Origin of the sequence: Nocardioides sp. cx-173 (assembly GCF_021117365.1) — a bacterium.
Classification (GTDB): domain Bacteria; phylum Actinomycetota; class Actinomycetes; order Propionibacteriales; family Nocardioidaceae; genus Nocardioides.
The window spans coordinates 57,672-171,338 of the sequence record NZ_CP088262.1; the positions used below are offsets into that span (position 1 = coordinate 57,672).

The 113,667-nt window shown below is 72.3% G+C and carries 104 protein-coding genes and 4 tRNA genes (2 of these 108 running past the window's edge); 63 read left to right on the forward strand and 45 right to left on the reverse strand.

The genetic code is table 11. From position 1 onward, the window contains the following. The 7 genes from pknB to LQ940_RS00275 form a co-directional block, all read right to left on the reverse strand. A protein-coding gene (gene pknB / locus LQ940_RS00245) for a Stk1 family PASTA domain-containing Ser/Thr kinase (protein WP_231241207.1) crosses the window boundary here: on the reverse strand, positions 1-1,066 show its 5' portion. 728 nt of this gene lie to the left of the window's left edge; 1,066 of the gene's 1,794 nt are visible here — the first part of the coding sequence; the start codon lies at positions 1,064-1,066; its stop codon lies off the left edge, out of view. After that, complete coding sequence (locus LQ940_RS00250; protein ID WP_231241206.1) at positions 1,063-2,484, reverse strand: serine/threonine-protein kinase; 1,422 nt, start codon at positions 2,482-2,484, stop codon at positions 1,063-1,065. The genes pknB and LQ940_RS00250 overlap by 4 nt, the downstream gene beginning before the upstream one ends. Next, entirely contained in the window at positions 2,477-3,946 is a 1,470-nt protein-coding gene (locus tag LQ940_RS00255; protein WP_231241205.1) for a peptidoglycan D,D-transpeptidase FtsI family protein, read from the reverse strand. Before LQ940_RS00255 ends, LQ940_RS00250 begins: the two co-directional genes overlap by 8 nt. 157 nt (positions 3,947-4,103) lie before the next feature. Next, positions 4,104-5,501 (reverse strand): FtsW/RodA/SpoVE family cell cycle protein, encoded by a 1,398-nt coding sequence (locus LQ940_RS00260; protein ID WP_231241204.1) that lies wholly within the window; start codon positions 5,499-5,501, stop codon positions 4,104-4,106. A 4-nt stretch (positions 5,502-5,505) separates the two neighbouring features. Further along, on the reverse strand, positions 5,506-6,813 hold the full coding sequence (locus LQ940_RS00265) for a PP2C family protein-serine/threonine phosphatase (RefSeq protein ID WP_231241203.1): 1,308 nt from the start codon (positions 6,811-6,813) through the stop codon (positions 5,506-5,508). Continuing rightward, complete coding sequence (locus tag LQ940_RS00270; RefSeq protein WP_231241202.1) at positions 6,810-7,283, reverse strand: FHA domain-containing protein FhaB/FipA; 474 nt, start codon at positions 7,281-7,283, stop codon at positions 6,810-6,812. The genes LQ940_RS00265 and LQ940_RS00270 overlap by 4 nt, the downstream gene beginning before the upstream one ends. Then, on the reverse strand, positions 7,276-7,989 hold the full coding sequence (locus LQ940_RS00275; RefSeq protein ID WP_231241201.1) for an FhaA domain-containing protein: 714 nt from the start codon (positions 7,987-7,989) through the stop codon (positions 7,276-7,278). Before LQ940_RS00275 ends, LQ940_RS00270 begins: the two co-directional genes overlap by 8 nt. 156 nt (positions 7,990-8,145) lie before the next feature. Here LQ940_RS00275 and LQ940_RS00280 point away from each other — a divergent pair. Continuing rightward, positions 8,146-8,228: transfer RNA gene (locus LQ940_RS00280), tRNA-Leu, on the forward strand. Between the two features lie 100 nt (positions 8,229-8,328). Here the strand turns inward: LQ940_RS00280 and LQ940_RS00285 are convergent. The 4 genes from LQ940_RS00285 to LQ940_RS00300 all read right to left on the reverse strand — a co-directional run bounded on the left by LQ940_RS00285 (position 8,329) and on the right by LQ940_RS00300 (position 12,584). Next, positions 8,329-9,522 (reverse strand): MFS transporter, encoded by a 1,194-nt coding sequence (locus tag LQ940_RS00285; RefSeq protein WP_231241200.1) that lies wholly within the window; start codon positions 9,520-9,522, stop codon positions 8,329-8,331. A 67-nt stretch (positions 9,523-9,589) separates the two neighbouring features. Next, positions 9,590-10,738, reverse strand: a complete 1,149-nt coding sequence (locus LQ940_RS00290; RefSeq protein ID WP_231241199.1) for a Gfo/Idh/MocA family protein — start codon at positions 10,736-10,738, stop codon at positions 9,590-9,592. A 128-nt stretch (positions 10,739-10,866) separates the two neighbouring features. Then, entirely contained in the window at positions 10,867-11,475 is a 609-nt protein-coding gene (locus LQ940_RS00295) for a TetR/AcrR family transcriptional regulator (RefSeq protein ID WP_231241198.1), read from the reverse strand. A 62-nt stretch (positions 11,476-11,537) separates the two neighbouring features. Next, positions 11,538-12,584: a PP2C family protein-serine/threonine phosphatase gene (locus LQ940_RS00300; protein ID WP_231241197.1), complete on the reverse strand. Its 1,047-nt coding sequence runs from the start codon at positions 12,582-12,584 to the stop codon at positions 11,538-11,540. A 140-nt stretch (positions 12,585-12,724) separates the two neighbouring features. On the opposite strand from LQ940_RS00300, the gene LQ940_RS00305 reads away from it, so the two are divergent. The 4 genes from LQ940_RS00305 to LQ940_RS00320 are packed head-to-tail and all read left to right on the forward strand — an operon-like array spanning position 12,725 to position 14,964. Beyond that, complete coding sequence (locus LQ940_RS00305) at positions 12,725-13,342, forward strand: nitroreductase family protein (RefSeq protein WP_231241196.1); 618 nt, start codon at positions 12,725-12,727, stop codon at positions 13,340-13,342. Next, a complete protein-coding gene (locus LQ940_RS00310) occupies positions 13,339-13,986 on the forward strand; it encodes a hypothetical protein (RefSeq protein ID WP_231241195.1) in 648 nt (215 codons plus the stop codon). Before LQ940_RS00305 ends, LQ940_RS00310 begins: the two co-directional genes overlap by 4 nt. A 28-nt stretch (positions 13,987-14,014) precedes the next feature. Then, positions 14,015-14,497: a glutathione peroxidase gene (locus tag LQ940_RS00315; protein WP_231241194.1), complete on the forward strand. Its 483-nt coding sequence runs from the start codon at positions 14,015-14,017 to the stop codon at positions 14,495-14,497. Then, on the forward strand, positions 14,497-14,964 hold the full coding sequence (locus tag LQ940_RS00320; RefSeq protein WP_231241193.1) for an SRPBCC family protein: 468 nt from the start codon (positions 14,497-14,499) through the stop codon (positions 14,962-14,964). The genes LQ940_RS00315 and LQ940_RS00320 overlap by 1 nt, the downstream gene beginning before the upstream one ends. Before the next feature lie 300 nt (positions 14,965-15,264). On the opposite strand, the gene LQ940_RS00325 is transcribed toward LQ940_RS00320, so the two are convergent. Continuing rightward, positions 15,265-17,625 carry an MMPL family transporter gene (locus LQ940_RS00325; protein WP_231241192.1) on the reverse strand — a complete coding sequence of 787 codons (2,361 nt, stop codon included), beginning with the start codon at positions 17,623-17,625 and terminating at the stop codon, positions 15,265-15,267. Between the two features lie 60 nt (positions 17,626-17,685). After that, positions 17,686-18,273, reverse strand: a complete 588-nt coding sequence (locus tag LQ940_RS00330; protein WP_231241191.1) for a TetR/AcrR family transcriptional regulator — start codon at positions 18,271-18,273, stop codon at positions 17,686-17,688. A 159-nt stretch (positions 18,274-18,432) separates the two neighbouring features. On the opposite strand from LQ940_RS00330, the gene LQ940_RS00335 reads away from it, so the two are divergent. Beyond that, positions 18,433-19,779, forward strand: coding sequence for an NAD-dependent malic enzyme (locus LQ940_RS00335; protein WP_231241462.1), 1,347 nt, complete (start codon positions 18,433-18,435; stop codon positions 19,777-19,779). A 3-nt stretch (positions 19,780-19,782) separates the two neighbouring features. Here the strand turns inward: LQ940_RS00335 and LQ940_RS00340 are convergent, their stop codons facing one another. Then, the gene (locus LQ940_RS00340) at positions 19,783-20,415 is read right to left on the reverse strand and encodes a hypothetical protein (protein WP_231241190.1); all 633 of its coding nucleotides are present in this window, start codon (positions 20,413-20,415) and stop codon (positions 19,783-19,785) included. 172 nt (positions 20,416-20,587) lie between these two features. Between LQ940_RS00340 and LQ940_RS00345 the strand changes: the two genes are divergently transcribed. From LQ940_RS00345 to LQ940_RS00415, 14 genes are all read left to right on the forward strand, one after another. Further along, complete coding sequence (locus tag LQ940_RS00345) at positions 20,588-21,895, forward strand: hypothetical protein (protein ID WP_231241189.1); 1,308 nt, start codon at positions 20,588-20,590, stop codon at positions 21,893-21,895. Between the two features lie 112 nt (positions 21,896-22,007). Further along, the gene (locus LQ940_RS00350; RefSeq protein ID WP_231241188.1) at positions 22,008-23,015 is read left to right on the forward strand and encodes an ATP-binding cassette domain-containing protein; all 1,008 of its coding nucleotides are present in this window, start codon (positions 22,008-22,010) and stop codon (positions 23,013-23,015) included. Further along, positions 23,012-23,785: an ABC transporter permease gene (locus LQ940_RS00355; RefSeq protein WP_231241187.1), complete on the forward strand. Its 774-nt coding sequence runs from the start codon at positions 23,012-23,014 to the stop codon at positions 23,783-23,785. Before LQ940_RS00350 ends, LQ940_RS00355 begins: the two co-directional genes overlap by 4 nt. Before the next feature lie 110 nt (positions 23,786-23,895). Then, entirely contained in the window at positions 23,896-25,548 is a 1,653-nt protein-coding gene (locus tag LQ940_RS00360) for a vWA domain-containing protein (protein ID WP_231241186.1), read from the forward strand. A gap of 76 nt (positions 25,549-25,624) precedes the next feature. Continuing rightward, entirely contained in the window at positions 25,625-27,079 is a 1,455-nt protein-coding gene (locus tag LQ940_RS21685) for a fatty acid desaturase (protein WP_269214276.1), read from the forward strand. A gap of 18 nt (positions 27,080-27,097) precedes the next feature. Further along, the gene (locus LQ940_RS00375; protein ID WP_231241185.1) at positions 27,098-27,667 is read left to right on the forward strand and encodes a TetR/AcrR family transcriptional regulator; all 570 of its coding nucleotides are present in this window, start codon (positions 27,098-27,100) and stop codon (positions 27,665-27,667) included. Positions 27,668-27,773: 106 nt separating this feature from the next. Further along, complete coding sequence (locus LQ940_RS00380) at positions 27,774-29,174, forward strand: MFS transporter (RefSeq protein WP_231241184.1); 1,401 nt, start codon at positions 27,774-27,776, stop codon at positions 29,172-29,174. Positions 29,175-29,229: 55 nt separating this feature from the next. Next, entirely contained in the window at positions 29,230-30,447 is a 1,218-nt protein-coding gene (locus tag LQ940_RS00385) for a M15 family metallopeptidase (protein WP_231241183.1), read from the forward strand. Positions 30,448-30,571: 124 nt separating this feature from the next. Beyond that, entirely contained in the window at positions 30,572-31,186 is a 615-nt protein-coding gene (locus LQ940_RS00390) for a DedA family protein (RefSeq protein WP_231241182.1), read from the forward strand. Between the two features lie 9 nt (positions 31,187-31,195). Continuing rightward, positions 31,196-32,161, forward strand: a complete 966-nt coding sequence (locus tag LQ940_RS00395) for an NADPH:quinone oxidoreductase family protein (protein WP_231241181.1) — start codon at positions 31,196-31,198, stop codon at positions 32,159-32,161. Continuing rightward, a complete protein-coding gene (locus tag LQ940_RS00400; protein ID WP_231241180.1) occupies positions 32,154-32,921 on the forward strand; it encodes a 2-phosphosulfolactate phosphatase in 768 nt (255 codons plus the stop codon). The genes LQ940_RS00395 and LQ940_RS00400 overlap by 8 nt, the downstream gene beginning before the upstream one ends. A gap of 144 nt (positions 32,922-33,065) precedes the next feature. Further along, positions 33,066-35,003 (forward strand): M13 family metallopeptidase, encoded by a 1,938-nt coding sequence (locus LQ940_RS00405; RefSeq protein ID WP_269217222.1) that lies wholly within the window; start codon positions 33,066-33,068, stop codon positions 35,001-35,003. A 67-nt stretch (positions 35,004-35,070) separates the two neighbouring features. After that, entirely contained in the window at positions 35,071-35,472 is a 402-nt protein-coding gene (locus LQ940_RS00410; protein WP_231241179.1) for a hypothetical protein, read from the forward strand. Between the two features lie 86 nt (positions 35,473-35,558). Further along, positions 35,559-36,410 (forward strand): methylenetetrahydrofolate reductase, encoded by an 852-nt coding sequence (locus LQ940_RS00415; protein ID WP_231241178.1) that lies wholly within the window; start codon positions 35,559-35,561, stop codon positions 36,408-36,410. Between the two features lie 64 nt (positions 36,411-36,474). Here the strand turns inward: LQ940_RS00415 and LQ940_RS00420 are convergent, their stop codons facing one another. Genes LQ940_RS00420 through LQ940_RS00440 form a run of 5 tightly spaced genes read right to left on the reverse strand, consistent with a single transcriptional unit; the run spans position 36,475 to position 41,368 of the window. Beyond that, positions 36,475-37,083, reverse strand: coding sequence for a DUF1638 domain-containing protein (locus LQ940_RS00420; protein WP_231241176.1), 609 nt, complete (start codon positions 37,081-37,083; stop codon positions 36,475-36,477). Between the two features lie 16 nt (positions 37,084-37,099). After that, positions 37,100-39,055, reverse strand: coding sequence for an ASKHA domain-containing protein (locus LQ940_RS00425; RefSeq protein ID WP_231241175.1), 1,956 nt, complete (start codon positions 39,053-39,055; stop codon positions 37,100-37,102). Beyond that, the gene (locus LQ940_RS00430) at positions 39,052-39,936 is read right to left on the reverse strand and encodes a dihydropteroate synthase (protein ID WP_231241173.1); all 885 of its coding nucleotides are present in this window, start codon (positions 39,934-39,936) and stop codon (positions 39,052-39,054) included. Before LQ940_RS00430 ends, LQ940_RS00425 begins: the two co-directional genes overlap by 4 nt. Next, a complete protein-coding gene (locus LQ940_RS00435) occupies positions 39,933-40,604 on the reverse strand; it encodes a corrinoid protein (protein ID WP_231241171.1) in 672 nt (223 codons plus the stop codon). The genes LQ940_RS00430 and LQ940_RS00435 overlap by 4 nt, the downstream gene beginning before the upstream one ends. Then, positions 40,601-41,368, reverse strand: coding sequence for an IclR family transcriptional regulator (locus LQ940_RS00440; protein ID WP_231241169.1), 768 nt, complete (start codon positions 41,366-41,368; stop codon positions 40,601-40,603). Before LQ940_RS00440 ends, LQ940_RS00435 begins: the two co-directional genes overlap by 4 nt. Positions 41,369-41,414: 46 nt before the next feature. Here LQ940_RS00440 and LQ940_RS00445 point away from each other — a divergent pair, with 46 nt between their 5' ends. Continuing rightward, a complete protein-coding gene (locus tag LQ940_RS00445; RefSeq protein WP_269214296.1) occupies positions 41,415-42,926 on the forward strand; it encodes a trimethylamine methyltransferase family protein in 1,512 nt (503 codons plus the stop codon). A gap of 206 nt (positions 42,927-43,132) precedes the next feature. Here the strand turns inward: LQ940_RS00445 and purU are convergent, their stop codons facing one another. Then, positions 43,133-44,038, reverse strand: coding sequence for a formyltetrahydrofolate deformylase (purU, locus tag LQ940_RS00450; RefSeq protein WP_231241166.1), 906 nt, complete (start codon positions 44,036-44,038; stop codon positions 43,133-43,135). A 108-nt stretch (positions 44,039-44,146) separates the two neighbouring features. Here purU and LQ940_RS00455 point away from each other — a divergent pair, with 108 nt between their 5' ends. From LQ940_RS00455 to LQ940_RS00500, 10 genes are all read left to right on the forward strand, one after another. Beyond that, positions 44,147-44,956, forward strand: coding sequence for an IclR family transcriptional regulator (locus LQ940_RS00455; protein WP_231241164.1), 810 nt, complete (start codon positions 44,147-44,149; stop codon positions 44,954-44,956). Positions 44,957-45,065: 109 nt separating this feature from the next. After that, positions 45,066-46,535, forward strand: coding sequence for an aldehyde dehydrogenase family protein (locus tag LQ940_RS00460; RefSeq protein WP_231241163.1), 1,470 nt, complete (start codon positions 45,066-45,068; stop codon positions 46,533-46,535). 10 nt (positions 46,536-46,545) lie between these two features. After that, the gene (gene betA / locus LQ940_RS00465; RefSeq protein WP_231241162.1) at positions 46,546-48,243 is read left to right on the forward strand and encodes a choline dehydrogenase; all 1,698 of its coding nucleotides are present in this window, start codon (positions 46,546-46,548) and stop codon (positions 48,241-48,243) included. Continuing rightward, positions 48,240-49,316: a quaternary amine ABC transporter ATP-binding protein gene (locus tag LQ940_RS00470; RefSeq protein ID WP_231241161.1), complete on the forward strand. Its 1,077-nt coding sequence runs from the start codon at positions 48,240-48,242 to the stop codon at positions 49,314-49,316. Before betA ends, LQ940_RS00470 begins: the two co-directional genes overlap by 4 nt. Further along, positions 49,313-51,376, forward strand: a complete 2,064-nt coding sequence (locus tag LQ940_RS00475; protein ID WP_231241159.1) for an ABC transporter permease — start codon at positions 49,313-49,315, stop codon at positions 51,374-51,376. The genes LQ940_RS00470 and LQ940_RS00475 overlap by 4 nt, the downstream gene beginning before the upstream one ends. Before the next feature lie 94 nt (positions 51,377-51,470). Continuing rightward, a complete protein-coding gene (locus LQ940_RS00480) occupies positions 51,471-52,409 on the forward strand; it encodes an ABC transporter substrate-binding protein (RefSeq protein WP_231241157.1) in 939 nt (312 codons plus the stop codon). Between the two features lie 122 nt (positions 52,410-52,531). Next, entirely contained in the window at positions 52,532-55,042 is a 2,511-nt protein-coding gene (locus LQ940_RS00485; protein WP_231241155.1) for a GcvT family protein, read from the forward strand. After that, entirely contained in the window at positions 55,039-55,788 is a 750-nt protein-coding gene (locus LQ940_RS00490) for an electron transfer flavoprotein subunit beta/FixA family protein (RefSeq protein ID WP_231241154.1), read from the forward strand. The genes LQ940_RS00485 and LQ940_RS00490 overlap by 4 nt, the downstream gene beginning before the upstream one ends. An 11-nt stretch (positions 55,789-55,799) precedes the next feature. Further along, complete coding sequence (locus LQ940_RS00495) at positions 55,800-56,759, forward strand: electron transfer flavoprotein subunit alpha/FixB family protein (RefSeq protein WP_231241153.1); 960 nt, start codon at positions 55,800-55,802, stop codon at positions 56,757-56,759. A gap of 87 nt (positions 56,760-56,846) precedes the next feature. Continuing rightward, on the forward strand, positions 56,847-57,359 hold the full coding sequence (locus tag LQ940_RS00500; protein ID WP_269214272.1) for a hypothetical protein: 513 nt from the start codon (positions 56,847-56,849) through the stop codon (positions 57,357-57,359). Between the two features lie 117 nt (positions 57,360-57,476). Here the strand turns inward: LQ940_RS00500 and LQ940_RS00505 are convergent, their stop codons facing one another. Then, complete coding sequence (locus LQ940_RS00505) at positions 57,477-58,811, reverse strand: MFS transporter (RefSeq protein ID WP_231241151.1); 1,335 nt, start codon at positions 58,809-58,811, stop codon at positions 57,477-57,479. A gap of 98 nt (positions 58,812-58,909) precedes the next feature. Here LQ940_RS00505 and LQ940_RS00510 point away from each other — a divergent pair, with 98 nt between their 5' ends. Together LQ940_RS00510 and LQ940_RS00515 are read left to right on the forward strand one after the other, a co-directional pair. After that, the gene (locus LQ940_RS00510) at positions 58,910-61,006 is read left to right on the forward strand and encodes a RecQ family ATP-dependent DNA helicase (protein ID WP_231241150.1); all 2,097 of its coding nucleotides are present in this window, start codon (positions 58,910-58,912) and stop codon (positions 61,004-61,006) included. A 48-nt stretch (positions 61,007-61,054) separates the two neighbouring features. Then, on the forward strand, positions 61,055-62,035 hold the full coding sequence (locus LQ940_RS00515; RefSeq protein ID WP_231241149.1) for a hypothetical protein: 981 nt from the start codon (positions 61,055-61,057) through the stop codon (positions 62,033-62,035). Positions 62,036-62,069: 34 nt separating this feature from the next. Here LQ940_RS00515 and LQ940_RS00520 read toward each other — a convergent pair whose 3' ends face one another. After that, entirely contained in the window at positions 62,070-63,584 is a 1,515-nt protein-coding gene (locus LQ940_RS00520; protein ID WP_308217414.1) for a DHA2 family efflux MFS transporter permease subunit, read from the reverse strand. Positions 63,585-63,707: 123 nt separating this feature from the next. Beyond that, the gene (locus LQ940_RS00525; protein WP_231241148.1) at positions 63,708-64,196 is read right to left on the reverse strand and encodes a glutathione peroxidase; all 489 of its coding nucleotides are present in this window, start codon (positions 64,194-64,196) and stop codon (positions 63,708-63,710) included. 119 nt (positions 64,197-64,315) lie between these two features. Here LQ940_RS00525 and LQ940_RS00530 point away from each other — a divergent pair, with 119 nt between their 5' ends. Genes LQ940_RS00530 through LQ940_RS00540 form a run of 3 tightly spaced genes read left to right on the forward strand, consistent with a single transcriptional unit; the run spans position 64,316 to position 69,178 of the window. Then, positions 64,316-67,060: a DEAD/DEAH box helicase gene (locus LQ940_RS00530; RefSeq protein ID WP_231241147.1), complete on the forward strand. Its 2,745-nt coding sequence runs from the start codon at positions 64,316-64,318 to the stop codon at positions 67,058-67,060. A 16-nt stretch (positions 67,061-67,076) separates the two neighbouring features. Further along, complete coding sequence (locus tag LQ940_RS00535) at positions 67,077-67,778, forward strand: SWIM zinc finger family protein (RefSeq protein WP_231241145.1); 702 nt, start codon at positions 67,077-67,079, stop codon at positions 67,776-67,778. Positions 67,779-67,828: 50 nt separating this feature from the next. After that, complete coding sequence (locus LQ940_RS00540; protein WP_231241144.1) at positions 67,829-69,178, forward strand: MFS transporter; 1,350 nt, start codon at positions 67,829-67,831, stop codon at positions 69,176-69,178. Between the two features lie 37 nt (positions 69,179-69,215). On the opposite strand, the gene LQ940_RS00545 is transcribed toward LQ940_RS00540, so the two are convergent. After that, positions 69,216-69,785: an SACE_7040 family transcriptional regulator gene (locus LQ940_RS00545; protein ID WP_231241142.1), complete on the reverse strand. Its 570-nt coding sequence runs from the start codon at positions 69,783-69,785 to the stop codon at positions 69,216-69,218. A gap of 169 nt (positions 69,786-69,954) precedes the next feature. Here LQ940_RS00545 and LQ940_RS00550 point away from each other — a divergent pair, with 169 nt between their 5' ends. From LQ940_RS00550 to LQ940_RS00575, 6 genes are all read left to right on the forward strand, one after another. Then, positions 69,955-71,478 (forward strand): carboxyl transferase domain-containing protein, encoded by a 1,524-nt coding sequence (locus LQ940_RS00550; protein ID WP_269217223.1) that lies wholly within the window; start codon positions 69,955-69,957, stop codon positions 71,476-71,478. 101 nt (positions 71,479-71,579) lie between these two features. Then, positions 71,580-73,451, forward strand: a complete 1,872-nt coding sequence (locus LQ940_RS00555) for an acetyl/propionyl/methylcrotonyl-CoA carboxylase subunit alpha (RefSeq protein WP_231241141.1) — start codon at positions 71,580-71,582, stop codon at positions 73,449-73,451. Further along, positions 73,448-74,365 (forward strand): hydroxymethylglutaryl-CoA lyase, encoded by a 918-nt coding sequence (locus tag LQ940_RS00560; protein WP_231241139.1) that lies wholly within the window; start codon positions 73,448-73,450, stop codon positions 74,363-74,365. Before LQ940_RS00555 ends, LQ940_RS00560 begins: the two co-directional genes overlap by 4 nt. Next, positions 74,362-75,453 carry a hypothetical protein gene (locus LQ940_RS00565; RefSeq protein WP_231241137.1) on the forward strand — a complete coding sequence of 364 codons (1,092 nt, stop codon included), beginning with the start codon at positions 74,362-74,364 and terminating at the stop codon, positions 75,451-75,453. Before LQ940_RS00560 ends, LQ940_RS00565 begins: the two co-directional genes overlap by 4 nt. Next, on the forward strand, positions 75,453-76,574 hold the full coding sequence (locus LQ940_RS00570) for a hypothetical protein (protein WP_231241135.1): 1,122 nt from the start codon (positions 75,453-75,455) through the stop codon (positions 76,572-76,574). Before LQ940_RS00565 ends, LQ940_RS00570 begins: the two co-directional genes overlap by 1 nt. Then, positions 76,571-77,785, forward strand: a complete 1,215-nt coding sequence (locus LQ940_RS00575) for a hypothetical protein (protein ID WP_231241134.1) — start codon at positions 76,571-76,573, stop codon at positions 77,783-77,785. Before LQ940_RS00570 ends, LQ940_RS00575 begins: the two co-directional genes overlap by 4 nt. On the opposite strand, the gene LQ940_RS00580 is transcribed toward LQ940_RS00575, so the two are convergent. Next, entirely contained in the window at positions 77,746-78,426 is a 681-nt protein-coding gene (locus LQ940_RS00580; protein ID WP_231241133.1) for an EcsC family protein, read from the reverse strand. The two genes, LQ940_RS00575 and LQ940_RS00580, sit on opposite strands and share 40 nt — an antisense overlap. 44 nt (positions 78,427-78,470) lie before the next feature. Between LQ940_RS00580 and aat the strand changes: the two genes are divergently transcribed. Next, the gene (gene aat, locus LQ940_RS00585; protein ID WP_308217413.1) at positions 78,471-79,157 is read left to right on the forward strand and encodes a leucyl/phenylalanyl-tRNA--protein transferase; all 687 of its coding nucleotides are present in this window, start codon (positions 78,471-78,473) and stop codon (positions 79,155-79,157) included. 75 nt (positions 79,158-79,232) lie between these two features. Continuing rightward, on the forward strand, positions 79,233-79,622 hold the full coding sequence (locus tag LQ940_RS00590; protein WP_231241132.1) for a hypothetical protein: 390 nt from the start codon (positions 79,233-79,235) through the stop codon (positions 79,620-79,622). A gap of 72 nt (positions 79,623-79,694) precedes the next feature. On the opposite strand, the gene LQ940_RS00595 is transcribed toward LQ940_RS00590, so the two are convergent. Together LQ940_RS00595 and LQ940_RS00600 are read right to left on the reverse strand one after the other, a co-directional pair. Beyond that, the gene (locus tag LQ940_RS00595) at positions 79,695-80,030 is read right to left on the reverse strand and encodes a rhodanese-like domain-containing protein (RefSeq protein WP_231241124.1); all 336 of its coding nucleotides are present in this window, start codon (positions 80,028-80,030) and stop codon (positions 79,695-79,697) included. A gap of 9 nt (positions 80,031-80,039) precedes the next feature. Then, a complete protein-coding gene (locus LQ940_RS00600) occupies positions 80,040-80,906 on the reverse strand; it encodes an Fpg/Nei family DNA glycosylase (RefSeq protein ID WP_231241123.1) in 867 nt (288 codons plus the stop codon). 267 nt (positions 80,907-81,173) lie between these two features. On the opposite strand from LQ940_RS00600, the gene LQ940_RS00605 reads away from it, so the two are divergent. From LQ940_RS00605 to LQ940_RS00615, 3 genes are all read left to right on the forward strand, one after another. Then, positions 81,174-82,364 carry an ATP-binding protein gene (locus LQ940_RS00605; RefSeq protein WP_231241121.1) on the forward strand — a complete coding sequence of 397 codons (1,191 nt, stop codon included), beginning with the start codon at positions 81,174-81,176 and terminating at the stop codon, positions 82,362-82,364. Between the two features lie 64 nt (positions 82,365-82,428). Then, positions 82,429-83,208 carry a glycerophosphodiester phosphodiesterase gene (locus tag LQ940_RS00610; protein ID WP_231241120.1) on the forward strand — a complete coding sequence of 260 codons (780 nt, stop codon included), beginning with the start codon at positions 82,429-82,431 and terminating at the stop codon, positions 83,206-83,208. Between the two features lie 10 nt (positions 83,209-83,218). After that, positions 83,219-84,148 (forward strand): DUF5926 family protein, encoded by a 930-nt coding sequence (locus LQ940_RS00615; protein WP_231241118.1) that lies wholly within the window; start codon positions 83,219-83,221, stop codon positions 84,146-84,148. Between the two features lie 18 nt (positions 84,149-84,166). Here LQ940_RS00615 and LQ940_RS00620 read toward each other — a convergent pair whose 3' ends face one another. From LQ940_RS00620 to LQ940_RS00640, 5 genes are all read right to left on the reverse strand, one after another. Next, positions 84,167-84,532, reverse strand: coding sequence for a Crp/Fnr family transcriptional regulator (locus tag LQ940_RS00620; protein ID WP_231241116.1), 366 nt, complete (start codon positions 84,530-84,532; stop codon positions 84,167-84,169). Positions 84,533-84,649: 117 nt separating this feature from the next. Continuing rightward, positions 84,650-85,864, reverse strand: coding sequence for an arginine deiminase (locus LQ940_RS00625; protein WP_231241115.1), 1,215 nt, complete (start codon positions 85,862-85,864; stop codon positions 84,650-84,652). Positions 85,865-85,891: 27 nt separating this feature from the next. Further along, on the reverse strand, positions 85,892-86,482 hold the full coding sequence (locus tag LQ940_RS00630) for a TMEM165/GDT1 family protein (RefSeq protein WP_231241113.1): 591 nt from the start codon (positions 86,480-86,482) through the stop codon (positions 85,892-85,894). A gap of 48 nt (positions 86,483-86,530) precedes the next feature. After that, the gene (locus LQ940_RS00635; protein ID WP_231241112.1) at positions 86,531-87,730 is read right to left on the reverse strand and encodes a fatty acid desaturase family protein; all 1,200 of its coding nucleotides are present in this window, start codon (positions 87,728-87,730) and stop codon (positions 86,531-86,533) included. A gap of 159 nt (positions 87,731-87,889) precedes the next feature. After that, positions 87,890-88,729: a prephenate dehydratase gene (locus LQ940_RS00640; RefSeq protein WP_231241111.1), complete on the reverse strand. Its 840-nt coding sequence runs from the start codon at positions 88,727-88,729 to the stop codon at positions 87,890-87,892. 23 nt (positions 88,730-88,752) lie between these two features. Here LQ940_RS00640 and LQ940_RS00645 point away from each other — a divergent pair, with 23 nt between their 5' ends. Then, positions 88,753-89,151, forward strand: coding sequence for a DUF4446 family protein (locus tag LQ940_RS00645; protein ID WP_231241110.1), 399 nt, complete (start codon positions 88,753-88,755; stop codon positions 89,149-89,151). A gap of 12 nt (positions 89,152-89,163) precedes the next feature. Here the strand turns inward: LQ940_RS00645 and LQ940_RS00650 are convergent, their stop codons facing one another. Then, positions 89,164-89,727, reverse strand: coding sequence for a hypothetical protein (locus LQ940_RS00650; RefSeq protein ID WP_231241108.1), 564 nt, complete (start codon positions 89,725-89,727; stop codon positions 89,164-89,166). A 138-nt stretch (positions 89,728-89,865) separates the two neighbouring features. Here LQ940_RS00650 and LQ940_RS00655 point away from each other — a divergent pair, with 138 nt between their 5' ends. Both LQ940_RS00655 and LQ940_RS00660 read left to right on the forward strand, forming a co-directional pair. Further along, positions 89,866-90,393 (forward strand): SigE family RNA polymerase sigma factor, encoded by a 528-nt coding sequence (locus LQ940_RS00655; protein WP_231241106.1) that lies wholly within the window; start codon positions 89,866-89,868, stop codon positions 90,391-90,393. Continuing rightward, positions 90,390-91,790, forward strand: a complete 1,401-nt coding sequence (locus LQ940_RS00660; RefSeq protein ID WP_231241105.1) for a hypothetical protein — start codon at positions 90,390-90,392, stop codon at positions 91,788-91,790. Before LQ940_RS00655 ends, LQ940_RS00660 begins: the two co-directional genes overlap by 4 nt. Before the next feature lie 69 nt (positions 91,791-91,859). Here LQ940_RS00660 and LQ940_RS00665 read toward each other — a convergent pair whose 3' ends face one another. Further along, complete coding sequence (locus LQ940_RS00665; RefSeq protein ID WP_231241104.1) at positions 91,860-93,434, reverse strand: YegS/Rv2252/BmrU family lipid kinase; 1,575 nt, start codon at positions 93,432-93,434, stop codon at positions 91,860-91,862. 90 nt (positions 93,435-93,524) lie between these two features. On the opposite strand from LQ940_RS00665, the gene serS reads away from it, so the two are divergent. The 5 genes from serS to LQ940_RS00690 are packed head-to-tail and all read left to right on the forward strand — an operon-like array spanning position 93,525 to position 97,651. Continuing rightward, positions 93,525-94,814, forward strand: a complete 1,290-nt coding sequence (gene serS, locus LQ940_RS00670; protein ID WP_231241102.1) for a serine--tRNA ligase — start codon at positions 93,525-93,527, stop codon at positions 94,812-94,814. After that, the gene (locus LQ940_RS00675; protein ID WP_231241100.1) at positions 94,811-95,644 is read left to right on the forward strand and encodes an HAD family hydrolase; all 834 of its coding nucleotides are present in this window, start codon (positions 94,811-94,813) and stop codon (positions 95,642-95,644) included. The genes serS and LQ940_RS00675 overlap by 4 nt, the downstream gene beginning before the upstream one ends. Continuing rightward, positions 95,641-96,132: a GNAT family N-acetyltransferase gene (locus LQ940_RS00680; protein WP_231241099.1), complete on the forward strand. Its 492-nt coding sequence runs from the start codon at positions 95,641-95,643 to the stop codon at positions 96,130-96,132. The genes LQ940_RS00675 and LQ940_RS00680 overlap by 4 nt, the downstream gene beginning before the upstream one ends. After that, positions 96,129-96,944 carry an HAD family hydrolase gene (locus LQ940_RS00685; RefSeq protein WP_231241098.1) on the forward strand — a complete coding sequence of 272 codons (816 nt, stop codon included), beginning with the start codon at positions 96,129-96,131 and terminating at the stop codon, positions 96,942-96,944. The genes LQ940_RS00680 and LQ940_RS00685 overlap by 4 nt, the downstream gene beginning before the upstream one ends. A 53-nt stretch (positions 96,945-96,997) precedes the next feature. Then, positions 96,998-97,651 carry a hypothetical protein gene (locus LQ940_RS00690; protein ID WP_231365059.1) on the forward strand — a complete coding sequence of 218 codons (654 nt, stop codon included), beginning with the start codon at positions 96,998-97,000 and terminating at the stop codon, positions 97,649-97,651. Between the two features lie 7 nt (positions 97,652-97,658). On the opposite strand, the gene LQ940_RS00695 is transcribed toward LQ940_RS00690, so the two are convergent. Genes LQ940_RS00695 through mobA form a run of 4 tightly spaced genes read right to left on the reverse strand, consistent with a single transcriptional unit; the run spans position 97,659 to position 100,244 of the window. After that, positions 97,659-98,252 carry a bacterial proteasome activator family protein gene (locus tag LQ940_RS00695; protein ID WP_231241096.1) on the reverse strand — a complete coding sequence of 198 codons (594 nt, stop codon included), beginning with the start codon at positions 98,250-98,252 and terminating at the stop codon, positions 97,659-97,661. 35 nt (positions 98,253-98,287) lie between these two features. Continuing rightward, positions 98,288-99,265: an NAD(P)H-quinone oxidoreductase gene (locus tag LQ940_RS00700; protein WP_231241095.1), complete on the reverse strand. Its 978-nt coding sequence runs from the start codon at positions 99,263-99,265 to the stop codon at positions 98,288-98,290. A 35-nt stretch (positions 99,266-99,300) separates the two neighbouring features. Beyond that, the gene (locus tag LQ940_RS00705) at positions 99,301-99,624 is read right to left on the reverse strand and encodes a DUF6457 domain-containing protein (protein WP_231365061.1); all 324 of its coding nucleotides are present in this window, start codon (positions 99,622-99,624) and stop codon (positions 99,301-99,303) included. Between the two features lie 47 nt (positions 99,625-99,671). Beyond that, positions 99,672-100,244 (reverse strand): molybdenum cofactor guanylyltransferase, encoded by a 573-nt coding sequence (gene mobA, locus LQ940_RS00710; protein WP_231241091.1) that lies wholly within the window; start codon positions 100,242-100,244, stop codon positions 99,672-99,674. Between the two features lie 47 nt (positions 100,245-100,291). Between mobA and LQ940_RS00715 the strand changes: the two genes are divergently transcribed. The 3 genes from LQ940_RS00715 (at position 100,292) to LQ940_RS00725 (ending at position 102,422) form a co-directional block, all read left to right on the forward strand. After that, the gene (locus LQ940_RS00715) at positions 100,292-101,071 is read left to right on the forward strand and encodes a carbon-nitrogen hydrolase family protein (protein ID WP_231241090.1); all 780 of its coding nucleotides are present in this window, start codon (positions 100,292-100,294) and stop codon (positions 101,069-101,071) included. An 11-nt stretch (positions 101,072-101,082) separates the two neighbouring features. Beyond that, complete coding sequence (locus LQ940_RS00720; RefSeq protein WP_231241089.1) at positions 101,083-102,123, forward strand: hypothetical protein; 1,041 nt, start codon at positions 101,083-101,085, stop codon at positions 102,121-102,123. 62 nt (positions 102,124-102,185) lie between these two features. Then, on the forward strand, positions 102,186-102,422 hold the full coding sequence (locus LQ940_RS00725) for a biotin/lipoyl-binding carrier protein (RefSeq protein ID WP_231241088.1): 237 nt from the start codon (positions 102,186-102,188) through the stop codon (positions 102,420-102,422). A gap of 113 nt (positions 102,423-102,535) precedes the next feature. Here the strand turns inward: LQ940_RS00725 and LQ940_RS00730 are convergent. Together LQ940_RS00730 and LQ940_RS00735 are read right to left on the reverse strand one after the other, a co-directional pair. Then, a tRNA-Ser gene (locus tag LQ940_RS00730) sits at positions 102,536-102,620 on the reverse strand. A 50-nt stretch (positions 102,621-102,670) separates the two neighbouring features. Further along, positions 102,671-103,054: a hypothetical protein gene (locus LQ940_RS00735; protein WP_231241086.1), complete on the reverse strand. Its 384-nt coding sequence runs from the start codon at positions 103,052-103,054 to the stop codon at positions 102,671-102,673. A 123-nt stretch (positions 103,055-103,177) separates the two neighbouring features. On the opposite strand from LQ940_RS00735, the gene LQ940_RS00740 reads away from it, so the two are divergent. From LQ940_RS00740 to LQ940_RS21690, 3 genes are all read left to right on the forward strand, one after another. After that, complete coding sequence (locus LQ940_RS00740; protein ID WP_231241084.1) at positions 103,178-103,639, forward strand: hypothetical protein; 462 nt, start codon at positions 103,178-103,180, stop codon at positions 103,637-103,639. A 109-nt stretch (positions 103,640-103,748) separates the two neighbouring features. Continuing rightward, a tRNA-Ser gene (locus LQ940_RS00745) sits at positions 103,749-103,842 on the forward strand. A gap of 213 nt (positions 103,843-104,055) precedes the next feature. Continuing rightward, positions 104,056-104,190 carry a hypothetical protein gene (locus LQ940_RS21690; RefSeq protein ID WP_269210966.1) on the forward strand — a complete coding sequence of 45 codons (135 nt, stop codon included), beginning with the start codon at positions 104,056-104,058 and terminating at the stop codon, positions 104,188-104,190. A 181-nt stretch (positions 104,191-104,371) separates the two neighbouring features. Here LQ940_RS21690 and LQ940_RS00750 read toward each other — a convergent pair whose 3' ends face one another. The 3 genes from LQ940_RS00750 to LQ940_RS00760 all read right to left on the reverse strand — a co-directional run bounded on the left by LQ940_RS00750 (position 104,372) and on the right by LQ940_RS00760 (position 109,343). Continuing rightward, a complete protein-coding gene (locus tag LQ940_RS00750; RefSeq protein WP_231241082.1) occupies positions 104,372-105,370 on the reverse strand; it encodes a LuxR family transcriptional regulator in 999 nt (332 codons plus the stop codon). 113 nt (positions 105,371-105,483) lie between these two features. Then, complete coding sequence (locus tag LQ940_RS00755; protein WP_231241081.1) at positions 105,484-107,301, reverse strand: phosphoenolpyruvate carboxykinase (GTP); 1,818 nt, start codon at positions 107,299-107,301, stop codon at positions 105,484-105,486. A 200-nt stretch (positions 107,302-107,501) separates the two neighbouring features. Then, on the reverse strand, positions 107,502-109,343 hold the full coding sequence (locus tag LQ940_RS00760) for a phosphoenolpyruvate carboxykinase (GTP) (RefSeq protein WP_231241080.1): 1,842 nt from the start codon (positions 109,341-109,343) through the stop codon (positions 107,502-107,504). 179 nt (positions 109,344-109,522) lie between these two features. On the opposite strand from LQ940_RS00760, the gene LQ940_RS00765 reads away from it, so the two are divergent. Further along, positions 109,523-109,595, forward strand: a tRNA-Arg gene (locus tag LQ940_RS00765). 642 nt (positions 109,596-110,237) lie between these two features. Next, the gene (locus tag LQ940_RS00770) at positions 110,238-111,680 is read left to right on the forward strand and encodes an MFS transporter (RefSeq protein WP_231241079.1); all 1,443 of its coding nucleotides are present in this window, start codon (positions 110,238-110,240) and stop codon (positions 111,678-111,680) included. Positions 111,681-111,691: 11 nt separating this feature from the next. Here the strand turns inward: LQ940_RS00770 and mftF are convergent, their stop codons facing one another. Continuing rightward, complete coding sequence (mftF, locus tag LQ940_RS00775; RefSeq protein ID WP_231241078.1) at positions 111,692-113,071, reverse strand: mycofactocin biosynthesis glycosyltransferase MftF; 1,380 nt, start codon at positions 113,069-113,071, stop codon at positions 111,692-111,694. Further along, positions 113,068-113,667, reverse strand: partial view of a mycofactocin-coupled SDR family oxidoreductase gene (locus tag LQ940_RS00780; protein ID WP_231241077.1) — the 3' portion only. Its footprint extends 189 nt past the window's final position; the window shows 600 of its 789 coding nt (coding positions 190-789); its start codon lies beyond the right edge, outside the window — the gene reads right to left on this strand; it ends in the stop codon at positions 113,068-113,070. Before LQ940_RS00780 ends, mftF begins: the two co-directional genes overlap by 4 nt.

Below are 113,667 nucleotides of genomic sequence, written 5' to 3' on the forward strand. Positions count from 1 at the left end.
GCGGGATGAAGGCCGCTCCGGCGACGATGAGGACCAGGGCGAGGATGCCGAGGAGCCACAGCAGGCCCGTGCTGCTGCCGCGCTCCTCGTCGCTGTCCGCGGGCAGCGGCGGGCGCGGCGCGACCGCGGTGGGGAGCGTCGTCGTCGGCGCGACCGCCGTGCCGGCGACCATGGTGTGGTCCGGCGGCGGTGGGGCCGTCGCCTGGACCGGCACGCCGGCGAGGTAGCGCTCGATGTCGGCGCGCATCTCGGCGGCCGACTGGTAGCGGTCCTCGAGCCGCTTGGCGAGCGCCTTCATGACGATCGCGTCGACCTCGGGCGGCAGCTCGGTGTCGTGGTCCGACGGCGGGGCCGCCTGCTCCCGCACGTGCTGGTAGGCCACGGCGACCGGGCTGTCGCCGACGAACGGCGGCCGCCCGGTGAGGAGCTCGTAGAGCAGGCAGCCGGTGGAGTAGACGTCGGAGCGGGAGTCGACGGTCTCGCCGCGGGCCTGCTCGGGGGAGAGGTACTGCGCGGTGCCGACCACGGCCGCGGTCTGGGTCATCGTGGAGGAGGCGTCGCTGATCGCCCGCGCGATGCCGAAGTCCATCACCTTCACGTCGCCGCTCGGGGTGAGCATGACGTTGCCGGGCTTGATGTCGCGGTGGATGATCCCCGCGCGGTGGCTGTAGTCCAGGGCGGAGAGCACGCCGCTGGTGATCTCCAGCGCCCGCTCGGGCAGGATCTTGCGCCCCTCGCGCAGGATGTCGCGCAGCGTGCGGCCGGCGACGAACTCCATGACGATGTAGGGCTGCGCCACGCCGGAGCCGTCGCTCGCCGGCTCCTCGCCGGTGTCGTAGACCGCGACGATGGAGGGGTGGTTGAGCGACGCGGAGGACTGCGCCTCCCGGCGGAAGCGCGCCTGGAACGTCGCGTCGCTCGCCAGGTCGGTCCGCAGCCGCTTGACCGCGACCACGCGGCCCAGCCGCGTGTCGATGCCCTTGCGGACCTCAGCCATGCCGCCGCGGCCGAGGAGCTCACCGAGCTCGTACCGGCCGCCGACCACTGTCGGCTGTGAGTTGCTCATCGGGTGGAGTCTCCCTCGGGGTTCTGCTCGCGCTGGTCGGCGGACGACTGCGAGGCGTTCGCCGAGGACGGGGACGTGGCGGGCTCGCTGGTCGCGGTCTCCGACGGCGTCTCGCTCGGGGTCTCGGACGGCGTCGGCGACGGCGTCGGGGACGGGGTCTCGCTCGGGGTCGGCGAGGGGGTCTCGGTGGGAGTCGGCGACGGGGTCTCGGACGGCGTCTCGCGCGTGGGGGTCGGCTCGGGCTCCTCCGACTCGGGCTCGCTCTCGCTCGGCTCCCGCGACGGCGTCCGGTCGGCGGTGGGCTCGGACGTGGGCGCCTGGGACGGCGGCGTGTCGTCGGGCTCGTCGTCTCCACCGGTGACCAGCAGGAACACCGCCGCCGCGGCCGCCACGAGCAGCAGCACCGCCAGGATGATCCCCCACGGCCGGCGGCGGTCGTCGGGAGAGGGCGGCGGCACCGGCGTCGCGACCGTGGGCTCCGGCCCGGCTGCCACCGGGGCCAGCACCTGGGTGCTCTGCGTGGCCGGCGCGGCCAGCAGCTCGGTGGCCGGATCGCGCAGCGCCGCTGCGAACGCCGCCGCGTCGGGGTAGCGCTGCTCGGGGTCCTTGCTGAGCGCCCGGCGTACGACGGCGGCGAGGTCGGCCGGCACGTCGTCGGGCAGGTCGGGCACCGGCTGCTGCAGGTGGGCCAGGGCGGTCGCGATGGGCGACTCCGCCTCGAACGGCCGGTGGCCGGCGAGGCACTCGAACGCGACGACCCCGAGCGAGTAGACGTCGGAGGCCGGCGTCGCGGGGTTGCCGCGCGCCTGCTCCGGCGAGATGTACTGCGGCGTGCCCATCACCTGGCCGGTCTGGGTGATGCCGACGCCGTCGGCGGCGCGGGCGATGCCGAAGTCGGTGATCTTGATCGTCCGGTCCGGGGTCACCAGCAGGTTGGCCGGCTTGATGTCGCGATGGACGATCCCGGCCCGGTGGGCGACCGCGACCGCGTCGGCGGCCTGCGCCAGCAGGTCGCGGGCCACCTCGGGGTCGAGCGGGCGGCCACCGCGCAGCAGGTCGGAGAGCGGCTTGCCGTCGACGAGCTCCATCACCAGGTAGGGCCGCGGGGAGCCGGAGCCGTCGGCGTCGCCCGGCAGCATGGCCTCGCCGAAGTCGTAGACCCCGGCGATCCCCGGGTGGTGCAGGGCCGCGGCATGCTGCGCCTCGGCCTCGAAGCGGGAGCGGAACGTCGGGTCGTCGGCGTACTCGTGCTTGAGCAGCTTGACCGCGACCTCGCGGCCCAGCGTGGTGTCGGTCGCGCGCCACACCTCGCCCATGCCGCCCGTCGCGATGCGGGAGTCGAGGCGGTAGCGGCGCGCGTCGTCGGCGAACCGCTCCGGCGTCTGGGGGGTGCCCGTGGTGCCGTCGCTGTCAGTCATCGATGATCGCCTCCATCACGGCCTTGGCGATCGGCCCGCCGAGCTGGCCGCCCGCGATCTCGCCGCGCGGGATGTCGGCCGACTCGATCATCACCGCGACCGCGACCTCGGGGTCCTCGGCGGGTGCGAAGGACACGAACCAGGCGTACGGCGGCACGTCGTCCTGGCCGCTCTGGGCCGTGCCGGTCTTGCCTGCGACGGAGACCCCGTCGATGGCCGCCGGCGACGCGGTGCCGCTGTCGACGGTGGCGACCAGCAGCTGGGTCAGGTCCGCGGCCGTGGCCGACGACACCGCCTGGGACAGCTCGCTGCTCTCGGTCTTCTCGAGGACGTCGTACTCGGCCGACTGGACCTCGTCGACGACGTAGGGCCGCATGACCACGCCGTTGTTGGCGATCCCGGCCGCCACCATGGCCATCTGCAGCGGGGTGGACCGCACCTCGAACTGCCCGATCCCGGCCTGCCCGGTCTGCGGCGGATTCATCTCGGTCGGGAAGTCGGACTTCGCCTGGGGGTTCAGGTCCTCGAGGTAGACGCTGTTGAAGCCGAACGCCTCCGCCTGCTTGGCCATCGCCTCCGCGCCCACCTCGACGGCGAGCGCCGCGAAGGTGGTGTTGCAGGAGTTCTCCATCGCCTGCTCGAACGGGATGCGACCGCTGCCGCAGTCGCGTCCCTCGTTGTCGATGAGGCCGCTCTCGCCGGAGGTCTGGGGCAGCTGGTAGGTGGCTCCGCCCGGCACCAGGTCGTCGGCGGTGTAGCCGCCGCTCTCGATCGCGGCCGCCGCGGTGACGAGCTTGAACGTCGAGCCCGGCGGGAGCGTCTTCTGGATGCCGCGGTTGAGCAGCGGCTCGGACTCGTCGGCGAGCAGCCGGTCGTAGGTCCGGGTCACCTCCTCCAGGTCGTGGGAGGCGAGCCGGTTGGGGTCGTAGGTCGGCAGCGACACCATCGCGAGGATCTTGCCGGTGCCGGGGTCGAGCGCCACGACCGATCCCTCGACGTTGCCGGGCAGCGCGTTGAGGCCGTCGTAGGCGGCGGTCTGGGCCTCGGGGTCGAGCGTGAGCTGGACGCTGCCGCCCTTGTTGGCCTTGTTGGTCAGCAGGTCGACCAGCTTGGTGACGAACAGGCGCGGGTCCTCGCCGGAGAGCACCTCGTTCTCGGAGCGCTCGATGCCGGTCTGGCTGAAGAAGGAGAAGTACCCGGTGACGGGGGCGTAGCGGAACGGCTCGGGGTAGACGCGCTGGAACTCGAAGCGATCGTCGCTCGGCACGCTCTCGGCGACCGGCTCGCGCCCGACCAGGATCGCGCCGCGCTCGCGTGAGTACGACGCCTCGATCACCCGGCGGTTGCGCGCGTCCTCGTTGAGCTCGTCGGCCTTCCAGAACTGCAGGTAGGTCGCGTTGAGCATCAAGGCGACGAACAGGAAGAGGCAGAAGATCGAGATCGTGCGGATCGGTTTGTTCACGAGCGGTACCCCCTCCCGATGGCCGTGGCGCGCGGTGCTCTGCGGGATGCCTCGCCAGGCGCCGGAGTGAGGCGATGTGGGGTATCCGCGATCGACGGCAACGCAGCGAGGCGCCCGCGGGGCGCCGCGCGGTGGGTCAGCGGGAGGGTGGTGCCGCTCATAGCTTGATCACCTGGGTGGACTGCTCGTCGGGGACGTCGTCCGCACCGGACAGGTCCGGGATGGGGCGCCGGGCCTGGTCGGAGATGCGCAGGAGCAGCGCGATGATCACCCAGTTGGCCACCAGGGACGAGCCGCCGTAGGACAGGAACGGGGTGGTGAGGCCGGTGAGCGGGATCAGCCGGGTGACCCCGCCGACGACGACGAAGACCTGCAGCGCGAAGACGCCGGCCAGGCCGGTCGCCACCAGCTTGCCGAAGCCGTCGCGCGAGATCAGGGCGCTGCGCAACGCGCGCTCGACGATCAGGCCGTACATGAGCAGGACCGCGATGATCCCGGTCAGGCCCAGCTCCTCGCCGATCGCGCCCATGATGAAGTCGGACTCCGCGTAGCTGATGCGGGTCGGGTCGCCCTCGCCGAAGCCGCGCCCGATCAGGCCGCCCCACGCCATGCCGAACATGGTCTCGACGATCTGCCGGCCGCGGTCGTCGGTGCCCTCGCCGTAGTGGGAGAACGGGCTGATCCACAGGTCGACCCGACTCTGGACGTGGGCGAAGATCCGCGACGCGGCGAACGCGCCCACCAGGAACAGGCTGCCGCCGACCAGCAGCCACCCCGGCCGCTCGGTGGCGACGTAGAGCATGATCAGGAACAGCCCGAAGAAGAGCAGGCTGGAGCCGAGGTCCCTCTGGAAGACCAGGATGCCGAGGCTGACCAGCCACATCACGAGGATCGGCCCGAGGTCGCGACCGCGCGGCAGGTCGACGAAGAGCACCCGCCGCCCCGCGAGCGCGAGCGCGTCGCGGTGCAGGACGAGGTAGCCGGCGAAGGCGACGACCAGCAGCACCTTGGCGACCTCGCCGGGCTGGAAGCTGAACGGGCCGACGCCGATCCAGATCTTGGCGCCGTTGATGGTCTTGCCCACGCCCGGGACCAAGGGCAGGAGCAGCAGCAGGATCGCCAGCATCCCGAAGGTGTAGGTGAACCGGGTCAGGACGCGGTGGTCGCGCAGCAGCACCAGGGTCGCCACGAAGAGCAGGACGCCGAGCGTCATCCAGGTCAGCTGCTGGCGCGCGAACGTCGTGCCGTCGGCGAGGTCGAGGCGGTGGATCACCGCCAGGCCGAGGCCGTTGAGCGCCGCCACCACGGGCAGCAGCACCGGGTCGGCGTACGGCGCGACCAGGCGGACCGCGACGTGGGCGCCGATCAGCAGGGCGGCCAGCCAGCCGCCGTAGCCGAGGATGTCGACCGGCACCTTGCCCTCGACGCCGATCCCGACCGCGGCGTAGGCGCCGATGCCGACGCCGAGCGCGAGGACGAGCAGGAAGAGCTCTGCTCCCCGGCGGCGGCGGTGGACGAACCCCATCAGGGCGGACTGCTGCGACGACTGGGACATCGGCTCAGCCCGCCCCGTCGGTGCTGTCGGTGCTGTCGGCCGGCGTCATCTCGGAGGAGAGGTTCTGCACGGTCGCCCGCGCCGCCTCGAGGTCGCCGACCTCGATGCCCTCGCGGACCCGCCGGGCGTCGTACTCGCTCAACCGGTCGAGCTCGACGTCGCTGGTCTGGTAGAGGTCGTAGAGGTCCAGACCGGGCAGGTCGGTGTCGACGCCGCGGTAGATGACCACGCTGCCGTCGTGCTCGCCGACGAAGTACTGGTCCTGGCTCCAGGAGTACGCCGCGGCGACCGCGACCCACACGATGCCGACCACGACGACGAGCGCCAGCAGGCGCTTGAGCCACTGGAAGCGCGAGGGCGGGATCGGGGCGTAGCGAGCCGCCTCCGGGTCGACCGGGCGCGAGCCGCCGGGGATCTCCTCGTCGATCGGGTCCAGCTCGCCGGTGTCGCCGGCGCGGTGGCCGCGGAAGAGGCTGCCGCCTGCCTTGCCCCGCGGGGCTCGGCGGCGCAGCTCGGCCGCCGCGCCCACGAGCAGCGGCTCCAGGGCCTCGTAGGACGGGTCGGCCGTGGCCGCCTCGTCGGTGACCACGTCGGCGACCAGGCAGGTCACGTTGTCGGAGCTGCCGGCCTCGAGGCTGGCGCGGACCAGCTCGACGGCGGCGAAGTCGGGGGTGCCCATGGAGAGGATGTCGGCGAGGCGGCCGTCGTCCAGCACGCCGGACGCGCCGTCGCTGCACAGCAGCAGGCGGTCGCCCTCGACGAGCTCGATCATGAACAGGTCGGGGTCGGCCTCCTGCATCCCGTCGAGCGCCTTGAGGATCAGGTTGCGGTGCGGATGGACCCGCGACTCGGCCTCGGTGATGCGCCCCTCGTCGATGAGCGACTGCACGAACGTGTGGTCCTTGGTGAGCTGGGAGAGCTCCCGGTCACGGAACAGGTAGGCCCGGCTGTCGCCGACGTGGCCCATGCCGACCCGGGCGCCGTCGAAGAGCGCGACCGTCGCGGTGGTGCTGGTGCCGTCGATGGCGGGGTCGGCGTCGACGAGCTGGCCGATGCGCAGGTGCGCCTCGTGTAGGGACGCAGCGACCCGGTCCAGCAGCGTCGAGCCGGTGTCGTCGGCGGGCGGCTGGTCCAGCTCGCGCAGGGTCGAGATCGCGGTGGCGGACGCGATGTCGCCGCGTGCGGCGCCGCCGACGCCGTCGCAGACCGCGAGCAGCCAGGGGCCGGCGTACCCGGAGTCCTGGTTGTCCTTGCGGACCCGACCGACGTCGGAGATCGCGGAGTAGTGCAGGCGCAGGGAGGACGAGGTCACTTGCGCAGCTCCAGGATCGTCTTGCCGATCCGGACCTGGGTGCCGAGCGTGATCGTGGTGGGCTGGGTGATGCGCACGGACCCGATGTAGGTGCCGTTGGTGGAGCCGAGGTCCTCGACGAACCACTGGTCCCCCGACGCGGCGATCCGGGCGTGTCGCGTGGACACGTAGTCGTCCTCGAGGCGGATCGCGGCGTCGGAGCCGCGGCCGATGAGGATCGGCGCGTCGGCCAGGGCGGCCGTGGCACCGCTGTTGGTGCCCGAGGTGACGACCACCTGCGTCGGTGCGCCGCGCCGCTTCTTGGGCGGCTTGGTCTGCTTGGGCTGGCTGCCGCGCCCGGTCGTGCGCGCCCCCTCAGGGACCCGCGCGCCGAACATGTCGGAGCGGATCACCGAGATCGCCGACAGCACGAAGATCCACAGGATCGCCAGGTAGGCGATGCGGACGAGGAACAGCGTCAGCTCAGACATCGACGTCCTCCCGGAGCACGCGCACGGTCATGGTCGTGTGCCCCACCTTCACCCGGGAGCCGTCGCGCAGGGTCGCGTGCGGCACCTTGCGGTCGTCGACCAGCATGCCGTTGGTCGACCCGAGGTCGTGGACCTCGATCTCCAGGCCGTCGCCGATCCCGGAGACGGTGAACTCGACGTGGCGGCGACTCACGCCCGGGTCGTTGATCCGGACGTCGGCCTCCGTGCCGCGCCCGATGACCAGGCCGGGAGGCTGGAGCGGGTGCTGGGTGCCGTTGACGTCGAGCACCGCCCGCGCCCGGCGTACCTGGGTGTAGGAGGCGTTGCCCGTGACCGAGGCCTGGGCCGAGCTGCGGATCCGGAACCGGCCGGTCGTGAGGTCCTCGGCGGCCTCGAAGTCCAGGTGCACCGGCCCGGTGAAGACGTAGCCCTGCGCGTCGGCGTGCTCCTTGAGCTGGCCGATGAGCTCCTTGGCCATCGCGTCCTCGTACGTCGAGAGCCGGTCCAGGTCGCTCTGGGACAGCTCCACGTGGAAGTCGTTGGGCACCAGCCGCCGGTCGCGGGACAGGATCTGGGCGTTGTTGTCGCACTCGCGCTGGAGCGCGGCCGCGATCTCCACCGGCTGCACCGCGGACCGGAAGGCCCGGGCGAACGCGCCGGAGATCATCTGCTCGAGTCGTCGCTCGAACCGTTGCAGGCCCCCCACGTCCCCCTCCTTCCGCCGACACGCCAGACATGGCGAACGTCCCGTCCTCGAGACGGGGTCCGATCGATCGTATCGGTGCGACACCCCTCCCCGGTGCACCCTCCGGCCCGGTTTGGGGTCCAAAGCACCCCTGGGATAGCCTTGCCCGGCCTACTTGCGCGAGTGGCGGAACGGCAGACGCGCTGGCTTCAGGTGCCAGTGTCCGAAAGGGCGTGGGGGTTCAAATCCCCCCTCGCGCACATGAAGAAGCCCCGGATCCTCGGATCCGGGGCTTCGTCGTCTCCGGGGCCGCCTCGGGTAGGCCGTCACCTCGACTGAGACGCGAGTGGTCTGCGCTGGTCAGGCGCGGTCGGTGCCCTTGGCGCGGTTCAGGTAGGTCAGGAGCACCCCGCCCGAGTAGACGGCGACCGCGCCGGCGATCAGCGGGGCGGTCGCGGAGACCCCGTCGACGAAGAGCCCGCCTGCGGCGGCCCCGATGGCGATGGCGAGGTTGCAGACCGTGACCACGACCCCGCTGACCTGCTCGATGCGGGTCGGCTGGGTCCGGGCTCCCCAGCTGAGCACGGTGGTCGGCATGCCGCCGAAGCCGAAGCCCCACAGGGCGGCCGCGACGAAGAGGACTGCCGCTGCTCCGCCCGACAGGCTGGTGGCGAGCATGCCGGTCGCCAGCACGACGGGGAACAGGAAGAGGCCGGTGCGCGGGGAGCGGTCGGCGAGCGGTCCGGCCAGCAGGGAGCCCAGGAAGTTGGCGACCCCGAAGGCGAGCAGGAGAGCCGCGAACGACCCGCCATCCAGGTCCGCGACGGCGTCCGTGGCGGGACGGATGTAGGTGAAGCCGCTGAAGTGTCCGCCGAAGACCAGCAGGATCCCGAGCAGGCCGGCCAGGACGATGGCCGAGCGGAGCACGTCGATGAGGGCTCGGACGCTGCTGGTCGTGCCGGGCGCGACGTGGGGAAGGGTCGCGGCCTGGGCGACCAGTGCGAGCGCGGCGGCGGCGGCGCCGATGACGAAGACCGCTCGCCAGCCCCAGACGTCCCCGAGGTAGGCGCCGAGGGGTACGGCGGCGACGGTCGCGAGGGCGACGCCGGAGCTGATGACGGTGAGTGCCCGCCCGAGGTGATTCTCGTGGACGAGTCGGGCGGCCACGGCGGTCGCCATGGCCCAGAAGCCACCGATCGCGACGCCGAGGAGGAGCCGAGCGAGGAGCAGCACGGTGAGGTTGGGTGCCACGGCGACGACCACGTTGGACACGACGGCGAGCAATGTCAGTCCGATCATGACGCGCCGACGGTCGGCGCGGGGGAGGAGCACCGAGATGAGCAGCGCCGAGGCGGCACCAGCGAACGCGGTGACGCTCACGGCCTGACCGGCCGCGCCGGCCGAGACGTCGAGGTCTTCCGCCATCCGCGGCAGCAGGCTCGCCGGCAGGAACTCGGCCATGATCAGCGCGAAGATGCCGAGGCCGAGGGCGAGGACCCCCGGCCAGTTCTCCGCCTTGGTCGTCGGTCCGGTGGGGGCTGTCTGGGTGGTCATGGTGCTTCCTTCGCAGGGTGGGGTGGGTGCGCGGCAGTACTGCCGCTGGGAGGGGTGAGCGGGTGGCTCAGAGAGCGATGCGCAGCCCGGTCCGGGCGGACTGGGAGATGGCGTCCAGGAGTCGGTGGCGGACCACCGCGGCCGAGAAGTCAGGAACCACCGACGTGCCTGCGCCGAGCCGCTGCCGGATGCCGGCGTAGGCGTGCGCGAGGGAGTGGATCGCGGTCCCCTTCAGCTCGGGGAAGGCGTCGTACCCCTCGGGCAGGGCCATGGACTCGAGGGGTCGCCCTCGCCGTCCGCCGCGGATGGTCAACGGGGCGATGTGCGGGTGGTTGCCCGCCGAGGCCTCGAGGGTGCCCTCCGTGCCGTCGATCACGAGGGAGAAGCCGGGCCGAGAGGCCGTGCCTCCCCGTTGGTGGGCAGAGAGGACCGCACCGCCTGCGAGGGTGCCCGAGATCGCGATCTGGTCGTCGCCGGTCATGGGTGCCAGCCGCCCCGTCGGGGCGACGGGGACCTGCCGGTGGTGCGTCGCCGCGGTCGCCACGACGTCGCTCAGCTCGCCGAGCACGCTCAGCACGGGGTCGATCGCGTGGCCCAGCCCGATGCTGATCATCGTGGCGCCCTGCTCGCGGTCGAGCAGGTACTCGGTGTCCTCGGAGACCGGTGAGCCCCACTCCGAGACCCGCGAGAGCACGGTCGCCGACAGCACCCGTCCGACGTACCCGTCGCCGACGAGGTCGGCCAGCAGGCGGAACTGCGGCGACGAGCGTCCGTGGAGGCCCACGAACGTGTCGAGCCCCGCGGCCCGTCCGGACATCTCCACCGCCTCGGGATGGCTGACCGCGAACGGCCACTCGCAGAAGATCGGCTTGCCTGTGTCGGCGGCGGGCAGCACCAGCTCGCGATGGCGCGGCGTCTTGACGGTGAGGACCACGAGGTCGATGTCGTCCGCGGCGGCGAGATCCACGACCGTGGGGTACGCCGGGGCGCCGTACCGGTCACCGGCGGCCCGCGAGGACGCGGGAGAGCCGGCCACCAGGCCGCGCAGCTCGAACCCGCCTGCCGCGCTCATCGCCGGCAGGTGTGCGGTGGCGCCCCAGCCGCCGCTCGCGCTCAGCCCGACGACACCGACGCCGACCGGCTCGCGTGCCGCTCGACCGGCAAGGCTGGGTCGGGTCCCGGTCCGGACGGCACCCAGGGGGCTCCTCGGCGTCATGGCGTGCTCCTCGCGTTCGGGGACGACGCTCGTCGTCGGGAGGAGAACCGGCGCCTCACGGCTTTCTATTCCGATCGGTACAAAATAAGTGCGAGGTCTTCTGTTGGCCGTCGGCGCACGGGTGATCTCTAGCCCAGGCTGGGCGTGCTCAGCGCCTCTTCGACCACGCCACGAAGCTCCTCGGGTGCGACGCCGCCGGCCGCTTGGACGGCGAGACCGTTCGAGACGGTCAGGATGTAGCGGGCCAGGCGCGCCGGGTCGGAGCCGTCGGCCAGGTCGCCTTCCTCGCGAGCCCGGCGGAAGCGGGCCTCGAGTCCGGCGCGCGCGCCGTCGCGCCACTCGGCGAGAAGGTCGTGGACGACCAGCCCTTCGTCGCTGGCCGCCAAGGCTGCCTGGACTCCCAGGCAGCCGTGCGGCGAGCCGGGCCGGGTGGTGGCCGCGATGGTGCCGAGGAGGAAGGCCTCGGCGACCCGCTTCGCCGTCGGCTCCAGCGCGGCCCGCAGCGCGTAGGAGCCGGGGCCCGCGGTGTAGCGGTCAAGCGCCTTGCGGAACAGCTCCTCCTTGCTGCCGAAGGCGGCATAGAGGCTGGGCTTGCCGATCTTCATCGCGCTCGTCAGGTCCGTGAGGCTGGTGGCTTCGTAGCCCTGCCGCCAGAAGACCTCGACGGCGCGGTCGAGGGCCTCGTCGAGGTCGAACTCTCGAGGTCTGCCGATGGGGGCGGTGGAGGAGCCGGCCATGACCCGATCCTAGGTTTCTATTCCAACCGGTCCACAACGAGGTGAGGCGTCCGTCCGGCGGCTCACGGGTGATGCTCGGTGAGGACCAGCGCGAGGTCGTCGTCGACCTGGGTGCCGGCGTGCTGGAGCAGCTGGTCGACGAGGTGGTCGAGGGCCTGCTCGAGCGAGCCGCGCGAGAGGAGATTGGCGTGCTCGTCGAGGGAGAAGAAGCGTCCGCGGTCGTCGCGCGCCTCGACCAGGCCGTCGGTGTAGAGGAGCATCCGTGCGCCCTCCGGCCAGTCGTGGGTGGTGAGGACCGGGTCGGCGCCCAGCCCGAGCGGCAGGGTGTGCTCGCTGGGCTCCAGACTCGACGCGGCGCGTCCGGCCACCAGCATGGGCGAGGGGTGTCCGCAGTTGGCGAGCGTGACCCGGTCGGTGGTGAACTCCGCGACGATCGCGGTTACGAAGTCCTCGTCGGAGACCATCCCTCCGACGGTGGCGTCCAGCGCGCGGGCCACCGCGCCGATGTCGGTCTCGGTCACCGCGGCGTGCCGGAACGCGCTCAGCACCGAGGCGGCGACCTGCACCGCCTCGAGGCCCTTGCCCTTCACGTCGCCGACGATCATCCGCACGCCGTACGGCGTGAAGCTCGCCTCGTAGAGGTCCCCGCCGATCTGCGCGGCGGCGGTGGCCGAGACGTAGCGAGCCGCGAGGCCGACCTCGCCCAGGCGCGCGGGCAGCGAGCTCAGGAGCGCCTGCTGGGCGGTGGCTGCGATGACCGTCATCCGGCGCAGCCGCTCCTCGCGCCGGTCGCGCACGACGGCCGAGACGACGGCCAGGATCGCGAGCGCCACCCCGAGCCAGGCGCGCAGCAGCCACTCGGTGCCCTCGGTGCCCTCGTCGAGGTAGCCGACCACGAACGCCATCACCACGCTCGCGGCCGCGACCGCGGCGGTGCGCCGGGCGGTGGTGAGCATCGAGGCGATGATCGCGCTGGCCGAGTACGTCGCGGTGAGCAGCAGGTCGCGGCGCAGGTCCACGAGGACGAGCAGGGCGAGCACCCCGAAGCCGGCCTGGAGCCCTCGATCGCGCAGGAGCAGCCCCAGGCGTCCGAGAGCGCTGGGCGGCATGCGGGCAGCATTGCAGGTCGCCGGCGTCGCCGAGGTGGGGATGCACCGGGCGGTGCCCGCAGTGTTCGGCCCGCCACACGATCCGACCCTGGTGGGCGCCGCCACCCGGGACCACCCGCCCGGCGGCGATACTGGCCGGCATGGAGGAGCCGCACGCACCCATGCCCGGGGCCGAGGGCCTGGCCGAGCCGATGCGCTCGCGCTGGAGCCCCAGCATCTTCGACGCGCACCACCGCCTGGGCGCCGGCGACATCGAGACGCTGCTCCACGCCGCGCAGTGGGCGCCCAGCTGGGGCAACCGCCAGCCGTGGGCGCTCCTGGTCGCGGAGCGGGGCTCGGCCGGCCACGCCGTTCTGGTGCGCCACCTCAGCCGCGGCAACTCCGGCTGGGTGCCTCGCGCGAGCGCCGTGTTCGTGACGGCCAGCCAGGTCGCCCCCGACCCCGACGGGCACGGCGGCGACAGCCCGGACCACGCCTGCCACGACCTCGGCCAGGCCGCCGCCCACCTCACGCTCCAGGCACAGGCGATGGGGCTGCACGCGCACCAGTTCGCGGGCTTCGACCGGGCGGCGGTGCACGACGAGCTGGGGGTCCCCGCCTGGTACCGCGTCCTGACCGGGATCGCGGTCGGCGTGCGCGGCGAGCCCGCGGAGGTCCCCGAGCGCGACCGCGACCGGGAGCAGAAGGTGCGCCGCCGCCGCGAGCTCGACACGTTCGCGTGGGGCTCGCATTGGGGCCGGCCGTGGAGCGGCTCGTGAGCCGGCGCACCAAGAGCCTCCTGCTGCTGGCGGTGGTGGCACTGCTGGTCAACCTGCCGATCGCCCACAGCACCTGGACGGGGTGGCGCGTGGACCGCGACGGCGAGGACGTGCGCGCGACGGTCACCGGCACCCAGCTCGTCGCCGACGACGGCGGCTACCTCGTGGAGTTCCAGATGCCGGAGGACATCGACCCCGACGAGTCCGTGTGGGTCGCCCAGGTCGACCGGGCGACGTACGACGAGGCGATCGCGAGCGCGCAGATCGGCGTCCGCGTGCTGCGCGACGACCCGTCGGCGTACACCGTGGAGGGGCAGGTGACCTCGCGGGTCGGGCTGGTGGTCATGGGCCTGGTGGACCTGCTGCTGATCCTGGCCGCCGTCCTGCTGTGGCGCGGACGCGGCCGCGCGGGGCACGCGCTGGTGCTGAGGGCGACCGCCGACGTGGAGCGCACCCGGCCCGGCCCCGGGATCGAGAAGCAGCACGACGGGCAGTACGTCGTGAGCGGCGACGTCGTCTCGCTGGAGGCCGACCGGATCGTGCTCGACGTGGAGGGGCGCGAGGTGACCGTGCTGCTCGAGGGGCATCGCAACCCGGTCGGCTACCAGCAGCCCGCGCGTGCCACCGGTCACCTCGTGGGTTGAGTGACCCGTGGTTGGGGAATCGGGGAGCATGGGCACTCTCCAGGACTTCTCCGCCACGGGGATCGACGGTCAGGACGTCGACCTCGCGGCGTACGCAGGGCAGGTCGTGCTGGTCGTCAACACCGCCTCGCAGTGCGGCTTCACCCCGCAGTACCAGGGGCTGCAGGAGCTGCACATCCGCTACGGCGCTCAGGGCTTCGCGGTCCTCGGCTTCCCGTGCGACCAGTTCCGCCACCAGGAGCCGGGCGACGACGCGGAGATCGCCGGGTTCTGCGAGCGCAACTTCGGGGTCACCTTCCCGCTCTTCAGCAAGGTGGAGGTCAACGGCGACGACGCCCACCCCGTCTTCCAGTGGCTGCGCGCGGAGAAGGGCGGGTTGCTCGGCAGCAGGATCAAGTGGAACTTCACCAAGTTCCTGGTCGGTCGCGACGGCCGGGTCATCGGCCGCTACTCGCCGACCACCGCGCCGGAGAAGATCAGCGGCGACATCGAGAAGGCGCTGGCCGCCTGATGGCCGTCTTCTCCGCGACGACCACGGCCGAGGCCGTCGTGCCCCACCAGCGCTCGTCGATCTGGGACGCGCTCATCGACCCGGCGCTGGTCGGGCGGATGACGCCGTTCGTCAAGCGGATCGAGGACCGCGGCGAACACTGGGTGTGGTCGATGGCCGGTCTCGAGGTGCTCGGCGCCGGCTTCTCGCCGACGTTCACCGAGCGGATGACGCTCAAGGAGCAGGAGCGCATCGAGTTCCACCACGACCCGGCTGCCGGCGCCAAGGAGCGCGCCGGCGTGACGGGCTGGTACGACTTGCGCGAGGTCGACGGCGGCACCCGCCTCGAGACCAGCATGGAGATCTGCGTCAGCCTGCCGCTGCCCCGCGCCGCCGGCCCCGCCGTCCGTACCGCCATGAAGGGCGTCATGGCCACCATGGGCGATCGGTTCGCGAAGAACCTGCTCGAGCATCTGGCGAAGGGCTGAGGCTGCAGCAGGGTTATCAGCAGATGCTGATATCCCTGCCGTTCTGGGGCAGAAAAGCGGCCCAGAAGGTCAGGGAAATCGCCAGAAGCGCGGGGTACGCCGAGCGCGCACGGTGGTCTCGCCGGCGAGCTCGCCTCGGGGCTGAGCTGCAGCAGGGTTATCAGCAGATGCTGATAACCCTGCCGTTCCGGCCCAGAAAACCGGCCCAGAACGTCAGGGAAATCGCCAGAAGCACCCGGTACGCCGAGCGGGCGGGCCCCAGCATCCGCTGAGGTCCGCCCGCTCGAGGGTCGCTCCGCCTCAGACGCGCGTGGTGCTCTCGCTGTCGAGTCCGCCGCGTCCGCCGAGTCCGCCGCGTCCGCCGAGCTCGCCGACCTCGTCCTCGGTGCTGCCGCCGTTGAGGTGCGGGCGGACCAACTGCTCGCCCTCGACGTCGACGTTGGGCAGCAGGCGGTCGAGCCAGGCCGGCAGCCACCAGGCCTTCTCGTGCAGGAGGTACATCAGCGCCGGGATCAGGGTCATCCGCACGATGAACGCGTCGAACAGGACCGCGACCGCGAGCGCGAAGCCCATCGACTTGATGATCGGCTCGTCGATCAGGATGAACGCCGCGAACACCGAGATCATGATGACGCCGGCCGCCGCGACCACACGGGCGCTGTTGCGGAAGCCGTCGACGACCGCGTCGTGGGTCGACATGCCGTGCACGTGCGCCTCGCGCATCCGGGTGACCAGGAAGACCTGGTAGTCCATCGCGAGGCCGAACACCAGACCGATCAGGAAGATCGGCATGAAGCTGACGATCGGCTGCCCCTCCACGATCCCGAACATGCCGTCCTGGAACACCGCCACGGTGACCCCGAGCGTCGCCAGCACCGAGAGCAGGAAGCCCAGCGTGGCGGTCAGCGGCACGAGCAGCGAGCGGAAGACCAGGGTCAGCAGCAGGAACGCGAGCCCGACGACGACCGCGAGGTAGACCGGCAGCGCGTCGCTGAGCCGCTCGGAGACGTCGGTGGTGATGGCGGTCAGGCCGGTCACCCCGGTCGTCGTACCGGTCTGCTCCTCGATGTCGCCCTGCCCGTCGCGCAGGGCGGTGAGCAGGTCCTCGGTGGCGGTGTCCTCGGGACCCGACTCGGGGGTGATCAGAACCGAGGCGCCGGTGCCCTGCTTGTTCATCCCGACCACCTGGGCGTTCTGGACGTCGTCCAGGCCGGCGGCCCATCCGGCGACCTCGCCGAACGCCGCCGGACGGTCCGCCTCAGGTACGTCGCGGGCGTCGACCACCATGATCATTGGGGCGTCGCGACCCGGGCCGAACGCGTCGGCGACCAGGTCGGAGGCCTGGCGCTGCGTGGAGTCGGTGGACGCCGTGCTGTCGCTCGGGAAGGCGAGGTGCAGGTTGCTCAGGGGTACGGCGAGCACGCCGAGGCCGACGACGACCAGGACCACGACCGCGATCGGGGCGCGCGCGATGAGGCGCGCCCAGCGGACGCCGTTGTTGAGGATCAGGCCGTCCTCGTCGCGCTTCGGGCGGTAGTGGCGGACCCGGCCGCCGAACGCCTTCGCCTTGGTCATGCCCAGCAGAGCCGGCAGCAGCGTGAGCGCGACGAGCACCGAGATGAGGACGGTGGCCGCTGCGGCGAGACCCATGCTCGCCAGGAAGGGGATGCGGACGACGAGCAGCGCGGCCAGCGCGATGATCACGGTCAGCCCGGCGAAGACCACCGCGGACCCGGCCGTGCCCACCGCGATGCCGACCGCCTCCTCGCGGTCGTCGGTGTGGTGCAGCTCGCTGCGGTAGCGCGCCAGGATGAACAGCGCGTAGTCGATCCCCACCGCGAGCCCGATCATGGTGGCGAGCATGGGCGTGGTCGAGCCGATGTCGGTGAACGCCGTCATGGCCGTGACGCCCATGATCCCGAGCCCGACGCCGATCAGGGCGGTGAGGATCGGCAGGCCCGCCGCAACGAGCGAGCCGAACGTGAGGATCAGCACGAGCAGTGCGACCGCGATGCCGATCAGCTCAGACGTGCCGCCGATCTCGGGGAAGCCGGTGGTGCCGGAGCCGTTGGCCTCGACGGTCAGGCCATCGTCGTCGGCCTCGTCCATGACGTCCATGAGCGCGTCGATCGTGGCGGGCTTCACGTCGGTCACCGCGTCGACGTCGAAGTCCCAGGTGATGATGCCGACCCGGCCGTCCTCGCTCAGCGGCGAGAGGGCGGCGGCGTTGGCGCGGGCGTCCGCCACCGGGGAGCCGGCCTCCTTCGCGGCCTTCACCAGCGCGTCCTCCTGCGCCTGCGCGGCCTCGACCGGCCCGGCCAGCGGGGCGTCGGGCATCTGCGGCAGCTTGCCGAGGTCCGCGACGAGGGCCTGGACCTGCTCGGCGTACTCCGGGTCGGACAGCGTGCTGCCCTCGGGCGCCGCCACGACGACCTTCACGGTCGCCTGGTCGAAGGCGTCGACTGCGTCGGGGAACAGCTCGGCCTGGAGGTCCGCGGCCTTCTCAGAAGGGATGCCGGGGATCGAGAACGCGTCGGTCATCGGCTTCGACATCGTCGTGGCGAACGCGCCGACGGCAAGCACGGCGATGATCCAGCCGGTGAGGAAGAGCGGCCAGCGGCGGAAGGCCGTCTTGCCGAGGCGGTACAGCACGGTGGCCATGGGGGGACTCCTGGTTCGAGGCGGGGAAGGGGGAAGGAGGAAGTGGTCTGGGTACGGCGGTCAGGCGAAGAGCTCGCGCGCCGCGCGCAGGTTCGCGGTGAAGTCGTCGGGCAGCGAGCGGGCGGGGTCGATCTCGGTGAAGGGAAGGCAGCAGTCGAAGATCGTCACGAGCAGCCGGATGACCAGCCGCGCGCGCTCGGCCCCGAAGCCGACGCCCTCGCGGGCCAGGATCATGTCGACGAAGTCCGAGGTGATCTCCTCGAAACGCTCGTGGACGGCGAGGATCAGCCGCGGGTTGGCGAGGACGACCTGGCGGCCGGCCTCCATCCGCTCCCGATCGATCTCGGTGTCGTCGAGAATCACCCGGACCAGCTCGCCCAGGTCCTCGACGAGCTGGCCGTGCGGCCCCCCGCTGAGGAAGGTCGCCACGACCGCCGGCGGGATCTCCGGCGGCTTGCCCAGCACGGCGTCGATCTTGCTGGGGAAGTAGTTGAACAGGGTCCGGCGCGACAGCTCGGCGGCCTCCGCGAGCTCGTCCATCGTGAAGCCGTCCAGGCCGCGCTCGTTGGTGAGCCGCTGCGCGCACGCCGTGATGCGGCGCTCGGTCTCGAGGCGCCGCCTCTCCCGCAGCGTTGCACTTTCTTCCACGGAGTGCATTCTTGCACTCCGGTCCCAATAGTGCACAAATGTGGTGCCCGTCACGTCCGGCGCGGGGGCGCGCCTTGTGACTTGCCCGTAACCGGCGCGGGGGAGCAGGGTGACGAGGTGTCCCGGAACTCCGCCACCACCTCGTCGTACTCGATCACGATGCGCCTGCACACCGCGCCCGACCACGGGGTGGTGGGCCAGGTGGCCACGGCCATCTCCCAGGCCGGGGGGATCGTCACGGCCATCGACGTGGCGGAGTCGAGCGGGACCCGGCTGGTCCTCGACGTCACCTGCTCGGCCGGCGACGCCGACCACGCCACGGAGCTCGAGGCGGCCGTCGACGCCGTGCCCGGCGTCGAGGTCCACAAGGTCAGCGACCGGACCTTTCTGCTGCACATCGGCGGCAAGATCGAGGTCTCCTCGAAGGTGCCGCTGCGCAACCGCGACGACCTGTCGATGGCCTACACCCCGGGCGTGGGACGGGTCAGCATGGCGATCGCCGACCACCCCGAGGACGTCTGGCGGCTGACCTCCAAGGGCAACACCGTCGCGGTCGTCACCGACGGCTCCGCGGTGCTCGGCCTGGGCAACATCGGCCCCGGCGCGGCGCTGCCGGTGATGGAGGGCAAGGCCGCGCTGTTCAAGCGGTTCGCCGGGATCGACGCCTGGCCGATCTGCCTGGACACCCAGGACACCGACGAGATCGTCCGCGCGGTCGAGCTGATCGCGCCCGGCTTCGGCGGCATCAACCTCGAGGACATCGCCGCGCCCCGCTGCTTCGAGATCGAGCGCCGCCTGCGCGCGAGCCTGGGCATCCCGGTCTTCCACGACGACCAGCACGGCACCGCGATCGTCGTGCTCGCCGCGCTCACCAACGCGCTGCGGGTAGTGCGCAAGGAGCTGGCGAGCGCCCGCGTGGTGGTCTCCGGCGGCGGCGCGGCCGGCAGCGCGATCGTCACCCTGCTCCTGGCCGCGGGGGTCACCGACGTGGTGGTCTGGGACCGGGAGGGCTGTCTCGTGGCCGGGATGGAGGGGCTCTCACCAGCCAAGCAGCGGCTCGCCGAGAGCACCAACCCCCGCCGGGTGACCGGCGACCTGCGCGCCGGCCTGGCCGGCGCGGACGTCTTCATCGGCGTGAGCGCGCCGGGCGTCCTGCGGGCCGAGTGGATCAAGGACATGGCACCCGACGCCGTCGTGTTCGCCCTCGCCAACCCCGACCCGGAGGTCGATCCGGCCGAGGCCGATCGGTACGCCGCGGTCGTGGCCAGCGGCCGCTCCGACTACCCCAACCAGATCAACAACGTGCTCGCGTTCCCCGGGGTCTTCCGGGGGCTGCTCGATGCCCGGGCCTCGGAGATCACCGTCGACATGCTGCTGCGCGCGGCCGACGCGATCGCTCACGTGGTGCGCGACGAGGAGCTCAACTCCAACTTCATCATCCCGAGCGTCTTCGACCCCGAGGTCCCCAGCGCCGTGGCCGCGGCGATCCGCGGCGACCACCGCTAGGGCTCAGCGCGACGACATCGTCTCGGGGTCGCGGTAGCGCACGGTGGACCGCAGCGCCGCCTCGCGCAGCGCGCGCTCCTCGGCGCGCACCTGCACCGCGTACGGGTGGGCGGCGTACACGACCGTGACCTCGAACCCGCCCGACGGCAGCTCGCGCCGCCACTCGTGGCGCAGCGGGGTGCCGTCCTTCGCCTTCACCGTCCGCCGCTGCCCATCGGCGTACTCGAGCTCGAGGGCCGCGCGCCCGACCTTGCCCGAGGCCAGCTCGCTGTAGGTGATGACGATCGGGGAGCCGGTGATCTCGAACTCGCACTCCCACATCGTCCGGCGGCCCAGCTCGCGGTGCTGGGCGCGGACGTCGCGGCAGTCGTCGCTCCCGGGACGGAACGAGGGGAACACCCAGCGCAGCCCGCGCGGCCCCGTCGGCATGCCGCAGTCGCCCGCGTCGTCGACCTGCGCGCCGTCCCAGCAGAGGGTGGACGCCTCGGCAGCGTCGGTGTCGGGCAGCTCGGCCCAGAGCAGCTGGGCGCCCAGGGCGGCGGTCACGACGAGGGCGACCGCCAGCGGCAGGACCACGAGCGAGGTGCGCCCGCGCGCGAGTCGGCGCAGAGTCCGGTCGCCTGGCTCCTCGGTCATCGCCCACCTCGTCTCGCTCGCTCGCGTCATTGTGAACCCGTTGCGGGGCGGTGGACAGGTTTCCGGGGGTTTCTCGCGGTGGGGTGTTGCCTGCGGGCGTTCCGTGTGAGCCTGGGCTCCCCGCTCCGCCCCTTGGGAGGCTCTTGTGCGCACTGTGTGGCTGGTCCTGCTGATGGCACTCACTCCCCTCGCCTGGGGCCCGGTCGCCGACGCCGCGCCCGGGGGAGGCAGTGAGCGGCCCGGCAGTGAGCGACCAGGCGCCCGCTGGTGTGCGGGAGAGCGCGCCACGATCGTCGGCAAGAACAGGGGCGACGGTGTCCTGGAGGGCACCGCGGGTCGCGACGTCATCGTGACCGACGGGGCGCGGATCACGCGGGGTCGGGGCGGCAACGACCTCATCTGCGTGGCGGGCGGCCGGTGGTCGGAGCGCCTCGTCTCCGGCGGTGTCGGCAAGGACCGCATCCTGGTGAACCAGAGGCGCGCACACCTCCACATCTGGCCAGGTCCCGGCAACGACGTCGTCAGAGGCGGGGCCGGCCCCGAGCGGATCCTCCAGTGGGGCGCGCAGCTCGGGCGCGACGTCCTGCGGCTGGGTGCGGGCAACGACGTCGTCGACTACCGCACGAGTGCGCGCTCGAGGGACGCGATCTACCTGGGTCCCGGTGCGGACCAGGCGTTCTGCATGCTGACCTGCCCTTTCCCGGCGGGCGGCGCGCGCTTCGCGGGCGGCCCCGGTCGCGACTCCCTCGACCTGGAGGACGGTCCCGGCGCCCTGTCCCGGGTCCGGTTCGATATGGCGGCCGCGGCGGTGACGTCGAACCTCGGGACGATCCACGTCCCCGGCATCGAGGACACCAGCTTCTCGTCGCGTAGCGACGACGTGGTGGGCAGCTATCGAGGCACCGAGGGCGACGACCGGTTCGCCTACCTGTCGGGAGACTTCTCCTCCGTCGTGCTGGGCGGAGGAGACGACGAGGTGTTCCCGCCTCATGGCAACAAGCTGGGCGACACCCTGGAAGGCGGCCCGGGCTCCGACCTGCTCCGGCTCCCGGAGTACGGGGCGATCACTGCCGACCTCACGTCCGGGACGGCGAGCCGGGACGCGGGCCCCGACCGCTCTGAGTGGTTCTTCGGCGGGTTCGAGAACATCGAGGCCCTGGGGTCCACGAGCGCGACCATCACCGGGACCACCGGCCCGAACGTGATCTACGTCGGCGGGTGCTCGGTCGAGGTGAATGCGGGTGGCGGCGACGACACCGTCTCCTTCAAGGAGTATCGCGAAACCGGCGACTCCATGGCCGGTGTGTCGTGCGACAACCGGCCCTCCGGGTGGGAGCTGAACGGTGAGGACGGTGACGACCTCCTCGTCAGCTGGTACCTCGACGATGTCCTCGTGGGCGGTCCGGGCACGGACACCGCCGACGGCCGCGGCGGCGAGGACAGCTGCGAGGCCGAGAACGAGGTCGCCTGCGAGTCCTGAGGGCGATGAGTCCGGGGCGCGCGCCCGGTCAGAGCCGCTCCGGGATAAACCTGAGGCGGCCCGAGGGTGGCCGCGGCTAGTCTCCCGGGTCGACCCCGAAGGAGCTCCCCGCATGATCGAAGCACGAGGTCTCGTGCAGACCTTCTCCACCGGCCAGGGCAGGAAGAAGAAGCCGGTCCACGCCGTGGCGGGGGTGGACCTGGACGTCGCCGAGGGCGAGGTCGTCGGCTTCCTCGGCCCCAACGGGGCCGGCAAGACCACGACCCTACGCATGCTGGTGACCCTGCTGAGGCCGACGGCCGGCACGGCGCGCGTCGCCGGGTACGACGTCGTACGCGAGGCCAACCAGGTGCGCCGCAGCATCGGCTACGTCTCGCAGACCGGGGGCGTGTTCAGCAGCGCCCGCGCCGGCGAGGAGGTGATGGACCACGGCATGCTCTACGGCCTGAGCCGCCAGCAGGTGGAGGCCCGCGGCAGGGAGCTGTTCGAGCAGCTGCAGCTCGACGGGCTGTGGGAACGCATGCCCAAGAACATGTCCGGCGGCCAGAAGCGCCGCCTCGACATCGTGGCCGGGCTGATCCACGACCCGACCCTGGTCTTCCTCGACGAGCCGACCACCGGCCTGGACCCCCAGGCGCGCGCCAACCTCTGGGAGCACATCGCCCGGCTGCGCACCGACCGCGGGGCGACCGTGTTCCTGACGACGCACTACCTCGACGAGGCCGACGCCCTGAGCGACCGGATCGTCATCATCGACCAGGGGCGCATCGTGGCCAGCGACACCGCCGACAACCTCAAGGCGCAGGTCTCCGGCGACCTGGTCGATCTCGAGGTCGCCGACGAGCACCACGTCGTCGTGGCCCGGGACAAGCTGGCCTCGATCGGCACCCAGGTCGAGGTCGACGGCCGGCATGTGCGCGGCCGCGTACCGCGCGCCGGCCGTGCGATCCCCGCGCTCCTGCGGGACCTGGACAACGCGGCCGTCTCCCTCGACTCGATCGAGGTGGCGCGCCCGACGCTCGACGACGTCTTCCTCACCCTCACCGGCCGGTCCCTGCGCGACGCGGAGGCGGCGTCCGACGGCACCGCCGACCCCCAGCTCGAAGGAGCCTCCGCATGAACGCCGGCAACACCTTCGCCCGCGACTCCCTCATCGTCTTCCGCCGCCAGATCCGGATGAACCTGCGCAACCCCGCGTGGGTCCTGATCGGCGTCATGCAGCCGGTGCTCTACCTGCTCCTCTTCGGCCCGCTGCTCGAGCCCGTCGTGCGCACGTTCCCCGGCTTCGACGGCAACGAGTTCACGTTCCTGGTGCCGGGCCTGCTCGTGCAGCTCGGCCTGTTCGGCGCGTTCTTCGCCGGCTTCGGGCTGATCGCGGAGTGGCGCGAGGGCGTGGTCGAGGCCGAGCGGGTCACCCCCGCCAACCGAACGGCGCTGCTGTGCGGGCGGCTGCTGCGCGACCTGGCGCAGCTGCTCGTCCAGGCGGTGATCCTGGTCGCGCTCGGCTACTGGATGGGCATGCGCGGCTCGGCCGGCGGGATCCTGCTGGGCATCCTGCTGACGCTGCTCATCGGCGGCGCCTGCGCGGCCGCGTCCAACGCCCTGGCGCTCACGACCAAGTCCGAGGACGTCATGGCGCCGCTGATCAACATGGTGATGATGCCGGTGCTGCTGCTCAGCGGGATCCTGCTGCCGATGACGCTGGGCCCCGCCTGGCTGCAGAACACCAGCGACTTCATGCCGTTCCGGTGGATCGTCGACGGGGTGCGCGACGCCTTCACCGGCGACCTCGGCACCAGCGGCGTCCTGTGGGGCACCACCTGGGCCGCCGGACTGTTCGTGGTGGGCCTGTGGTGGGGCACCTCGGTGTTCCGCCGCGACGACGCGTAGGGCGGCCTACGGCGGGCCGGTCAGGGTGAGCGACCCCGTCCGGTTCCGGCGTGTCGCACCCGGTGGAGCGGCCCGGGAACCGCTCGACGGCCCCGCCCGTCCCAGGACCCATGACTCTCGGTCCGCTGTCTCGCCTCCGCCCCCGCTCGCGCACCCTCACCGTCGCCGCGCTCGCCGGCTCGCTCGCCCTCACCCTCGCCGGCTGCTCGGGCGGCCCCGGCCCGGGTGAGCCGGAGCCCGGGCCGGAGCCCGGGACGGTGACCCGCGGGATCGACGCGGCGGCGTACGTGGAGGAGTACGAGGAGACGCAGGGCGACGGCTCGGTGAACTACTCCCAGAGCCTGCCCGGTGACTCCGAGACAGGCGGGCCGCCGGTGCCGGAGCCGCAGGTGCCGGGGCTGCTCGACGACAACACCTTCGTCGACGCCGGGACGGCCGGGTTCGTGGACCCGGGCGAGGATGCGGAGTCGACGTTCGCGCTGGACGTCGACACCGGCTCGTACGGCGTCGCCCGCACGCTGCTCGCCGAGGGGGTGCTCCCGCCGCCGGAGTCGATCCGGGTCGAGGAGTGGGTCAACGCCCTGCCGAGCGACGCGGCCGCGCCGGCCGCAGGGGAGGGCGACCTGGCGGTGACCAGCGACTCCGGGCCGGCGCCCAGCCTCGACGACGGCACCCAGCTGGTGCGGGTGGCGGTCGCGGCGCGCGAGGTGACGCCGGCCGAGCGGCCGCGGGTCAACGTCACCCTCGTGGTGGACACCTCGGGCAGCATGGACATCCGCTCCCGGCTCGGGCTCGTGCGCTCGTCGCTGGCCCTGCTGGCCGACCGGCTGCGCGACGACGACACGGTGTCGGTGGTGACGTTCGAGGACCAGGCCCGCCCGGTGCTCGAGCCCACGCCGGTGCGCCAGACGCAGGTCATCCTGGACGCGGTCGAGGAGCTCGCGCCGGGCGGCAGCACCAACCTCGAGGCCGGGCTAGCGCTGGGCTACGAGCAGGCGCGCGAGGGGTACGACGAGGACGCGGTCAACCTGGTCGTCCTCTGCTCCGACGGCGTCGCCAACGTCGGGGCGACCGGCCCCGGCTCGATCAGCGAGCGGATCGCCGAGGAGGGCCGCGACGGGATCAGCCTGGTGACGGTCGGCTACGGCATGGGCAACTACAACGACCACCTGATGGAGCAGCTGGCCGACCTCGGCGACGGCTTCTACTCCTACGTCGACACCTTCGAGGAGGCCGAGGAGCTCTTCGGCAGCGCGCTGACGACCACGCTCACGCCGGTGGCCGCCGAGGCGCGGACCCAGGTGAGCTTCGACCCCGAGCGCGTGGCGGCGTACCGCCTGGTCGGCTACGACAACCGGGCGATCGCCGACGAGGACTTCGAGGACCTGGACGTCGACGCCGGCGAGCTCGGCGCCGGCCACCGCGCGAGCGCCCTCTACGAGGTGCGCCTGGCCGCGGGAGTCGAGCCGGGCGACCCGATCGGCACCGCCACCGTCCGCTGGCGCTCCCCGGACGCCGGCCCGGCAGAGGCGCTCACACAGCTACGAGCCGCCGACCCGGAGGCCCCCGTGGCGCCGTCACTGGAGCTGGCGGCGGCGGTGGCCGACCTGGCGCAGCTGCTCAAGCGGGCCGCGCCGTACGACGGCCGGCCGGTCACCCTCGACGACGTCGCCGAGCGGGTGGCGGCGCTGGAGTCCGTGGGGGTCGCCGGGGCGGAGGAGGTCGCCGGGCTGGTCGCCGCTGCGCGCCGAGCGCAGAGCTGAGTTTACAAAGCGGGGGGTCTTGTCAAGCAGGTTTACAACCACTACGGTCTTGTAAACCGCACGGAAGGCAGGCCCCATGGACCAGATCGCCAACAGCACCGTCCCCGCCGGCTCGACCGAGCAGTGGCGCGACCGCAAGCGCTACCTGTGGCTGATCGGCCTGGTCGTCCCGTCGTTGGCGTTCCTCGGCTACGGGCTGTGGCTGGCCACCGGCCTCGGCGTGTGGTTCTGGGTGGGCCCGGTCGTGATCCTGGTGATCGTCCCGGCGATCGACCTGGTGACCGGCCTGGACCGCTCCAACCCGCCCGACGACGCGATCGAGGCGTTGGAGCAGGACCGCTACTACCGCTGGATCACCTACCTCTTCCTGCCCGTGCAGTACGCCGGCTTCGTCGGCGCGATGTACCTCATCGCGCGCGGCGACCCCCTCGGCATCGGGGGTGACCTGAGCGTGGTGGACAAGGTGGGGCTCGCGATCTCGATCGGCTGCATCGGCGGCATCGGTATCAACACCGCCCACGAGCTGGGCCACAAGCGCGAGGCCAACGAGCGCTGGCTGTCCAAGATCGCGCTGGCCCAGAGCTTCTACGGCCACTTCTACATCGAGCACAACCGCGGCCACCACGTCCGGGTCGCCACCCCCGAGGACCCGGCGTCCTCGCGGCTGGGCGAGACGTTCTACGCGTTCTGGCCCCGCACCGTGGGCGGGTCGCTGAAGAGCGCGTGGCGCGTCGAGAAGCGTCGCTACGCCCGCCGCAAGCAGCACCCGTGGCGCCTGGGCAACGACGTGCTCAACGCCTGGCTGATGTCGGCGGTGCTCTTCGGCGCGCTCGTCGCGTGGCTGGGCGTCGGCCTCACGCCGTACCTCGTGCTGCAGGCGGTCGTCGGCTTCTCGCTGCTCGAGGTCGTCAACTACATGGAGCACTACGGGATGCTGCGCCGCAAGGTCGGCGTCGGCGACCGGCAGCGCTACGAGCGGGTCGACCCGTCGCACTCGTGGAACTCCAACAACATCGCCACCAACGTGCTGCTCTACCACCTGCAGCGCCACAGCGACCACCACGCCAACCCCACCCGGCGCTACCAGACCCTGCGCGACTTCGAGGAGTCGCCGGTGCTGCCGACTGGGTACGCCGGGATGATCGTGCTCGCGCTGGTGCCCCCGCTGTGGCGCCGGGTCATGGACCCGCGTGTCGCGCGCCACTTCGACGGCGACATCACCCGCGCCAACCTGCAGCCGGGCAAGGAGGCCAGGCTGCTCGCCCGCTGGCCGCGGCCGGCCGCCGTGGTCGAGGCGGAGCGCGTGGAGGCCGCGCGGGTCGCCGCGGAGGCGGCCGCCGTCCCCGCCGACGAGGTCGTGGCGGCGCGCTGCCCGGGCTGCGGCTACACCTACGAGGTGGAGGCCGGCCACGAGCTCGAGGGCTTCGCGGCCGGGACCGCCTGGTCGCAGATCCCCGACGACTGGTGCTGCCCCGACTGCGGCGTGCGCGACAAGGTCGACTTCCTCCTGCTCAGCTCGGTCGACGCCTGACGACCTAGGCTTCTCGGCGTGAGCCTGCCCGCCGAGACCATGCGCGCGCGCGTCGTCGACGCCGCGGTGCGCCTGACGGCCGACATCGGCTGGTCGCAGGTCACGATGGCTCGGCTCGCCGACCAGGTGGGGGTGAGCCGGCAGACCGTCTACAACGAGATGGGCTCCAAGGCCGGCCTCGCGGAGGCGATGATCCTGCGCGAGCTGGAGCGCTTCCTCGGCGTCGTCACCGTCGCCTTCGACGAGCACCCGACCGATCTGGTGGAGGCGATCAACGCCGCCGCGACCAGCGTGCTCGAGCTCGCCCAGGACAACCGGCTGCTGCACGCCGTCGTCTCCGCCACGCACGGCGCCGACACCGAGCTGCTGCCGCTGCTGACCACGCACGCCCAGTCGCTGCTCACGGCGGCCAAGCTGGTGATCGCCGAGCGCGTCACGCCGTACGACGTCGCGCTCGAGGCCGACCGCCTCGAGGCCGCCATCGACATGGTCGTCCGGGTCGTCCTCAGCCACGTCATGCAGCCCAGCGACACCCCCGCCGCCACCGCCGCCGACATCGCCTGGATCGCCGGCCGCGTCCTGCGCTGACCCGTCACCAACTGCGCGGATTCCCCGCTGACCCGTCAGAAAGTTTGTGACGGGTCAGCGGGGGCGAGCCGGATCCCGGTGCTCGCGACGGCTCTAGTGTTCATCTGTGAGCGCGTCGGAGGCGTCGGAGGTGCGGCTGGGCACCACGACGGGCCGCGCGGTCATCGCGGCGGCGGTGCTGGGCTCCGGGCTGACGATGCTCGACGGCACGGTCGTCAACGTCGCGCTGAAGACCATCGGCGAGGACCTCGATGCCAGCCTGGCCCAGCTGCAGTGGGTGAGCAACGGCTACCTGGTCTCGCTGGCCAGCCTGATCCTGCTGGGCGGCTCGCTGGGCGACCGGTTCGGGCGGCGGCGGGTGTTCGTCCTCGGGACGGTGTGGTTCGCGGCCGCCTCGCTGCTGTGCGGGGTGGCGCCCAGCCCCGAGGTGCTGATCGCGGCCCGGATCCTGCAGGGCGTCGGCGGGGCGCTGCTCACCCCGGGGAGCCTGGCGATGATCCAGGGTGCGTTCGCGCACGACGACCGGCCGGCGGCCATCGGCGCCTGGTCCGGGCTGGGGAGCATCGCGGCCGCCCTCGGCCCGCTGGTCGGGGGCCTGCTGATCGACTACGCCCACTGGCGCTGGATCTTCCTGATCAACCTGCCCCTCGCCGTGCTCACCGTCGTCATCGCTCGGCACTGGGTCCCCGAGACGCGCGACCCGCACGCCTCGACCCGCTTCGACCTGCCCGGGGCGCTGCTGGCGACGCTCGCGCTGGGCGGTACGACGTACGCGCTGATCGAGTGGGGCGGTGAGCTTGCGCCGTACGCGGCGGCCGTGGCGGTGCTGAGCGCGGCGGGCTTCGTCCTCGTCGAGCGCCGGGCGCGCGAGCCGATGCTGGCGCTGGGGATCTTCGCCGACCGGACCTTCAGCGCGGCCAACGCGATGACGCTGCTCGTCTACGCCGCGCTCGGAGCGGTGCTGTTCTTCCTGACCCTGCAGCTGCAGACCGTCAGCGGCTACACCGCACTGGCGGCCGGGCTGGCGTCGCTGCCCATGACGCTGTGCATGCTCTTCCTGGCGGGCAAGGGCGGCGAGCTCAGCGCGCGCATCGGCCCGCGCCTGCCGATGACGGTCGGGCCGCTCGTGATGGCCGGCGGCACGCTCCTGCTCCTGCTCGTCGACGGCGAGGGCGCCTACTGGAGCCACGTCCTGCCCGGCATCACCGTGTTCGGCCTCGGGCTCGCGCTCATGGTCGCGCCGCTGACCGCGACGGTGCTCGCGGCCGCCCCCGACGAGCACGCGGGCATCGCCAGCGGGGTCAACAACGCCGTGGCCCGCGCCGGATCGCTGCTCGCGGTGGCGGCGCTGCCGGTGGCGGTCGGGCTCGGGGGCGAGGAGTACGCCGACCCGGCGGCCTTCGACGCGGCGTACCGCTCCGCGCTGCCGGCGTGCGCCGCGCTGCTCGCGGCCGGCGGGGTGCTGTCGTGGCTGACGATCCGCAACCGCGTGCTGAGCGCGGAGTAGGGCTTCGCGGGTGGGACCTTCCGTCGCGGCCTACCCTCGTCGCAAGGAGGGCAGGATGCGGGTCACGCGGGCGCTGGCAGCGACGGCGACGGTCGTCGTCCTCGCGGTCGCGCCCGGGTGCGGCGCCTCGGGGGGTGACGAGCCGACGGCCGACCCGTCGACGCCGGCCTCGGCGGACCCGGACCCGGACCCGAGCCCCGGCCGACCCGAGGCGCCCGCGATCGACCCGGCGATGGCGATGGACCCGCCGGGGCCGCGCGAGGGGGCGCTGGAGTCCTCGGACATGATCCTGCTGGACCGTGAGCCCTTCTCCGAGGAGGACGTGGCCGCCATCAGTGCGGTCGAGGGCGTCCAGCGGGTGGTGCAGTTCTCCCACTCGCAGGTGCCGATCGAGAACCGGCTGCTCAACGTCGCCGCGGTCGACCCCGCGGCGTACCGCAACTACACGCCGCTTGGCTCCGCGGACCTCCAGGACGTCTGGGACCGGGTGGCGGGCGGTGAGTTCGCCGTGGACCGCAGCCTCGCGAAGCGGCTGCCCACCGACGAGAGCGGCTTCCTGAGGTTCGGGGCCAAGGAGGGGGACCCGCTGATCCACCTCGGCGCCACCATCGACCAGGCACCGTTCGTCGACGTCGTCGTCAACGAGAAGTGGGTCGAGCCCCTGGGCATGAAGCCGGGCAACGCGCTCCTGGTCGGCACCGGGGTGACGTCGCCGTACTCGGTGCGGCAGGCGGTCGAGCAGGCGGCCGGGGTCTCCGCCCAGATGACCGACATCGTCGCGCAGCAGGGTCTCGACCCGGGCGCGAAGCAGATCGCGGTGCCGATCGGGACCGTGGCCGAGGCCGTCGGGACCTTCACCTACACCGTCCTCGGCGGCGGCCGGATCGCCCCCGACCCGGCGTGGGTCGCCTCGCACATCGCCACCGAGCAGGTGCCGATCCTCGGCACCATCACCTGCAACCGCTTCGTGATCCCGCAGCTGCGCGAGGCGCTGCTCGAGATCCAGGCCACCGGCCTGGCCGACGAGATCCACCCCGGCGAGTACGCCGGCTGCTACTACCCGCGGTTCATCGCCGGCTCGACCACGCTGTCCAACCACTCCTTCGGCCTGGCCCTCGACCTCAACACCCCCGGCAACCAGCGCGGCACGGTCGGCGAGATGCACCCCGTCGTCGTCTCGATCTTCAAGAAGTGGGGCTTCGCGTGGGGCGGCGACTGGAACTACACCGACCCCATGCACTTCGAGATGAACCGGCTGGTGAAGCCGGGCTGAGGCGAAGCGACAGCAGCGCCTGCGGAGTACGGCGCCCGCGCTGCCCTTCGACCGCTCGCCGAGAAGCCGAGCGATGCACCCCCATTAGGGTGGCGGCTCCATCGTCCGCCTCGGGAGGAGACCCATGTCGTCCGTGCTCGACTGGCTGGTCGGCCTGATGCGCACGATCGGCGCGCCCGGGGTCGGCTTCGCGACCGCCCTCGAGACGGTGTTCCCGCCGGTGCCCTCGGAGGCGGTGCTGCCGCTGGCGGGCTACACCGCCAGCCAGGGGCACTACGGCCTCGTCGCCGCGATCACCTGGGCGACGGCGGGATCGCTCGTGGGCGCCCTCGTGCTCTACTACGCCGGCGCGCGGCTGGGCGCCGAGCGGCTGGCCGGGCTCGCCGAGCGGATTCCGCTGGTGCATGCGCGCGACGTGGAGCGGGCGATGGGCTGGTTCGACCGGCACGGGCGTACGGCGGTCCTCGTGGGGCGGCTGGTCCCCGGCGTACGCAGCCTGATCTCCGTCCCCGCCGGCGTCAGCCGGATGCCGCTGCTGCAGTTCGCGGGCTACACCACGGCCGGCAGCCTCCTGTGGAACGGGCTGCTCATCGGCGCCGGCTACGAGCTCGGAGAGCAGTGGCACCTCGTCGAGAGCCGGGCGGGCGAGATCTCCAACGTCGTCTACGTGGTCATCGCCGCCGCGGTGGTGTGGTTCGTGGTGCGTCGCTGGCGTCGGCTTCGACGCGCCGGTCGGTAGCCTCCGACCATGCGTGCAGCCCAGGTCGTCACCACCACCGGACCCAGCGACATCCAGATCCGCGAGGTGCCCGAGCCGACGCCGGGACCCGGCGACGTGCTCATCGAGGTGCACCGGGTCGGGACGTCGTTCCCGGACCTGCTGCTCAGCCGCGGTGAGTACCAGCTCAAGCCCGAGGTGCCCTTCACCCTCGGTGTCGACGTCGCGGGCACCGTGGTCAGCGGTCCCGGCTTCGAGCCCGGGCAGCGGGTCGCGGCCGTGGGGCCCTACGGCGGCGCCGGGGAGCGCGCCGTCGTACCGGCGATGTTCACCTTCGGGCTGCCCGACTCGATCACCTTCGACGAGGGCGCGGCCCTGCCGATGAACTACCTCACCGCCCAGTTCGCCCTAGCCGAGCGGGGTGGCCTCAAGGCCGGGGAGACCGTGCTGGTCCACGGCGCGGCCGGCGGCGTCGGCACCGCGACCATCCAGGTGGCCAAGGGGTACGGCGCCCGCACCATCGCCGTGGTCAGCACCGAGGAGAAGGCCGAGGTCGCGCGGGCGGCCGGAGCCGACGAGGCCGTGCTCGTGGCCGGCTTCAAGGACGCCGTTCTCGGGCTGACCGAGGGTCGTGGTGTCGACGTCGTGCTCGATGTCGTCGGCGGCGACGCGTTCACCGACTCCTTGCGCGTGCTCGCCCCGCTGGGCCGGCTCCTCGTCGTCGGTTTCGCCTCCGGGCAGGGCATCCCCCAGGTCAAGGTCAACCGGCTGCTGCTCAACAACGTCGACGTCCGCGGCGTCGGCTGGGGGGCCTACGCGATGGCCCGCCCCGGCTTCATGCAGGACCAGTGGGCCGCGCTGCTGCCGATGATGGAGAGCGGAGTCGTCAAGCCGCCGGTCGGCAAGGTCTACGACTTCGAGGACTTCGGCCAGGCCTTGGTCGACATGGACGAGCGGCGCACCCTCGGCAAGGGGGTCGTGCGGGTCCGTGACTGATCCCCACGGGCAGCAGGAGCACGCCGTACGGCTCGAGTGGGGGCCCACGGGCGGTACGGCGGTCGCCGCCGGCGCCGACGTGGCCGTGGTGGTCGACGTGCTGTCGTTCACGACGACCCTGACGGTGGCCGTCGAGCGGGGCATGGCGGTGCATCCCTTCGCCTGGAAGGACGAGCGCGCCGGCGAGCACGCCGCCGACCTCGGTGCGGTGCTGGCGGTCGGGCGGTTCGAGGAGCCCGCGGCGGGACTCCCGGCCGTCAGCCTCTCGGCCGTGGCGATGAGTCGGGTCGAGGGGGTCGACCGGATCGTCCTGCCCTCGCCCAACGGCTCCGCGATCTGCGCCGCGCTGGCGGGATCGGGCGTGGCGGTCGTGGGCGCCTGCCTGCGCAACCGCACCGCCGTCGCGCACTGGCTGGCGCCGCGGGTCGCCGACGGCGCGGTGGTCGCGGTCGTACCGGCCGGGGAGCGCTGGCCCGACGGGTCCATGCGCCCGGGCGCCGAGGACCTGTGGGGGGCCGGTGCGGTGGTCGACGCGATGGTCCGGCTGGGAGCCACCGGCCTGAGCCTCGAGGCGACCCACGCCCGCGACGCCTTCCGGGCGGCGCAGGCCACGCTGCGCGACGGGCTGCTCGCCTGCGCGAGCGGCAAGGAGCTCGTCGCCGCCGGCTTCGCCGAGGACGTCGAGGTCGCGGCCGGTCTGGACGTCAGCGACGTCGTACCGGTGCTGGGCGAGGACGGGGCCTTCCGCGCCGCCCGTTGATCGGTCGTCACAGCCGTCACACGGCGGGTGTGAACCTGGTGCTTGTGGTGCGAAGCTTCATGCGGGAGCCGTGAGATTCACCGGGCACCCGGTGAATCTCACGCAGTGGCGGCCCCCCTTCCGCGCGCCGGATACTGTCGGGGGGTGAGCACCCTCGACGACGCCAGGGACGGCATGAACCTCGACATCCGTCCGCAGGACGACCTCTTCGGCCACGTGAACGGCCGCTGGCTGGACGAGGTCGAGATCCCCTCGGACCGCTCGAGCTGGGGGCCGTTCGTCCAGCTCGCCGACGCCGCGGAGGAGCACGTCCGCACGATCATCGAGGACCTCGCCGCCGGTGAGCCGCGCGACGACGACGCGCGCAAGATCGGCGACCTGTTCGCCTCGTTCATGGACACCGCGGCGATCGACAAGCTCGGCACCCGCCCGCTGCGCCCGCTGGTCGAGGCCGTCGGCGCGCTGCGCGACGTGCGCGACCTGGCGGCGTTCCTGGGTGAGTTCGAGCGGGTCGGCGGTCATGGCGTGTTCGGCTCCTACGTCGACACCGACGACCGCCAGTCCGACCGCTACCTCTTCCACCTGGCCCAGGGCGGGCTCGGCCTGCCCGACGAGTCCTACTACCGCGACGAGAAGTTCGCCGAGCAGCGCGAGGCCTACGTCGCCTACCTCACCCGGCTGCTCGCCCTCGGCCGCCACGAGGACGCCCCTGCCGCCGCGGCCACGATCCTGGAGCTGGACACCCGACTCGCCGCCGGGCACTGGGAGCGCGCCGAGACCCGCGACGTGCAGAAGACCTACAACCTGATGACGGCCGCGGAGCTCAAGGAGCTGTGTCCGGCCTTCGACTGGGACGCCTACGTCACCAACCTGGGCGGCAGCGACGAGACGATCGCCGAGGTGTGCGTGCGGCAGCCGTCGTACTTCGCCCACCTCTCCACCGTGCTCGACGAGGTGCCGCTCGCGGACTGGAAGGCCTGGCTGCTGGCGCACGTGCTGCGCTCGGCGGCGCCGTACCTCACCGACGACTTCGTCGAGACCAACTTCGACTTCTACGGCCGCACCCTCAGCGGCACCCCCGAGCTGCGGGCGCGCTGGAAGCGGGGCGTGGCGCTGGTCGAGGGTGCGCTCGGCGAGGCCGTCGGCAAGGAGTACGTCGCCCGCCACTTCCCGCCGCGGTCCAAGGAGCTGATGGACGATCTGGTCGCGAACCTGCTCGCGGCCTACCGCGAGTCGATCGCCGCGCTGGACTGGATGACCGAGGAGACCAAGCAGCGCGCCTACGAGAAGCTCGACACCTTCCGCCCCAAGATCGGCTACCCCGAGAAGTTCCGCGACTACTCCGCGCTGCGGATCAGCGCCACCGACCTGCTCGGCAACGTCGCGGCCGCCTCGGCGTTCGAGACCGACCGCCAGCTGGCCAAGATCGGCTCGCCGGTCGACCCGGACGAGTGGTTCATGCTGCCGCAGACCGTCAACGCCTACTACAACCCGGGCACCAACGAGATCTGCTTCCCCGCCGGCATCCTGCAGAAGCCGTTCTTCTCCCCGGAGGCCCACCCGGCCGAGAACTACGGCGGCATCGGCGCGGTCATCGGCCACGAGATCGGCCACGGCTTCGACGACCAGGGGGCGCAGTACGACGGCGCCGGCAACCTCAACGACTGGTGGACCGCGGACGACAAGGCCGCCTTCGAGGTGAAGTCGAAGGCGCTCATCGCCCAGTACGACGGCCTCGAGCCGCGCGACCTGCCGGGGGAGAAGGTCAACGGCGCGCTGACGGTCGGTGAGAACATCGGCGACCTCGGCGGCCTGACCATCGCCCACAAGGCGTTCGTGATCTCGCAGGGCGGGTCGGCCTCCGAGGACGACCGGCGCCGGCTGTTCCTCAACTGGGCCTACGTGTGGCGCACCAAGCGTCGCGAGGAGCTGGCGCGCCAGTACCTCACCGTCGACCCGCACAGCCCGCCGGAGTTCCGCGCCAACATCGCGCGCAACCTCGAGGAGTTCCACGAGGTCTTCGGCACCGTCGCGGGCGACGGCATGTGGCTGGACCCCGCGGAGCGCGTGCGGATCTGGTGATCGCGGGTCGCGTGAGCGTTCCGGCGTTCTCGTGCGCCGGCCCCCGAGGGTGCGGGATGCTCGCGCGATGTCGTTCCTCCGTCTGCTGACCGCGGTCCTCGCCAGGACCGCGGTCCTCACCCTCGGCTACGTGGCCTTCGCCGAGGTCCTGTCCCACAGCGACAGCACCGACGCGCTGGGGGCGGGCCTGCTGTTCTTCCTGCTCGTGCTGGTCCTGGTGCTGGTCTGGTCCGCGTACGACGGGCTGCGGCGCGGCGTGGGCGCGGCCCTGCTGACCTGGGCGCTCACGGCCGCCGCTAGCGGCGCTAGCCTGGTCGCGGCCTACGTGCTGCGCGAGTCCGGCGACCTGGGTGCCGAGCTGCGCGACAGCTGGCTCTTCTTCGCGCTCCTGGTCGCGGTCCCGGCTGTGCCCGGCGCTGCCGTGGGCGCGGTGGTGCGCCGTGCGCGCCGACACCGGGCCACCGCCTGAGCCAGGGCTGCCGCGACCCTGTCGCGGCACCCGCACCCGGCGCTACACTCGGAGCCTCTGATGCGCATCACGAAATGAGTTGCACCATGCGCAACAAACGCTCACGTGACACGGTCGTTCGGCTGCTGGAGAACGCCCGCTACGAGGTGCTGCCGACGTCGAGCACCGAGGACAAGGTGCTCGAGCACGTCCCCCTCGACCGCGTGGTCACGGTCACCGCGTCGCCGAGCAAGGGGCTGGAGGCCACGCTCGACCTGGCCGAGCGGCTGACCGGGCGGGGGTACGCCGTCGTACCCCACCTCGCGGCGCGCATGGTCACCGGCCGCACCGAGCTGGCCGAGATCTGCGAGCGGCTCACCGGCCAGGGGATCTCCCGGGTGTTCGTGCCGGGCGGCGACGCTGAGCCGGCCGGCGACTACCACGACGCGGTGGGGCTGCTCGAGGACCTGAGCGCCCTCGGCCGCCCGTTCGCGCAGGTCGGCATCACCGGCTACCCGGAGTCGCACCCGACCATCGCCGACGACCTGACCATCCAGGCCATGTGGGACAAGCGCCGCCACGCCACCCACGTCGTCAGCAACCTGACCTTCGACCCCGGGGTGATCCGGGGCTGGGTCGGGCGGATGCGCGCGCGCGGCATCACGATGCCGCTGCTGCTGGGCATCCCGGGGCCGGTCGAGCGCACCAAGCTGCTCGCCATGGCGACCCGGATCGGCGTCGGGGAGTCCACGCGGTTCCTCGCCAAGCACAAGGGCACGTTCGCGCGCCTCGCCGCCCCTGGCGGCTTCACCGGCGAGCGCTTCCTCGAGCAGTGCGCCCCCGCCCTCGCCCCGCCCGAGGCAATCGTCGAGGGCCTGCACGTCTTCACCTTCAACCAGATCGCCGAGACCGAGGCCTGGCGCCAGACCCTCCTCGACCGTCTGCGGGTGGGGGTATAGGCCCGGTCCGCTGGGGTAGTCCCTAACGAATGTGCGACTTTCGGCCCGAAATCTCGCAGATTCGTTAGGGACTATCCGGACCGACGACATCCGCCAGCGCGCGCTCCAGGCCGGAGTCGCCGGTGGCGAGGACGGTGAGGGGGAGGCCGAGCTGGGTCGCGGCCTGGTGGGCGAGGGCCCGGAGCTCGGGGTCGTCGGGGTGCTGGGCGAGCCAGACGGCCCGCGTGTAGTGGCCGAAGTAGGTGTCGCGCAGGTCGGGGTGGCGGTCCAGGCCGAGCTCCTGCAGGACCGTCCGCGCGAACGAGCGCACCAGGAAGTCCGTCAGCAGGTACGTCCCCGGCTGGTCGGCGAAGAGGCGCTCCACCCGCGACGGACCGGCGTACAGGTCGTAGCAGTGCAGCCCCGGCAGCCGCTCCAGCCCCTCGTCGGCACAGACCGCGTCGAGCGCGCCGTAGGTGCCGCAGTCGGCGTACCCCACCACCACCCGCTCGTACGCCGGTCGCAGCCGGGCGGCCAGGGCGCGGACCTCCCCGGCGATGAGCTGCGGCTGGTTGTGCAGCAGCGGCGGCAGCGGGTGCACGTCCACCGGCCAGCCGCGGCGGGCCACGATCGCGGCCGCGGGCTGGGCGATCGCTCCGCAGGCGATGACGGCGATGTCAGCCCTTCGAGACACCTCGTCCCTCGGCTCCTCAGGAACCAAACGAGAGCTGCTCGACGAACTTGTCGTTGAAGTCGGGGCGGTCGCTGAGCTCGACATAGGTCACCTCCTCGAGCAGCGCGGCGGCGCCGGCGCGCTCGCGCACCGACAGCAACGCCATCTTGGCACCCTCGCCGGCGACGTTGCCGGCAGCGACGATGCGCAACACCGGCAGCTTCGGCACCAGCCCGATGCGTACGGCGGAAGCGGGCGACAGGTAGCTGCCGAAGGAGCCGGCGAGCAGCACCTGCTGGACGTCGCGGTGCTCCAGGCCGAGCTGCTCGAGCAGCAGCGTCCAGCCGGTGGAGATCGCGGCCTTCGCGAACTGCAGCTCGCGCACGTCGCGCTGGGAGAGGTAGACGCACTCGGCGGGCACCGTGTCGGGCGCGGGCCGGTGCAGCACGAAGACCCGCTCCTCGCCGATCTTGGTCAGCCGGTCGGCCAGGGTCGGCGCGATCCCCGGGGCGTCCGCGTCCGGCACGAAGCGCCCCGACGCGTCGAGCAGGCCGACGCGCACGAGCTCGGCCACGGCGTCGACGAGGCCGGACCCGCACAGGCCGCGCGGCTCGACGTCCCCGATGACGCCCAGCTCGACGTCCTCGCCCAGCCGGACGACCTCGATCGCGCCGTCGGCCGCGCGCATGCCGCAGCGGATGGCGCCGCCCTCGAACGCCGGGCCGGCCGGCGCCGCGGTCGACAGGATGGTGTCGCCGTCGCTGAGCACGATCTCGCAGTTGGTGCCGACGTCGATGAACAGCCGGGTGCGCTTGTCGCGGTCCATGCCGGTGGCCAGCATCCCGGCGACGATGTCGCCGCCGACGTAGGCACCGAGGGCCGGGAAGAAGAACGCGCGCGCCCGGGGGTGCAGGGTCAGGCCGATCTCGGACGCGGCGACCGTCGGCGGCTGGGTGGTGGACATGACGAACGGCGCGACCCCGAGCGGCTCGGGGTCGATTCCGAGCACCAGCGCGGTCATGGTGGCGTTGCCGGCGACCGCGACCTCGTAGACCTGACTCGGCTCCACGCCGCCCTCACGGCACACCTGGTCGGCGAGCTCCGACAGCGTCGCGCCGGCGGCCTCCTGGAGCCTCCCGAGCGCGTCGGGGTCCATCATCGTCGCGCTGATCCGGGTGATGACGTCCCCGCCGAACGGCTGCTGCCGGTTGAGCATGGAGGCCACCGCGACCGGCGTGCCGGTGCTGACGTCCAGCAGCGTCGCGACGACCGTCGTGGTGCCGAGGTCGAAGGCGATCGCGTAGCGGGCGGCGGTCGTGTCGCCGGCCTCGACGTCGATCAGCGCCTCGTCGACGATCACCGCGGTGACCTTGAAGTCGGCCTCGCGGAGCACGCTCGAGAGCCGTCGCAGGACGTGCAGGTCGGCGGTGAGCTCCAGGTCGTCGATGGCGTCGGTGAGCCGGGCCAGGTCGGTGCGCTGGTCGGACAGGGTGGCCTCGTCGAGCTCGACGTAGCGCTTCTGCAGCGCGGGGCGGAGGATCACCTGGCGCCCGACGCCGACCGTCGCGGCCTTCGGCCGGGTGGTGAGCGGGGGGACCTCGACGGCGAGCGAGCGCGTCGCCTGGACCAGGCAGGCCAGTCGCCAGCCCTCCTCGAGCTGGTCGGGCGAGAAGGTGCGCTCGTCGTACCGGGTCACCGGGACGTCCCCGCCGCCCACCCGGACCCGGCACTTGTGGCAGGTGCCGTGCCCGCCGCAGGTCGAGTCGATGGCGATGCCGTTCCAGGACGCCGAGTCGAAGACGGTCACCCCCGGGGGGACCCGGACCCCGCGCTGCGTGGGCGCGACGTCGGCCCCCGTGTCGGTCGAGGAGTGGATCGTGAACGACAGGTCCACCCGGCCCGTGCCGTCGTGGGCGGCGGCGGGGGCGCCCGGGGCGGCGACGAGGCCCTCGCGGCCCAGCGCGCCCAGCTCGACCTCGGAGGGCTCCGTCACGTCGCCTGCGCCGCCTGCGCGGCCTGGCGCGCCCGGTGGGCCGCGATCCAGGCCATCCCCCACTCGTCGTGGTCGAGGAAGACGTCGGCGGCCTTGACCGCCTCGACGATCTGCGGCGTGCGCGTGTCCATGATGGCGCTGGTGAGGCCCGCGGTCATCGCCATCGGCAACCAGGCGGCCCCCAGCGTGTGCCGCGCCGGCATCCCGAAGGAGGTGTTGGACGCCCCGCAGGTCATGTTGACCCCGAACTCGTCGCGGATCCGCCGCATCGTCTCCAGCGTCACCAGCGACGTGGTGGTGTCGGCCCCGATCGGCATGGCCAGCGGGTCGATCACGATGTCGGCGGCGGCGATGCCGTACTCGGTCGTCGCCACCTCGATGATCTTGCGGGTCAGCAGGATCCGCTTCTCGGTGTCCATCGGGATCTCGTCGGAGTCGTTGGGCAGGGCGATGACCGCGGCGTCGTACTTCTTGACCAGCGGCAGGATCTGCTCCATCCGCTCGTCCTCGGCGGTGATCGAGTTGACCAGGGCCCGACCCTGGTACGCCGCCAGCCCGGCCTCGAGCGCCTCGACGACCGAGGAGTCGATGCAGATGGGCTTGTCGGTCAGCCCCTGCACCAGCGTGATCGCGCGGGCCAGCAGGTCCGCCTCGTCGGTCAGCGGCACGCCCATGTTGACGTCGAGGACGTCGGCGCCGCCCTCGACCTGCGCCTTGACGTCGCGCTCGATGGCCGAGAGGTCGCCGGCGCGCAGCTGCTCCTGGAAGATCCGGCGTCCGGTGGGGTTGATCCGCTCGCCGATGAGGGTGAACCGGCGCCCGTGGCCGAGCACCACCTCCGCGCCGGCGCCGCGCAGGACGGTCTCGTGGGTGCGGGTCATGCCGGGACCGTGGCGCGCTTCTCGTGCAGCAGCGCCTTCGCCCGCTTGACCGTCTGGGAGGCGTCGGCCGCGTAGCCGTCGGCGCCGACCGCGTCGGCGTACTCCTGGGTGACCGGGGCGCCGCCGACCATGACGATCACCTCGCCGCGGATGCCGGCCTTCTCCAGAGCGTTCATGTTGGCCTTGAACATCGGCATCGTGGTGGTGAGGAACGCCGAGAAGCCGACGATGTCGGGCTGGTGCTCCTCGATGGCGGCCACGAACTTCTCGGGGGCCACCTGCACGCCGAGGTCGATCACCTCGAAGCCGGCGCCCTCGAGCATGATGTTGACGAGGTTCTTGCCGATGTCGTGGACGTCGCCCTTGACCGTGCCCATCAGGAACTTGCCGATGGTCTGGACGCCGGTCTCGGCCAGCAGCGGGCGCAGGCGCTCCATCGCGCCGGCCATCGCGCGCCCGGCGATGAGCATCTCGGGGACGAAGAAGTCGCCGCGCTCGAAGCGGGCGCCGACCTCCTCGAGCGAGGGGATCAGCGCGTCGAAGAGCAGCGTCTGCGGCTCCATGTCGAGCGCCAGCCCCTCGTTGGTCAGCTCCAGGACCCGGGGGGCGTTGCCGACGAGAGTCTCGTCGTAGAGCGCCTGCAGGATCTCCTCGGGTGTCACGGTCATGCCACGCCCTCCTTGCGGGTTCGCCGGCGAAGCAGCGCGGAGAGCTGCTCGGCCCGGTCGTTCAACAGCCGGCCGATCTCGTCGAGCCGGTCCTCCAGCCGGGGGCTGGGCCCCGAGATGCCCAGGGCCGCGATGACCTCGCCGCCGCTGCCGCGGACCGGCGCGCCGATGCCGGTCAGCCCGATCTCGAGCTCGTCGACGGTGCTGGCCCACCCGCGCCGCGCCACCTGGGCGAGCTCGCGGGACAGGGCCGCGGGGTCGGTGACGGTGCGCGGGGTGACCTGCTCCAGGCCGTCGCTCGGCACGTCGAGGAGGCCGTGGGCCAGCAGCACCTTGCCCAGCGAGGAGGCGTGCGCCGGGACCTCGACCTCGGTCCAGTCGCGGGTGCCGAGCATGTACGTCGAGTCGACCTGCGCCACCTGCACCACCCGGTCGCCGCGGGCCACCGAGAGGTTGACGGTCTCCCGGGTGTCGGCGCCGATGCGCTCCAGGGTGGGCCGGGCCAGCCGGACCAGCTCGTCCCACGGGTCGTGGCGCGTGGCATAGAGCCAGAACAACGGCCCGGCGACGTAGGAGCCCGAGGCGTTGCGCTCCAGCAGCTCCGTGCGCTCCAGGGCCGTCAGCAGCCGCGAGGTCGTGGACTTGGGCAGCCCGCACTCGTCGTGCAGCTCCAGGAACGACAGCGGCTCGTCGGCGCGTACGACGGTCGCCACGAGGAGGGCAGCGCGGTCGATCGCCTGCGTGCCGGTCGCGGTGCTCGTCATCAGCCACTCTCGCTAGTTCCATGATGTGGAACCGATGTCCCACATGATGAGGCTAGGATGCCGCGCAGGGTCGGGTCAAGCGACCCAGCCCGCCCGCACCCGCCGCGCAGGAGGACCGATGTTCCACAACCGGATGCCCCGATACGACGTGTTGTCGCAGGAGGCCATGGCCACGCTCGACCGCGGCTGGCGCCGGCTCATGACCGAGATCGGTGTCGAGTTCATGGACGACCGGGCCCTCGAGCTGTTCCGCCAGGCCGGGCAGCGCGTCGAGGACCACACCGTCTTCCTGGACCCCGACTTCGTGCTCGCCCAGGTGGCCAAGGCGCCGCGCGAGTTCGACGTACAGGCGCGCAACCCCGCCCACAGCATCCACATCGGCGGCGACTCCATGGCCTTCGGCGCCGTCTACGGCCCGCCGTTCGTACGCCAGGGCGACGTGCGCCGCGACGCGACGATGGCCGACTTCACCGACTTCACCAAGCTCGCCCAGTCGTTCTCCGTGCTGGACTCGGCCGGGGGCATCATCTGCGAGCCCAACGACACCCCGCTCGACAGCCGCCACCTGGACATGACCTACGCGCTGCAGAGCCTCACCGACAAGGTCTACATGGGCAACGTCGTCTCGGGCGTCAACGCCCGCGACACCCTGGCCATGACCGAGATCCTCTTCGGCTCGCGCGAGGCGATCGAGGCGACGCCCGCGACGATCTCGCTGATCAACTGCAACTCCCCGCTGCGCTGGGACGACCGGATGCTCGAGGCGCAGTTCGAGTACTCCGCCGCCGGGCAGCCGGTGGTCCTCACGCCGTTCATCCTCATGGGCGCCATGTCGCCGGTGACCATCCCGGCCGCGCTCGTCCAGCAGATCGTCGAGGCCCTGTCGGGCATCGCGCTCTCGCAGCTGATCCGCCCCGGGACCCCGGTGATCTTCGGCTCGTTCCTGTCCAACATCGACATGCAGTCGGGCTCGCCGACCTTCGGCACCCCGGAGTCGGGCATCGGGCTGCTGTGCACGGGCCAGATCGCGCGCCACTTCGGGCTGCCGTTCCGCACCGGCGGCGGCCTCACCTCCTCGCAGGTCGCCGACGCGCAGGCCGGCTACGAGGCGCTCATGACGATGATGCCGACCTTCCTCGCCGGCGCCAACTGGGTCATGCACTCCGCCGGCTGGCTCGAGGGCGGCCTGGTCGCCGGCTACGAGAAGTTCGTCGTCGACATCGAGATCCTGCAGATGATGCAGGCGGAGTTCACCCCGCTGGAGATCGACGAGGCGTCGATGGCGTTCGGCGCCCACGAGGAGGTCGGGCACGGCGGCCACTTCCTCGGCGCCGCGCACACGATGGAGCGCTTCCGCACCTGCTTCTACCGCCCCCTGCTGTCGAGCTCGGAGAACTACGAGCGCTGGATGCGCAACGGCGGCAACGACGCCAACGCCCGCGCCGAGGGCATCTACCGCAAGAAGCTCGAGGAGTACGTCGCCCCCGACCTCGACCCCGCCATCGCCCAGGAGCTGCAGGAGTACGTCATCCGCCGGCGGGCCGAGCTCGGGGACTGAGGCCGTCTGCGCGAGTTTCACCGCTTAGGCGGTGAAACTCGCGCTCCTGGTACGCAACTGCATGCCGGAAGCACGAGTTTCACCGGGTAGCCGGTGAAACTCGCGCGGGGCGCCTCACCGGGTCTCGACACGCGCGGTCGCGACTTCCTTCGTCAGTCGCGCGCGCTGCTCGACCACCATCGAGGCGATCCGCTGACGCGCTCACCTCACCGAAAGACGACGGTGCGGTGCCCGTTGAGCAGCACCCGCGACTGCGAGTGCCAGCGGACGGCGCGGGAGAGGACCTGGGCCTCGACGTCGCGGCCGGCGGAGACGAGCTGGTCCTGGTCGTAGCCGTGGTCGACGCGCATGACGTCCTGCTCGATGATCGGGCCCTCGTCGAGCTCGCCGGTGACGTAGTGGGCGGTGGCGCCGACCAGCTTGACCCCGCGGTCGAAGGCCTGGTGGTAGGGGCGGGCGCCCTTGAAGCTCGGCAGGAACGAGTGGTGGATGTTGATCGCCCGGCCCGACAGGGAGCGGCACAGGTCGTCGGAGAGCACCTGCATGTAGCGAGCCAGCACGACCAGGTGCACGTCCAGCCCGTCGACGAGCTCCATCAGCTGGGCCTCGGCACGCGGCTTGGTCTCCGGGGTGACCGGGATGTGGTGGAAGTCCAGGCCGTAGGAGCGCACCAGCGGCTCGGCGTCGGGGTGGTTCGACACCACGGCGGGGATGTCGATCTGCAGCGAGCGGGTGCTGGCGCGGAAGAGCAGGTCGTTGAGGCAGTGCAGGTGCTTGGACACCATGATCAGGGTCCGGTACGGCGCGGCGGCGTCCCACAGCTCGAAGGCCATCGCGAACTCCGCGGCGACCGACGCGAAGTCGCGGCGCAGGGCCTCCGCCGAGACCACGACGCCGTCGCGCGCCGCCACGGTGAAGTCGATGCGCATGAAGAACCGGTCGGTGAGCTGGTCGCCGAACTGCTGGCTCTCCAGGATGTTGCCGCCGTGACGCACCAGGAAGCCGCTGACGGCGTGCACGATGCCGGGCCGGTCGGGGCAGGACAGGACGAGGATGAAGTCGCCGGCGGGCGCGCTCGCGCTGTGGGCGTGCTGGGAGGCGGGAAGCACCATGGTTCGGTCCTCGCGGGGAAGTCGGAGTTGCGGTGGACGAGACGCAGTCTGCGATACGCAACAGCGGCGATACTAGTCGAGCGACCGTCCGGCCACTATGGTCGCGCCATGCGCAACGAGACCGGGACGCGGGCCGAGGCGACCGGCGCGACCGGCGGGGTGCAGTCGGTGGACCGGGCCCTGACCATTCTGGAGGTACTGGCCCGGGTGGGCGAGGCCGGGGTGACCGAGATCGCCGCCGAGCTCGAGGTGCACAAGAGCACCGCCTTCCGCCTGGTCGCCACCCTGGAGCAGCACCGGCTCGTCGAGCAGACCGAGGACCGCGGCAAGTACCGCCTGGGCGTGGGCGTCCTCCGCCTCGCCGGCGCCACCACCGCCCGGCTCGACCTGGTGCAGGAGGCCCGCCCGCTGTGCCGGCAGCTGGCCGCCGCGACCGGCGAGACGGTCAACATCGCGGTGCTCTCCGAGAGCTCCGCGCTCTACCTCGACCAGGTCGCCGGCTCCTCGGCGCTCCAGCCGCACAACTGGGTGGGCCAGCACATCCCGCTGCACGCCACGAGCAACGGCAAGGTGCTGCTCAGCGGACTGGACCGGCCGGGGCTCGACGCGCTCGTCGGTCGGCTGGCGCCGTACACCGACCTGACCATCACCTCGAAGGCGCGCCTGCGCGAGGAGCTCGAGGCGGTGCGCGCCCAGGGGTACGCCGTCGCGGTGGACGAGCTCGAGGTCGGGCTGACCGCGGCCGCGGCGCCCATCCGCAACGCCCACGGCGACGTCGTGGCCTCGCTGAGCGTCTCGGGGCCGACCTTCCGGCTGCCCGACCAGCGACTGGCGGAGGTCGTCGACCTCCTGGTCGCGGCGGCGCTCGAGGTCTCGCACCGTCTCGGCTGGGGTCAACGTCAGGTCACGGAGCGGTGACGGTCCTTGACGTGACGGGCGGTGCGCTCCATTCTCGGGAACACCGCATAGTTGCGCCTAGAGCGAGCACGTTGCGGCATACGCAACACGAGGCGTAGGGGGGGCGGTCGTGGCGGAGCTGTACATCGACGGGCGATGGGTGAGTGCGCGCGCCCACGGGCGCCGCGAGATCCGCTGTCCCGCCGACGGCAGCCTGGTCGCGGAGGTCGACGAGGCCGGCCCCGAGGACACCGCCGACGCGATCGACGCCGCCCACCGCGCCTTCCACGAGGGCCCCTGGCGCGACACGTCGGCTCGCGAGCGCGGGGACCTTCTCCTGCGCCTGGCCGACCTGCTCGCGCGCGACACGGACGCCGTCGCGCGCATGGAGTCGCTCGACACCGGCAAGCGCCTCGTCGAGAGCGCCTACGACGTCGCCGACGTGGTGTCGGTCTTCCGCCACTACGGCCGGGTGGCCGATGACGACCCCGGCCGGATGGTCGACACCGGCAACCCCGGCGTGGTGAGCCGGATCGTGCACGAGCCGATCGGCGTGTGCGGACTGGTGACGCCCTGGAACTACCCGCTGCTCCAGACCTCGTGGAAGGTCGCCCCGTGCCTGGCGGCCGGCAACACCTTCGTGCTCAAGCCCAGCGAGCTCACCCCGCACAGCGCCGTGCACCTGATGCGCCTCCTGGAGGAGGCCGGACTGCCCGCAGGCGTGGGAAACCTGGTGCTCGGCGCGGGCCGGGAGGCGGGGGCCCTGCTCGCGGAGGACCCTCGCGTCGACCTGGTCTCGTTCACCGGCAGCCTCGCCACCGGCAAGGGGCTCATGGCGGCCGCGGCCGGCACCGTGAAGAAGGTGGCGCTCGAGCTCGGCGGCAAGAACCCCAACATCGTCTTCGCCGACGCCGACCTCGAGACGGCGCTCGACTACGCGCTCACCGCGGTGTTCCTGCACTCCGGCCAGGTCTGCTCGGCCGGCGCCCGGCTGCTGGTCGAGGAGTCGATCCACGACGAGTTCGTCGACGCGCTCGTCGAGCGGGCGCAGCGGATCCGGCTGGGCGGCCCCTTCGACGACCGGGCCGAGACCGGGCCGCTCACCAGCGCCCAGCACCGCGACAAGGTCGAGGCGTACGTCGCCGCCGGCCTCGCCGAGGGCGCCGTGCTGCGCTGCGGCGGGGCCCGCCCCACCGATCCGGCGCTCGCCGACGGCTTCTACTACCTGCCCACGATCCTGGACGCGTGCACCACCGGGATGTCGGTCACGCAGGACGAGTCGTTCGGGCCGGTGCTGACCGTGGAGACCTTCACCAGCGAGGACGAGGCGGTGGCCACGGCCAACGACAGCATCTACGGCCTGGCCGGCGCGGTGTGGACGCAGGACGCGGGCAAGGGCCAGCGCGTCGCGGCCCGGCTGCGCATGGGCACGGTCTGGATCAACGACTACCACCCGTACGTGCCGCAGGCGGAGTGGGGCGGCTACAAGCAGTCCGGCACCGGTCGCGAGCTGGGTCGCGCCGGTCTCGAGGAGTACCGCGAGACCAAGCACGTCTGGCAGAACATCAGCCCGGCCCCGCAGCACTGGTTCTCGGTCTGAGGGGGGCGACGTGACCGAGGAGCGCTACGACTACGTGATCGTGGGAGGGGGCTCCGCGGGCGCGGCCATCGCGCACCGGCTCAGCGCCGACCCGGCCACGTCGGTGCTGGTGCTGGAGGCCGGGCGCCGCGACTACCAGGCCGACCCGTTCATCAACATGCCGGCGGCGCTGCCGATCCCGATCGGCAACCGGCTGTGGGACTGGAAGTACGAGACCGACCCGGAGCCGCATATGAACGGCCGGCGGATCTACCACGCCCGCGGCAAGGTGCTGGGTGGCTCCAGCAGCATCAACGGGATGATCTTCCAGCGGGGCAACCCGCTGGACTACGAGCGCTGGGCGGGCGACCCGGGCCTGGAGTCCTGGGACTACCGGCACTGCCTGCCGTACTTCAAGCGCATGGAGACGTGCCTGGCCGGCGCCGACGACTGGCGCGGCGGCGACGGCCCGCTCAAGCTCGAGCGCGGGCCGGCGACCAACCCGTTGTTCGGCGCGTTCTTCGCGGCCGCGCAGGAGGCGGGATACCCGCTGACCGACGACGTCAACGGCTACCGCCAGGAGGGCTTCGGGCGCTTCGACCGCAACATCTACCGCGGCCGACGCTGGTCGGCCTCCCGCGCCTACCTCGACCCGGTCCGCGACCGGCGCAACCTCACGATCCGGACCCATTCCTTCGTCACCAGGGTGCTCTTCGACGGCACCCGCGCGGTCGGCGTCGACTATCGCCGCGGCCGCTCACGGCGCTCGGTGCGGGCCGGCGAGGTGATCCTCTGCGGCGGCGCCATCAACACCCCGCAGCTGCTCCAGCTCTCCGGCGTCGGCGAGCGAGGGCTGCTCGAGCGCCACGGCATCGACGTCGTGCACGACCTGCCCGGCGTCGGGGAGAACCTCCAGGACCACCTGGAGGTCTACGTCCAGTACGCCTCCAAGCAGCCGGTCTCGATCGCGCCGGGCCTGCGCTACCGCCACCGCCCGAAGATCGCGCTGCAGTGGCTCCTGCAGCGCAAGGGACTCGGCGCGACCAACCACTTCGAGGGCGGTGGCTTCGCGCGCGGCAACGACCAGGTCGACTGGCCCAACCTGATGTTCCACTTCCTGCCGGTGGCCATCCGCTACGACGGCTCGGCGCCCACCAAGGGGCACGGCTACCAGGTCCACATCGGACCCATGTACGCCGACACCCGCGGCTGGGTGCGGATCCGCTCGGCCGACCCGCGCGAGCACCCCTCGATGCAGTTCAACTACCTCTCGACGCCCACCGACCGCAAGGAGTGGGTCGAGGCGATCCGGGTCGCGCGCGACATCCTCAACCAGCCGGCGTTCGACGCCTTCAACGCCGGCGAGCTGTCGCCGGGACCGACGGTCCGCACCGACGAGGAGATCCTCGACTGGGTGCGCGCCGACGCCGAGACCGCCCTGCACCCCTCGTGCACGGCCAAGATGGGCGTCGACGAGATGTCGGTGACCGACCCGACCACGATGCGGGTGCACGGGACCGAGTCGCTGCGCGTCGTCGACGCCTCGGTCTTTCCCTACGTCACCAACGGCAACATCTACGCCCCCGTGATGATGGTCGCCGAGAAGGCGGCCGACCTGATCGCCGGAAACACGCCCCTCCCGCCCGCGGACGTGTCCTACTACCGCTATCGGGACGCGACCCCGCTCTACCCGCCGGGCGACCCCCGCAACCATGAGGAGCACGCATGAGCGTCGCAACCGAGCACGCCGCCGAGCCCGGGACCGCCGCGGAGGAGAGCGCCCTCTCGGTGCGCCACCTCTGGAAGATCTTCGGCAAGGGCAGCAGTGCCATCATCGGCACGCCGGACGCCGACCTGTCGCGCGCCGAGCTCAAGGAGAAGACCGGCTGCGTCGTCGGCGTCAAGGACGTGTCCTTCGACGTCGCGCCCGGCGAGGTGTTCGTGGTGATGGGGCTCTCCGGCTCCGGCAAGTCGACCCTCATCCGGTGCCTGACCCGGCTGATCGAGCCCACGTCGGGGCAGACGATCATCGCCGGGCAGGACGTCAACAAGTCCTCGCCGGCCCAGCTGCGAGAGCTCCGCCGGCACCATGCCTCGATGGTCTTCCAGCACTTCGGTCTCCTGCCGCACAAGCAGGTGATCGACAACGTCGCCTACGGTCTCGAGATCCGCGGGCTGGGCAAGAAGGAGCGGCGCGCGAAGGCCGGTGAGGTGGTCGACCTGGTCGGCCTGTCCGGCTATGAGCACTCCTACCCCGACCAGCTCTCCGGCGGCATGCAGCAGCGCGTCGGCCTGGCTCGGGCGCTGGCCGGCGACCCCTCGCTGCTGCTGTTCGACGAGCCGTTCTCGGCGCTCGACCCGCTGATCCGCCGCGACATGCAGAACGAGGTGATCCGCCTCCACCACGAGCTCGGCAAGACCATGGTCTTCATCACCCACGACCTTCAGGAGGCGCTCAAGCTCGGCGACCGGATCCTGATCCTGCGTGACGGCGAGATCGTGCAGATCGGCGCACCGGCCGAGGTGGTCGGCGCCCCTGCCGACGACTACGTCAAGGACTTCGTCTCCGAGGTGCCCCGCTCGCACGTGCTGACTCTGAAGTGGGTGATGCGCGACCCCCGCCCCGACGACTCCATGGAGGGCCCGGTGATGTCGTCGGACACGATCGTGCGCAAGGCCGCCCAGGCCGCCCTCGCCGCCGCACACCCGGTCCGCGTCGTCGACGGGGACCGGCTGGTCGGCATCGTCGACGACGACGCGATCCTGCGGGTGGTCGTGGCGGAGGAGGAGGCGCGATCGTGACCGCCACCCTCGCCCCGCCGGCCGCGGGCCCCCGGAGCCCGGAGCCCCCGGAGACGCGTGAGCGCCGTACGGTGCCGCGCTGGGTGTGGGCGCTGGGGGTGATCGGGCTGTGGGTCGCGGTGTGGGCCCTCACCAAGGGCCAGGACACGCTCGCCCTCGCCGGCCGCGAGAACACCGACCTGCACGACTCGCTGACCGGCTTTCGCGACGACGTGCTCGCGAACCGCGACACCAACCCGGTCATCCAGTTCACCTACGGGCTCGGGGACTGGTTCGGCGGAGTCGTCGACTGGCTCCAGCGGATGCTGTCGATCCCCGACTTCCCGCGCCCGGTGCCCCAGGTCGGCTGGCTCGGCATCACCGCGGTCGCGGCCTGGGTCGGCCTGGCCGTCGCGGGATGGCGGATCGCCATCCTCGTGGCGTTGTCGTTCGTCTCCTTCGGGGCCTTCGGCTTCTGGTCCGACGCCATGGACTCCTTGATCGTCACCTTCGTCTCCGTCGCGGTCGTCGTCGTGGTGGGCATCCCGCTCGCGGTGCTTCTCGGGACCTCCGGCCGGGCGACCACGGCGGTCGTCACCACCATGCTCGACGTGCTGCAGACCCTGCCCGCGTTCGTCTACCTGGCACCCATCGCGCTGTTCTTCGGCATCGGTCCCTCGGCGGCGGTGATCTGCACGCTCATCTACGCGCTGCCGCCGCTCATCCGGATCGCCGGGCACGGCATCCGCACCGTCTCGTCCACGACCATCGAGGCCACCGACTCGGCCGGCCAGACCCGGTGGCAGCGGCTGACCAAGGTGCAGCTGCCCATGGCCCGTCGCACGATCGTGGTGGGCCTGAACCAGACGATCATGGCGGCGCTGTCGATGGCGACGATCGCCGCGCTGGTCAACGGCCCCGGCCTCGGCCTGCCGGTCTACCGCGCGCTGACGCGCAACGACGTGGGCGGCGCGTTCGTGCCGGGCCTGCTGATCGTGGTCATGGCCGTGATGCTCGACCGCGCCACCACGGCCGCGAGCGAGTACGGCGAGAAGACCGCGCGCGGCCGGGTGGACCTCAGGCTGCGGCGCATCGTCCTCGCGGTGGCCGGCATCGGCGCGCTGGTCGCGGTCTACCTCTCCCGCACCTACTCCTCGCTCGCGGAGTTCCGCGAGCTGTCGTGGGGTCCCCAGCTGGCCGACGCGGTGGACCGGTTCTTCGAGTGGTTCACCGACACCTTCCGCGACGTCACCCAGGCGTTCAAGGACGCGATCAGCTCGCTGCTGCTCAACCCGCTGCAGGCGCTGCTGTCGGAGTCGCCGTGGTGGCTCGCCGCCGCGGCCATCCTGGCGCTGGCGGTCGTCTTCGGCGGGGTCCGCGCGGTCGTGCCCACCGTGCTCTGCCTGGCGGGCCTCCTCTTCGTCGACCTGTGGCACGACGCGATGGTCACTCTCACGATGGTGCTGGTCGGCACGCTCCTGGTGATGGTCCTTGCCGTGGTGCTCGGCGTGGCGATGGCACGCAGCCGGCGCACCGACCTGGTGCTGCGACCCCTCCTGGACGCCGGGCAGACGATCCCGCCGTTCGTCTACCTCATCCCGGTGCTCGCGCTCTTCGGCCCGACCCGCTTCACGGCGATCGTCGCCGGTGTCGTCTACGCCGCGCCGGTCGCGATCAAGCTCGTCGCCGACGGCATCCAGGGCGTCTCGCCGACGACTCTGGAGGCGGCTCGATCGACCGGCTCGACGACGTGGCAGGAGATCACCAAGGTCCAGCTGCCGATGGCGCGCGGCTCGCTCGTGCTGGCGGCCAACCAGGGCCTGCTCTACGTCCTCGCCATGGTCGTGATCGGCGGTCTGGTGGGCGCCGGAGCGCTCGGATACGACGTGGTGCTCGGCTTCGCCCGCTCCGAGGAGTGGGGCAAGGGGGCGGCCGGCGGCATCAGCATCGTGCTGCTCGGCATCATGCTCGACCGGATCATGCGCGGCGCTGCCGGCAAGGACCGTCCAGTCCGCGACCCTGCGCAGCCGTCCCGCTGGGCCGGCGTGCGGTGGACCGGCTCGCTTCGAGCCACCCGATAGCTCTCGGCAGGACAACACCCGGCACCACCCAACCAAGGAGAAGAAATTGCGACACTCAAGGAAGCGAGTAGCAGGCCTCGTCTCGGTTGCGGCGGTGGCTGCTCTCACGCTCGCCGGCTGCGGCGAGGGGTCCATCGACGAGGAGACCAAGGAGAACGAGTCCCAGGCGGCCGAGGCCGGCGACTGCGGCGAGGTCAACATGGCGGTCAACCCCTGGGTCGGCTACGAGGCGGACGCCTACGTCGTGGGACAGATCGCGAGCGAGCAGCTCGGCTGCAAGGTCAACTACAAGGAGCTCAAGGAGGACGTCGCCTGGCAAGGCTTCGGCACCGGCGAGGTCGACGTCGTGATCGAGGACTGGGGCCACCCGGACCTGGAGAAGAAGTTCTTCGAGGGCACCGGCGACGGCAGCGCGATGGACGGCGGCCCGACCGGCAACGTCGGGATCATCGGCTGGTACGTCCCGCCGTGGCTCGCGGAGGAGCACCCGGACATCCTCGAGTACGAGAACCTCAACAAGTACGCCAAGGACTTCGCGACCTCCGAGTCCGGAGGCAAGGGTCAGTTCCTCGGCGCCGACCCCTCCTACGTCCAGTTCGACGAGGCGATCGTGGCCAACCTCGACCTCGACTTCAAGGTCGTCTTCTCCGGCAGCGAGGCCGCCAGCATCACGGCGTTCCAGCAGGCCGAGGAGAACAAGGAGTTCCTGATCGGCTACTTCTACGAGCCGCAGTGGCTCTTCGCCGACGTCCCGCTGGCGAAGGTGGCGCTGCCGCCGTACGAGGAGGGGTGCCAGGACGACCCGGCCAAGGTCGCCTGCGACTACCCCGAGACGGAGCTGAAGAAGATCCTCTCGACCGAGTGGGTCGCCGAGGGCGGGCCGGCGGTCGAGCTGGTCCAGAACTTCCAGTGGACCAACGAGGACCAGAACCTCGTGGCCAAGTACATCTCCGACGAGGGCCTGTCCGCCGAGGACGCGGCCGCGAAGTGGGTCGAGGAGAACCAGGACAAGGTCGACGCCTGGCTGGGCTGAGTCCGGAGCCGAACTCCGGCCGGGAGGTCTTGACCTCCCGGCCGGGGACGGGTGATCCTGGAGTTCGTTTCATATGACGCATCAGGTTGCGCATCACGCAACACTCTGAACCGGGAGCCCTCATGGTCACCGTCCCCACCTCGGCGCAGGTCGTCGTCATCGGCGCCGGCATCGTCGGCAACAGCCTCGTGCACCACCTCGCCCGGCTGGGCTGGCGCGACATCGTGCAGCTCGACAAGGGGGCGCTGCCCAACCCCGGCGGCTCGACCGGCCACGCGTCCAACTTCATCTTCCCGGTGGACCACTCCCGGGAGATCACGGACCTGACGCTGGACTCGGTGCGGCAGTACCAGGAGATGGGCGTCTTCACGCAGTCCGGCGGCTTCGAGATCGCGCGCACCGAGGAGCGCATGGAGGAGCTGCGCCGACGGATGTCGTCGGCCAGGGCGTGGGGCATCGAGGCGGAGCTGGTCGACGCCGACTTCGTGAAGGAGAAGGTGCCGTTCATCGAGACCGACGCCATCCTCGGGGCGTTCTGGACCCCGAGCGTCGGGGTGGTCGACTCGCTGCGCGCCGGCACGATCATGCGCGAGAGCGCGCTGGCCACCGGCGCGCTGACCGTCGTACCGACGGTCGAGGTGACCGGGATGGACGTGCAGGACGGGCGCATCCGGCGAGTGCGGACCAGCGGCGGCGACATCGAGACCGAGTACGCCGTGATCGCGGCGGGCGTGTGGAGCCCCAAGCTCGGCGACATGGCCGGGATCAGCATCCCGCTGACCCCTGCCGTGCACCAGATGATCAGCGTCGGGCCGTGCCCGCAGCTGGCCGAGCGCGAGGGCGAGATCAGCTTCCCGATCATCCGCGACATGGACACCTTCTGCTACGAGCGCCAGCACGGCGCCGACATGGAGGTCGGGTCCTACGCCCACCGCGCGATCCTGCACGAGCCGGAGGACATCCCCTCGATCGAGCAGGCCAAGCTCTCGCCGACCGAGATGCCGTTCACCTCCGACGACTTCGACCCCCAGCTCGAGCAGGCCTACGAGCTGATGCCCGAGCTGCTGGGCGCCGAGGGCGCGGAGATGCGCTATGCGATCAACGGCCTGCTTTCCCTGACCTGCGACGGCAACCCGATCCTGGGCGAGAGCCTGGTCAAGGGCCTGTGGACCGCGTCGGCGGTGTGGATCAAGGAGGGCCCCGGCGTCGGCCGCGCGGTCGCGGAGTGGATGACCGACGGGCACTCCGAGATCGACGTCCACCACAGCGACATCGCGCGCTTCCACCCGCACCAGATGCGCCGCGAGCACACCCGGCTGCGCACGACCGAGTCGTTCATCAAGACCTACGGGATCGTCCACCCCGCCGAGCAGTACGAGTCCGACCGCGACCAGCGGGTCTCGCCGATGCACGAGTCGCAGCAGAAGCTCGGCGCCGTGTTCTTCGAGACCGCCGGCTGGGAGCGCCCGCACTGGTACGAGTCCAACGCCGGGCTGGTGGCGGAGTACGGCGCGGCCGTCATGCCGCGCGAGCACGAGTGGGACGCGCGCTGGTGGAGCCCGATCATCAACGCCGAGCACCTGCGCATGCGCGAGGCGGCCGGGGTCATCGACCTGACGGCGTTCCAGGTCCTCGACATCGTGGGGCCCGGCGCGCTGGAGACCGTGCAGCGGACCTGCGCCGCGCAGTGCGACGTCGCGGTGGGCAAGGTCGTCTACACCCCGGTGCTCGATGCCAAGGGCGGCTTCCTCTCCGACCTCACGGTGATGCGGCTCGGCGACGAGCACTTCCGCGTGGTCACGGGCGGCGCGCATGGCCCCGTCGACCGCAAGACGTTCGCCGACCAGCTGCCATCCGACGGCGCGACCACGCTGAGCGACGTGACCGACGAGGTGTCCACGATCGGGCTGTGGGGTCCGCGGGCACGCGACATCCTCGCCTCGCTGACCTCCGACGACCTGTCCGACGAGGGGTTCGGCTTCCTGACGTGCCGGTCGGTGCAGGTGGGCGGGACCACGGTCCTGGCCTCGCGGATCTCCTACGTCGGCGAGCTGGGCTGGGAGCTCTACGTCGACATGGGCTCGGCCGCGGAGCTGTGGGACGCGCTGCTCGAGGCCGGCGAGCCGCACGGCGCCGTGCCGGTCGGGATCGGCGTCTACGGCACCACCGGGCGCTTGGAGAAGGGCTACCGGGCCTACGGCGCCGAGCTCGACAGCGAGCGCACGATCGTCGAGGCGGGCATGCAGCGGCCCAAGGTCAAGGCGGCCGACTTCGTCGGCCGGGCGGCGTACCTGGCGCAGCGTGAGGTGCCGCCGCGGGCCGTGCTCTGCACGATGACCGTCGACGACCACACCTCGGCGTCGGGGGTGAAGCGCTACATGCTCGGCGGCGAGCCGATCCTCACCCGCCACGGCGCCACCCTGACCGACGGGCACGGGCACCACCCCTACGTCACCTCGGCCGGCTCGGCGCCGTCGCTCGGGAAGCACGTGCTGATGGCCTACCTGCCGCCGGACGTCGCCGTCGTCGGGCAGGAGCTCGCGGTCTCCTACATGGAGGAGCTCTATCCGGTCACCGTCGGCTCGGTCGACGCGACACCGCTGTTCGACCCGGCCAACGAGCGTCTGAAGTGAAGGTCCTGGTCTGCGTCAAGCGCGTCGTCGACTCCTCCAGCGAGGTGGTGCTGACCGACGACGCGCAGGCGGTCGACGGTCGGTACGCCGGCTTCACGATGAGCGCGCACGAGGAGTGCGCCGTCGAGCTGGCGGTCCAGGTGGCGGCCGCGACCGGCGGGAGCGCCACCGTGCTCACGCTGGGCGACGCCGACGCGGTGGAGCAGCTGCGCGCCGCGCTGGCCGTCGGCTGCACCGAGGCGGTGCACGTGCTGGCCGACTCCTCGACGTACGGCCCGGCCGACGTGGCGCGCGAGATCGCGGCCGTCGCGGGCGACTTCGACCTGGTCCTGCTGGGCAACGACGCCGCCGACAGCGGTGACTTCCAGGTCGGCATCCGGCTGGCCTACGAGCTGGGCCGGCCGGTGGTCAACGGGGTCACGAACGTGTCGGTGGCCGACGGGATCGTCACGGCGAGCGGCGCCGGGACCGACGGCCACGAGACCTATCGGGTGCCGCTGCCCGCCGTCGTCACCGTGCTGGAGGGCGGGGTCGAGCCGCGCTACCCGACCGTGCCCGGTCGGATGAAGGCCAAGAAGGTGCCGATCGAGGAGCGGTCGCCCGTTGCCTCACCGGTGGGGCCGTCACGGGTGCGCCTGCTGCTGCCGCCGCCGGCGCCGTCGAACGTGCAGGTCCTCGGCAAGGGCGCCGACGCGGCGCCCGCCGTCGTCGACCTCTTCGAGCAGCTGGGGGTGCTCTCCCGATGATCCTGGTGCTGGTGGAGAGCACGCCCGCGGGCGAGGCGGTCGAGGTCTCGCGCGAGGCGCTCACCTTCGCGCGGTCGCTGGCCGCCGAGGGCGGCGGCGTCCCGGTCGACGCGGTGCTCGTGGGCGAGCCGTCCGCGGAGCTGGCCGCGACGCTGGCGGCGTACGGCGTGCGGAGGGTGCACGCGCTGACCGGCGAGGCGTTCGCGTCGTACGCCGGCGCGGCCTGGGCCGCCGGCGTGCAGGACGCGCGCGAGACCTCGGTGGTCGTGATGGCCGCCGGGACCCCGCGCGGCAACGAGGTGATGGCGCACGTCGCGGCCCGCGAGGGCGTGGCGATGGCGGCCAACGTGCTGTCGTTCAGCGGGCTGTCGCCGTTCGTGGTGACCCGCCAGGTCGTCGGCGGGGCCGCGCTGGAGGAGATGCGGCTCGCGGACCGGCCCGCGGTGTTCACCGTCGCCGGCCACGCCGTCGAGGCGGCGCCGGCGGACGTGCCGGGCTCCGCTGAGGTCGTGGTGCGCGCCCCGGCGGTGGCCGAGGCCGACCTGGTCGCGCGGGTGGTGTCGAGCGAGGAGCCGGAGCCGGACCTGTCGGGCACGCTGAAGTCGGCGCGGGTGGTCGTCGGAGCCGGCCGCGGTGCGGGCAGCGCGGAGGGCTTCGCGGAGCTGGTCGAGCTGACCGAGCTGCTCGGCGGCTCGCTCGGGGTCTCGCGCGTCGTGACCTCGCTCGGCTGGCGCCCCCACCACGAGCAGGTCGGCCAGACCGGCAGCCGGATCTCGCCGGAGCTCTACATCCCCTGCGGCATCAGCGGCGCGATTCAGCACTGGGCCGGCTGCTCCACGGCGAAGAGCATCCTGGCGATCAACACCGACCCCGAGGCCCCCATGGTGACCAAGGCGACGTACGCCGTCATCGGCGACCTGCACGAGGTCGTCCCCGCCATCAACGCCGAGATCCGCCGCCGTCACCGCTGACCCGTCAGAAACTGCACGGATTTCCCGCTGAGCCGTCAGAAAGTTTGTGACGGGTCAGCGCTTGGGTAACGGTGTAATCATGTAAGCATGAGCAACGAGACGCAGGAGAGGGTGCGCGGCTGGTTCACCGGCCGGCTGCCCCAGGAGTGGCAGGTCGAGGCGCCGCGGGTGGCGGTCGACCGCGAGGAGATCACCGTGGTCCTCACCGTGGCGGACGTCGCGGCCGGGGAGTCGGAGGTCGAGCAGGCCGAGGCGCGCGCGGGCCGCGCCCGCGCCTTCCGCGAGGAGACCCGCGAGGCCCGCATGGCGATCGCGCGCGAGGCGGAGCACCGCTTCGAGCGCAAGGTGTCGTGGGGCGTGGTGGTCGGCGGGCGCGAGGAGCTGTGGACCCACGTGTCCGCACCGGTGATGACCCGGCTGCGCCAGCCCCAGCGCCAGGTGCTCGACACGTTGGTCGACTCCGGCGTCGCCCGCTCGCGCTCGGAGGCGCTGGCGTGGTGCGTGCGCCTGGTCGGCCAGCACGAGGCCGACTGGCTCGCCGAGCTGCGCGACGCGATGACGCACGTGGACGATGTACGCGCCAAGGGCCCGGCTGCCTGAGCCGGCGCGGCTGCTCGTTCTCCGCGATACTTCGCGGGCGTTTCGGTCGCTTGTCAGGGGTTGCAACCCCTGACAAGCCCGCGGTGGGACCGGTCAGCCGGGTATCCCATCCCGCGGCTACGGCACCGCCACCGCCGGCTCGCGGACCGGCTCGGCGACGGGCGCGAGGTCGTCGTGCAGGTCGCGGCCGCGGGTCTCGGGCAGGAGCGCGGCGCAGCCGAGGCTGATCAACGCGATGACGACGTTGTAGCCCGCGACCAGCCAGAGCGTGCCGTCCCCCTTGGTCACCAACCAGGCCGCAATGAGCGGGGTGAGGCCCGAGGCGAGGATGCCGGAGACCTGGTAGAGCGTGCTGAGCGCCGAGTAGCGGTAGCGGGTGTCGAAGAGCTCGCTCCAGAACGACGCCAGCGGGCCGTAGACGATGCCGTAGATGACCCCGAGCCCGCCGATGAATGTGACCGCGACGCCGAGGGTGGTCCCGCCCTGGACCAGCCAGGCCGCCGGGAACGCGAACAGCAGCGCGATCACCACGCCGGTGTTGTAGACGCGCTTGCGGCCGAAGGTGTCGCTCAGCCGTCCGGAGACGAGCACCAGCGCGACGCCGAGCAGCGCGCCCACCATGATCGCGTTGAGGGCCGTGGACTTGGGGATGCCCACGTTCTTCACGGTGTAGGCGAGCAGGTAGACCGAGAACAGGTTGAACGTGAAGCCCTCGATGAAGCGGGTGCCCATGCCGAGCAGCAGCGTGCGCGGCTGGCGCCGCACGAGCTCGGCGACCGGGTTGGGCGAGATCTCCTTGGTGGCCTGCACCTGCTGGAACGCCGGCGTCTCCATGACCGAGAGCCGGATCCAGGCGCCGATCGCCAGCAGCACGATGCTCACCAGGAAGCAGGCGCGCCAGCCCCACGCGAGGAACTGCTCGTCGGGCAGCTGGCTGGCGAGGGCGAACGCGCCGGAGGCGAGGAAGAGCCCGCCGGGGACGCCGATGTGGGCGAAGCTGCCGAAGAAGCCCCGGCGCTGTGCCGGCGCGAACTCGACCGCCAGCAGTACGGCGCCGCCGTACTCCCCGCCGACGCCGATGCCCTGGAGGATCCGCAGCACGACCAGGAGGATCGGCGCCCAGACGCCGATCTCGTCGTAGGTCGGCAGCAGCCCGATGGCGGCGGTGCCGACGCCCATGATCAGCAGCGTCCAGATCAGCATGGTCTTGCGGCCGATGCGGTCCCCGAAGTGGCCGAAGATCAGCCCGCCGACGGGGCGGGCGACGAAGCCGACCGCGAAGGTGCCGAAGGCCGCGAACTGCGCGGCGGGGCCGTCGAGGCCGTTGAAGAACAGCTGGTCGAAGACCAGGCCCGCCGCGGTGCCGTAGAGGAAGAAGTCGTACCACTCGATCGTGGCGCCGACCGCGGATGCGGCGGCGACCTTGCGAGGCGAGGTCGGGGCGGGCGTCATGAGGGCTCCTCGAGAAGGCCATTAAGAACCCTAACCGTACTGGATTAATAGGGATAGGCAAAGTGTCCGACGTCGGCGGCCGCTGGTAGACATGAAGCATGACCACGACCGACGTCGCCCCCGACCGGCTGCGCGTCCGCGAGAGCGCCGAGGCGCACCTGCGCGCGCTGGTCGGCCGCGACGACGTCACGCTGCGCGAGGACCAGTGGACGGCGATCGAGGCGCTGGCCGTCGACAAGCGTCGCGCGCTGGTCGTCCAGCGCACCGGGTGGGGCAAGTCGGCGGTCTACTTCGTGGCCACCCTGCTGCTGCGCGCTGAGGGGGCCGGCCCCACGGTGATCGTCTCGCCGCTGCTCGCGCTGATGCGCAACCAGATCGCCGCGGCCGAGCGGGCCGGCATCCGCGCGGTCACGATCAACTCCACCAACCTCGAGGACTGGGAGGCCACGCACGACGCGATCCGGGCCGGCGAGGTCGACGTCCTGCTCGTGAGCCCCGAGCGGCTCAACAACCCCGGGTTCCGCGACGAGGTGCTGCCGCGCCTGGCCGCGACGTGCGGGCTGCTGGTGGTCGACGAGGCACACTGCATCTCCGACTGGGGCCACGACTTCCGCCCCGACTACCGCCGGATTCGCACGCTCCTCGACGACCTGCCCGTCGGCATCCCGGTGCTCGCGACGACCGCGACCGCCAACGCCCGCGTGACCTCCGACGTCGGCGAGCAGCTCGGCGAGGGCGTGCTGGTGCTGCGCGGCTCGCTGGACCGCGAGTCGCTGCGGCTCGGCGTCGTCCACCTCAAGACCGCCCAGCAGCGGCTGGCCTGGCTGGCCGACCACCTGGCCGAGCAGCCCGGCTCCGGGATCGTCTACTGCCTGACCGTCGCCGCCACTCAGGAGGTCGCCGACTACCTCCGCTCGCGCGGCCACAATGTCGCCGCCTACTCCGGCCAGACCGAGCAGACCGAGCGGCTCGCGCTCGAGGCCGACCTGATCGCGGGGCGGGTCAAGGCGCTCGTCGCCACCAGCGCCCTCGGCATGGGCTTCGACGCGACGCTGGGCTTCGTGGTCAACCTGGGCGCGCCGTCCTCGCCCGTCGCCTACTACCAGCAGGTCGGCCGTGCCGGGCGCGGCACGGACGAGGCCACGGTCGTGCTGCTGCCGGCCATCGAGGACCGCGACATCTGGGCCTACTTCGCCTCGCTCGCCTTCCCGCGCGAGGAGCTCGTCCGCCGCACGCTCGAGGTGCTGGCCGAGGAGGGGCGTCCGCTCAGCACCGCCGCCCTGGAGACCCACGTCGAGCTCAGCCGCAACCGGCTCGAGACCATGCTCAAGGTGCTCGACGTCGACGGCGCCGTACGCCGGGTGCGCGGTGGGTGGGAGTCGACCGGGCAGCCGTGGTCCTACGACGAGGAGCGCTACCGGCGCGTCGCCGAGGCCCGTGAGCGCGAGCAGCAGGCGATGATCGACTACCTGCGCACGAGCGAGTGCCGGATGTGGTTCCTGCGCAACCAGCTCGACGACCCGCAGGCCGAGCCCTGCGGCCGCTGCGACAACTGCGGGGGGCTCGCCCTCTCGCTCGACGTGTCGAGCGCCGCGGTGGCCGAGGCGGAGGAGCGGCTCTCCCGCCCGGGAGTGGTGCTGGAGCCCCGCAAGATGTGGCCCACCGGGCTCGCCTCGATGGGCATCGACCTCAAGGGCAAGATCGCCGCGGGCGCCGCGGAGGGCCGGGCCGTGGCGCGGCTGACCGACCTGGGCTACGGCCAGGTGCTGCGCGAGCTGTTCCGACCCGGTGCCGGGGAGGGACCGGTGCCGGTCCCCCTGGTGAGGGCCGTCGTCGAGGTCCTCGGCGACTGGCGCCCGCAGGTCGAGGCGATCGCCTACGTCGAGTCGGCGACCCGGCCGACCCTCACCGCCGATCTCGCCGAGGGGCTATCGCGCTACCTCAAGGTGCCGGTCGTCGCCCGCTACGCGATCGTCGACCCCGACGTCGCCCCGGGCCAGGGCGCGATGAACTCCGCGCAGCGCGTCGCCGCGGTCGGGCGTCGCTTCGACCTGCAGGGCGACGTCCCGGCCGGTGCGGTGCTCCTCGTCGACGACCTCGTCGTCACCGGCTGGACGATGACGCGCGCCGCGCATGCCCTTCGCGAGGCCGGCGCCACCAGCGTGCTTCCCCTCGCGCTCGCGCTGCAGAGCTGAGGTCGCGCCTGCGTCGTTTCCGGGCGCACGCCACTTACCATCCCAGCCATGACGCACACGCCCCCTCCGGGACACTCCACCACCCCGCCGCCGGTACCACTGCCCGCTCCGCCCCTGACGCTTGACCGCGAGCGGCCCCTGGTCGCCGCCGGCGTCGCGCTGCTGGCGACCGCCGTGGTCCTCTCCGCGGCCTACTCGCGCGCCGACGGGCAGCTGGACTGGTCCAACTACGCAGTGGGGCTGCTGGCCACGCTCGGGCTGCTCGGCATCGCGGTGACGAGCTACGTGCTGGCTCCGGAGACCGATCCCGCGACCGACCTGGTCACCTGGCCGGCGGCCTTCGGCATCGGCGGTGTCGGCCTGATGATCGGCGTGGCGATGGACGACAGCGACGCCACGGCGTACGTCGCCGGCCTCGCCGTGGTCGTGCTCTCCCTCGGCGGCCTCCTGCGCACGCGACGTGGCCCGTTCGTCGTGACCGGGATCCTCGGCCTGTACGCCGTCTACCTGCAGGCGACCGAGGACATCGTCGGCTTCGACGGCGACGAGGAGGTCGGGGGCATCCCGATCGCGCTGGGGCTCGCGATCTTCGCCGCGCTCGTCACCGCGCTGGGCTGGCTCCTGCCCGAGACCCGGGTCCTCGCGGCGGCGGTGGTCGGCGCCATCACCGTGGTGGGGTTCGCCACGCTCACCGGAGCCCTGGCGCTGGCCCAGGCGTTCCAGGCGGCGCTCAGCGTGTTCGACCCGTCCGAGGAGCCTGCTCCGCGCTTCGACGCCTACGACAACGACGCGTGGGTGATCCTCGTGCTCGCCCTGCTGCTGATCGGGGGCTGGGCCGTGCTCGCGGCCCTGACTCGCCACGTCGTCTTCCGGATCCTCATGGTCGCCATGGCGGTCTCGGTCATCCCGCTCGTCACCGCCGTGCTGACCGTCGACCACCCCTCCTGGTGGGGCCTCGTCCTCGGCGCGGCCGGGGGCGGACTCCTTGCCTTCGCCGGGGTGCGCGCGCTCGCCGCGTCCCGGCGGTAGGCCTACGAACGACGCGTGACCTGCCCCGCCGGCCTCAGTGCCCCACCATCGCGGTCGGGTCCACCGGGGCGGCGGGGCGCCGGCGGGGGAGCAGGTACGCCGGCACGAGCACCAGGCCGACCATGACCGTGGCGACGAGGAAGACCGTGGCGAAGGAGTCGGCCAGGCCGGCGACGTAGCCGGCCGGGTCGGTGGCGGGGTTCACGCCGATGTCGAGGATGCCGTTGGTGAGGAGCACGGCGAAGACCGCCGTACCGACGGAGGCGGCGACCTGCTGGACGATGTTCATCAGCGTCGAGCCGCGCGCGATGGTGTGCGGCTCGAGGGTCCCGAGCGCCGACGACATGATCGGCATCATCGTGGCGCCCATGCCCAGACCCATGACGAACAGCGCGCCGAGGATGAAGGCGTACGACGTGTCGGCGGTGAGCTGGGTGAACATCGCCATGCCCGCGGTGATCACGGCGATGCCGGTCAGCACGATCTTGCCCGGTCCGATGCGGTCGGCCAGGATGCCCGCGATCGGCATGGTCAGCATCGCGCCGATGCCCTGCGGGGCGAGCAGCAGCCCGGCGCCGAGGGCGTCCTCGCCGCGGACCTGCTGGAAGTACAGGGGGAAGAGCAGGCTGGCCCCGAAGAACGCGATCGCGAACAGCGCCATCGCGATCACCGCGACCGTCAGCGTGCGGCTCTGGAAGAGCCGCAGGTCGATCAGCGGGTGCCGGTTGCGGCGGCTGAGCGCCCACGGCACGAACGCCGCGATCAACAGCGCCCCGGCCACCGCAGGAGCGACGACCTGGAGCGTCCAGATCGTGCCCTCGGACTGCTTGGCCTCGGGGATCGAGGAGATGCCGTACAGGAACGCGGCGAGGCCCGGCGAGAGCAGCAGCATGCCCAGCCAGTCGAAGGTCTCCGACGGCTCGACCCGGTCGGCCGGCAGCACCTTCCAGGCGTACGCCAGGGCGATGATGCCGATGGGCAGGTTGATCAGAAAGATCCAGTGCCAGCTGGCGGAGTCGATGAGCGCGCCGCCGAGGATCGGGCCGAAGATCGGCCCGAGCAGCATCGGGATGCCGAGCACGGCCATGACCCGGCCGACCCGCGCGGGGCCGGCGGCGCGGGTCAGGATGGTCATGCCGAGCGGCATCAGCATCCCGCCGCCCAGCCCCTGCAGGACCCGGAAGCCGACCAGCATCTCCAGGGAGGACGCCGCGGCGCAGAGCATGGAGCCGAGCGTGAAGAGCAGGACGGCCAGCAGGTACAGGCGCTTGGTCCCGAACCGGTCGGCCGCCCAGCCGGTCAGCGGGATGACGCTGGCCAGCGCCAGCGTGTAGCCGGTCATCGTCCACGCGACCTGCGCCGACGTCGCGTCGAACTCGCGCTGGAAGGTCTCGAGCGCGACCGACACCACCGTGATGTCGAGGATCGACATGATCCCGCCCAGCACCACCACGCCGGCCACCAGCAGGACCCGGCGGTCCAGGCGGTCGCTCCCGCCCTCAGGCGAGTCGTGCGGTACGGCGGTCGTGGGGGCGGGGTCGATGCTCACCGCACGAGCCTAGGAGCAGCCCCGGGATAGTCCCAACGAAATGGCGAGATGAGAGCCCTCTCACTCGCGATTTCGTGAGGGACTACCCCGGCGGAGGCGCCGAGCGGGTACGCCGGTCGGCGGCTACTTCAGGGTCGACTCGATGGCGCTGATGACCTGCTCGTCCTGGGGCTCGACGCGGGGGGAGAACCGGGCGACCACCTCACCGGAGCCGTCGACGAGGAACTTCTCGAAGTTCCACTGGATGTCGCCGGCCTCGCCCGACTCGTTGGGGACCTCGACCAGGGAGCGGTAGACCTCGTGCCGGCCCTCGCCGTTGACCTCGACCTTCTCGGCCATCGGGAAGCTCACGCCGTACGTCGCCGAGCAGAACTCCGCGATCTCCTCGGACGTGCCCGGCTCCTGGCCGCCGAACTGGTTGCACGGCACGCCGACGACGGTGAAGCCGCGCTCGGCGTAGGTCTGCTGCAGCTCCTCCAGGCCGGTGTACTGCGGGGTCAGGCCGCACTTGCTCGCGACGTTGACCAGCAGCGCGGGGCGGCCGCCGGTCAGGTCGCGCAGGGTGCCGGGGGACCCGTCGAGGCGGGCGAGGGGGGCGTCGAGGATGCTCATGCCCACGACTCTAGGGCCCGCCGGGGCGGGAGCCGGACCCGTTCCGGGGAACGCACCGTCCCCGCCGCGCGTTAGCGTCAGAGTCCCACCCGGCCACCCGCCCTTGCTGAGGTCTGCGCTTGAGCTTCGTCCCCGTCACCGGACCGGCCACCTTCCGCCCGGCCGAACCTCCGCGCGAGGGCGTGGTCGAGTTCAGCGACGACCGGCGCACGGTCGCGCTGCCGATCCGCGCCGCGCTGCCGGTGCTCACCAAGGCGCACGCCCGCGACGACCTCCATCCCAGCGTCGGGCTGCTGAGCGGCGCGGTCCTGCTCGGGATGCGGCTCGTGGCGGCGGGCCGCTTCGAGCCGTCCGACACCGGCCGCAGCTGGCGCGCGGGGCCGCTGGACGCCGACGACGCCGACCGCGTGCAGATGCTCGCCCGCTCGCGCTCCTACGACGGGCTCGTCGCCGACGACGCCGAGGCGCTGGTGCGCCAGGTGCTCGATGCGGTGAGCGACGCCATGCCGCGCGCGGCGCCGCTCGCCACCGCGCGCCGGGCTCGTACCCCCAGCTCCTCGACGGTCACCACGACCGACCGGGCGGCCGGTGGCTCGGACTTCGAGAGCCGGCTGCAGGCCCGCCTCGCGCGGCACCGGCGTACGGCGGACCTCGACCTGCCCCAGCTGGTCACCATCTCGCTGCGGGTGGAGGCCGACGAGGAGGAGCTCGTGGCGGGGGCCGTGCGGCTGGTCCTGCAGGTCCACGACGAGCAGAACCAGCTCCACCTGTGCGACGCGGCGACGCTGTTCACCGAGTACGGCCCCGACGCCAGCCACGGGTTCGGCGAGCGGGCGCGCACCCACGCCAGCATCGCGCTGCGCGCCGCGGCGGACGCGTGGCCGGTGCTCGACCGGCTGCTGGCCCTGCGGGTGCCCGACCAGATCACCCTCGACGCCGACGAGCTGGTCAGCCTGCTCGAGCACGGGGTGGGGGCGCTGAAGGAGCGCGGCGTCGACGTGCTGTGGCCGCGCAGCCTGGGTCGCGACCTTACCGCGACGGCGGTGCTCGACCGGGCGCCGTCGGGTCCGCGCGAGGAGCCGCTGCAGCAGGGGCTGCTCTCCTCCGAGGCGATGTTCGCCTTCAAGTGGCAGCTCGCCCTGCACGGCGAGCCGCTCAGCGAGGCGGAGATGGACGAGCTCGCACACGCGGCGGCGCCGGTCCTCAAGCTGCGGGGCAGCTGGACCGTCGTCGACCCGGCGATGGCCAAGCGGGCCCGCAAGCGCCTGGTCCGCACGGTCAAGCCGGTGCAGGCGGTCGCGGCGGCCCTGACCGGGGTCGTCCAGCTGGAGCCGGCCGACGCGTCGGGCACCGCGAGCGAGACCCAGGTCGTCGTGGGGGCCTCGCTGCTGAAGGTCCGCGACCAGCTGCGCCACGCCGCCACCCGTGACCCGGTGACGGTGCCGGCCGGGCTGCGGGCGACGCTGCGCGACTACCAGCGCCACGGCCTCACCTGGCTCGCCGACCTGACCGACCTCGGCCTGGGCGCCTGTCTCGCCGACGACATGGGGCTCGGCAAGACCGTCACCCTGATCGCGCTGCACCTGCACCGGCGGGAGGCCGGTGCGACCGGCCCGACGCTCGTGGTCTGCCCGGCCAGCCTGCTGGGCAACTGGGAGGCCGAGATCGAGCGCTTCGCCCCCGGCACCCCGACCCGCCGCTTCCACGGCGGCGAGCGCTCGCTGGACGGGCTCGGCGAGGACAGCGGGTTCGTGCTGACGACGTACGGCACCATGCGCGTCGACCACACCGCGCTCTGCGAGGTCGACTGGGACCTGGTCGTCGCCGACGAGGCCCAGCACGTCAAGAACCCCCAGTCCTCCACCGCCCGGGCGATGCGCACGATCTCGAGCCGCGCGCGCGTGGCGCTCACCGGCACCCCGGTCGAGAACAACCTGACCGAGCTCTGGGCGATCCTCGACTGGGCGACCCCGGGCCTGCTCGGCAGCCGCAACGCCTTCCGCAAGGTGTGGGCCGGGCCGATCGAGTCCGGGCTGGAGCCCACCAAGGCCCGGCAGTTCGCCGACCTGATCGAGCCGTTCCTGCTGCGCCGGCGCAAGTCGGACCCCGGCATCGCACCGGAGCTGCCGCCGAAGACCGAGACCGACCACCTGCTGGGGCTGACCCAGGAGCAGGTCGTGCTCTACGAGGCGTTCGTCCGCGACTCGATGGAGCGCATCGAGCGCGCCGACGAGGAGGCCCGCCGCGGACTGGTCCTGGCGCTGCTGACCGGGCTCAAGCAGATCTGCAACCACCCCGCCCACTTCCTCAAGCAGTCCACCGGCCGGCTCGCGGGCCGCTCCGAGAAGCTCGAGCTGCTCGACGAGCTGCTCGGCACCGTCCTCGCCGAGGACGGCGCGGTGCTGGTCTTCACCCAGTACGTCGCCATGGCCCGCCTGCTCGAGACCCACCTCGCCAAGGCCGGTGTGCCGCACCAGTTCCTGCACGGCGGCACCCCCGTGCGCGAGCGCGAGGCGATGGTCAAGCGGTTCCAGGCCGGCGAGGTGCCGGTGTTCCTGCTCTCGCTCAAGGCCGGCGGCACCGGCCTCAACCTCACCCGCGCCGACCACGTCGTCCACGTCGACCGCTGGTGGAACCCCGCGGTCGAGGAGCAGGCCACCGACCGGGCCTACCGCATCGGCCAGACCCGGCCGGTGCAGGTGCACCGGATGATCACGCAGGGCACCATCGAGGAGAAGATCGCCGAGCTCCTGGCCCGCAAGCGCTCGCTGGCCGACTCCGTCCTCGGGCGGGGTGAGGCCGCGCTGACCGAGCTGGGCAACGACGAGCTCCGCAACCTGGTCACCCTGCGCCGGCCGACGTGACGGCCCGGTGACGAGGATGGACACCGCCGACCGCCGTACCGTGCACGCCCGCCTGGCGCCCAGGCGGGGCGCCGCCCGCGCCACGCGCTGGTGGGGCAAGGCATGGGTGCGCGCGGTCGAGGAGGCGGCCTACACCGAGACCGACCTGCGCGCCGGGCGTGCACTGGCGCGCGCCGGCCGCGTCGGCGGCATCACCGTCGACGTCGGGGGCTTCGTCGCCAGCGTCGAGGACGACGGCAGCCTGGTCACGGCGTCCGGCACCGTCCCGGTCCTGGACCAGGCCGGACGCGACGCGCTGGTCGAGACCGTCGCCGCCGAGTCCGGTCGGGTGGCCGCGCTGCTGGCCGGCGACCTGCCCCACTCGCTGGTGGAGCACGCCGACCAGATGGGCGTCGAGCTGCTGCCGTACGGCGCCGAGCTGGCCACCACCTGCACCTGCGACTTCTGGGCCGACCCGTGCCCCCACGCCCTCGCCGTGCTCTACCAGCTCACCTGGCTCGTCGAGGCCGACCCGTTCGTCCTGCTCCACCTGCGTGGCCTGCCCCGCGAGCAGCTGCTGGCGGACCTGCACGCCCGGACGGTCACGGCCTCGCCGGAGGAGGGCGCGGCCACAGGTCATGCCGACGACGTCGACACCGCCCTCGACGCCGCCGTCCGCGCGGCCCGGATCCTCGAGCTCCTCGACGATCCGACCCGGGCGGTCGACCACCTCTTCTGAGACCTAAAATGCCGCGACAGCAGGACCGGTGCGCAGGAAGGATCTCGGGGATGCTCACTGCCCTGGCGCGCCACGCCCGCCCACCCTCGCCCCTGGCGGGCCGGCTGGCCGGACAGTCGCTGCTCTTCGCGCTCGGCGACGGCACGTTCATGACCGGCTCGGCGGTGTTCTTCACCCAGATCGTGGGGCTCTCCGCGGCGCAGGTCGGGCTCGGACTCACCATCGCCGGGGCCGCCGCCTTCCTCTCCGCGCTGCCGATGGGCAAGCTCGTGGACCGCTTCGGGCCGAAGCGGATGTGGGCCGTCAGTGCCGTGGGACAGGCGGCGATGTTCTCCGTGTGGCCGTTCATCACCGACTTCAAGGGCTACGTCCTGATGGCCGTCGGCATGGAGGTCATCGGCTCCCTCGGCGGCGCCGCGCACGGCGCGTACACGATCGACGTACTGCCGCCGGGCGAGCGCGTGCGGTCGCGCGCCTACATGTACTCCGCGCTCAACGTCGGCTTCACCCTCGGCTCGCTGCTCGGCGGCATCGCCCTGGCCTTCCACTCCAACACCGTCCTGCACGCGCTGCCGTGGTTCACCGCGGCGGTCTTCCTGGTCAACGCGGCGGCGATCCTCCGGCTGCCGCGGGCGCCGCACGACCTGCGCACCGCCGAGGACCGGAAGGTGCGGATCCCCGGGCCGGGGCCATTGCGCAATCCCGGCTGGCTGCTCACCAGCTTCTTCGGCGGCGTCTTCTGGACCAACCAGGTGCTGCTCAACATCGTGATCCCGCTGTGGCTGATCGAGCAGACCGACGCCCCCCGGGTGCTGCTGGCCTTCCTGTTCGGGACCAACACGGTGATGTGCATCTTCCTGCCCATGGCCGCCTCGCGAGGCGTGCGCGACGTCCCGACCGCGCTCAAGGCGGTCCGGCTCTCCTCGACGTTCTTCGTGATCTCGTGCCTGATCACCCTCGCGACCCACGACACCGTCGGCTGGACCACGATCGCGCTGGTGTGGCTCGGCCACGTCACCGTGACCGGGGCCGAGCTCTACCTCTCCGCGGCCAGCTGGTCCTTCGAGGCCGAGCTGATGGACCCGCGCCAGCGCGGCGCCTACCAGGGAGCCCAAGAGCTCAGCAGCACGTTGGGACGGGTGTGGGCGCCGGCGGTCTACACCTTCCTCGCCATGAACTGGGGGGCCGGCGGCTGGCTGGTCATCGCCGGGATCATCCTGGTGGCCACCGTCGGCATCCACCCCTCGACCCGGATGGCGCAGCGCTTCCTCGAGCGGCACGTCCCCGCCGACGTACTCGCCTCCGCCCGTGCCTCGGCGCCGGAGGCCGAGGAGGGCGCCGCCATCGGACCCCCCTCGCTCATCGACGCCGAGCCGCCCGCCGTCGGCCCGGCCCCCTGATCCCCGGGCGCGACAGCCGGGGGCGTCAGCAGGCGCGTCAGCCGGGGGGCAGCAGGGCGCGCAGTGCCATCTCGATCAGCAGGTCATGCAGCGACGGGTCGGGCAGGGCCCCGGTGCGGGGGGTGGAGTTGATCAGCCCGAAGGCCGCGTGCGCCATCGCCCGGGCAGTGGTCAGGTCGAGGTCGCGGTGCAGCAGGCGCAGCTGGTCGGCCCACAGGTCGACGTACGCGCGCTGCAGGTCGCGGACCCGCGCCCGCGCGTCGGCCGGCAGCGACTCCCAGTCGCGGTCCTGGACGATGATCAGCGCGCGGTGGTGCAGCGCGAAGTCGACGTGCCAGTCGACGAGACCGCGCAGCGCGTCCTGCGGGCCGTCCGCCGCCTCCACCCGGGCCCGTCCGACGTCCAGCAGCCGCACGCTGATGTCGACCAGCATCTCGGCCAGCACGGCGTCCTTGGACGCGAAGTGCTTGTAGAGCGCCGGCCCCGAGATCCCGCAGGCCGAGCCGAGGTCGGCGACCGAGACGCCGTGGAACCCCCGCGCCGCGAACAGGTCCGCCGCCGTCGCCAGGATCTGCTCCCGCCGCGTCGGCGCCTCCTCCCTGGCCACCCGACGAGGTTAGCGGTCGTTCACGGCGGCGGCGTTGCGGAACTTGTAACTCACTGTTACGACCTCTGTCATGCCCTTACAAGGGTGCGGTGGATGCAGTAACGGTGAGTTACAAGCTGCCTGACGCCCACCCGTGGACGCGCAGGTTAATGATCGCTAACCTGGACCGGTGACCACGGACCTGAGAGACCTCGTCGCGGACCTCCGCGAGCGGCTCGCGACCGCCCGGCTGGGTGGCAGCGAGTCGGCGCGTGCCAAGCACACCGGGCGCGGCAAGCTGCTGGTGCGCGACCGAGTGGATGCGCTGCTCGACCCCGGGAGCCCGTTCCTCGAGCTCAGCCCGCTCGCCGCGACCGGGATGTACGACGACGCCGTCCCCAGCGCCGGCATCGTGACCGGCATCGGCCGGGTCAGCGGGCGCGAGTGCGTGATCGTGGCCAACGACGCGACGGTCAAGGGCGGTACCTACTACCCGATCACGGTCAAGAAGCACCTGCGCGCGCAGGCCGTCGCGTCCGACAACCGGCTGCCCTGCCTGTACCTGGTCGACTCCGGGGGCGCGTTCCTGCCGATGCAGGACGAGGTGTTCCCCGACCGCGAGCACTTCGGCCGGATCTTCTTCAACCAGGCCAACCTCTCGGCGCGCGGCATTCCGCAGATCGCCAGCGTCATGGGGTCGTGCACCGCCGGCGGCGCCTACGTCCCGGCGATGTCCGACGAGAGCGTCATCGTCAGGAACCAGGGCACGATCTTCCTCGGCGGCCCGCCGCTGGTGAAGGCCGCGACCGGGGAGGTCGTGACGGCCGAGGACCTCGGCGGCGGCGACGTCCACGCCCGCACCTCGGGGGTCGTCGACCACCTTGCCGACGACGACCGGCACGCGCTCGCGATCGTGCGCGGCATCGTCGACACCTTCGAGCGCCCCCGGACCTCCTCGATCCAGGTCCACGACGTCGAGGAGCCGGCCGAGGACCCCGCGACGCTCTACGACGTCGTCCCCGCCGACACCCGCACGCCGTACGACGTGCGCGAGGTGATCCGCCGCGTGGTCGACGGCAGCCGGCTGCACGAGTTCAAGAAGCTCTACGGCGAGACCCTCGTCTGCGGGTTCGCCCGGATCTGGGGGATGCCGGTCGGGATCGTGGCCAACAACGGCATCCTCTTCAGCGAGTCGGCGCTCAAGGGCGCGCACTTCATCGAGCTGTGCAACCAGCGCGGGATCCCGCTGGTCTTCCTGCAGAACATCACCGGCTTCATGGTCGGTCGCGAGTACGAGAACAAGGGCATCGCCCGCGACGGCGCCAAGCTCGTCACCGCGGTCGCCTGCAGCGTCGTGCCGAAGTTCACCGTGGTCATCGGCGGCTCGTTCGGCGCCGGCAACTACGGGATGTGCGGGCGCGCCTACGACCCGCGCTTCTTGTGGATGTGGCCGAACGCGCGGATCTCGGTGATGGGCGGCGAGCAGGCCGCCTCGGTCCTCGCGACCGTCGCCGGGCGACCGGACGACGAGGACTTCAAGGCCCCGATCCGCGACCAGTACGAGACCCAGGGCTCGCCGTACTACTCCACCGCCCGGCTCTGGGACGACGGGATCATCGACCCAGCCGAGACCCGCCGGGTCCTCGGCATGGGCCTCGCGGCGGCCGCCAACGCGCCGGTCCCCGAGCCCTCCTACGGCGTCTGGAGGATGTGAGGCTCGCGCGTGGGCGAGACCAGGTTGAGCAAGCCCTGCGACCGAGGGACGAGGTCGCATCGGGCGCGTCGAAACCACAGTGACCTGACCAAGGAGATTTGATGAAGACCCTCCTCATCGCCAACCGCGGCGAGATCGCGGTCCGCGTCATGCGGACGGCACGCGCCATGGGCATCCGCACGGTCGCGCTGTTCACCGACCTCGACCACGCCGCACCGCACGTGCGTGCCGCCGACGAGGCGGTGCGCGTCGAGAGCTACCTCGGCATCGACGCGGTCCTCGCCGCCGCCCGCCAGTCGGGCGCTGACGCGGTGCACCCCGGCTACGGCTTCCTGTCCGAGCGGGCGCCGTTCGCCGCCGCCCTGGAGGCCGCCGGCATCACGCTCGTGGGCCCCTCGGCGGCGGTCATGGAGCAGATGGGCCGCAAGGACGCCGCCCGCGAGATCGCGGTCGCGGCCGGCGTTCCGGTCGTCCCGCGTGGCGAGGACGCCGGCTACCCCGTGCTGGTCAAGGCCGCTGCCGGCGGCGGCGGCAAGGGCATGCGCATCGTCCGGTCTGCCGACGAGTACGACGAGGCGGTCGCGGCCGCGCGCCGGGAGGCGCTCTCGGCGTTCGGCGACGACACCATGCTCGTGGAGAAGTACGTCGAGCACGGTCGCCACATCGAGGTCCAGGTCCTCGCCGACGCCCACGGCCACGTCGTCCACCTCTTCGAGCGCGACTGCTCGACGCAGCGCCGCCACCAGAAGGTGCTGGAGGAGGCGCCCGCGCCGACGATCACGCCGCAGGTGCGCGAGCTCGTCACGACGAGCGCGGTCGCGCTGGCCCGCCACGTCGGCTACGAGAACGCCGGCACGGTGGAGTTCCTGCTCGACAGTGACACGGGCGAGGCGTACTTCTTGGAGATGAACACCCGGCTTCAGGTCGAGCACCCCGTCACGGAGGCCACGGTGCTGGTCGAGGGGCAGGCCCTGGACCTGGTGGAGCTCCAGCTCCGCGTCGCCGCTGGCGAGCCGCTGCCCTTCACCCAGGCCGACGTCACCGTCAGCGGCCACGCGATCGAGGCCCGCGTCTACGCCGAGGACTCCTTCGGCGGCTTCCTGCCCCAGGCCGGTACGGCGAGCATCGTGCGCTGGCCGTCGGGTCCGGGGGTCCGCGTCGACCACGCGCTCGAGAGCGGTCAGGTCGTCAGCACGTCGTACGACCCGATGCTGGGCAAGGTCATCGCCCGCGGCCCCGACCGCGAGAGCGCCCGCCTCGCGCTCGTCGAGGCGCTGGACGACACCGCCGTCCTTGGGCTGACGACCAACACCGGCTTCCTGCGCGCGCTGGCCGCCGGCGAGGCGTTCCGCGACGCCACGATCGACACGGCCTGGCTCGACCACGCCGACGTCCCGGCGCCGAGCGCCGACGTGCCGCGGATGATGGCGGCCTGGGTCTCGGCCATGCTCACGGCCGGGGCGTCCGACGGGCACCCCTTCCAGGCCGACGGCTTCCGGCTCGGCGCCCCCGCGGCGCCCACGCTGGTCGAGCTCGACCGGGACGTCTTCGTCGACCGCCATGCCGGCACCGTCGACGGCGTGCCGTTCGTGATGCTCAGCGCCGCGGACCACGTCATCGAGGCGATCATCGACGGCCGTCGCCAGCACGCGGTCGTCAACGTGCAGCCCGACGTCGTCGACGTGTCCTTCCGCGGCCAGCGCTTCGTGCTGACCCCGCCCGACCGCCTCGCCGACACGGTCGCGGCCGGTGACGGCATCCTGGTCGCGCCGATGCCCGGCACCGTCCTCGAGGTCCGCGTGGTCGAGGGCGAGGTGGTGGCCGAGGGCGACGTGCTGGGCATGATGGAGGCCATGAAGATGGAGCTCACGCTCAAGGCGCCGTTCGCCGGCACGGTCACGACCGTCGGGGCCGCCGTCGGCCAGCAGGTCGCGCTCGGCGCCCGGCTGTTCGTCGTGGAGGAGGAGTCGTGACGCTGCCCGACCGGGTCACCATCTACGAGGTCGGGCCCCGCGACGGCCTGCAGAACGAGTCGGCGCTCGTGCCCACCGACGTCAAGGCGCAGTTCGTACGCCGCCTGGTGGCCGCCGGCCTGCCGGTCGTCGAGGCGACGAGCTTCGTCCACCCCCGATGGGTCCCCCAGCTGGCCGACGCCGCGGACCTGATGGAGCTCCTGGGCGAGGAGGGCCGCGACCACCCGGTGCTCGTGCCCAACGAGCGCGGCCTGGACCGCGCGCTCGAGCTCGGGGTACGCCACATCGCGATCTTCGGCTCGGCGACCGAGACGTTTGCGCAGAAGAACCTCAACCGCAGCCTGGACGAGCAGTTCGCGATGTTCGAGCCGACCGTGCGCCGCGCCCGCGACGCCGGGCTCGACGTCCGCGCCTACGTGTCGATGTGCTTCGGCGACCCCTGGGAGGGGTCGGTGCCGGTCGAGCAGGTCGTGGGGGTCGGCAAGCGGCTCTTCGACCTCGGCGCCAGCCAGCTCAGCCTCGGCGACACGATCGGCGTCGGCACCGCCAACCAGGTCACCGCCCTGGTCGAGGCGTTCGTGGCCGCCGGCATGACCACCGACCAGCTCGCCCTGCACTTCCATGACACCTACGGCCAGGCCCTCGCCAACGCCTACGCGGGGCTGCAGGCCGGCATCACCACCTACGACGCCAGCGCGGGCGGCCTGGGCGGCTGCCCGTACGCCAAGAGCGCTACCGGCAATCTGGCCACCGAGGACCTGGTGTGGCTGCTCACCGGCCTCGGCATCGACCATGGAGTCGACCTGGACAGCCTGGTCGCCACCAGTGCGTGGATGGCCCGTCAGCTCGGGCGGCCCAGCCCCTCGGCCGTGGTGCGGGCGCTGTCGCCGGGTGCGGCACAATCATCAGAGTGACTGCGACCAGACGCGTCTTCCTGCACGTCGGTGCGCCCAAGACCGGCACGACGTACGTCCAGAACCGCCTCATGCTCAACGCGCGCTCGCTCGCCGAGCACGACGTGCACTTCCCGGCGCGCATGCCCCGCGTCGACGCCTCGCTGTTCCACTTCCGCGCCGCGCTCGACCTGCTCGACCAGGACTGGGGTGGGCCTCCGGGCCACGCCAAGGGCAACTGGGACGCGCTCGTACGACGGGTCCGTCGCCGCAGCGGCACGGTCGTCATCAGCCACGAGATCCTGGCGCCCGCGCCGGTCGACGCCATCCGGCGGGCCAAGCGCGACCTGGCCGGGTCCGAGATCCACATCGTCTACAGCGCCAGGGACCTGGCCCGCCAGATCCCGGCCGCGTGGCAGGAGTCGGTGAAGCAGGGCCGCAAGTGGACCTACCGCCGCTACCTGGACCGCATCGAGCACGGGAAGCCGTGGTTCTACCGCGCCTTCGACCTGCCGAACGTGCTGAGCGCCTGGGGTGCGGGCCTGGACCCCGCACACGTCCACATCGTGACCGTGCCGCCGTCGGGAGCGCCCGCCGACGAGCTCTGGCTGCGCTTCTGCCGGGTGCTGGGCATCGACCCGGCGTGGACGCCGGAGGACAGCGACCGGGTCAACGAGTCCCTCGGGGTCGCCGAGACCCAGGTCATCCGCCAGCTCAACCGGCGCATGGACCGGGCGACCCGGCGCGAGTCGACGTTCGACGAGCTCATCCGCGAGATGCTGGCGCAGAACGAGCTGGTCGGCCGCATCTCGCCGTCGGTGCGGATGCCGCCGCGGCTGCTGCCCTGGGCCCAGGACGAGACCGGGCGCTGGGTGGAGTGGATCGAGCAGAGCGGCGTCGACGTCGTCGGCGACGTCGCCGACCTGACCCCGCTGCCCCTGGGCGAGGACGAGACGTTCGTCGACCCCGACAAGGTCTCGGTCAAGCAGCAGCTGCGGGTCTCGATGGACGCGCTCGCGGCCATGACTCGCGAGGCCGCCCGGCGGCGCGACCCGGACCAGGCGCTGCTGCGCAAGGTCCGCAACCAGGCGAAGCGGATCCGCGAGTAGTGGACGGCGTCGACGGACACCGCCGCGCGTGGGGCTGGGTCGCCCACCTGCGCGGCGGCGGCACCACCCCCTGGTCGGGCTGGGCAGGGCAGGGCGAGCGCCGCGGCGCCTACCTGCCCGGCGCCCAGCAGCTGGAGCTGCTGCGCCGGCTCAACCTGGCCGGCTCGCCCGGGCCCGAGCTGGTCGAGCGGGTGCTCGCGGCCAGCGCCCCGGGGCGGGGCAGCCCCGACCTGGAGCTGCTCGGTGCCGACGGCGGCTCCGCCTTCGGTCCTCGCCCGGTCGACCCGGCCGCGCTGCCCGACGCCGAGCTGACCCGGGTGGCGAGCAGTCTGCTCGCCGACGACCTGGTGGCCGCGGGCACTCCGCCGCGGCGCTCGCCGGCCTTCGTGCGGCCGTGGCGCATCCGCTACCGCCTCGTCGGCGACCCGTGGCTGGCCGATCCGGTGCGCGACGCCCTGATCGCGCGCGGCCGCCCGCCCGGGGGACGCGGCAGCACGATCCTCGTCCTCGGCACCGACCTGGCCACGATGCTCACCGACGCCTGGACTTCCCGCGCCTTCGACGACGGTGGCCCGGCGTGGCGGGAGTGGCTGGACCCGCTGGCCGCCGCTCGCGGGCTGCCCCGGCGGGTCGACCTGGAGCGCGCCGCCGCCACCTGGACCGAGCGCGTCGGCGCCGCGCGCGTCGGCATCGTCGTCGACCCCGCCCGGCTGCCCCGCCTGGTCGGCCTACGACGCCCGCTGCCGGCCGCGCCCCGTCCGCCCGCCGACGCCGTCGACCTCGCCCGGCGCGTCGCCGCGGTCCTCGGCATCCTGGTCCTCCCGCCTCGCCGGGCCGAGCTGCTGCGCCACACGCTGCTGCCGCGGCTGCTCGACGCGCCCGGCCGCCCGCTCGCCGTACCGGCCGAGCACGCCGACTGGGTCGTGGAGCGGGCCACCCGCCTGCGCGACGTGCTGTTGCGCGCTGGCTACGCTGTCCACGGGGACCCGGATCTGCTCGTGCCACGCCGTGCGGACCTCACGGCGGCGGGTGCTGAGCCGACCGAGGCGGGAGTGCTGGGTCTCGCGGTCCGGCTGCTGCTCGGCTGGGACCGGCCGGCGGACAGGGAGGAGCAACGATGACGCGGCGCGTGCTGCTCCATGTCGGCACCCCCAAGACCGGCACGTCGTACCTCCAGGACGTGCTCTTCCGCAACCGCCGCACCCTGGCGTCGGCCGGGATCCTCTACCCCGCGGATCGCTTCGACGCGCACTTCCTGGCCGCGCTCGACCTGATGCGGCTGCCGTGGGGAGGGCTGCAGAGTGAGGCGATCGGCGCCTGGGACCGGCTGGCCGAGCAGGTCCGCGAGCACGACGGCACCACGATCATCAGCCACGAGATCCTCGCCGCGGCGTCCCGCTCGCAGGTGGGCCACGCCCTGGAGTCGCTGGGTCACGGCAGCGGCACCGAGGTCCACCTGGTGCTGTCCGTGCGTGACCTGGTGCGCCAGATCCCGGCCGAGTGGCAGGAGAACGTCAAGCACCGCAGCAGCATCAGCTACGCCCGGTTCCTGGAGCAGATCCGAGACCCCGAGCGCGGCAGCCGGATCGCGAGCTGGTTCTGGAGCGTCCAGGAGATCCCGGACATCCTCAACCGCTGGGGCCACGACCTGCCGCCCGAGCGGGTGCACCTGGTCACGGTGCCGCCGTCCGGTGGCGACCGGGTGCTGCTGTGGAAGAGGTTCAGCCAGGTGCTGGGCCTCGACGGCCTCGACCTCGACCTCGAGGCCGAGCGGGTCAACCCCTCACTGGGGGTGCCGGAGACGGCGCTGATCCGCCGCATCAACCGCTCGGCCACCCGGGTCCTCGCACCGGCCGACTACCGGCCGCTGGTGCGCGAGCTGCTCGCCCACCGGACCCTGTCGGCCCGCACCCGCTCGCCCCGGCTGGGCCTGCCGCCCGACGTGCACCCGTGGGTGCGCGAGCTCGAGGACGCGTGGGTCGCGGAGATCCGGGCGCGCCGCTACGACGTGGTGGGTGACCTCGAGGACCTGCGCGGTGCTCCGCCCTCGGCGCGGTGGGCCGACCCCGACGCGCCCTCGGAGAAGCAGGTCGCGGGCGCGGCCGTGGACGCGATCAAGGCGCTGCTGCTCGAGAACGCCCGGCTCCAGCAGGAGGCTGGCGCCCTGCGCGGCCAGCTCGACGAGGCCCATGCGGCGCTCGAGCGGTCCTACCTGCGACCGACGTACCGGCTGCGCGAGAAGGCGGTACGCCGCCTGCAGGCCTCCACCGTCGGCCGCCAGGCGCTGCGGGTCTACCGCTTGGCGCGGGGCAGGAACTCGCGGTCGGCGTAGCGGCCGACCTTCCAGGTGAGGTAGCCGTCGGCGCCCATGCCGACGACCCCGCCCACGACCGGCACCCGGCGTCCCACGGTGACCGCCAGGCGCTTGCCGGCGACCTTGGCGATCAGGTCCGAGGCGACCTCGGTGGAGATCAGCAGGTCCAGGGAGGGGTCGTGCTGCGGGGCGGTGGCCAGCCCCATCGGCGGCGCGGGCAGCTTCCTCTTCTTGACCAGGGAGCTCACCGAGTCCTCGCCGAGCATCGCCACCAGGAGCCCGTTGCGCACGCGCGGGTCGTCGAGGTCGTAGCCGCGCAGGTGGGCGATGCCGGCGATCATCCGGCACTGGATCAGCGCCAGTCCGGTGATGTTGGTGGGGATCGTCAGCGCGGCCGTGACCAGTCCGCCGATGTTGGTGACGAAGCCCTGCGCGCCGGCGTAGCGGACATGGTTCTCGATCACCTCGTGGACGGCCTTGTCGACGTCGCCGCGCTGCTCGGCGAGCTGCCGGTCGGCGGCCACGGCCGCGGGAGGCAGCGGGCCGATGCCGACGATCGCGCGGTGCAGCGCCTCGCGCACGAACGACCCGGTTAGCCCCGGGGCGAATCCGGCCATCTTGGGGGCGAGCTGCTTGCCGACGCGAGCGGTGAGTCCCATGCCGTCGATCCTAGGAGTCGGGGGAAAGGGCTACGGTCGTCGCCGTGCCCTTCGAGCCCGTCGAGCCGCCGCCCACCCGGTGGGTCTTCGGCGACCCCGGGCGCTTCGACCCGGACGACGACCTGGTGGGCATCGGGGCCGATCTCGAGCCGGGCACGCTCCTGGCGGCCTACCGGCGCGGCATGTTCCCGATGCCGGTCGACGACCGGGGCGGGCCGATGTACTGGTTCAGCCCGGTGGAGCGCGGCGTGCTGCCGCTCGACGGACTCGTCGTGTCCCGGTCGCTGCGCCGGGCCGTGCGGGACTTCGAGATCCGGGTCGACACCGCGCTGCCGGAGGTGATCGACGCCTGCGCCGACCCGCGGCGTCCGTCGGGCTGGATCGACCGGGACATCCGGTCGGCGTACCTGCGGCTGCAGGACCTCGGGTGGGTGCACTCGGTGGAGGCCTGGCGCGACGGCGTCCTGGAGGGCGGGCTGTACGGCGTGGCGATCGGCGGGCTGTTCGCCGGGGAGTCGATGTTCCATCGGGCGCGCGACGCCTCCAAGGTGGCCCTCGTCGGACTGGTCGACCTGCTGCGCGACGAGCACGCCGACGACCGGCTGATCGACACCCAGTGGGTGACGCCGCACCTCGCCTCGCTGGGCGTGCGCGCGATGCCGCGCGAGGAGTACCTCGCCCGGCTGCCCGCGCTGCTCACCGTGCCGCCGCCTCGGCGTCTCACCTCGTGAGGCGCGGGAGGAGTGAAGGTGGCCCGTACGGGGTAGGTACCGCCTTCATCCCACGAACCCGAGGAGATCCACCGCATGAGAATCGCCCTGATCGCCGCCAGCCTCGTCCTCGTCGGTGGCACCGCCACCGCGTGTGGTGGGGCCCCGACGGACGCGTCGAAGGAGGACTTCTGCGCCTCGTTCACCAAGATCAACGAGTCGGCGTCGTTCAGCCCTGGTGAGGAGCCGACCAAGGACGACATCAAGAAGGTCAAGGACGCGGTGAAGGACTTCGAGGAGACCGGCACCCCCGAGGACATCCCCGACGACGCCCGCGAGGGCTTCGAGATCTTCACCGAGGCCATCTCGGACATCGACGACGACGCCGCCGCCAAGGACCTCGACGAGATCGACGACATCAGCGGCGACGACAAGAAGAAGTTCGACGCCTTCGGCGAGTACGTCGCGAAGACCTGCACGGAGTGACACCCCCGCCGCGGGGCCGGGACCACGAGCCGGTCCCGGCCCCGCGGCGCTCCCGGGCGCTCGGGCGCCGGGTCAGACGACCTGAGGGGGCTGCCCGGTCTCGCTGACCATGGGACGCCCGGCGGCCTCCCAGTCCAGCATCCCGCCGTCGAGGTTGACGACGTCGTACCCCTGCTCGACGAGGTAGCCCACCGCCTGCGCGGAGCGCCCGCCCACCTTGCAGACCACGAGCGTCTGCTCGCGTGGCAGGTCGGGCAGTCGCTGCGGCAGCTCCATCAGCGGGACGTGCACGGCGCCCTCGATGTGGCCGTGCGCCCACTCGACGGGCTCACGGACGTCGAGGACGGCGAGGCCCTCGGGCAGGGGGTCGGGGACGCCGTCGATGGACACGGTGGGGATCGCGGTCATGGGTCCAACCTATTTCAACAGCCTGCTCATCCGGCGGTCGGCCAGCGGTTTGCCGCCGGTCTGGCAGGTGGGGCAGTACTGCAGGCTCGAGTCGGCGAAGGACACCTCGCGCACGGTGTCGCCGCACACCGGGCACGGCTTGCCGGTCTGGCCGTGCACCGCCAGGTGGGACTTCTTCTCGCCCTTGAGCTCGCTCGCGGCGAGGCCGCGGGAGCGGTCGACGGCCTCCCCGAGGACGCCGCGGACGGCGGCGTACAGCGTGTGCAGCTCCTCGTCGTCGAGGCTGTTGGCCGGCTTGAACGGCGACATCCGCGCGGCGTGCAGCAGCTCGTCGGAGTAGGCATTGCCGATGCCGGCGATGGTGCCCTGGTGGCGCAGCACGCCCTTGAGCTGCTTGCGCCCCTCGCGCTGCAGGATCTCGCTCAGCACCTCGATGGTGAACTCGTCGGCGAGCGGGTCCGGCCCCAGCCGGGCGATGCCGGGGACGTCGGCGGGGGCGCGCACGACGTACATGGCCAGGCTCTTCTTCGTGCCGGCCTCGGTGACGTCGAGCCCGGAGTCGTCGTCGAGCACGATGCGTACGGCGAGCGGCGACTTGTTGCTGGGCTTGGGCGGCAGCGACGGCACCTCGTCGCGCCAGCGCACCCAGCCCGCGCGCGCGAGGTGGAAGACCAGGTGCACCCCCGAGGCGTCGATGTCGAGGAACTTGCCGTGCCGGGTCACGTCGTCGACCAGCGTGCCCTCCAGGGCGCTGAGCGGCGGGTCGTAGGTCTTGAGCGCGCTGAACGCCGCGACGTGCACCTTCGTGATCGCACGCCCCTCCAGCCGACCCCGCAGGTCCAGGGCCAGCGCTTCCACCTCGGGCAACTCGGGCACGGCCCCGAGTCTAGGAGCACCCCGCGCGGCACCGGGCCGCTCCGGTCGGAGGGTTCCGGCGATTTGCTGTCGCTTCTGGCGGGTGTTTCTGGCCCAGAAGCGCCGGGTTATCAGCAGATGCTGGTAACCCTGCTGCCTCGACCGGCCCGGGGTAGTCCCGGACGTTCGTGTCGCCGAAACGGGATCTCCACAGCACAAACGTCAGGGACTACCCCTCCGGCGCGTCACTCTAAGGATTTCCCTAGACAGCCGGATACCGTCCTCGACATGGACCCGATCCGCAACCCGTACGCGCCGGGGGCCGGCCAGCGACCGCCGGAGCTCGCGGGGCGTGACGAGCAGCTGGCGGCGTTCGACGTGGTCCTGGAGCGGGTGGCGAGGGGGCGACCGGAGCGGTCGCTGGTGCTGACCGGCCTGCGCGGGGTCGGCAAGACCGTGCTGCTCAACGCGCTGCGCTCGCAGGCGGTCCGCAAGGGGTGGGGCACCGGCAAGCTCGAGGCGCGCCCCGAGCAGCACCTTCGCCGGCCGCTGAGCAGCGCGCTGCACCAGGCCGTCCGCGAGCTCGGTCACCCGGCGCCGGACCAGGCCGACCACGTGCTCGGGGTCCTGCGGGGCTTCGCCCAGCGCGAGGCGGGGCCGCAGGCCAAGCTGCGCGACCAGTGGAGTCCCGGCATCGACGTCCCCGCCGTGCGCGGCCGTGCCGACTCCGGTGACATCGAGATCGACCTCGTCGAGCTGCTCACCGACGTCGGGGGACTGGCGGCTGACCTCGGCAAGGGGGTCGCGGTGTTCCTCGACGAGATGCAGGACCTCGGCCCCGACGACGTCTCGGCCCTGTGTGCCGCCTGCCACGAGATCAGCCAGTCGGGCCTGCCGGTCATCGTCGTCGGCGCCGGCCTGCCGCACCTGCCCGCCGTACTGTCGGCGAGCAAGTCCTACTCCGAGCGGCTCTTCTCCTACCAGCGCATCGACCGGCTCGACCGGGCCGAGGCCGACCGTGCGCTCACCGCCCCGGCCGCGGGCGAGGACGCGACGTTCACCGATGATGCGCTCTCGACGATGTACGACGCCACGGGCGGCTACCCGTACTTCATCCAGGCCTACGGCAAGACGGTGTGGGACCTCGCGCCCCGCTCGCCGATCACCGCCCAGGACGTCGCGGTCGCCGCGCCGGAGGCCGAGCGGGAGCTGGCCGTGGGGTTCTTCGGCAGCCGCTACGACCGGGCCACGCCCGGCGAGCGCGACTACCTGCGGGCGATGGCCGACGCCGCCGCCGAGGACGCCGACGCCGTGGGGTCGGTCCCCACGGCCGACGTCGCGGCGGTGCTCGGCAAGAAGCCGCAGTCGCTCTCGCCGGCGCGCGACTCGCTGCTCAAGAAGGGCCTGATCTACTCCGGAGAGCGCGGCCGGATCGCGTTCACGGTGCCGCACTTCGGCAGGTTCCTGCGCTCGCGCTGACGTCCAGGCGGCGGACCGCGAGGCCGATGCGGCAACGACGCCCGATTCAGGCAACACTGGTGACATGAGGCCGCAGGTCGTCGCTCATCGCGGGGCGAGCCACGAGATCGCCGAACACACCCTCGGCGCCTACCTGGCGGCGCTCGACGGCGGCGCGGAGGGCCTGGAGTGCGACGTCCGGCTCACCGCCGACGGGCATCTCGTGTGCGTGCACGACCGCGACCTGCGGCGTACGGCGAGCCGCAAGGGCGCGATCTCCACGCTCGACCTGGCCGACCTCTCCGAGCTCGACTTCGCCTCCTGGAAGAACCCCTGGTCGGAGCTGGACGACGAGGCGCCGGACCGCGACGACGAGCTCGGCCGGGTCCTGACGCTGCGCAAGCTTCTGGAGACCGTCGCCGACTACGACCGGCGCATCGAGGTGGCGATCGAGACCAAGCACCCCACCCGGTACGGCGGTCTGGTCGAGAAGCGGCTCGTGGAGATGCTCCAGGACTTCGGCTGGGACCGGGCGGGGTCGCCGGTGCGGGTGATGAGCTTCTCGTTCACGGCCCTCCAGCGGGTCGAGCGGATGGCACCGGACATCCCGTTGGTGCAGCTCATCGAGCACGCCGTGAGCTGGCCGATGCTGCGCCGGGTCATCGGCAAGGACTGGATCGTCGGTCCGGGGATCGAGGAGCTGCGCGACAGCCCCCGCTTCGCCCGCCGCATCGCGCGCAGCGGTCATGAGGTGCACGTGTGGACCGTCAACACGCAGGAGGATCTCGAGCTCTGCCAGAGCCTGGGGGCCTCGGCGGTCATCAGCGACCGCCCGGCGTACATGCTGGAGCTGCTCGCCCAGTAGGTTCGGGGGCATGGCCAAGCGCAACCGCAGCATCCGACGTGAGAACCTCCCCGCCGGCGAGGTCGGCCCCCGCGAGCCGTGCCCGTGCGGCTCGGGCAAGCGCTACAAGGCCTGCCACGGCGCCAAGGGCGGCGCCTCGGACGTCTTCGTGGGCCGCCCGTTCGAGGGCCTGCCGTCGGAGTGCGACGTGGTCGCGATGCGCGAGCTGGTGCCCGCCGCCACCGCGCCGCTGAGCGTGCCGTCCGCCGGCGACCGCAAGGTCCTGCTCTGCTCGCTGCTGCCGATGGCCGTCCCCGCGATGTCGCGCGACAGCGGCGAGGTGTGGCTGGGCCTGCAGGTGCAGCACAACTACGGCGACCCCTCGCGCGACCTGGCCGCCGTGCTCACCCGCGCGCTGGAGGCCGAGCCCGGCATCGTGGGGCTCACCGAGGCGCCGGGCGAGGGCCCGCGCCTGCAGGACCTGGTCACGGGCGACTCGCTGGACGTCACCGTCCACGATGGCTTCGAGTTCTGGGTTGCCGACGTCGAGGACACCACCGGCATGGAGTCCGCCCTCGAGCAGGCCAACCAGCAGGCCACGCCGACCGCGCGGCTGTCGTCGGTCGAGGCTGCGTACTGGACCAACGTGGGCACCAAGGAGCACCTGCGCTGGGTGATGCCGGAGCCCGAGGACCAGCTCCTCGACGCGCTCGCGCGCCTGCACGCCGCCGGCCAGGACAGCATCGCGACGGACTCGCGCCTCGTGGGCATGTTCCGGGCCCACGGACTGCTCGCCCCGGTCTGGGACCTGCCGGTCGGCACCGGCCCGGAGGTGCTCGAGGACAGCGCCGCCGCTTTCGCCAAGGACCTCGCCGAGGCGCTCGCCGACACCTCGGACCTCACCACCGCGCAGCGCGCCGCGCGCTCGGGCCTGGCCAACCGTCAGGTCACGATCCGCTGAGCGTCAGCCCAGGCGCGCTCACCCCAGGCGCGACTCGGCCACCGCGGCGAGGGCGTCCTTGAACGACGGCATCTCCTCGCACAGCTCGCGGACCGTCTCGTCGGTGAAGTGGATGGCCTCGAGCGGCGTGAGCGCCACGATCGAGGCGTTGCGGAGCTTGTGGCCGATGATCGCCTGCTCGCCCATGACGTCGCCGGGGCCGAGCTGGGCGATCTCCTCGCCGCCCCGGCGCACCGACACGGTGCCGTCGATCAGGATGTAGGCCTTGTCGGCGGGCGTCCGCTCCCAGATCGGCGACCACCCCTCGGGCAGCCGCACGTGCCGCCCCCGCGCGCTGATCCTGGCCACTTCCTGCGGCGTGAACGTGTCGAAGAACGATGCCATCTGACCGACCCTTCCGATGTGGGGCCCTCCCCGGAGGGGATGATCCCCGAGCACCGGGTCGCCTGTCCAGCGCGCCGCACCGACGGGACAGCCGACCCGAGCCGACTCGGGCCGACCTCAGCCGAGCGGGTCGCGGGCGACGGGACAGCTCATGCACCGCGGCCCGCCGCGACCGGAGCCGAGCTCGGAGCCGGCGATCCGGACGACCTCGATGCCGGCGTCCTCCAGGCGGGCGTTGGTCTCGTCGTTGCGCTCGTAGGCCACGGCCACCCGCGGCGCCAGGGCCAGGGTGTTGTTGCCGTCGTCCCACTGCTCGCGCTCGGCGGTCACGGGGTCCAGGCCGGTGTCGATCTGGTGCAGCTCGTCGATGCCCATCGCCTTCGCGGCGGCGATGAGGAACGGCTCGGCGTCGGCCACCTGCAGCAGCAGGGCGCCGTCGTCGGTGCGCCCGTCGGCCGTGACGGCGTACGCCGTCAGCGAGTGCGCGATGTTGGGGTACATCACGACCTTGTCGACGTCGACCATCGTGCAGACGGTGTCGAGGTGCATCGTCGCGCGCTCCTGCGCGATGGGGACGGCGAGCACGGTGTCGGCCAGCGACGCCTCGAACACCTGGCGGGCCAGCCGCTCCACGCCGGCGGGCGTCGTCCGCTCGCCGACGCCGACCGCGATCACGCGCGGCGCCAGGAGCAGCACGTCGCCGCCCTCGACGTGCTCGAACTCGTGGCCGAGGATGCGCGGGGTGTCGGCGAAGCGCGGGTGCAGGCCGTAGATGAGCTCGGTGAGCTGCGACTCGCGCTTGCGCGCCGGCATCGCCAGCGAGGTGATCGCGATCCGGTCGTGCACCCACACCGAGGAGTCGCGCGTGAACAGCAGGTTGGGCAGCGGGTCGACGAGGAAGTCGTCGTGCGCCAGCAGGGACGTGACCAGCCCGAAGCCGCCGCGGACCTCGTCGTTGCGGATGCCGGCGGTGAGGTAGCCGGTCAGGTCCTCGGCGGTCGCGTCGTGCAGCGCCCCCTTGAGGTAGCCGCGCATGGTCTCGCCGAGGTCGAGGCCGGCCAGGGCGGTAGCGATAGCGCTGTCGCGGGCCTCCTGGGTCTCGAGCGTCTCGGTCAGCAGATCGGTGAGGTAGAGCACCTCGACGTCGCGCGCGCGCAGTGCCGCGGCGAACTCGTCGTGCTCGTCCTGCGCCCGGGCGACCCACGGGATCCCGTCGAAGAGCAGCTTGTCGTTGTTGCGGGGCGTCAGGCGCTTCAGCTCGTTGCCCGGCCGGTGCAGCATCACCGTCCGCAGCCGGCCGACCTCGCTGTCGGCGCCGTGGGTCGCAGTCATGGCGGCCAGCCTAGGGGGCGGCCCGGGTCAGCTCAGCAGCTCATAGATGGTGAGCGCGGCGAGCGCGACGCACACGGTCGCGCCCAGGTAGTGCAGGACGTGGATCGAGACGAAGCGCAGCAGGCTGCGCCCGACGATCACCGCGAGGGCGCTCACCGTCAGCAGTGCCCCCAGCGCGCCGACGAAGACGCTGAGCGGCGCCTCGTACTTCGCCACCAGCGAGAGCGTCAGCAGCTGCGAGAGGTCGCCCCACTCGGCCGCGAACAGGACCAGGAACGACGCCAGCACCGCGCGCCAGCCGTGGACGGGCTTGGCCTTCTCGGCGAACTCCTCGCCGTCGGCCTCCTGGTGGCTGCGTCCCTCGCGGAACAGGATGACCGCGCCGACCAGGAAGAGCACGACCGCCGCCGTTCTCACGACGTCCGGCGGGAGCAGGGACGCCGCGTGCCCCAGCAGCACCGCGACCCCGGTCTGCACGGTGAACGCCAGCCCGACCCCGACCCACACCAGGATCGGGCGGTACTTGGTGGCCAGCACCAGGGTCGCCAGGAAGGTCTTGTCGGGCAGCTCGACGAGGAAGATCGCGCCGAAGGTGAGGGCGACGGCGGCGAGGTCCATGCCGGACATTCTCAACCGACCGCCGTACGGCGCTCGGGTGGGGTCGTCTCAGGCGAGCGCCGGCGCGCCGGCTCGGCGTCCCTCGGACAGCGAGGCCTTGGCCTGGCGCAGCAGCTTGGAGAGCTGGCGGGGCAGGTTGCGGCGGTCGGTCTCGGCCAGCCAGTCGTTGGGCAGCGAGAGCCGCAGGACGCGGTGCCAGGCGCTCGCGACCTGCTGCGGCAGCGGCCGGGCGTTGTAGGAGAGCCCGTAGCGCTCGAACAGCTCGCGCACCCGCGGTGCGATCTCGGCGTACCGGTTGCTGGGCAGGTCGGGGAACAGGTGGTGCTCGATCTGGTGCGAGAGGTTGCCCGAGAGCAGGTGCATGAGCGGCGGGCCGGAGATGTTGGCCGAGCCGAGCATCTGGCGCAGGTACCACTCGCCCTTGGTCTCGCGGGTGTCCAGCTCGCGCATCTCGAAGGTCTCCACGCCCTCGGGGAAGTGGCCGCACATGATGATCGAGTGGCTCCACAGGTTGCGCACGAGGTTGGCGGTCGCGTTGGCCGTCAACGTCGCCAGCCAGCCGGGTCCGGCGAGCAGCGGGTGGACGACGTAGTCCTTGGTGACCTGCTTGGACGCCTTGGCCGCGGCCGCCCGGATCCGGGTGCGCAGCTCGGGGGTGATGCCCTTGCCCTGGCGCAGGTGCTCGCCGAACTCGATGTCGTACATCGCGATGCCGTACTCGAAGATGCACGCGTTGACGAAGTTCCACAGCGGCTGCGCCAGGTGGCGGGCCCGCCACTCCTGGTCCTCGTCGACGCGCATGATGCCGTAGCCGAGGTCGTTGTCCTTGCCGAGGATGTTCGTGTAGGTGTGGTGGGTCTCGTTGTGGGCGCGCTTCCACTGCGCGGGCGGCGAGGCGTGGTCCCAGTCCCAGGTCGTCGAGTGGATCTTGGGGTCGCGCATCCAGTCCCACTGCCCGTGCAGGACGTTGTGGCCGATCTCCATGTTGTCGAGGATCTTGGCCAGGCTCAGCATCGTGGTGCCGGCGACCCAGGCCGGGGGGAAGCGCCCGGCCAGCAGGACGACCCGGCTGGCGAGCTCGAGGCGGCGCTGCACCGCGATCACCCGGCGGATGTAGGCCGCATCGCGCGCGCCGCGCGAGTCGAGCACGTCCTGGCGAATCCGGTCCAGCTCCTCGCCGATCTGCACGACGTCGTACGGCGTGAGGTGGCGCACCTGGCTGTGGGCCTGTCGTTCGAGCGCAGTCAAGAGAACTCCTCGCGGTGGGGCGCGACCTGCGGTACCCATTGTCGCCGACCCCGACCCGCCCCACCCGTCGGGGGCACCCGGGGATAGTCCCGGACGTATGTGTCACTTTCAGGCGCCGGAAACGACACAAACGTCAGGGACTATCCCCCACGGGGACGATCAGGAGCGGAACGCGTCCGCCGGGTAGACGCCCAGGATCTTGATCTCGGTGGTGAAGAAGGCGAGCTCCTCGAGGGCGCGGGCCAGGCCCGGGTCGTCGGGGTGGCCGTCGACCTCGGCGAGGAACTGGGTTGCGGCGAAGTGGCCGCCGACCATGTAGCTCTCCAGCTTGGTCATGTTGACGCCGTTGGTGGCGAAGCCGCCGAGGGCCTTGTAGAGCGCGGCGGGCAGGTTGCGGACGTTGAAGATGAAGCTGGTGACGACCGGGCCGTTGCCCGCCGGGGCCTGGACCAGGTCCCGCGACAGTACGACGAACCGTGTGGTGTTGTGCTCCTCGTCCTCGATGTCCTCGGCGAGGACCTCCAGCCCGTAGATCGCGGCCGCCATCGGCGGCGAGATCGCGGCCTGGGTCGGGTCGCCGGCCTCGGCGACCTCCCGGGCGGCACCGGCGGTGTCGCCGGAGATCAGCGGCACCAGTCCGTGCTCGCGGATGATCTTGCGGCACTGGCCGAGCGCGTGGACGTGGCTGTGCACCGTCCGCACCTGGTCCAGCGTGGCCCCCGGCACCCCCATCAGGTGGAACCGGATCCGCAGGAAGTGCTCGGCGACGATGTGCAGCCCCGAGCCCGGCAGGAAGTGGTGGATGTCGGCGACGCGTCCGGCGATGGAGTTGTCGATCGGGATCATCGCCAGATCGGCCTCACCGCCCTCGACGGCGGCGAAGACGTCCTCGAACGACGCGCACGGCAGCGGCTCCCAGTCGGGGTAGTGCTGCGCGCACACCTGGTGGGAGTTGGCGCCGGGCTCGCCCTGGTAGGCGATGCGTCGAGGGGAAGTCACGTCGAGAGTTTAGGGTCGAGGGCGTGGTCTTCCTCGTCGTGCTCAGCCTGGTGGTCGCGCTCGCCTCCCTGGTGGTCTCGGCGCTGCTCCTGCGTCAGCTGCGCCGCAGCCGCGACACCATGGGCGCCGAGGCGCTGCCCGAGGACGTGCAGGGGCTGCGTCAGGAGGTTGCGGCGCTGCGCGCGGAGGCACGCGGATCGCTGCGACACGTGGCGGTCGTGCGCTACGACGCCTTCGGCGACATGGGCGGTCACCTGTCCTGGTCGCTCGCCCTGCTCGACGACAGTGGGGACGGCGTGGTCCTCACCTCGATCCACGGCCGCTCCGACGCCCGCGGGTACGCCAAGAACATCTCGGCCTGGAGCTGCGACCAGCCGCTCTCGCCCGAGGAGGAAGAGGCGATCGGGCACGCTCGCCCCTGAGCCGGCTGCTGCTCAGCTCTCCTGGCGCCGCCACAGGTGCGCACGCTGGGCGGCCTCCGCCGGGCTGAGGCCGGTGAGGTCGCTCACCGGCGTCCGGACCAGGCGCGGGCCGGGGACCTCGGAGGCCTCGATGCCTGCCTGCTGGGCCGCGGCCACGACCCGGCGGCGCAGCTTGCGCCAGTCGGGCTCGCTGGGCGGGATCCCGCCCCTGTCGTCGGCCTTCGTCAGCGCCAGACGGGTCCCGTCGCCGTCGGGCTCGAGGACCGCGACCGTGTTGGGCTCGGCGTACAGCTCGGCGGGCCCGCGCCGCTTCCACCACAGGCCGGTCTTGACGCCGTCGAGCAGCGCCACGGCACGCTCCAGATCCACCGGGAGGTGGACGACGGTCGCCAGGGAGTCGAGGGCCTTCTCGATGACCGGGTCCCCGGTCTGGTCCCAGGTCACCCCGGCCGCTGCGTTCTGGGCGGCGCGCTCGACGTTGCGACGTTGCCACCGCCGCACCCGCGCCCGGAGGTAGAGCAGGGCCACGAAGGCGCCGACGACCAAGAATCCTTGGTACTCCTGCCACCAGCTCATGGCGGAGAGGATAGGAGACACCACAGACCAGAGGAGGTCTGCTTCGCACTTCGAGACCGGTGGCGCCGCCGGGCAACCCCGGGCGCCGTCGGGCGTCCTATCAGCATGACCACCAACGTGACGGCGAGAGGCGGACCCGTGGCCAGACTGCGCTCGGGCGCACACCCCACCTTCGGCGACGCGGAGCTGAGCGAGCTGTACGCCGCCCACCGGCTCTCCCTGGTCCGCCTGGCCATCCTCCTGGTCGACGACCTGGCCTCCGCCGAGGACGTCGTGCAGGACGCCTTCGCCGCCATGGCCGGCCGCCGCGGCCGCCTCGACAACGGCGCGGCCGCGCTGGCCTACCTGCGGACCTCCGTCGTCAACGGCAGCCGCTCGGCGCTGCGCCGCCGGCGTACGGCGCGCGGCTACGTCGCCCCGCACGAGGCACCGCCCGACGGTCCCGAGGGCAAGGCGGTCCTCGCCGAGGAGCACCGCGAGGTCTACGCCGCGCTCGAACGCCTCGCCCCGCGCCAGCGCGAGGTCCTCGTCCTGCGGTACTGGTCCAACCTGTCCGAGGTCGAGATCGCCGAGGCTCTCGGCATCTCCCGCGGCGCCGTCAAGTCCACCGCCAGCCGCGCGCTCGACGCGCTCGAGAGCATCCTCGCCAAGGAGGGTCACCGATGAGCACGATCGAAGACCGACTCACCCGCACCCTCGCGGCCCGCGCCGACCAGGTCGGCCCGGAGGACCTGCGTCCGGCGCAGGTGCCCCAGGCGAGGGTCTCCTGGCTGCGCCACCCGGCGACGTACGCCGTGGCGGCCGCCGCCTGCGCCGCGGCCGTCGCCGCGCCGTTCCTCGTGGACCTCGGCGACGGTGAGCCGGCGCCGAACCCGCCGGCGGTGTCGCCGCAGCCGGACATCGGCGGCGGCTGGGAGGTCGTCGAGGAGGCGGTGCGCGTCGACGTCGACGGCGACGGCACCGCCGACCGGGTGCGCGTGCGCCAGGAGCCGGGCCAGGAGCTGATCGGGCCCCGCCTGCGCGTGGAGGCCGACCTGGCCGACGGCGAGCGCGTCTTCGGGGTCATCCCCAGCGGCGAGGTCGGCTACGGCGTCCCCGAGGGCGTCCAGCTCGACGACGACCCCGGGCGCGAGCTGATCCTCTACCGCGACGAGCTGCCCTTCGCCGTGCTCGACCTGGTCGACGGTCGGCTCGCGGAGCCGAGCCGGCCCGAGCAGCCGCCGCTGCTCAACGGGATCGTCCCCGCGGACGACGGCCGGGGCCGCGAGTCGGCCCTCTGGGTGGAGGGCGAGACGCTCCTGACCTACCTCACCGTCGACACCTTCTCCGGCGGCGAGCCGCTCAGCCTGCCCCCGGAGTACGCCGTCGACGTCACCCGGTGGTCGCTCGACGACGGCACGCTGGTGCCGACGAGCCTGGGCGAGCAGTGCCTCGACGCGGTGGACGGCCCGACGACGCCCGAGGGCATGTCGATCCCCGCGCCGTGCGCGGACGGCGGGGCAACCCCGGCCCTGTTCCCGGCGGCGGAGGACACGATCGGCCCGGGGGAGTCCTTCGAGGTCCCGCTCGGCTCGGCCACCTTCACCGTCGCCCTCGAGGGGGCCGACGACAGCACCTCGCTCGTCGTCGACATCCCGGGCAGCGGCGAGCAGCGCCTCCCCCTGCCGGGCAGCGGGACGCCGACGGTCTTCACGACGCCGGTGCGGATGTCGGATGTGGAGCTGAGCGTGCTGGTCGCCCAGGAGAGCGGCGACAGCACCGCCATGACGCTGGTGACGGTGCGCGACGGCCGGCTCGTCGTGGCCCTGACCTCGGGCCCGGTCCCGTTCGGCGGCGGCTTCCAGGAGCCGGACGCGCGTAGCTTCCAGACCTGGATCGGTCCCGACGGCCGGCTGTTCACCCGGCTGCAGCAGGCCGGGTCCGACGAGTACGACGTCTGGTCCTGGTCTCTGGGCGGCAGCGTGTCGGTCGACGGTCCGCCGACCCTCCAGCCGGCAGCGGAGGGCTGCTTCGTCCTCGACGACCAGACCCCGCCCGGCGAGACCCCCACCTGCGCCGGCTAACGCGAAATCCGCTGACCCGTCAGAAACTTTCAGACGGGTCAGCGGTGGAACCGCGAAGTTAGTGACGGGTCAGCGGGGGACGCGGACGAGCAGCCGGCCGTGGATGCACTCCATGTGGAGCTCGCGGCCGGGGCCGACGGAGTCGCCGTCGAGCTGGCGGGGGGCGTCGATGCTGGCGGTGATGGAGACCCGCTGGCCGGTCATGCGGTTGATGGTGTCGTCGGTGCGGGCGCCACGCGACATCACCCGGACGGCCAGGGGGATCCAGGAGAAGAAGTTGCGCGGGTGCAGGATGACGACGTCCAGCACACCGTCGTCGATCGCCGCGTCCGGCAGCAGCGGCATCCCGGCTTGCAGGAACCCGACGTTGCCGACCACGATCGTGCGGGCGCGGTGCGTGGTGGGCTCGCCGCCGTCCACCGAGATGTCGACCCGGATCGCGGGGAACATCAGCGACTTGAGCCCGGAGACGACGTAGGCCACCCAGCCGACGCGCTTCTTGAGGTCCTCGTTGACGCCCTCCATGATCGCCGCGTCGAAGCCCATCCCGGCCATCACCATGAAGTGGCTGTCCTCGAGGTGGTCGCCGGTGACCTTCACCATGTCGATGGCGCGGTCCTGGCCGGTGAGGGCGATGTCGATCGCGGCCCGGATGTAGAGCGGGATGTCGAGGTTGCGGGCCAGCAGGTTGCCGGTGCCGGCCGGCACGATCCCGACCGGGATGCCGGTGCCGGCGAGCTCGGCGCACACCTCGCGCACGGTGCCGTCGCCGCCGCAGACGATCACCAGGCCGGGACCTTCCATGGCGGCGCGCTCGGCCTGGCCGGTGCCGGAGTCCTCGACGGTGGTGAGGTGCCACGTCGGCGTGGACCAGCCGGCCTCGACGGCCATCGCCTCCACGATCGACTGGAACTGGCCGACGTCCTCCACCTTGATCGGGTTGAGGATCACGGCGAGCCGGCGCCGAGGCGGCAGTACGTCGGGGAGAGGGGCGATCTTCTCGGCGTGGCTGCGGGGGATCGGGCTCAGGACGACCAGTCCGAGGAGGACGAGTCCGGCGCCCAGCAGGACCCCGCCGATCACGTCGGTGGGGAAGTGGCGACCCAGCAGCACCCGGTCCAGGCACACCGCGACGACCACCACGGCGACGAGCAGCGAGATCAGCCGGCGCATGTTCGAGCGGCGCAGCAGCATGGTCGCCAGCACCACGACGACGCCGCCGAACGCCGCGACGGAGGAGGCGTGCCCGGAGGGGAACGCATGGTTGCTCAGGAGCCACTCCGCCTCCTGCCACTCGGGCCGGTCCCGGCCGACCGCGAGCTTGATCAGGGTCGTGGCCACCGAGGTCGCGGCCATCACCGCGACCGTGTAGTACGCCGCCCGGCGGTGGCTCTTGACGAACATGACGACCGCGAGCACCGCCGTGTACGCCGTCATGGCGATGGTGCTGAACGCGAGCTCCACCCACCGCAGCACCTGTCGCAGCGTGGTGTCGTCGACGGCCCAGCCCCGCACGGTGTCGCCGCGGTCGTCGAAGTCGGCCACCCACCCCCAGCCCTGGCTCACCGCCACGGCGAGGACCGCCAGCAGGGCGAGGCACACCGCGCTCCAGGTGAGCAGGTAGGCGCGGGTTCGGTCGAGCACGGCGCCCAGTATGGGCGACGGGGCCGCGCCGGCGTCCGGCCAGGGGCAACTCGGATGAGCCGGGTCACCTCTGCCGGATAGCCTGAGCGCATGATCGACCCACGCATTCTCCGAGACGACCCCGACCGCGTACGAGCCGCTCAGGCCAAGCGAGGGCTGTCCGATGACGTGGTCGACCGCGCGCTCGCCGCCGACTCCGCGCGGCGCGAGGCGATCGTGGCCTTCGAGACCAAGCGGGGCGAGCAGAAGCGGCTCGGCAAGCTCATCCCCCAGGCCCAGGGCGAGGAGAAGCAGGCGCTGCTGGCGCAGACCAAGACCCTCTCGGCGCAGGTGAAGCAGGCCGAGGCCGCCCAGGCGGCCGCGGAGGAGGAGTGGCAGCAGGCGCTGCTGTCGATCCCGAACCTCGCCGAGGCCGACGTCCCCGCCGGTGGCGAGGACGACTTCGTCCTGCTGGAGACGGTGGGCACCCCGGCCGAGTTCGACTTCGAGCCCCGCGACCACATCGAGCTCGGCCGCCTGCTCGGCGCCATCGACCTCGAGCGCGGCGCCAAGGTGTCGGGCTCGCGCTTCTACTTCCTCACCGGCGTGGGGGCCGAGCTGGAGTTCGCGCTCATCAACCTCGCCAACGAGACCGCGCGCGAGTTCGGGTTCACCCAGGTCATCGCGCCGTCGATGGTGAAGCCCCGCGCGATGGACGGCACCGGCTTCCTCGGCCAGGCCGCCGACGACGTCTACCGCATCGAGGGGCAGGACATGTACCTCGTGGGCACCTCGGAGGTCCCCATGGCGGCGTACCACTCCGACGAGATCCTCGACGGCAGCTCGCTGCCGCTGCGCTACGCCGCGTTCAGCCCTTGCTTCCGCAAGGAGGCCGGCTCGCACGGCAAGGACACCAAGGGGATCATCCGGGTCCACTGGTTCGACAAGGTGGAGATGTTCGTCTACTCGACCACCGAGGACTCCTACGCCGAGCACCGCCGCCTGCTCGAGATCGAGAAGGCCTTCCTCGACAAGCTCGAGCTGGCCTACCGCGTCATCGACGTCGCCGCCGGCGACCTCGGGCTGTCCGCGCAGCGCAAGTTCGACTGCGAGGCGTGGATCCCGACCCAGGGCAAGTACCGCGAGCTCACCTCGACCTCCAACTGCACGGAGTTCCAGACGCGCCGCCTGGACACCCGCGGCCGTTTCCCTTCCACAGGCTCGGGACCCGGCGAGGAGATCAAGGCGATCTCGACGCTCAACGGCACCCTGTGCGCCATCACCCGCGCGATCGTCGCCATCCTGGAGACCCACCAGCAGGCGGACGGCTCGGTGCGGGTGCCCCAGGCGCTGCAGGCCTGGCTCGGCGGGCGCGAGGTCCTCGAGCCGGTCACCACGTGAGTACGCAGGAGGGCTGGCAGCCCAAGATCGTCGCGCTGGACATCGACGGCACGCTGCTCAAGTGGGTCGACGGCGCCGGCATGACCCACGAGCAGATCGAGCCGGCGGTCTACGACGCCGTGCACCGCGTGCTCGACGCGGGCGCCCACGTGGTGCTCGCCAGCGGCCGCTCGCCGCACGGCATGACGCCGATCGCGGACCTACTCGACCTGCGGGGGCAGGACGGGCAGCGGGTGTGGGTCGTGGCCAGCAACGGCGCGGTGATCTTCCGCTACCCGCCCATGGACGTCGTCCGCGAGGAGACCTTCGACGCCGGTCCCGCGGTCCGAGCCGTCCTGGAGCGGCAGCCCAACGCCATCGTGGCGGTCGAGGAGCGCGGCATCGGCTACCGCGTGAGCACGCCGTTCCCCGACGGTGAGCTCTCCGGCGACATGATCGTGACGCCGATCGAGGACCTGGTGGCCGGGCCGGTGAGCCGGGTGATCATCCGCGACCCCGAGTCCAGCGCCGACGAGTTCGTCGCCCTGGCCGCGGACCTGGGCCTGCACGGCACCAACTACGTGGTCGGCTGGACCGCCTGGCTCGACCTGTCCCCGGTCGGGGTCTCCAAGGCCTCCGGGCTGGAGTACGTCGCCCGCGAGCTGGGCCTGACCCGCGCCGACGTGCTCGCCATCGGCGACGGCCGCAACGACATCGAGATGCTGCAGTGGGCCGGGCGCGGGGTCGCCATGGGTCAGTCCGTGCAGGAGGTCATCGACGTCGCCGACGCCGTGACCGGCTCGGTCTACGAGGACGGCGCCGCCACCGAGCTCGACCGGTACTTCGCGTGAGCGAGCCGCCGTCGCTGCCGGTGCTGATCAGCTCGGCGCGGCTGCGTCTGGTCCTCGTCACGCCGGCCGACGCCGCCGACATGCGCGCCGGGCGGCACCAGGACCGCTGGCACCCCGACTACCCCCGCCGTGACGACCTCGACGCGGCGGCGATGGTGCGCGAGGGCGACACCTGGGGGCCCCGGCACGTCGTGCTGGGCGTGCAGGCGGTGGGGAGCATCGGCTGCTTCGGGCCGCCGGTCGACGGCGAGACCGAGGTCGGCTACGGCCTGGTCGAGGCCGCCCGCGGGGCGGGGGTCGCCACCGAGGCGCTGCGCGCGCTGGTGGCCGAGACCGACCGGGCCGGGGTCCGGCTGCGGGCCGCGGTCGCGCCGCAGAACCGGGCCAGCCTGCGGGTCCTCGCCGCCTGCGGCTTCACCGAGCTGCGCGGTGGCGACGAGGACGGCAACCTGGTGATGGCCCGGCCGCTGCCCGCGACCCTCCCATGACCCAGCCCACGACCCAGCCCACAAGCCGGCCGCGGCTGGTCGCCACCGACCTCGACGGCACGCTGGTGCGCTCCGACGGCACCGTGTCGCCGCGCACGGCCGAGGTGCTGGCCGCGCTGGACGCGAGCGGCGTACCGGTCGTGTTCGTGACGGCCCGGCCGCTGCGCTGGATGGAGCAGATCTGGCCGATGGTGGGGGCTCACGGGATCGCGGTGGTCTCCAACGGCGCGGTGCTGTACGACGTGACCCACCGCGAGGTGCGCGAGGTACGCGGGCTGGGCGCGCGCGAGGGGCTGGCCGTCGTGCAGGCGATCGCGGCGGCGGTGCCGTCGGCGACGTTCGCGATCGAGTGCGTCGACGGGCTGCGGGTGGACGAGCGGTTCGTGGACGTCGACGGAGCGGGGGAGGAGACCGCGCGCGGACCCCTCGCGGAGCTCTGGACAGCCCCGGCCGTGAAGCTGCTGGTGCGCGAGCTCGACGCCGATCCGGCCGAGCTGCGTCGCCTCGTGGGCGACGCCGTCGGCGAGGCCGCCGTGCCGACCTGGTCGGTCGACCACCTGATCGAGATCAGCGCCCCCGGCGTCACCAAGGCCGCCACCCTGGCCCGGGTGGCCGCCGAGCTGGGGGTGGCGGCGCGCGACGTGGTCGCGTTCGGGGACATGCCCAACGACCTGCCGATGCTCGCCTGGGCCGGCACGCCGTACGCCGTCGCCAACGCCCACCCCGACGTGCTGCGCGCGGCCGGCCGGGTGGCGCCGAGCAACGACGAGGACGGCGTGGCCCGGATCCTGGAAGGGATCTACGGGCTGTGAGGGCACCGACCTCGACTGGTGCCCGTCACCATCGATCTGTTGAGATGGGCACCGTGTCCGCCCTCGTACGCCGCCTGCTGACCGCCGCCCTTCTCGTCGGCGCGTTCGTGACCGTCGGCGCCGCCCCGGCCCAGGCCGCCTGCGCGTGCTCGGGCCCCCAGTCGACGCTCCTGCAGCGGATCAAGGCAGCCGACGCGGTCTTCACCGGCACCGTCACGGCGGTGTCCCGCCCCGACGGCACCGCCCCGATGGCGAGCCCCAGCGGCGGGCTCGGCGCCACGGAGCAGGCGATCGAGCACGAGGTCACGGCCGAGACCGTCTACAGGGGCCGCGTCGACACCCCCGAGCAGACGGTCACCACCACGCCCCGCAACCGGGCCACCTGCGGCCTGGGCCAGCTGGCCACGGACCGGCGCTACGTCTTCATGGTCCAGGCCGGCGGCGCGGCCGCCGAGCCCGTGTGGACCGACAACGGGTGCTCCGGCACCCGCGTGGCGACCGCGGCCCTGGTGACCCAGGTGGAGGACGTGCTGGGCAAGGGCGAGCCGGCCACGCCGCCGCCCCCGCCTCCTGCGGCCGTGCTCACCGACGTCGACACCTCCGAGCCGACCCCGCTGAGCCGCGCCGTCGCGCCCGGCCTCGCGCTGGTGCTCGTCGGCCTGCTCGGCCTGGTCCTCGTCGGGCGCCTCGGCTCGCGTCGCGGCTGAGCGACGGCTAGAGGTACATCCCACCGGCGCCGCCAGGGCGCCGGTCCTCGTCGCCCTGACCGGGCGTCTGCGGGGCGTGCGGCTGCTGGCCGCCCATGCCGGGTGGCAGCGCGCGGCGCATCTCCTCGAACTGGGCCCGCGCGGCGAGCTGCTGGGCGTACATCGCCGTCTGGATGCCGTGGAAGAGGCCCTCCAGCCAGCCGACCAGCTGGGCCTGGGCGATGCGCAGCTCGCTCTCGGAGGGCGTGGCCTCGTCGGTGAACGGCAGCGCCAGCCGCTCGAGCTCCTCGACGAGCTCCGGGGCCAGCCCCGCCTCCAGCTCCTTGATCGAGGACTGGTGAATGTCCTTGAGGCGGCTGCGGCTCGCCTCGTCGAGCGGCGCGGACTTCACCTCCTCCAGCAGCTGGCGGATCATGCCGCCGATGCGCAGGACCTTGGCCGGCTGCTCCACGAGATCGGTGAGGGCGCGCTCCTGGCGCTGGCCCTCCTCCTGCTCCCCTTGGTCGCCGCCCTGGGTCAGGGCGGAGGCGGGAACGGTCCCCACCGGCCTCCCATCGGGGCCCACGATGACGACCTGCTGCTCCTGCTCGGGCTCGCTCATGCCCCACAGCCTAGGTCGCGGGTGGGAGAGGTGCGTCACACGGTGAGGACGATCTTCCCGGTGTGCTCTCCGGACTCCATGAGCGCGTGTGCGGCGGCGGCCTCCTCGAGGGGCATCGTGCCGTGGACGACCGGGCGGACCAGGCCCTCGGCCACCAGCGGCCAGACGTGCTCGACCAGCGCCGCACAGATGGCGGCCTTCTCGCCCACCGGCCGGGCGCGCAGCGAGGTGGCGATGACCGCGCCGCGCTTGCGCAGCAGGGCGTTGATGTCGAGCTCGCCCTTGCTGCCGCCCTGCATGCCGATGATCACCAGCCGGCCCTCGGTGGCCAGCGCCGTGACGTTGCGGCCGAGGTACTTGGCGCCCATGTTGTCGAGGATGACGTCCACGCCGGCCCCGTCGGTGGACGACTTCACGACCTCGACGAAGTCCTGCTCGCGGTAGTTGATCGTCACATCCGCGCCGAGGGCCGCGCAGGCGGCGAGCTTGTCCGGCGTACCGGCGGTGGTGAGCACGCGGGCGCCGAGCTGGTGGGCCAGCTGGATCGCAAAGGTCCCGATGCCGCCGGCACCGCCGTGCACCAGGAAGCTCTCGCTCGGCTTCAGGCCGGCCACCATGAAGACGTTGGACCACACGGTCGCCGCGACCTCGGGGATCGCCGCGGCGGTGACCAGGTCGACGCCGTCGGGGACCGGCATGACCTGGCCGGCGGGTACGACGACGCGCGAGGCGTAGCCGCCGCCCGCCAGCAGGGCGCAGACCTCGTCTCCGACGGTCCAGCCCTCCACGCCCTCGCCGAGCGCGACGACGGTGCCGCTGCACTCCAGGCCGATGACGTCGGAGGCTCCCGGGGGCGGCGGGTAGTGGCCCTGGCGCTGCAGCAGGTCGGCGCGGTTGATCGCGGTGGCGGCGACCGCGATGGCCACCTCGCCGGGACCGGGCTCGACGTCGGGCACCTCGGATACGGACAGGACCTCGGGGCCGCCTGCGTCGGCGGCGATCACGGCTCGCATGGCGTCAGTCTGTCAGGACCGTCGGCCGGTCCCGGCTAGGCCTCGAACCGCTCGCCCGAGTGGTCCACGCCGGTGTCGTCGGGCACCGGCTGGTCCACGTCGAGCGGGTCCACGAAACCGGCCGGCCGGTCCCATCCCTCGGCCAGCGACTGGGCCAGCGCGGCCAGCCGCTCGACCGCCTCCGGGCCGGCGGACTGCGTGCCGGCGGCGTAGCCCAGCAGGTACGTCGTCACGGGGCCGGCCACGCGCTCGACGTTCTCGATCGCGAGGTCGCTCAGGTCGTTGAGCAGTCCCTCGTCGACCTCGGTCTCGATGTCGAGCGCGTCGCACAGCTCGTCGATCCAGTCGTGAAGGTTCACCATCCCAGAGTGTCCAGACTGGGGCGGCGCCGCAACCCCTGTGCGGTTCACGCGAAGTCGCGCAGGTCCGCCCAGGTGTCGATGTCGCGGTGCTCCTCGCCCACGGCCGGCACGGCCGCGAGGTGCAGCCGGGAGAGCAGCCGGTGCAGCGCCAGGTCGTGCTGCTCCTCCTGCCCGGGTCGCACCGCGTCGAGCCGCTCGGTGGCGAGCGCGAGCGCCAGCTGGCGGCGCCCGTCGGGGCCGACCAGGGCCGCGCCCTCGGCCGTGGGGGCCGCCTCGAGGAGGCGGCGCACGGTGTGCGCGTCCACCCGCGGCATGTCGACCGCCAGCACCACGAGGTACGGCGTGCGGTGCAGCAGGGCGTCGCGCCCGGTGAGCAGGGCGGCGACCGGACCGCCGTACCGCGGGGACTCGTAGGTGAAGGTCACGGGCCGCTCGGTGGGCACCGGCTCGCCGACCGCGACCACCTCGGAGGCGTCGACCACGGCGTCGATCGCGCGCGCGAGCAGGGTCCGCCCGCCGATCTCGACCGACGCCTTGTCCACGCCTCCCAGCCGGGCGGCGCGGCCGCCGGCCAGGATCACCGCGGCGAAGGGGGCCGGCCCGGGGTCCACGTCCACCCTGGGAGTGTGCCACCGGCCGGGCGGCCGCGTGGCAGTCTGTGGCGGTGACCCCGACCACCGCCGACGAGCTGCGCGTCGCGCTCGTGCAGGAGGCCTCCGTCCTCGACCCCGCCGCCAACCGCGCCCGGCTGGAGGAGCTGGTGCCCCCGGGTGCGGACCTGGTGGTCCTGCCCGAGGCCTTCGCCCGCGACTTCGGTGAGGCCGGCTCCGACGTCGCGCCGTTCGCGGAGCCGGTGGACGGCCCGTTCGGCCGGGAGCTGGCCCGGGTCGCAGCGTTGCGGGGGACCACCGTGGTCGCGGGGATGTTCGAGGCGAGCGACGACCCGGCGCGGCCGTGGAACACGCTGCTGGTCCGCGGGGCCGCCGTGGCGGCGTACCGCAAGGTGCATCTGTACGACTCCTTCGGCTACCGCGAGTCCGACCGGCTGCGGGCCGGTCCGCTCGAGCCGGTCGTGGTGGAGGTCGGTGGCTTCGTGGTGGGGCTGCTGACCTGCTACGACCTGCGGTTCCCGGAGCTCGCGCGGGCGCTGGTGGACCGCGGGGCCGAGGTGCTCGTGGTCCCGGCCGCGTGGGTGGCCGGGCCCCGCAAGGTCGACCACTGGCGCACGCTCGTGCGCGCCCGGGCCATCGAGAACACCGTCTTCGTGGCCGCCGCCGGCCAGCCCGGGCCGCGCTACAGCGGCCACTCGCTCGTCGTCGACCCGCTCGGCGACGTGCTGGCCGAGGCGCAGGACGGCCCGGCCGTGCTGAGCGCGACGCTGCGCCGCGAGGTGCTCGACCAGGCCCGCCGTACCAACCCGTCGCTGGCCAACCGCCGTCTGTAGCCTGTTCCCCCGTGTCCAGATCCGCCACCCGTCGTCGCGAGCCCGACCCGCGCACCGGTTGGCGAGGCCGGATCGTCGGTATCGGCGAGAGCCGGCTCCCGGTCGTCGCGTTCCTGGCCCTGGTGGCCCTCGGGCTCGCCGCGCTCGTGGCGGGGGTGCTGAGCCTCGGGCCGGAGTGGCTGCCCGGCGTGGGCGCCGTCGTCGTGGCCAGCACCTACTCCTGGGCGCTCGCCGCGCGCACCGGCGGCCGACCGGTGGTCTACGGCACGCTCGCGGTCGCGATCGGCGTCGTCGTGCTGGTCAGCGACGAGGACTACCTGCGCACAGGTGCCGCCGTCATGACCTGCGTGATCTCCTCCGTGCTGGGGGTCATGGCCACGGTCCCCGCGGTGACGTTCCTCCAGGCGGCGCGCGAGTGCGTCATCGCCATCCTCATCGCTTGCATCGGCGCGCTGGCGACCGTGGCCTTCGAGCCGCGGATCTCGGTGGTGGAGTTCGAGTATGCGACGTTCGGGCTGGCCCTGCTCGCGGCGTTCGCGGTGGTCTACCGCCTCGGTGCCGGTCTGCACGGGCTCGGGCGCCGCGGCGCGGCGATCGTGCTCGTCGGGATGGTGGTGCTCGCCGTCACGCTGCTCTACGCCGAGCTCCTGCGCCGCTACGGCACGCCCGGTCTGGTGGAGTCGCTGCTGGACGTCGTGCGCTGGAGCCGCGAGCACCTCGGCGCGTTCCCGCGCCCGATCGAGACCGTGCTCGGCATCCCGGCGCTCGCCTGGGGCTGCCACATGCGCGCGCGTCGCCGCCAGGGCTGGTGGGTCTGCGCCTTCGGCGTCGCCGCCACCTCCGCGGTCGCCAACTCGCTGGCCAACCCGGCGATCACCCTGCGCGAGAGCGGCCTGTCGGTGCTCTACGGCCTGGTCGTCGGCCTGGCCCTGGGCTATCTGGTGATCCGCGTCGACCTGCAGGTCACCGGCTCCGGCGGACGCCGCAGCCGCCGGGCCGAGGAGGCGGCGGCCATCCGCCCCGAGCCGGCGCGCACCAGCGCGCTGCTCTGAGCCGGCCCGTGATCGCCGTCCGCGCTTGGGGCGTACCTGCCGGTAACGGCTAGCGTGCCGACATGGCCCGTGAACAGGTGACCGAGATCCTCGCCGAGATGGTGGCCAACGTGCTGTCGCTGTCCGTCGAACCCGGCGACTCCGTCGCCCCCGGTGACACCGTGGTGCTGCTGGAGTCGATGAAGATGGAGATCCCGGTGCTGGTCGACATCGCCGGCACCGTGCGCGCCGTCAAGGTCGCCCCCGGCGACGTCGTCCAGGAGGGCGACATCCTGGTCGAGCTCACCCCCGCCACCTGACCCGCCACCGCCGGACTGCGCGGGCGTGTCGCGCACTTGTCAGGGGTTGCAACACCTGACAAGTGCAGGGATACCCGGTCAGCCGGGTATCCATCCACCCGCAGGCTGCTCAGCAGAGGGGGCGGGATTCGAACCCGCGGTAGGTCTCCCTACGACCGCTTTCAAGGCGGTTCCGATCGGCCACTCCGGCACCCCTCCGTGCACGCCGAGGCGTACGGCGGGCCAGTCTAGGCCGCCGGGGGCCCGGCCTACTCCGAGCCGCCCAGCTCGAGCTCGACATCGTCGTAGGCGATGTCGTTGACCCGCTGCACATGACGGGCGATGTCGACCAGCAGCCGCTTGGCCTCCAGCCGCACCGCCTCGACGTCCGAGCTGTCCAGGACCCGCGGCCCGAGCACACCGAGCCGGGCCAGCAGGGTGTTGCGCTCGCGGAACGCGGTGCCGCCCCGGGCCGCCAGCCAGCCGTCGTCGGGAGAGCTCGTCTCCCCGACGAGGGCATCGCGCACGACGGCCAGGCGCTGGCGCACGACCCAGCGCCAGTTGCCGAGCGCGGCACCGTCGCGCCGGGGGGCGTCGAGGGCGGCGTCGAGGGCGCGCAGCGCGCTCGCCATGCCAGGGGTGACGATGGCCACGGATGCCTCCCGGTGTCCGGCCCGCGCCGGAGCTCGAGCAGGGGACTTCGAGCATGACTGCCGGACCCGGCCCCGGCAAGACCGGGTGCGCCCCCAAATGCGGTGTCTTGTTCAATCATCTCCATGTCCTCTCCCGAGACGACCGACTATCGGCTGGCCCGCTCGTTCGCCGCCCGGTTCGTGGGCGCCTACCTGCTCCTGCTCGCGATCGTCATGTTCGCGGCCACGGCGGCCGTCGCCGTCACCCAGTTCCTGCCGCCCGACGCTCTCGTGGTGCTCCTCGTGCTGGGCCTGGTCGGCCTCGCCGTCCTCGGGGCCCGCCTGCGCTCGGCGTACGTCGTGAGCTTCGACGCCGAGGGCTACCGGGTCCGCATGGTCCGCGGGGCGGGTGTGAAGCAGGCCGCCTGGACCGAGGTCGCCGAGGCCGGGACCGCCTCGCCGCGCGGCGTGCCGTGCGTGGTCATCCGGCTGCGAGACGGCCGCTCCACCACCATCCCCGTGCAGGCGCTCGAGACCGACCGCGAGCAGTTCGTCCGCGACCTGGCCCGTCGCCTCGAGCGCGGCGAGGGCCTGCGCCCGCTCTGAGCCGGCTCCGGGCCGCCTCCGTCAGAAGCCGAGCGGCGGGGTGATTCGTCCTCGCCCCTTGGCTCCTTGTAGCCTGTGCTCGCTGTTCCAGGTCCGCCTGGGACGCGGAGGAGGCGTCGCCTAGTCCGGTCTATGGCGCCCGCCTGCTAAGCGGGTTTGGGGCTACAACCCCATCGAGGGTTCAAATCCCTCCGCCTCCGCCAGTTCGGGTCACCTTTCGTCGTACGACGGAGGGTCTCCCGGCGTTGCGTCAGCACCGCAGCCCCGCGCCCCGCCCGCAGCCTCGCCGAGCGGCCCAGTTGCAGCCTTCTGCAATGCAGATATATGAAGCAAGGTTCGACTGACGCGCGCGCGCGCGACGCCCCAGACTCATGGCAGGGCCATTCCGTGGGCCCCTCGAACCGAAGGTGACCCTCATGAAGACTACTCGCAAGCTCGGCATCCTGATCGCCGCTTCCGCCCTGTCCGTCGGGCTGCTCGGCGTCTCCGCGCCGGCTCAGGCCAAGGACAGCAGCTGGGGCTGCGGAGGCTACTGCCGCACCGTGCGCTGACCTGCGCGACACCCTCGAAGCTTGAGACCCGGGCCCAACCTCCCCCCCACTTGTTGGGCCCCAGTGCCACCCCCAGGCCGGTCTCATCGAGGTGAGGGCGGTGACTCGATCCAGACTCGAGTCACCGCCCTCGCTGCATTTGACCACAATCCCTGCTGTCCGGACGGCACTTCACCGCAGATCAGGCGGTGCTCTCGCTGCCGGAGACCCCCCGCTGGCCCATCGTGTAACCCAGCTGGAAGCGCGTCTCCGCCTCGTACTCCCCCTTGAGGTCGGCCACGTACCCGGCGTAGGTCCGGGGGCTCACGCCCAGCCTCTTGGCGCTCACGGGGTCCGAGTGACCCTCGATCAGCATCCTGATCGTCATCGCCCGCTGCTCCTCGGCGATGTCCCTCATCATCGAGGTGTCACGGTTGGTGAAGGGCCGGGCGCGCTCCCAGGCACGCTCGAACACGTCCACCAGGTACGCCACCACCGACGGCTCGCGGATCGCGATCGCCGTGCGCAGGTCGTCGTGGCCCGGGATGACCGCGATCCGCCGGTCGAAGACCAGCATCCGGTTGAAGAACTCGTCGAGGGTGCGGACCTCGGCCCCGCGGGCAGTGACGGCGGAGACGTACTTGTGGGTGATCGAGCTGCGCCGCGCGCTGTGCTGGTACAGCGTGCGCATCCTGGTGCCGCGCTCGAGCATCTGCGTGTCGCGCAGGGCTGCGGCGGCCAGCGACTGCGCGTCCCGACCGGTCTGCGGCTGGGCGGTGAGCATCTCCTCCTCGCACTCGGCCACGAGGCCGGTGAGGAAGGGGCCGATGGCCTCGTCGTGGATGTGGGTGAAGGGGCCGCGGGCCGACGACATCGGGGATCGACGCCAGGTCTGGGCGAGTCCCCCGAAGGCCTTCGCCCAGTGCGAGGACTCCTCGAGGAGCTTGGATCCCTCCTGGCTCAGCGGCGAGACGACGCGCGACTGGACGCTGCTGGGGTCCTCCGGGACCCAGGTGCCGGACGCCTTGTCGAGCTGGACGAGCCCGAGCTCGACGAGCAGGTCGAAGGCGTGGCGCTCGGCGGAGCCCTCCGCGATGCGCGGATCGTCCGCGGGCATGCCGCCCTGCGCGACGATCGCCTTGAACAGCTCCGCGGATGCGGTCTCGAAGACCGCGCGCTCGTCGGGACCGTAGCCAGCCACGTGCTCCCCCTTCGGCTTTGGAACCCCGAGGCACAGCATGCTCCCACAACCAGCAGGAGCCCCGTCCCTGGAAAGGGGCGGGGCTCCCCCCGATCACGCGAGGTACGGCGGTCTCAGACGCCCAGGCGAGCCTTGAGACCGTCCAGCTCGGTCCACAGCACGGTGGGCAGGTCGTCGCCGAACTTCGCGAACCACTCCTCGATCTGCGGGATCTCGGCCTTCCACTCCTCGGGGTCGACCTCGAGGGCCTGCTCGAGGGCGGCGTCGCTCAGGTCCAGCCCGTCGACGTCGAGCGAGCCCGGGGCCGGCACGTGGCCGATCGGGGTCTCGACCGCCGCGGCCTGGCCGTCGATGCGCTCGACGATCCACTTGAGCACGCGGCTGTTCTCGCCGAACCCGGGCCACAGGAAGCCGCCCGTTTCGTCGCGGCGGAACCAGTTGACGTAGAAGATCCGCGGCAGCTTCGCGGCGTCGTTGTCCTTGCCGACGTTGATCCAGTGGCCGAAGTAGTCGCCGGCGTTGTAGCCGATGAACGGCAGCATCGCCATCGGGTCGCGGCGTACGACGCCGACCTGGCCCACCGCGGCCGCGGTGGTCTCCGACGACAGCGTCGCGCCGAGGAAGGTGCCGTGGGTCCAGTCGCGGGCCTCGAAGACCAGGGGGATGGTGGTCTTGCGACGACCGCCGAAGAGGATCGCGTCGATCGGGACGCCGCGCGGGTCGTCGTACTCGGGCGCGAGGATGTCGCACTGCTTGATCGGGGTGCAGTAGCGGCTGTTGGGGTGGCTGGAGAGCTCCTCGCTCTCGGGCGTCCAGGGCTCGCCCTTCCACGACGTCGCCTTGGCGGGCGGGTTCTCCAGGCCCTCCCACCAGATGTCGCCGTCCTCGGTGAGCGCGACGTTGGTGAAGACCGAGTTGCCCTTGTCGATAGTGCGCATGGCGTGCGGGTTGGTGTGCTCGTTGGTGCCCGGGGCCACGCCGAACAGGCCGAACTCCGGGTTGACCGCCCACAGCCGGCCGTCCTCCCCGATCCGCATCCAGGCGATGTCGTCGCCCAGGGTCTCGACCTTCCAGCCCGGCACCGTGGGCTTCAGCATCGCCAGGTTGGTCTTGCCGCAGGCGCTCGGGAAGGCGGCCGCGAGGTACTTGCGCACCCCCGACGGTCCGGTGAGCTTGAGGATCAGCATGTGCTCGGCGAGCCAGCCCTCGTCGCGGGCCATGACCGAGGCGATGCGCAGCGCGTAGCACTTCTTGCCGAGCAGCGCGTTGCCGCCGTACCCGGAGCCGTAGGACCAGATCGCGCGCTCCTCGGGGAACTGCACGATGTACTTGGTGTCGTTGCAGGGCCACCTGACGTCGGCCTCGCCGTCGGCGAGCGGGTGACCCACCGAGTGCACGGCCTGCACGAACGAGGCGTCCAGCTCCTCCATGCGGGCCAGCACGTTCGCGCCCATGCGGGACATGACGCGCATCGAGGCGGTGACGTAGGCGGAGTCGGTGAGCTCGACGCCGAACATCGGCCGCTCGGCCTCGAGGTGGCCCATGACGAAGGGGATGACGTACATCGTCCGGCCCTTCATGCAGCCCTCGTAGAGGCCACGCATGATGCCCTTCATCTCCTCGGGCGCCATCCAGTTGTTGGTGGGCCCGCAGTCCGACTCGTCGACGGAGCAGATGTAGGTCCGGTCCTCGACGCGGGCCACGTCGGTCGGGTCGGAGGCGGCGTGGAAGGAGTTGGGTTTGAGCTCGGGGTTGAGCCGGGTGAACGTGCCGGTCGAGACCAGCGCGTCGGTCAGCTCGGTCCACTCCTCGTCGGAGCCGGTGCACCAGTGGATGCGGTCGGGCTGCGTCATGGCAGCCACCTCGGCGACGAAGTCGAGGATGCCCTGGTGGGTCGTGGGGGTCTGGGTCGGGGCCTGCGTGGCGGTCATGCGTGGTGTCCCTCTCGCGCCTGGAACGTGCTGCTGGGTCGTCCGGCTCCATTGCCCGACGAGATGGGTGGGCCGAGGCTAGCCCGCCCTCCGCGGTTCACATATTGGAACGATCAACGCCTCGACGGCGCGTACGACGGCGGCCCGGGTCCCCTCGTGGGGACCCGGGCCGCCGGTGTCGATCGGGTGGTGCGGTGCGGTCAGCCCGCCTCGTTCTCCAGGGCCTCGGCCACGCGCCGGTGGGCCTCCCAGATCGCCTCGGGCATGTTGTCGAAGAGCTCGAGGTGCTCCGCGCGGTGCTCCATCTCCTGCTGCCAGCGGGCCTTGTCGATGGTGAGGATCGTCTGCAGGTCCTCCGGGGTGATCTCGACGCCCTCGAGGTTGAGCTCGTCCTCGGTCGGGATGATGCCGACCGCGGTCTGGCGACCGGTGACCTCGCCGTTGCGCAACTGGAGCAGCCACAGCAGCGGGCGCAGGTTGTCGCGGTAGCCGGGCCACAGGAAGTGGCCGTCCTCGGGGTCGCGCTGGAACCAGTTGACGTGGGCGAAGATCGGCTGGTCCGTGGCCGCGCCGACGACGTCGAGGTAGTGCTGGGCGTAGTCGCCCTCGCCGTAGGCCATGAACGGGCGGTTGGACATGGGGTCGTAGCGCAGCACGCCCTCCTTGCCCTCCGCGGCCGCGGTGGCCTCGGCGCCCAGCGTCAGGCCGTCGTAGACGCCCTCGGCCAGGTCGTGGATCGCGCGGATCAGCGGCTCGCGGTCGCGGGTGCGGCCGCCGAAGATGATCGCGTCGATCGGCACCCCGGTCGCGGCGTTGTAGTCCTCGGCGATGTTGGGGACGTTGTCCAGCGTCGTGGTGAAGCGGCTGTTGGGGTGCGCCCAGGGCGACGGGTCGTCGTCCTTGCGGTCCGCGATCGGGGCACCGGTCCAGTCGAGCCAGCCCGTGACGTCGGCGGGCGGCTCCTTGGTGCGGCCCTCCCACCAGACCTCGCCGGTCTGCGGGTTGTAGGCGACGTTGGTGAAGATCGCCTTCGTCCCCTCCTCGATGGAGGCGAGCGCCGTCGGGTTGGTGTTCTCGTTGGTGTCCTTGGCGACGCCGAACACGCCGTACTCGGGGTTCATGCCCATGAGCCGGCCGGTGGTCTCGTCGACCCACAGCCACGCGATGTCGTCGCCGTAGAAGGACACGTGGTAGCGGTCGCCGAGGGCGTCGGGGGCCAGCATCATCGCCAGGTTGGTCTTGCCCGAGGCACTCGGGAAGCCGCCGCAGATGTGGTACGTCTTGCCGGCCTGCTTGTCCTTGATGCCGATGAGCATGTACTGCTCGGCGAGGAACTTCTTCGACGCCCAGCCGTCGTAGGCGCCCTGGCGCAGGCCGTGCGCGATCTTGCCGAGCAGCGCGTTGCCGCCGTAGGACGAGCCGAAGTGCAGGATGGTGCGCTCGTCGGCCACCGTCACGAAGTAGCGCTTGTCGTCGGGGGTGCCCTGGCCGAGGTTCTCCAGGTCGCCGGTCACGTGCACGGCGCGGACGAAGTGCGACGGGTCCTCGAGGTCGTTGAGGAACTGCGCCCCGACCCGAGCCATGCGGATGATGTGCAGCACGACGGTGCGGGTGTCGGTGAGCTGGACGCCGGCCGCCCAGGGGGCGAGCTCGTTGCCCGGAGGCGACATCAGGTACGGGATCACGTACATGGTCTTGCCGGCCGACTCGCCGCGCATGAGGTCGTGCAGCAGCGGCTTCATCTCCGCGGCGGGGCGCCAGTTGTTGTAGACGCCCTTGTCCTTCTCGTCGTTGGTCGCCACGATCGTGCGCTCCTCGGAGCGCGCGGTGTCCTTGTGGTAGCTGCGCGAGTAGTAGCGACCCTCGCCGGCCGGCTCCAGCTCGCCGGCGTCCAGCGACTCCTGGATGAGGCGCGCGTCGTCGGCGGCGCTGACGACCTCGATGCGCTCGGCGCCGGTGAGGTCCGCGTAGTACCGGACGTACTCGAGGACGTGGGGGTTGGTCAGTCCGGCGGCCTCCAGGGCCGCCTCAACATCTGCCATCTCTGCCTGGCTCCCTCTCGTGGATCTGCCGTCGCCTGCGGGGTGGTCCCGCCTGCTCGATGTCCCGCACTGTCCCACACGCGGTGGAACGCCTTCCACAGTGGTCGGTGCTGGGGGATTTCGGGATGCTCCCGGTGGTCGGCTATCCTCTTCCCGTCGTTCACCTCGGTGAGCGGCCTGCGCCTGTAGCTCAACGGATAGAGCATCTGACTACGGATCAGAAGGTTTGGGGTTCGAATCCCTACAGGCGCACAGATCGGATCCACCGCAAGACCTGCGCAAACAGGTTGAGAGGCCCGCTTCCCGGACAGGGGGGTGGGCCTTCTCCGTCTCCAAACCGGCTCGAAAGCTCTGCGCCGGCCTCGCGTCGCGCCGGGGCGACTCAGGTCGCGTCCCCCGCTGCGTCCCCCCAAGAGCTGGCAGCGTCCCCCCGGTTTCGTGATCGCCGGGAATGGGTCTCCGCACCTGGGTGTCACATGGAGTCCACGTCCACCACCCACCCGAGCCCCCTGACCGCGACCGCAGCCGACACGTAGGGAGCCTGACCGAGCCAAGCTCGTCGGGGCTCTCCCAGATCGCTCCCTTGCCGCACTTCGAGCCGCGAGCCCTGCGGCCCCTGTCTCCACGACCTGCTCGTCCGGGCGGGCTGATCAGCCGTGGCTGACTCCCTCCGTCCCGAGTCGGAGTGCCTGGCTCCGAAACGAGAAGGCCACCCACGGCGTCACTGTGGTGTTGCGTACCTCACGCGTGTGACGAGGGGCGAAACGCGCGGCGGGTGCGCTACTTTTGCGCCCTGACCCGGCACGGACCGGGTGAGGCGAACGTGCGCTTCTGCGCCGGCGGTCCGAGGCTGGAAACCTCCAGAGTCAGTCTCGAAAGCTCTGGAGCTTCAGTATGTCCTCGTCCCTGCCGTCTTCCCACACGCGCTGGTGGGCGCTCGTCGTCCTCGGCCTCACCCAGTTGATGGTGGTCCTCGACGGCACCATCGTTGCCATCGCCCTGCCAGCCGCGCAGGCCGACCTCGGCATCGCCGACGGGCAGCGTCAGTGGGTCGTCACCGCCTACGCCGTCACCTTCTCCGCCCTGCTCCTGCTCGGCGGCCGGATCGCCGATTACTGGGGCCGCAAGCGCACCTTCATGGTCGGCATGGCCGGGTTCGGGGCAGCCTCGGCGTGGGGCGGGCTTGCGCAGTCAGGCGGCGAACTGATCGCCGCACGCGGACTCCAGGGCGTGTTCGCGGCGCTGCTGGCTCCCGCTGCCCTGGCGATGGTGGCCGTGTTGTTCCCCAGCGGCCGTGACCGCAACGTGGCCTTTGCTGTGTTCGGCATCATCGCCGGCACCGGCGCCGCCTTCGGCTTCCTGCTCGGCGGCGTGCTGACCCAGTACGCCGACTGGCGCTGGTGCCTGTTGGTGAACCTCTTCTTCGTCATCGCCGGGCTGATCGGCGGCAAGATCCTGCTCACCGAGAGCAAGGCCGAAGGCGACACCCGCTATGACATCCTCGGCACCGTCACCGTCGCGCTGTCCCTCGGCGCGCTGATCTACGGCTTCGCCCTGGCCGAGCACGGCTGGAGCGAGCCCGACACGATCGGCTTCCTGACCGCCGGCGCCATCCTGATGGGCATCTTCGTGTGGTGGCAGGGTCGCACCTCCCACCCGCTACTGCCCCTGCGCGTGATTCGCGACCGGGTGCGCGGCGGAGCCTTCCTGCTCCAGGGCGTCGTCGGCGTCGTCATGGTCGGCGCGATGCTCTACCTCACCTTCCACTTCCAGCTGGTCCTCGGGATGAGCCCGCTGGCCGCCGGCTTCGGAAACGTCGCGATGACCGGGGTCATCATGGCGACCGCGCCGGTGTCCACCAGTCTCTTCACCACCTTCGGCCCCCGCGCGGTGCTCACCGTTGGTCCGCTCCTCACCGCGGCCGGACTCTTCCTCCTCAGCGGCATCACCGCCGAGGGCAGCTACTGGTCCGAAGTGCTGCCCGGCCTGGTCGTGATGGGGCTCGGCTTCTCCCTGATCCTCGTGCCACTGCAGAACCTGGCCCTGGCCGGGGTCGATCCGCACGATGCCGGGGTCGCCTCCGCGCTGGCCAACGCCTCCATGCACGTCGGCGGCTCGATCGCGGTAGCCGTGTTCACCGCGCTCTACACCTCGTCGCTGACCGAGTCGCTCACGCAGGGCGCGGGCAAGCTGCCCGCGCTGGCCGGCGCCCACGGCGACGTCTTCTTCGCCGCGGCCTGGGTGATGACGCTTGGTGCCGTCACCTCTTTCGCTCTGATCCGCGGACCCAAGACCGTGCTGTCGCCCCCCAGCGACGCAGTGGTGGCCCATCACTGAGGCCGCCGCGGTCATGGGCGCCTCGGCAGCAGCACCCGCGGCGATCGAGCCCGCAGGGCACCCCACCAGAGACCGCTGCCGTAGGCGAGGTCGTCGAGGCGACGGCCGGCGATCAGCGTGGGGAGGTCGAGGGGGTCGTCGCGGTGCTCGGCGAGCGCCACCGCGAGGTCGACGAGGAGCGCCGTGCCGAGAGCGCGGCGGACCGACCGCGACCCGACCAGCCCGAGCGCGGTGAGGGGCCACCAGTGGCGGAGCAGGAGGGCGGACTCCTGACGGACGGCCCAGCCGAGGCCCTGGGCGGCCGTGCGGGCCGCGACGGCGGCCGGCAGCCTGCGGGCGAGGCCTCGCGCTCCTGGTGCGGCCAGGGCGAGGGCGAGCGGGAGCGACCACCGGCGGCGCAGCAGGAGCGCGGCGCCGGCGGCGGCGTACGACGGGGTGAGCACGGCGGGGGCGAGCCGGTCGCCGTGGCGGGCGGCGAGACCGGCGCCGCCGCTGCCGTAGACGAGCTTGCGGCCGAGCCAGCCGCGGATGGTCGGGCGGGCATCGTGGGCGGCCTCGACCGCGGGGTCGTAGCGGACCCGGTGGCCGGCGCCGACCAGGCGCCAGACGAGGTCGACGTCCTCGCCGACGCGCATCGTCTCGTCGAAGCCGCAGGTCTCCTCCGACAGGGTCTCGGCGCGGGCGACGAGGCAGGCGCTGGGGAGCCAGGCGACCGCCGCCCCCGGCCGCACGACTCCCGGTGTCCGACCGAGCGCGAGGGACGAGGCGGCGGCGTCGTACCGCTCGAACCAGCGGGGCCGGGCCGAGCGCGACACCGCACCCACGCGCGGCCCGACGAGAGCGACGGCGGGGTCGGCGAAGTGCCGGGTCAGGCGCAGCAGGTCGGCGGCCGACACCGTGACGTCGGAGTCGACGAACGCGACGTAGGGGGTGGTGACGGTGGCGAGCCCGGCGTTGCGCGCTCCGGCGGGGCCGACGTTGGTGGTCAGGGCGACGAGCTGAGCGCCGTGGCGGGCGGCGACCCGGGCGACCTCGGCCGGCGCGTGTGACGCGTCGTCGACGACGACGCACCGCAGCGGTGCGAGCGCGCCGAGGGCCTGGTCGAGCTGCTCGGGACGGTCTCGGACCGGGATGATGACGGTCAGCTCGGCGACGGGCACGGGGTCGACCCCGTCGAGGTCGGGCAGGCCGAGGTTGGTGGCGAGGAGGCGCTCGGCGAGGTGTCGGCTGTCGGCATCCTCGACGGTGACCGATTGCGGCGCGAGCAGAGCGAGGGCGCGCGGGGACAGCCGCATCGCGGTGAGCGGGGAGCCACCGACGAGCAGCCGCCCCTGGTCGACGGTCCGGACGCGTGGGGCGAGCCGGACCCGGAAGCCGTCGGGCAGGCTCACCCGCCGAAGCCGCCGTCGGCCCGGATGACCGAGGCGTTGAGCGCGGCGCCGGCGGGGGAGCAGCACAGGGCGATGGTCGCCGCGATCTCCTCGGGTGCGATCAGCCGTCGGATGCCCTGGTGCTCGGCGAGGCCGTGCGGGGTGCTGTCGTAGAGGTCGGCGGTGGCCGCGAGCATCGGGGTGTCCGTGGACCCGGGCGCGACGGCCACGGCGGTCAGACCGGTGCCGACGAGGTCGGCGGCGAGGCCGCGCACGATGCCGATGACGGCGTGCTTGCTGGCGACGTAGCCGGCGAGCTTGAAGAGGCCACGCTCACCGGCGGCGGAGGCGACCGCGACGAAGCGACACCCGCTGGGGTCCGCACCGGCGAGCATCACCGGCACGGTGACGGCCGCGGTGTTCCAGACCCCGTGGACGTTGACGTCGAAGAGGGTCTGCAGGTGCTCGTCCGGCGTCTCCCACAGGGACTGCCCGCCGACCACGACGCCCGCGGCCGCGACCACGGCGTCCAGCCGACCGAACCTCACCAGGGTGGCGTTGACGGCCGACTCCAGCGCCTCGCGGTCTCGTACGTCGGCCTCGGCGGTGAGCACCTG

Coding starts and splice junctions, on each gene's coding strand:
- LQ940_RS00250 (WP_231241206.1), bottom strand. CDS start 2,484: ATGACTGACAGCGACGGCACCACGGGCACCCCCCAGACGCCGGAGCGG.
- LQ940_RS00260 (WP_231241204.1), bottom strand. CDS start 5,501: ATGTCCCAGTCGTCGCAGCAGTCCGCCCTGATGGGGTTCGTCCACCGC.
- LQ940_RS00270 (WP_231241202.1), bottom strand. CDS start 7,283: ATGTCTGAGCTGACGCTGTTCCTCGTCCGCATCGCCTACCTGGCGATC.
- LQ940_RS00285 (WP_231241200.1), bottom strand. CDS start 9,522: ATGACCACCCAGACAGCCCCCACCGGACCGACGACCAAGGCGGAGAAC.
- LQ940_RS00290 (WP_231241199.1), bottom strand. CDS start 10,738: ATGACGCCGAGGAGCCCCCTGGGTGCCGTCCGGACCGGGACCCGACCC.
- LQ940_RS00295 (WP_231241198.1), bottom strand. CDS start 11,475: ATGGCCGGCTCCTCCACCGCCCCCATCGGCAGACCTCGAGAGTTCGAC.
- LQ940_RS00300 (WP_231241197.1), bottom strand. CDS start 12,584: ATGCCGCCCAGCGCTCTCGGACGCCTGGGGCTGCTCCTGCGCGATCGA.
- LQ940_RS00305 (WP_231241196.1), top strand. CDS start 12,725: ATGGAGGAGCCGCACGCACCCATGCCCGGGGCCGAGGGCCTGGCCGAG.
- LQ940_RS00315 (WP_231241194.1), top strand. CDS start 14,015: ATGGGCACTCTCCAGGACTTCTCCGCCACGGGGATCGACGGTCAGGAC.
- LQ940_RS00320 (WP_231241193.1), top strand. CDS start 14,497: ATGGCCGTCTTCTCCGCGACGACCACGGCCGAGGCCGTCGTGCCCCAC.
- LQ940_RS00325 (WP_231241192.1), bottom strand. CDS start 17,625: ATGGCCACCGTGCTGTACCGCCTCGGCAAGACGGCCTTCCGCCGCTGG.
- LQ940_RS00335 (WP_231241462.1), top strand. CDS start 18,433: ATGCGCCTGCACACCGCGCCCGACCACGGGGTGGTGGGCCAGGTGGCC.
- LQ940_RS00340 (WP_231241190.1), bottom strand. CDS start 20,415: ATGACCGAGGAGCCAGGCGACCGGACTCTGCGCCGACTCGCGCGCGGG.
- LQ940_RS00345 (WP_231241189.1), top strand. CDS start 20,588: ATGGCACTCACTCCCCTCGCCTGGGGCCCGGTCGCCGACGCCGCGCCC.
- LQ940_RS00350 (WP_231241188.1), top strand. CDS start 22,008: ATGATCGAAGCACGAGGTCTCGTGCAGACCTTCTCCACCGGCCAGGGC.
- LQ940_RS00355 (WP_231241187.1), top strand. CDS start 23,012: ATGAACGCCGGCAACACCTTCGCCCGCGACTCCCTCATCGTCTTCCGC.
- LQ940_RS00360 (WP_231241186.1), top strand. CDS start 23,896: ATGACTCTCGGTCCGCTGTCTCGCCTCCGCCCCCGCTCGCGCACCCTC.
- LQ940_RS21685 (WP_269214276.1), top strand. CDS start 25,625: ATGGACCAGATCGCCAACAGCACCGTCCCCGCCGGCTCGACCGAGCAG.
- LQ940_RS00385 (WP_231241183.1), top strand. CDS start 29,230: ATGCGGGTCACGCGGGCGCTGGCAGCGACGGCGACGGTCGTCGTCCTC.
- LQ940_RS00390 (WP_231241182.1), top strand. CDS start 30,572: ATGTCGTCCGTGCTCGACTGGCTGGTCGGCCTGATGCGCACGATCGGC.
- LQ940_RS00395 (WP_231241181.1), top strand. CDS start 31,196: ATGCGTGCAGCCCAGGTCGTCACCACCACCGGACCCAGCGACATCCAG.
- LQ940_RS00410 (WP_231241179.1), top strand. CDS start 35,071: ATGTCGTTCCTCCGTCTGCTGACCGCGGTCCTCGCCAGGACCGCGGTC.
- LQ940_RS00415 (WP_231241178.1), top strand. CDS start 35,559: ATGCGCAACAAACGCTCACGTGACACGGTCGTTCGGCTGCTGGAGAAC.
- LQ940_RS00430 (WP_231241173.1), bottom strand. CDS start 39,936: ATGACCCGCACCCACGAGACCGTCCTGCGCGGCGCCGGCGCGGAGGTG.
- LQ940_RS00435 (WP_231241171.1), bottom strand. CDS start 40,604: ATGACCGTGACACCCGAGGAGATCCTGCAGGCGCTCTACGACGAGACT.
- LQ940_RS00440 (WP_231241169.1), bottom strand. CDS start 41,368: ATGACGAGCACCGCGACCGGCACGCAGGCGATCGACCGCGCTGCCCTC.
- LQ940_RS00445 (WP_269214296.1), top strand. CDS start 41,415: ATGAGGCTAGGATGCCGCGCAGGGTCGGGTCAAGCGACCCAGCCCGCC.
- purU (WP_231241166.1), bottom strand. CDS start 44,038: ATGGTGCTTCCCGCCTCCCAGCACGCCCACAGCGCGAGCGCGCCCGCC.
- LQ940_RS00455 (WP_231241164.1), top strand. CDS start 44,147: ATGCGCAACGAGACCGGGACGCGGGCCGAGGCGACCGGCGCGACCGGC.
- LQ940_RS00470 (WP_231241161.1), top strand. CDS start 48,240: ATGAGCGTCGCAACCGAGCACGCCGCCGAGCCCGGGACCGCCGCGGAG.
- LQ940_RS00485 (WP_231241155.1), top strand. CDS start 52,532: ATGGTCACCGTCCCCACCTCGGCGCAGGTCGTCGTCATCGGCGCCGGC.
- LQ940_RS00500 (WP_269214272.1), top strand. CDS start 56,847: ATGAGCAACGAGACGCAGGAGAGGGTGCGCGGCTGGTTCACCGGCCGG.
- LQ940_RS00505 (WP_231241151.1), bottom strand. CDS start 58,811: ATGACGCCCGCCCCGACCTCGCCTCGCAAGGTCGCCGCCGCATCCGCG.
- LQ940_RS00510 (WP_231241150.1), top strand. CDS start 58,910: ATGACCACGACCGACGTCGCCCCCGACCGGCTGCGCGTCCGCGAGAGC.
- LQ940_RS00515 (WP_231241149.1), top strand. CDS start 61,055: ATGACGCACACGCCCCCTCCGGGACACTCCACCACCCCGCCGCCGGTA.
- LQ940_RS00525 (WP_231241148.1), bottom strand. CDS start 64,196: ATGAGCATCCTCGACGCCCCCCTCGCCCGCCTCGACGGGTCCCCCGGC.
- LQ940_RS00535 (WP_231241145.1), top strand. CDS start 67,077: ATGGACACCGCCGACCGCCGTACCGTGCACGCCCGCCTGGCGCCCAGG.
- LQ940_RS00540 (WP_231241144.1), top strand. CDS start 67,829: ATGCTCACTGCCCTGGCGCGCCACGCCCGCCCACCCTCGCCCCTGGCG.
- LQ940_RS00555 (WP_231241141.1), top strand. CDS start 71,580: ATGAAGACCCTCCTCATCGCCAACCGCGGCGAGATCGCGGTCCGCGTC.
- LQ940_RS00575 (WP_231241134.1), top strand. CDS start 76,571: ATGACGCGGCGCGTGCTGCTCCATGTCGGCACCCCCAAGACCGGCACG.
- LQ940_RS00580 (WP_231241133.1), bottom strand. CDS start 78,426: ATGGGACTCACCGCTCGCGTCGGCAAGCAGCTCGCCCCCAAGATGGCC.
- LQ940_RS00590 (WP_231241132.1), top strand. CDS start 79,233: ATGAGAATCGCCCTGATCGCCGCCAGCCTCGTCCTCGTCGGTGGCACC.
- LQ940_RS00595 (WP_231241124.1), bottom strand. CDS start 80,030: ATGACCGCGATCCCCACCGTGTCCATCGACGGCGTCCCCGACCCCCTG.
- LQ940_RS00605 (WP_231241121.1), top strand. CDS start 81,174: ATGGACCCGATCCGCAACCCGTACGCGCCGGGGGCCGGCCAGCGACCG.
- LQ940_RS00610 (WP_231241120.1), top strand. CDS start 82,429: ATGAGGCCGCAGGTCGTCGCTCATCGCGGGGCGAGCCACGAGATCGCC.
- LQ940_RS00615 (WP_231241118.1), top strand. CDS start 83,219: ATGGCCAAGCGCAACCGCAGCATCCGACGTGAGAACCTCCCCGCCGGC.
- LQ940_RS00620 (WP_231241116.1), bottom strand. CDS start 84,532: ATGGCATCGTTCTTCGACACGTTCACGCCGCAGGAAGTGGCCAGGATC.
- LQ940_RS00625 (WP_231241115.1), bottom strand. CDS start 85,864: ATGACTGCGACCCACGGCGCCGACAGCGAGGTCGGCCGGCTGCGGACG.
- LQ940_RS00630 (WP_231241113.1), bottom strand. CDS start 86,482: ATGGACCTCGCCGCCGTCGCCCTCACCTTCGGCGCGATCTTCCTCGTC.
- LQ940_RS00650 (WP_231241108.1), bottom strand. CDS start 89,727: ATGAGCTGGTGGCAGGAGTACCAAGGATTCTTGGTCGTCGGCGCCTTC.
- LQ940_RS00660 (WP_231241105.1), top strand. CDS start 90,390: ATGAGCACGATCGAAGACCGACTCACCCGCACCCTCGCGGCCCGCGCC.
- serS (WP_231241102.1), top strand. CDS start 93,525: ATGATCGACCCACGCATTCTCCGAGACGACCCCGACCGCGTACGAGCC.
- LQ940_RS00685 (WP_231241098.1), top strand. CDS start 96,129: ATGACCCAGCCCACGACCCAGCCCACAAGCCGGCCGCGGCTGGTCGCC.
- LQ940_RS00695 (WP_231241096.1), bottom strand. CDS start 98,252: ATGAGCGAGCCCGAGCAGGAGCAGCAGGTCGTCATCGTGGGCCCCGAT.
- LQ940_RS00700 (WP_231241095.1), bottom strand. CDS start 99,265: ATGCGAGCCGTGATCGCCGCCGACGCAGGCGGCCCCGAGGTCCTGTCC.
- LQ940_RS00725 (WP_231241088.1), top strand. CDS start 102,186: ATGGCCCGTGAACAGGTGACCGAGATCCTCGCCGAGATGGTGGCCAAC.
- LQ940_RS00740 (WP_231241084.1), top strand. CDS start 103,178: ATGTCCTCTCCCGAGACGACCGACTATCGGCTGGCCCGCTCGTTCGCC.
- LQ940_RS21690 (WP_269210966.1), top strand. CDS start 104,056: ATGAAGACTACTCGCAAGCTCGGCATCCTGATCGCCGCTTCCGCCCTG.
- LQ940_RS00755 (WP_231241081.1), bottom strand. CDS start 107,301: ATGACCGCCACGCAGGCCCCGACCCAGACCCCCACGACCCACCAGGGC.
- LQ940_RS00760 (WP_231241080.1), bottom strand. CDS start 109,343: ATGGCAGATGTTGAGGCGGCCCTGGAGGCCGCCGGACTGACCAACCCC.
- LQ940_RS00770 (WP_231241079.1), top strand. CDS start 110,238: ATGTCCTCGTCCCTGCCGTCTTCCCACACGCGCTGGTGGGCGCTCGTC.